The sequence below is a fragment of the Klebsiella sp. JB_Kp031 genome, assembly GCF_040064295.1.
Lineage (GTDB): Bacteria > Pseudomonadota > Gammaproteobacteria > Enterobacterales > Enterobacteriaceae > Klebsiella > Klebsiella quasipneumoniae.
On record NZ_JBEAJW010000025.1, the window covers coordinates 1 to 115,343 of the forward strand.

Below are 115,343 nucleotides of genomic sequence, written 5' to 3' on the forward strand. Positions count from 1 at the left end.
ACTGCCAGGCATCAAATAAAGCAGAAAGCTCAGTCGGAAGGCTGAGCTTTTTTGCTTTTGTGTCATCCGGCGAGAATGCCGGCATGCCTCCCCGGTGGCGCTGCGCTTACCTGGGCTACACGATCCGTAGCCCGGACAAGGTGCGCAGCACCGCCTCCGCGGGAGGCTCCTGTCCAAGGGTTAGCAGTTGCGACGTCAATCTTAGTCTGCTTCAGCCTGCTGCTCATGTATCAAATTCAATAACGGATACGGTTGCCCCAGATCGTCCGTTTCAGAGCGCCCTGTCACCCTAAAACCCATTCTCTGATAAAACCCGACCGCTTGTTCATTCTGCTCATTTACGTTTGTCGTCAGCTTCGGCGTTAACGACAGCGCATGCTCAATCAGCAATCTCCCCACGCCGCAGCCGCGGACATCTGGATCGACGAACAGCGCATCCATATGATCTCCGGTCAGTAGCATAAAGGCGATCGGCTGGTCCTCCGTGTTAACCGCCACCCACAGCGGAGCCTCCGGTAAAAATGCGCGTACCATCTCCTCCAGCTCCTTTCGATACGCTTTTGACAGAAAGTCGTGGGTGGCGTCGACCGACCGACACCAGATCGCAATCAGTTTATCCCCTTCATCAGGCCGGGAACGGCGGATGCTAATAACCATATTTTCTCCTTTTCTTCATTCTTATATTCTAACTCAATGCGCGCCGTGAAATTTTCTCACCGTGAACATGCAGACTCGACATTCACCCGATTCCTGGTTATCTTCAGCTATCTGGATGTCTAAACGTTTATACGTATGCTATGAGGTAATAGAGTTATGCCAATTCGGGTGCAGGACGAGCTACCAGCCGTCAATTTCTTGCGCAATGAAAACGTCTTTGTAATGACGACAACGCGTGCAACAACTCAGGAAATCCGCCCCCTGAAGGTGTTAATCCTCAACCTGATGCCGAAGAAAATCGAGACGGAGAATCAGTTCCTGCGTCTGCTGTCGAACTCTCCGCTGCAGGTGGACATCCAGTTATTACGTATCGATGCACGTGAGTCACGTAATACGCCGGCGGAGCATCTGAATAACTTTTACTGCAATTTCGATGAGATCTGCGATCAGAACTTTGACGGCCTGATCGTCACCGGCGCTCCTTTAGGCCTGGTTGAATTTAATGATGTCGCTTACTGGCCGCAGATCAAACAGGTGCTGGAGTGGGCCAAGGATCACGTCACTTCGACGCTGTTCGTCTGTTGGGCGGTGCAGGCCGCGCTGAATATTCTGTACGGCATTCCCAAGCAAACCCGCGCCGAAAAGATTTCTGGCGTCTATGAACACCATATTCTACACCCACACGCCTTACTGACCCGCGGTTTCGACGACTCTTTCCTCGCCCCACACTCACGCTATGCTGACTTTCCGGCAGGGCTTATCCGTGACTATACCGATCTCGAGATCCTCGCGGAGACAGAAGAGGGCGATGCGTATCTGTTCGCCAGTAAAGATAAGCGTATCGCCTTCGTCACCGGCCACCCCGAGTACGATGCCAATACCCTGGCAAGTGAATATTTCCGCGATGTGGAAGCCGGTTTGAACCCTGAGGTTCCCCACAACTATTTTCCGCAAAACGACCCGCAGAACAAACCGCGCGCTACCTGGCGCAGCCACGGTAATCTGCTGTTCGCTAACTGGCTGAACTATTACGTCTACCAAATTACACCATACGATCTGCGGCATATGAATCCAACGCTGGAGTAATACTCCGCACGAAACGATCCTAAAGCGTTTCAGCACTTTGCCTCTGGCACCTTCGGGTGCCTTTTTTATTTCCGAAATTCACCTCACAGCTGATGATAACTTTAATTTCATTGTTATCAATATGTTAATGTCATTTTGAAATTAAAATGGAAATTGTTTTTGATTTTGAAAATTAATTGAGTAGTCTTAATTGTGCTGAGCGAAAACTGCACAACGATCTTTCGCTCGCTTCCAGCGGATCAACCAAGAGGAGCAGCACAATGACGCAGCAGGCGACAATCACCGATGAACTGGCCTTTAGTCAGCCCTATGGCGAGCAGGAGAAGCAGATCTTAACGCCTGAGGCGGTAGAATTTCTGACGGAACTGGTGAGCCGCTTTACGCCGGCGCGCAATAAACTGCTGGCCGCGCGTCTGCAGCAGCAGCAGGCTATTGACGATGGACAGCTGCCGGATTTTATTTCGGAAACTGCTTCCATTAGAAATAGCGACTGGACCATTCGTGGTATCCCGGCGGATTTACAGGATCGCCGCGTTGAAATTACCGGCCCCGTCGAGCGCAAGATGGTCATTAACGCGTTGAACGCTAACGTAAAAGTCTTTATGGCGGACTTTGAGGATTCGCTGGCGCCTGACTGGCGTAAAGTCATTGATGGTCAAATCAACCTACGCGATGCCGTGAACGGGACCATCAGCTACACCAATGAGGCTGGCAAAATCTATCAACTGCAGCCCAATCCCGCTGTGCTGGTATGCCGTGTGCGCGGTCTGCACCTGCCGGAAAAGCATGTGACCTGGCGTAATGAGGCCATCCCCGGCAGTCTTTTCGATTTTGCGCTCTATTTCTTTCATAACTACCAGGCGCTGCTGGCGAAAGGAAGTGGTCCCTACTTCTATCTGCCAAAAACCCAGGCCTGGCAAGAGGCGGCATGGTGGAACGATGTCTTCAGCTTTACTGAAGATCGCTTTGATTTGCCGCGCGGCACCATCAAGGCCACGCTGCTGATTGAAACACTGCCGGCGGTATTCCAGATGGATGAGATCCTGCATGCGCTTCGCGACCATATTGTCGGCCTGAATTGCGGCCGCTGGGACTATATCTTCAGCTATATCAAGACGCTGAAAAACCATCCGGACCGCGTACTGCCGGACCGCCAGGTGGTGACGATGGATAAACCCTTCCTTAGCGCCTACTCACGGTTGTTGATTAAGACCTGCCACAAACGCGGGGCGTTTGCGATGGGCGGGATGGCGGCCTTTATCCCGAGCAAAGATGTCGAGCGTAACCGTCAGGTGCTGAATAAAGTCACCGCCGACAAAGAGCTGGAGGCGAACAACGGTCACGATGGCACCTGGATCGCCCATCCTGGGCTGGCGGATACCGCCATGGCGGTGTTTAACCGCGTGCTCGGCGACAAGCCGAATCAGCTCTCGGTGACCCGTAGCGAGGACGCGCCCATTACCGCCGAACAGCTGCTGGCCCCCTGCGAGGGCGAGCGCACCGAAGCCGGGATGCGCGCCAACATTCGCGTGGCGGTGCAGTACATCGAAGCCTGGATCTCCGGCAACGGCTGCGTACCGATTTATGGCCTGATGGAAGACGCCGCGACAGCCGAGATCTCGCGCACCTCTATCTGGCAGTGGATCCATCATCAGAAAACCCTGAATGACGGCACGCCGGTCACAAAAGCGCTGTTCCGCCAGTGGCTGGCGGAAGAGCTGATGGTGATTCAGGAAGAGCTGGGAGAGCACCGCTTCAGCCATGGCCGCTTTGACGATGCGGCGCGGCTGATGGAGCAGATTACCACCTCCGACGAACTGATTGATTTTCTGACATTACCGGGCTACCGCCTGCTGGCCTAATCGCCAGATGGTGTGGTTCGCCATTTAGTCCTTCACCAATGAGCCTGGAGAGCCAGGAAATTATATGGAGCATCTGCACATGAAAACCCGTACCCAACAAATCGAAGAATTAAACAAAGAGTGGACGAACCCGCGCTGGGAAGGGATTACCCGCCCGTACAGCGCGGAAGAGGTGGTGAAATTACGCGGCTCGGTGAACCCGGAATGCACGCTGGCGCAGCTTGGCGCGGCGAAAATGTGGCGTCTGCTGCACGGTGAAGCGAAGAAAGGATACATCAACAGCCTTGGCGCGCTGACCGGCGGCCAGGCCTTGCAGCAGGCGAAGGCCGGCATCGAAGCCATTTATCTCTCCGGCTGGCAGGTGGCGGCGGATGCTAACCTGGCGTCCAGCATGTACCCGGATCAATCGCTGTACCCGGCCAACTCGGTACCGGCGGTGGTGGATCGGATCAACAATACCTTCCGCCGCGCCGATCAGATCCAGTGGTCAGCCGGGATTGAGCCGAACGATCCGCGCTTTATCGACTATTTCCTGCCGATCGTGGCGGATGCGGAAGCCGGTTTTGGCGGCGTCCTTAATGCCTTCGAGCTGATGAAATCGATGATTGAAGCCGGTGCAGCGGCTGTTCACTTCGAAGATCAGCTGGCGTCGGTGAAGAAGTGCGGTCATATGGGCGGTAAAGTGCTGGTCCCGACCCAGGAAGCGATACAGAAATTGGTGGCGGCGCGTCTGGCGGCTGACGTGATGGGGGTCCCGACGCTGGTGATCGCCCGTACCGATGCTGACGCTGCCGATTTAATTACCTCAGACTGCGATCCGTACGATCGTGAGTTTATTACCGGGGATCGCACCAGCGAAGGGTTCTTCCGCACCCATGCCGGGATCGAGCAGGCGATCAGCCGCGGGCTGGCCTATGCGCCGTATGCGGACCTGGTGTGGTGTGAAACGTCGAAACCGGATCTTGAGCAGGCGCGTCGCTTTGCTGAAGCCATTCATGCGCGTTTCCCGGGCAAACTGCTGGCCTATAACTGCTCGCCGTCGTTTAACTGGAAGAAAAATCTCGATGATAAAACCATCGCCAGCTTCCAGCAGCAGCTGTCGGACATGGGATACAAGTACCAGTTTATTACCCTCGCCGGGATCCACAGCATGTGGTTCAACATGTTCGACCTCGCCCATGCTTACGCTCAGGGTGAGGGGATGCGCCATTATGTTGAAAAAGTGCAGCAGCCGGAATTCGCCGCCGGGCCGGAAGGCTATACCTTCGTCTCGCATCAGCAGGAGGTGGGTACCGGCTACTTCGACAAGGTCACCACCATTATCCAGGGCGGTGCCTCGTCGGTGACGGCGCTGACCGGCTCGACCGAAGAAGATCAGTTTTGAGCCATGCCCGGTGGCACGACGCTAACCGGGCCTGTGAAGGGATCCAGGCCGGATAAGCGAGCGCGCCATCCGGCCTGACGTGGTGCCGGATGGGGGAGTTCGATGACGCGTGGTCTGGAATTACTGATTGCCCAAACGATATTGCAGGGATTTGACGCTCAGTATGGGCGTTTTCTCGAAGTGACTTCCGGCGCGCAGCAGCGCTTTGAACAGGCCGACTGGCATGCGGTGCAGCAGGCGATGAAACAGCGGATCCACCTCTATGACCACCATGTGGGTCTGGTGGTGGAGCAGCTGCGCTGCATCACGGAAGGAAAGAGCACGGATGCCGACTTTTTGCTGCGGGTGAAAGCCCACTACACCCGTTTGCTGCCGGATTACCCTCGTTTTGAAATTGCCGAGAGCTTTTTCAATTCGGTCTACTGCCGCCTGTTTGACCACCGCTCGCTGACCCCCGAGCGGCTCTTTATTTTCAGCTCGCAGCCCGAGCGTCCTTTTCGCACCCTTCCGCGACCGCTGGCGAAAGATTTTTTTGCCGATCGCGGCTGGCCGCACCTGCTGGGTAAAGTGCTGTCCGATCTGCCGCTGCGGCTGCCGTGGCAAAATAAAGCGCGGGATATCGGCTATATCATTGCCAGTCTGCAGGAGGCGCTGGGGGAGGAACTGCTCGCCACCTGTCATCTGCAGGTCGCCAATGAGCTGTTCTATCGTAATAAAGCCGCCTGGCTGGTGGGCAAACTGGTGATGCCGATGACCACGCTGCCCTTTTTGCTGCCGATCCATCGCAGCGACGAGGGCGAGCTGTTTGTCGATACCTGCCTGACCACTCATGCCGAAGCGAGCATCGTGTTTGGCTTCGCGCGTTCCTATTTTATGGTTTATGCGCCACTGCCCGGCGCCCTGGTGGAATGGCTGCGCGAGATCCTGCCGGGGAAAACCACGGCCGAGCTGTATATGGCGATTGGCTGCCAGAAGCACGCTAAAACCGAAAGCTATCGTGAATATCTGCACTACATTGCTCGCTGCGATGAGCAGTTTATTGAGGCGCCGGGCATTCGCGGGATGGTGATGCTGGTGTTTACCCTGCCGGGGTTTGACCGGGTGTTTAAGGTGATCAAAGACCGCTTCGCGCCGCAGAAAGAGATGACCGCCGCCCACGTGCGCGCCTGCTATCAGCTGGTAAAGGAGCATGACCGCGTCGGGCGGATGGCGGACACGCAGGAGTTTGAAAATTTCGTGCTGGAGAAACGACAAATCGCGCCGGCGCTGCTGGCGCTGCTGCAGGCGGAGGCGGGGAACAAACTGACCGACCTCGGCGACCGGATTGTCATCAGTCATCTGTATATTGAACGGCGAATGGTGCCGCTCAACCTGTGGCTGGAGCAGGTTAACGGCCAGGCGCTACGCGATGCGGTAGAAGAGTATGGGAATGCTATCCGCCAGCTGGCCGCCGCCAACATCTTTCCTGGTGATATGCTGTTTAAAAACTTCGGCGTCACCCGCCACGGCCGGGTGGTGTTCTACGACTATGACGAAATCTGCTATATGACGGAAGTGAATTTTCGCCAGATCCCACCGCCGCGCTATCCCGAGGATGAACTGGCCAGCGAGCCGTGGTACAGCGTCTCGCCGGGGGATGTGTTCCCGGAGGAGTTCCGCCACTGGCTGTGTGCCGACCCGCGCATTGGGCCGCTGTTTGAGGAGATGCATGCCGACCTGCTGCGCGCCGACTACTGGCGCGAACTGCAGACGCGGATTAAAAACGGCCATGTGGAAGATGTCTACGCCTACCGGCGCAAGCAGCGTTTTAGCGTACGCTATGGCGCTGACAGTAGGCCGGATAAGGCGTTTACGCCGCCATCCGGCAAGGTGCGCCGATCTGCCTGATGGCGCTACGCTTATCAGGCCTACTTAAAATGCCCCGGTGGGGCATTTTTTTTTTATTTAACCCCGCCGTATGCCAGCGTGACCTCTTTCGCGGCCTTAATGACCAGCGCGCCCAGCTCGGTCACCCGGTCATCGGTCATGCGTGAGATGGGGCCGGAGATGGAGATTGCCGCGAACGGTTCGCGGTGTTCATCATAAATGCAGGCGGCGACGCAGCGCAGGCCGAGCGCGTGCTCCTCGTCGTCGAACGAGTAGCCCCGCTTGCGGGTCTGCGCTAAATCTTCCTTCAGATGCAGCGGCGAGACCAGCGTGGCATGCGTATAGGCATGTAGCCCTTTACGGTGCAGGAGGCTGGTAACCTGCTCTTCGCTCAGCTGCGAGAGAAACGCCTTCCCGGCGCCGGAGGCGTGCATCGGCAGTTTTCCGCCGATCGGCGCCGACATCCGCATCAGCTGGGTGCACTGCACCTGGTCGATAATGATCGCCTGGTGGTCGCTCTGGTCAAGCACTGCCAGATTCACCGTTTCACCGGAATCTTCCATCAGCTGGCGAAGGATCGGGTGGACAATCGCCAGCAGATTGCGGCTTTGCAGAAAGCTGCTGCCGACCACGAAGGCATGCGCGCCGACGGCCCAGTGGCCCAGCTCGCCGACCTGGCGGACGAAACCCAGCTGCTGCATGGTGGTCAGCAGGCGGTGAGTGGTTGAGTTAGGCAGACCCGCCTGCTGCGCCAGCTCGGTCAGCGCGACGCTGCTGTGGGATTCGGCAATCCATTCGAGCAATTTCAGGCCGCGGGTCAGCGACTGAACCTGACCGCCAGCCTGCTGGGCGGTGGCAGCCGCGGGTTTTCTGCCGCGTTTCGCGGGAACGGGGGTAGTGGCCATCGCGGACTCCTTTTTCTGTATCGTGGAAATAATTTTCGTTTTATTTGGCGATAATGCAATCACTACCGGACTCATCGGAGGAGTGAAGCTGAACATGTCTCATATTGCCCGTTGTTGTCTTTTCCGCTCCGGTGGTTTATGCCAGTATGGTTTGTTGGCTATTTGGCCTGAGTTGAGCGTTGTCGGGAGCAAGTGTGAGCAGCAAAGTTGAGCAACTGCATCAGCAGTTAAAAGAACGTATTCTGGTTCTGGATGGGGGCATGGGCACCATGATCCAGGGCTATCGTCTGAGTGAGCAGGACTTTCGCGGTGAGCGCTTTGCTGACTGGCCGTGCGACCTGAAAGGCAACAACGACCTGCTGGTGCTCAGCAAGCCCGAGGTGATCCGCGAGATCCACGACGCCTACTTCGAGGCCGGCGCGGATATCATTGAGACCAACACCTTTAACTCGACAACCATCGCGATGGCGGATTACCAGATGGAATCCCTGTCGGCAGAGATCAACTTTGCGGCGGCGAAGCTGGCCCGCGCCAGCGCCGACGCCTGGACGGCCCGCACGCCGGAAAAACCGCGCTACGTCGCCGGCGTGCTTGGCCCAACTAACCGCACCGCCTCTATTTCGCCTGATGTGAACGATCCGGCGTTCCGTAATATTACCTTTGACCAGCTGGTGGCCGCCTATCGCGAATCCACCCGGGCGCTGGTGGAAGGTGGCGTGGATCTGATCCTGATTGAAACGGTATTTGATACCCTGAATGCCAAAGCGGCCATCTATGCGGTAAAAGAGGAGCTGGAGGCGCTGGGCGTTGACCTGCCGCTGATGATCTCCGGCACCATTACCGATGCCTCCGGCCGCACGCTTTCCGGGCAGACCACCGAAGCTTTCTATAACTCGTTGCGCCACGCCGAAGCCTTATCGTTTGGTCTGAACTGCGCCCTCGGGCCGGACGAACTGCGCCAGTACGTCCAGGAGCTGTCGCGCATCGCTGAATGCTACGTCACCGCGCACCCGAACGCCGGCCTGCCCAACGCCTTCGGCGAATACGATCTGGATGCCGATACCATGGCGGCGCAGATCCGCGAATGGGCGGAAGCCGGTTTCCTTAATATCGTCGGCGGCTGCTGCGGTACGACCCCGGAGCATATCGCCGCCATGAGCCAGGCGGTAGCGGGCCTGCCGCCGCGCCAGCTGCCGGAAATCGCGGTGGCCTGCCGCCTCGCCGGCCTGGAGCCGCTCAATATCGGCGATGACAGCCTGTTCGTTAACGTCGGCGAACGTACCAACGTTACCGGCTCGGCGAAATTTAAACGCTTAATCAAAGAAGAGAAGTACAGCGAAGCGCTGGACGTCGCGCGTCAGCAGGTGGAAAACGGCGCGCAGATTATCGATATCAACATGGACGAGGGGATGCTCGACGCAGAAGCGGCGATGGTGCGCTTCCTCAACCTGATTGCCGGCGAGCCGGACATTGCCCGCGTGCCGATCATGATCGACTCCTCCAAGTGGGAAGTTATTGAGAAAGGCCTGAAATGCATTCAGGGCAAAGGCATCGTTAACTCGATTTCGATGAAAGAGGGCGTCGAACCCTTTATCCACCATGCGAAACTGGTTCGCCGCTACGGCGCTGCGGTAGTGGTGATGGCCTTTGACGAAGTGGGCCAGGCTGATACCCGCGAACGTAAAATTGAGATTTGCCGTCGCGCCTACAAAATCCTCACCGAAGAGGTCGGCTTCCCGCCAGAAGATATTATCTTTGACCCGAATATCTTTGCGGTGGCGACCGGTATCGAAGAACACAATAACTATGCCCAGGACTTTATCGGCGCCTGCGAAGACATCAAACGCGAGCTGCCGCATGCGCTGATCTCCGGCGGGGTCTCCAACGTCTCCTTCTCTTTCCGCGGCAATGACCCGGTCCGTGAGGCGATCCACGCCGTATTCCTCTACTATGCGATCCGCAACGGCATGGATATGGGGATCGTCAATGCCGGTCAGCTGGCCATCTATGATGACCTGCCGGGCGAGCTGCGCGACGCGGTGGAGGACGTGATCCTCAACCGCCGCGATGACAGCACCGAAAGATTGCTCGAACTGGCGGAAAAATATCGCGGCAGTAAAGTTGACGACGGCGCCAATGCCCAGCAGGCGGAGTGGCGCAGCTGGGAGGTGAAAAAACGCCTCGAATATTCGCTGGTGAAGGGCATTACCGAATTTATCGAACAGGACACCGAAGAAGCGCGTCAGCAGGCTGCCCGCCCGATTGAGGTGATCGAAGGGCCGCTGATGGACGGCATGAACGTGGTCGGCGATCTGTTCGGCGAAGGCAAAATGTTCCTGCCGCAGGTGGTGAAATCCGCTCGCGTCATGAAACAGGCGGTGGCCTATCTTGAGCCGTTTATCGAAGCCAGTAAAGAACAGGGCTCCAGTAACGGCAAAATGGTGATTGCCACGGTAAAAGGCGACGTTCATGACATCGGCAAAAACATCGTCGGCGTGGTGCTGCAGTGTAATAACTACGAAATCATCGATCTTGGCGTGATGGTCCCGGCGGATAAAATTCTCAAAACCGCCAAAGAGGTAAACGCGGATCTCATCGGCCTTTCCGGGCTGATTACCCCATCGCTGGATGAGATGGTTAACGTGGCGAAAGAGATGGAGCGTCAGGGCTTTACCATTCCGCTGCTGATAGGCGGCGCGACCACCTCGAAAGCGCATACGGCGGTGAAAATCGAGCAGAACTACAGCGGCCCGACCGTTTACGTACAGAACGCCTCGCGCACCGTCGGGGTGGTGGCTGCGCTGCTCTCGGATACGCAGCGCGATGAGTTTGTCGCCCGCACGCGCAAAGAGTATGAAACGGTGCGTATCCAGCATGGGCGTAAAAAACCGCGCACCCCGCCGGTGACCCTGGCGGCCGCACGGGAAAACGATCTGGCCTTTGACTGGGAGAGCTATACGCCGCCGGTGGCCCATCGCCTGGGGATTCAGGAGGTGGAAGCCAGTATCGAGACGCTACGCAATTACATCGACTGGACGCCGTTCTTTATGACCTGGTCGCTGGCGGGTAAATATCCGCGCATTCTGGAAGATGAAGTGGTAGGGGAAGAGGCGCAGCGCCTGTTCAAAGACGCTAACGAGCTGCTGGATAAACTGAGCGCAGAGAAAACCCTCAACCCGCGCGGCGTGGTGGGCCTGTTCCCGGCCAACCGGGTGGGCGACGATATTGAAATCTATCGCGATGAAACCCGCACCCACGTGCTGACGGTGAGCCATCACCTGCGCCAGCAGACGGAGAAGGTCGGCTTCGCCAACTACTGCCTCGCCGACTTTGTGGCGCCGAAGCTGAGCGGCAAAGCGGACTACATTGGCGCCTTCGCCGTCACCGGCGGCCTGGAAGAGGACGCGCTGGCGGAGGCCTATGAAGCGCAGCATGACGACTATAACAAGATCATGATCAAGGCCATCGCCGATCGTCTGGCGGAAGCCTTCGCCGAGTATCTGCACGAGAAAGTGCGCAAGGTCTACTGGGGGTATGCGGCCAATGAGAACCTCAGCAATGAGGAACTTATTCGCGAGAATTACCAAGGGATCCGTCCGGCGCCGGGGTATCCGGCCTGTCCGGAGCACACTGAAAAAGGCACCATCTGGCAGTTGCTGGACGTCGAAGCCCATACCGGCATGAAGCTTACCGAATCGTTCGCCATGTGGCCGGGGGCATCGGTTTCCGGCTGGTATTTCAGCCATCCGGACAGCAAGTACTTCGCCGTGGCGCAGATCCAGCGCGACCAGGTCGAAGACTACGCGCGGCGTAAAGGGATGACCCCGGCGGAAGTCGAGCGCTGGTTAGCCCCTAATCTGGGCTATGATGCGGACTAGTCGTCATCTTTCCTTACAACTAACAAGGCGCTCTGTGAGCGCCTTGTCTCTTTATTGAGGTTAACCCCTTATACTGAGATAGGTTCCAGAACGTCGGAACACCTATAACGATAAGGAGAAGCTGATTCCGTGTTAACTCTGCTACACCTGTTGTCCGCGGTCGCTCTGCTGGTGTGGGGCACGCATATCGTGCGTACCGGGGTGATGCGCGTCTATGGCGCTCGCCTACGTACCGTTCTCAGTAGCAGCGTAGAGAAAAAGCCGCTCGCCTTCTGCGCGGGTCTTGGCGTGACTGCGCTGGTACAAAGCAGCAATGCCACCACCATGCTGGTGACCTCGTTTGTCGCCCAGGATTTAGTGGGCCTCACGCCGGCGCTGGTGATGGTGCTGGGCGCCGACGTCGGGACGGCGCTGATGGCGAGGGTACTGACCTTCGACCTGTCGTGGCTGTCGCCGTTGTTGATATTTATCGGGGTGATTTTCTTCCTCGGCCGCAAGCAGACCCGCGCCGGGCAGCTGGGGCGAGTGGGGATCGGCCTTGGGCTGATCCTGTTGGCCCTGGAGCTGATTGTGCAGGCCGTCCACCCCATTACCCAGGCCAACGGCGTGCAGGTGATTTTTGCCTCGCTGACCGGGGATATCATGCTGGATGCGTTGATTGGCGCTGTATTCGCGATCATTAGCTACTCCAGCCTGGCGGCGGTGCTGCTGACCGCGACGCTGACCGCGGCGGGAGCGATCTCTTTCCCGGTGGCGCTGTGCCTGGTGATTGGCGCCAACCTGGGATCGGGGCTGTTGGCGATGCTCAACAACAGCGCGGCGAACGCGGCGGCGCGCCGGGTGGCGCTGGGCAGCCTGCTGTTTAAGCTGGTGGGGAGCCTGATCATCCTGCCGTTCGTCCATCCGCTGGCCGCGGCGATGCACAAGCTGCCGTTGGCCGAGTCCGAGCTGGTTATCTACTTCCACGTTTTTTACAACCTGCTGCGCTGCATCGCGATGGTGCCTTTTGCCGGACCGATGGCGAAGCTGTGCCAGCGCATGATCCGCGATGAACCCGAGCTGGATAACCATCTCAAACCCAAGCATCTTGACCCGTCGGCGCTGGACACCCCGGCGCTGGCGCTAGCCAACGCCGCGCGCGAGACGCTGCGCATTGGCGACGCGATGGAGCAAATGCTGGAGAGCCTGCATAAGGTGATGCATGGCGAACCGCGTCAGGAGAAAGAACTGCGCCGCATGGCGGACGATATCAACGTCCTCTACACCGCCATTAAGCTCTATCTGGCGCGAATGCCAAAGGATGAGCTGGCGGAAGAAGAGTCCCGGCGCTGGGCGGAAATTATTGAGATGTCGTTAAACCTCGAGCAGGCCTCCGATATCGTCGAGCGGATGGGCAGCGAGATCGCCGATAAATCGCTGGCGGCGCGGCGCGCCTTCTCGGTGGAAGGGTTAAAGGAGCTGGACGCCCTGTACGATCTTCTGCTCAGCAATCTGCAGCTGGCGATGTCGGTCTTCTTCTCCAGCGATGTGCCGAGCGCCCGTCGCCTGCGGCGCAGCAAACACCGGTTCCGCATTCTTAACCGCCGCTACTCGCATGCGCACGTTGACCGTCTGCATCAGCAGAACGTGCAGAGTATCGAAACCAGTACGTTGCATCTGGCGCTGCTGGGGGATATGAAGCGCCTGAACAGCCTGTTCTGTTCAGTGGCTTACAGCGTGATGGAGCAACCGGATGAAGACGACGAACGGGATGACTACTGAGCCATTCCCCGGCGGCGCTGCGCTAACCGGGGTTTTGCGTTTGGATGTCCCGTTGAGGCAGCCCGGATAAGGCGCAATGCGCCGCTATCCGGGAAACGTTAGCCCCCCAGGCTCAGAAGCGGTGGCCCGCAGGCAGGGTTATCGCTTCTTCCCCCGCTTTGAACAACAGCGTCGGGTTCGGGCCGCCGAGCGTCGCGTGACCATCGGTGACCTGGATCCAGTTTCCTTCCGGCAAACCAATCACCGTTAATTCCGGCGCCACGACCAGCAGTTCGCGGATACGCTGTTCGCGGGTTTCGCCCTGATGCCCGGTCGGCAACGCGTTGGTGAAGTGCGGGTTAATCTGTAGCGGGAACAGCCCCAGCGCATCAAATCCCTGCGGATCGACAATCGGCATATCGTTGGTGGTGCGAATGGTCGGGCAGGCGAGGTTTGAACCTGCGCTCCAGCCGATATACAGCGCCCCGCGTTTGACGACATCGACAATCGGCGCCAACAGACCGCGACTGCGGCACGCTTTCAACAGCTGGAAGGTGTTCCCGCCGCCAACGATCACCATCTCGGCGCTTTCAATGGCGGCGATAGGGTCGTCGACGCTGTGGATACCGGTTACGCTGACCGCCATGGGCGCCATAACCGCAGCCACTTTGGCCGTGTAATCATCCCAGGATTGCGTCACGCCAGCGAAGGGGATGAATACCGCCTTACGGCGCCCTTTGACCTGACCGGCAATCAGCGGCAGGGCGTGTTCCAGCCAGGCTTTCCCCGGCAGCGTGGAGTTACTGAGTAACAGCAGTTCCATCTTTTCTTCCTGTTTTAAAAATATTATTGAAGCAGAAATTCTAGCATCGCCCCCATACCGGCGCGCTGATATGGCGCATGATGTAGGTAAGCGGAATGCTGTTCACAAGCCCGACGAAGCTTCTGGATAATGAATCATACAATCCAGGTTTTTTCTCGCCCACAAGGTAGGGTATATTTCGCTTTTACAGGAGAATCTATGCTGCCCGACTCATCAACCCGATTAAACAAATACATCAGTGAAAGCGGCATCTGCTCGCGTCGCGAAGCGGACCGCTTTATTGAACAAGGCAACGTCTTTATCAATGGCAAGCGCGCCACGATTGGCGATCAGGTGAAGCCTGGCGACCTGGTCAAAGTTAACGGACGGTTGATTGAGCCGCGCGAAGCGGATGATCTGGTGCTGATTGCGCTGAATAAGCCGGTCGGCATTGTGAGCACCACAGAAGACGGCGAGCGCGACAACATTGTCGATTTCGTCAACCACAGCAAGCGTATCTTCCCTATCGGCCGTCTGGATAAAGACTCCCAGGGGCTGATTTTCCTCACCAATCATGGCGACCTGGTGAATAAGATCCTGCGTGCCGGCAACGACCATGAAAAAGAGTATCTGGTTACGGTCGATAAGCCGGTGACCGATGAGTTCATTCGCGGCATGGGCGCGGGGGTACCGATTCTCGGGACCGTGACCAAAAAATGTAAGGTAAAGAAAGAAGCGCCGTTCGTTTTCCGCATCACCCTTGTGCAGGGGTTAAACCGCCAGATCCGTCGCATGTGCGAGCACTTTGGCTATGAAGTGACGAAGCTTGAGCGTACGCGGATTATGAACGTCAGCCTGACGGGGATCCCGTTGGGTGAGTGGCGCGATCTGACCGATGACGAGCTGATCGACCTGTTCAAGCTGATTAAAAACTCCTCTTCCGAAGCGAAGCCGAAAGCGAAGCCGAAGGCCAAAGCGGCGACCCCCGGGATCAAGCGCCCGGTGGTGAAGGTGGAAAATAGAAACGATAAAGGCCGCCCGGCTGGCAACGGCAAACGTTTCACCCAGCCGGGACGTAAAAAGAAAGGGCGCTAACGCCTGCCGCGGGTCGGCGTATTCGCCGACCAGGAAAAGGTTGCTTCCTTATCCGTCTTATAAGCCTGCTGTTTTTTCACCTGGCGGGCTTTCTTCGCTTCCGCTTCGCGCTGCGCCATCAGCTTATCGATATATTCCTTTTTCACGCTGTTCGTTTCCGCATTGCTCAGCGGGCGGCCGTGCGCAATGCGCGCGCGGTCAAGCAGCGTTTTCAATTCGCGCTGTTCGCGCTCGGTCATCTCTTTTTGTGTAATTCGGGGGAGTGCCATGGTGGTGCCCTCAGTCAGACCAGAGCACCCAGTGTACGGTAATCAGCGCAAAATAGAACGCATCCGGAAAGCGCCTCGCAGAATATTTCCCTCGTTCGTGACCCGTGAGGTGAACTGGCTTAGGGTAACGGCACGGTCAACCTGTTATCGACGATAAATATCGGGCGAGTGGTGTATAAAATTTTATACAAGGATGTGGTATGCTCAATCAGCAACCGAGATTAAGGCGTATCGTCTGGATGGGCTCTTCCTTTGACGATCTGCGCCAGTTTCCTGAGGACGTCCGCAGAGATGCCGGATTCCAGCTTTATCGTTTACAGTCGGGTTTAGAGGCTGCGGACTGGAAAGCAATGCCTCAACTGGGGCGGGGGGTTGAAGAAATCCGCCTGCGCCACTTTTCCGGTGCATATCGGGTAATTTATCTGGCCCGTTTTGCAGAGGCGATATATGTCCTGCACTGTTTTAATAAAAAAACGCGACGGACCGCCGAACACGAAAAACAGATTGTCAGAAGCCGTTTGCGGGTTATACAGCAGGAACACAGGAGTCAAAAATGAATCGCAAGAGTCAGGATGGTATCCGTCATGTGACCTCTGAAGAGAGCAATATATTCAGCGAATTAGGCTTTGATGATGCTGAGGCAGAGCAGCTTCGCGGACAAGCGGAAAAAGAAGTTGAGCAGTTGATGGCGCTTAAACGACAGTTAATGCAGGAAATCGCTGAGTGGATAGATGAACATCAATTGAAGCAGGCCGATGCTGCCGCGAAGTTGAGCATTTCGCGCCCACGCATTTCAGATGTGGTCAATCAGAAAACCAGTAAGTTTACCCTGGATGCGTTAGTCATGATGCTAATGAAGTTAGGTAAACCAGTACGTTTGCAGATTGGATAACGCACACGCCCGGGCCTGCGCCCGGACGTGTCACGCTCAGCGCTTGCTGGCTTTTTTGGCGATGGGCTTCCCTGACCAGTATCCGGCCAGCAGCGAACCGGACAGGTTATGCCAGACGGAGAACAGGGCTCCCGGCAGCGCCGCCAGCGGGCCGAAGTAAATTTTACCCAGCGCGGCCGCCAGGCCGGAGTTCTGCATCCCTACCTCGATCGCCAGCGTACGGCAGGTGGATTCATCAAAACCAAACAGACGTCCGCCCCAGTAGCCGCCGAGCAGGCCAATGGTGTTATGCAGGATCACCGCGATAATCACCACCAGGCCAACGGACGCGATATGGGCCGCGGAACCCGCCACCACCGCGCTGATGATCGCCAGAATGCACACCATCGAGAAAGCGGGGAGGAACGGTTCCACCGCTTTCACCACCTTCGGCAGCAGATGATGGACAATCAGCCCCAGGGCGATGGGAATGACCACAATCTGCAGAATGCTCAGCAACATCCCCATGACGTCGACCTGAATGTGCGCGTCGACGTACAGACGGGTCAGCAGCGGCGTCGCGATGACGCCGACCAGGGTGGAGACCGAGGAGATAGTCACTGACAGCGCCACATCCCCTTTGGCCAGAAAGATCATCACGTTGGAGGCCGTCCCGCTGGCGACGCTGCCCACCAGCACCATCCCGGCGGAGAGCTCCGGCGGCATATGAAACAGCAGCGCCAGCAGCCAGGCGGCGAGCGGCATCACCAGATAGTGCAGAAATATCCCTGCAGCGACCGGCGCCGGACGCGACAGGACGCGTTTGAAATCCGCCAGCTTTAGATGTACCCCCATACCGAACATAATCAGCATCAGCAGGGTGGTAACCCACGGGCCGATCGGGGTGAAAGTGGTGGGGGTGTAATAGGCCAGAACGGAGAGCAGCAGCGCCCATAACGGGAACAGCCGCGTCAGAGTTGCGAGCATGTTGTGTTCCTTGCGATACGCAAACCGGCCGCGCCGAACCGGTAGGGCGGCGAGCTGGTCAGCTGGTTGTGTTGATGTTGTTATAAAAAAGCCGGGTTCGAGCCCGGCTATAGGTATTGTTTATCGTGCTAAGGAATTTTATTCAAACAAATTATGATGCAACGTCTGCACCACCTTCTCCGCATCGGCGCCAGGGACCAGGAAGCAGAGGTTGTGGCTGGATGCGCCATAGCAGATCATGCGGATGTTAAACGGATCAAGGACGCCAAACACCTCTTTGCCGACGCCGCAGGCTTTCGACAGCTCGTTGCCGATCAGGGCAACCAGCGCCAGGTCTTCTTCCACTTCCACGCGACACAGCGAGGAGAGCTCGGTCAGCAGCGCCTGGGTCAGCAGGGTATCGCTCGCAGAGGTTGAGCCAGTGGTGTCCATGGTCAGGGCCACGCTCACTTCGGAGGTGGTGATCAAATCGACGGAGATGTTATGGCGCGCCAGAATACCGAACACTTCGGCGAGGAAGCCGCGGGAGTGCAGCATATTCAGGCTGTGTAGCGTCAGCAGCGTCTGGCGGCGGCGCAGCGCCAGCGCGCGGAACAGCGGCGGGTTCTCGGTGGTTTTACACACCAGCGTACCGCCCGCTTTAGGTTCTTTACTGGAGCCGACAAATACCGGGATATCGCTGCGCACGGCAGGCAGCAGGGTCGCCGGATGCAGCACTTTGGCGCCGAAGGTGGCCATTTCCGCCGCCTCTTCAAAGGCGATGACGTCGATGCGTTTCGCCGCTGGTGCGACGCGCGGGTCGGTCGTATAGATCCCGGGCACATCGGTCCAGATATCGACGCGGGTGGCATTCAGCGCTTCGCCGAGCAGAGCGGCGGTATAATCGCTGCCGCCGCGGCCGAGGGTGGTGGTGCGGCCCTTCGCTTCGCTGCCGATAAAGCCCTGCGTCACCACCAGGCCTTCCGCCAGACGCGGCGTCAGCTGCTGCTGAGTCAGTTCGGCGACGGCGGCGATATCCGGTTCGGCGCGACCAAAGCGATCGTTAGTGCGCAGCACTTTACGGGCGTCAAACCACTGCGCCTGAATTCCGCGCTCGCGCAGAATCTCCACAAACAGCAGGGTGGACATCAGTTCGCCATGGCTGACCAGTTCGTCAGTCAGCGCGCTAGAGGAGGCGAGCGCGGCGGCTTCCGCCAGCGTGGTGATATTTTCCAGCAGGCGCTCAATCTCTTCGCGGATCACGTTGGGATAGCGCAAACGCTCCAGAATATTGAACTGGATCTGGCGTAGAGCGTCCAGCTGGGAAAAACGTTCGGTGGGTTCCAGCCCTTCCGCTAAGGCCACCAGAATGTTGGTCACGCCGGCAGAGGCGGAGAGCACAACAATACGGGTATTGGCATCAAGCAGCGCCACATCAATGCTGCGGTTCATCGCGTCAAAATCAGCAACGCTGGTGCCGCCAAATTTGGCGACGACTAAATCTGTCATAACAACCTCGTGTCAGGGGGCCTGACTTATTAAAACGATTCCTGAACACCGATCCTGGCAGGGGCTGGATGCCGCCGGATCGCAACAAAATGTCTTAATAAGCCAGGCCAAATTATTCAGCCATGGCACAAGGGAAGAGCGATAAACAGGGTGGCGCAGAATGATAAACAACTACGATGTCACCCAGAAGTGCTCCACCTTGTAGACCCGACTCACCGCTCTGGGCGCTGAAGTGTTCGGGTATGAAACGCCCGACTGCGAACGTTTCTGGTGACAACCCAGGGGATTCAGCCCCTGTGGCCGGTGAGGAGCGTAACCAGACGCTCTTTCACCTCGGCGTTGCTCCCCCTCACGTATTTTCGCCGGACTGGTTCCTCCAATACGGTTACCTGGGCAACGCACCTCTTCTGGCAATTACCGACGTCTTTCACCTGGCCGGGGGAATAAGGACATTATATCCCCCGCGAATACCCTTTCGCTGTAGCGTGAAATGCGCGAGCAATAGATACTTACAATACGTAAGCACTGCGGATATATAAAGGCTTAACGCCAGCTATGTCAACGCTGCGGTTATGCGGATTTTTCATGCCCCTGCGGCTAACAGAAAAAAGCCTTATGATAGCTATACTAATGGGGCTTTTTACTCCGTATTGACCCGATTCCTGACCGGCGTCAGGGACAAGTCACAAAAATCATCACAATTTTCCGTCACCGGCGCTACAATCGACCGAAGTCACAATCTCAAATCAGAAGAGTATTGCTAATGAAAAACATCAACCCAACGCAGACCTCTGCCTGGCAGGCATTACAGAAACACTTCGACGAAATGAAAGATGTCACTATCAGCGAGCTGTTCGCCAAAGATAGCGACCGTTTTTCTAAGTTTTCCGCGACGTTTGACGATCTGATGCTGGTGGACTTCTCCAAAAACCGCATCACCGAAGAGACGCTGGCTAAACTACAGGATCTGGCGAAAGAGACCGACCTGGCGGGCGCCATCAAGTCGATGTTCTCCGGTGAAAAGATCAACCGCACCGAAGATCGCGCGGTACTCCACGTCGCGCTGCGCAACCGCAGCAACACGCCGATTGTGGTTGATGGCAAAGATGTGATGCCGGAAGTGAACGCTGTGCTGGAGAAGATGAAAACCTTCTCTGAAGCGATTATCTCCGGTAGCTGGAAAGGCTACACCGGCAAACCGATCACCGACGTGGTCAACATTGGTATCGGCGGCTCCGACCTCGGTCCGTTCATGGTCACCGAAGCGCTGCGTCCGTATAAAAACCACCTCAACATGCACTTTGTCTCCAACGTCGATGGCACCCACATTGCCGAAGTGCTGAAGAGCGTCAATCCGGAAACCACCCTGTTCCTGGTCGCGTCCAAAACCTTCACCACCCAGGAGACCATGACCAACGCCCACAGCGCGCGCGACTGGTTCCTGGCGACCGCGGGCGACGACAAGCACGTGGCTAAACACTTCGCGGCGCTCTCCACCAACGCGAAAGCGGTTGGCGAGTTCGGCATCGACACCGCCAACATGTTCGAATTCTGGGACTGGGTTGGCGGCCGTTACTCCCTGTGGTCGGCGATTGGCCTGTCCATCATTCTCTCCGTGGGCTTCGACAACTTCGTTGAGCTGCTGTCCGGCGCGCATGCGATGGATAAGCACTTCTCCACCACCCCGGCGGAGAAAAACCTGCCGGTACTGCTGGCGCTGATCGGTATCTGGTACAACAACTTCTTCGGGGCAGAAACCGAAGCGATTCTGCCGTACGATCAGTACATGCACCGTTTTGCCGCCTACTTCCAGCAGGGCAACATGGAGTCCAATGGTAAGTATGTTGACCGTAATGGCCACGCCGTGGACTACCAGACGGGTCCGATCATCTGGGGCGAGCCGGGCACCAACGGTCAGCACGCGTTCTACCAGCTGATCCATCAGGGCACCAAAATGGTACCGTGCGATTTCATCGCCCCGGCTATCACCCACAACCCGCTCTCCGATCATCATCCGAAGCTGCTGTCCAACTTCTTCGCACAGACCGAGGCCCTGGCCTTCGGTAAATCCCGTGAGGTGGTGGAGCAGGAATATCGCGATCAGGGTAAAGATCCGGCGACCCTGGAGCACGTGGTGCCGTTCAAAGTGTTCGAAGGCAACCGCCCGACTAACTCCATCCTGCTGCGTGAGATCACCCCGTTCAGCCTCGGGGCGCTGATTGCTCTGTACGAGCACAAAATCTTCACCCAGGGCGCGATCCTCAACATCTTCACTTTCGACCAGTGGGGCGTTGAGCTGGGCAAACAGCTGGCTAACCGCATCCTGCCGGAGCTGAAAGACGGCAGCGAAGTCAGCAGCCACGACAGCTCCACTAACGGTCTGATTAACCGTTATAAAGCCTGGCGCGCATAACGCTTGCGCAGCTAAGACGGAATGCCGACCTTATGGTCGGCATTTTTTTACAGCCGTCGCAGCAGGCGGGCTGGATTCCCCGCCCACACGCCTTTCTCGGTGATGGACTTCGTCACCACGCTGCCCGCGCCAATCACCACGCCGTCGCAGATACTGACGGCCAGAATCGTGGCGCCGCTACCGATCGACACGTCATCGCCAATCTCAATCCGCCCCCAACTGGCGCGGTCGGCGTTTGGTTTGCCGTCGCGAAACAGATCGTTGGCGAACATCACCCCGTGACCGATAAAACAGCGCCGACCAATGGTGACGTACTCGCAGATAAAGGTATGAGACTGGATTTTACTCTCCGCGCCGATGCGGGTATTCCCCTGGATCTCAACGAACGGCCCGACGAAGACGTTATCGCCCAGCGTGCAGTCATACAGGTTGGCGGGCTGGTAAATAACGACATTTTCACCACAAACGACGTTACGTACGCCGGTGTCACGAAGCTCAGGCATAGTTCCTCTCACAGCGGTTTGGCCAGAATATGTAAGGTGCTTTGCTGGCTGGCGGAATGAAAAGTTGCGTCTCTGATGTGCTGCATCCCCTGGCGTTCGTAAAAACGGCGCGCGGCGGGATTCGCGGCGAGTACTTCCAGCCACAGCCAGCTTTCACCGGCCGTTTTTGCTCGCGTCTCGACGGCGTGAAAAATCTGCTCGCCGTAGCGGTGGCCAGTCTCCCCCGGCATCATGTAGAGCTTATGCAGCAGCGTACCCGTCGTGCCGTCGTCAGCCATTCGCTGTTGATAGCTATATTTAGCGAAACCAACGGGGGAAGCGGCTTCGGCGATGAGCCAATGATGGTTGGCATCGGTCAGACTCCGATGTAGCGCATCTTCGGCATATTCTTGCTTAAGAAATAACGCCAATTCATCGGCATTGCGCCAGAGATGGGCGAAGTGGTGCTGGTAACTGGCATAACCCATCGCGCTCAGTTGTGGCGCGTCGTCGGGTAATGCCTTTCGGATAGTCAACATGCTGCGTTCCTCGGGTCATTCAGTGGCTATAGTGCCTGTAATATGAACAACGTGGAACGACAAAAATCGGTGGGGAAGGGGCTGGAGGTTCTTCCTCCAGCCGGGGGGTTAACGGGCGAAAGCGATCGCTTCGATTTCGACGCCAGCGTCTTTCGGTAACCTGGCCACTTCCACGCAGGAGCGCGCCGGAAAGGCCGCCTGATGTTCGGTAAAGAAGGCCTCGTAGGCGGCATTGATGGCGGCAAAATCCGCCAGGTCTTTCACAAACACCGTGGTTTTGACGATCTGACCAACGCTGAGGCCGGCGGCTTCGACGATGGCTTTCACGTTCTCCAGCGACTGGCGCGCCTGTTCGGCAATGTTGTCGGGCATGGTGCCGTCCTGCGGATTAATGGGCAGCTGGCCGGAGGTGATGGTCATCGCGCCGAGATTGACGCCCTGAACGTACGGACCGATCGCGGCGGGTGCGTCAGCGGTAGTAATAATCATGTGGTTACCCTTCAAACAGTTACAGAAAATAATTCAACAGCACCAGTGAGCCGACGCCGCTGACCACCACCCACACCAGACCTAAACGGAAGCTGGCGAGCGTACAGATAATGGCGGCGATCACCTTCGGATTTTTTAAGTCGAACTCCATGCTGGAATTCACGCTCAGGATCTGAATGGTGATGATGGCCGGCAGGACGGTGACCGGCACGAAGCGCAATGTTTTGGTCACCCGCTCAGACATCTGGATCTTGCCGGCCAGGCCGATAAACGAGAAACGAATAAGAAAAGTGACCGCGGCCATGCCCAGCGTCAGGGCGATAAAGTAGCTATTACTCATTTTCCAGCGCCTCCACTAACGGCATATCGGATTCGGTTGTTGCCCTCTGCTTGCGCTCTTCCGCCAGGTCGACGCACAGGCCGGCGAGGACGCCGAGCACGGAGGCGACGACGATACCCAGCGAGTAGGGCAGGACCACTAACAGCACGCCGGAAACGGCGGCCACTACCGCGGCGACGGTGCAGGCCTGGCTTTTAATTTGTGGCACCACGATGGCGATAAAGGCGGCGACCATGGCGAAATCGAGACCGTATTTTTCAATGTGGGGAAACGAGGCGCCGACCAGCGCGCCAAGAAAATCGGCCAGCACCCAAATCGCCCAGAAGGTGATCATCGCCGAGCCATAAAACAGATATTTTTCCTTTTTATTTCCTTCCATCTCTTTAACGGTGGTGGCATACACCTCGTCGGTGAGCGCATAGGACATAAAGCATTTTTTAAAGAATGAGGCTTCGCGCACGGTACCGGAAATAGAGGCGCTATACAGCACGTGGCGAAGATTAATAATTAATGTGGTGAAAATAATCACGCCGAGCGTGGTGCCGGTTTTTAACATATTCAGTGCCAGCATCTGCGCCGAGCCGGCAATCACAATCGCCGACCACGCGGTACTTTGCCAGACGCTCATTCCGGCGCTGACGCTTAACGCGCCAACAATGAACGAGAAAGGAAAGTCCCCGATGCACAGGGGCATAATGGCGCTGGCGCCGCGTAATATGACTTTTTTATTCATCGTAAAATACCTGTTGGTGCAGGCAATAAATCATTATTGCGTAGGGTACAAAAGGGCTGGTCTTATTTGCTGACCATAATGCGAATGATCTCTTTATCAGTTTGCGCCATAGGCTTAATCACGAGGCGGCACAGGTTATTAATCGACTGTTCGACGTCGGCGCAGACAATGCCGTCGTTGGCGCTGGCGCAGCGGTTTTGCATCGCCATCAATACAGATTTAAAGGCGCTGGAGACCACCGAGGACACCTTCATCGCGCAGCTGTTGGAGGCGCCATCACAAATCATGCCGGTAACATCGCTAATCATATTGATGATGGCGGTGTTGATGGTTTCGATATTGCGGGTAAACAGCCATGCCATACCGGCGGCGGCGCCCATGGCGGCGGTGGAGGCCGCGCACAGTGCGGACAGGCGGGTATAGCGCGAATGGATGGAAATGGCCGTCAGATGCGAGAGCGCCAGCGCGCGAGCGAGCGTCTCTTCATCGGCATTCAGATGCTCGGCGACGGTCACCACCGGCATGGTCGCCGCGATCCCTTGGTTGCCAGAGCCGAAGTTCGACATAGCGACCACCGGGGCGCCGCCCATACGCGCATCGGAAGCCGCGACGGTGTTGATAATGACCTCACTCATTAAGTCTTTGCTTAACAAACCATTTTTAACGGCTTCAGAGAATGTTCCGTTAATATTCAACCCATACTTTTTCGATTTTCCTTCTGCAGCCAGTGCGCTATTGAGGCGGGCGGCTTCCAGAATAAACGTAATATTCTCAACCGGGGTGGAGATAATAAAATCATACGCTTCCTGGAGAGAGAAAGTTGGCAGTTCGGCCTGCGCTGTGGCGCTATTTTTCCCGGCGTGTAATGGCTGCTGTTCGCCATTAATATATAACTCGACCACATTGGTATGCGTGCCTTTTACCACGACGCGACAGGTCTGGTCACCGGCGCTGAGGGTGAGATCGAGATGAATAAAGTCAGGCGTGTCCTGGACGTCAATATTAACGTGGCCGGCGTCCACCAGCGCTTGTGCCTGTTCCACATGCTGTGAAGTAATGCCTGCCAGGGTCTGTAATCCCTTATCGGCATCGCCGCCAAAGGCGCCGATGGCGGCGGCCAGCGCGACGCCATTCACTGTCGTGCCGGGAATCGTGACGCCCGTGGCGTTTTTATACAGGTTGGCAGAAATAAAACCGCTAATTTTTTCGCAGGGTATCGCTAAATGTTTCGCGGCGTAAGCGGTGGTAAATGAAATAGCAACGGGTTCAGTGCAACCTAATGCTGGTGCGACTTCTCGCTGTAGCCAGCGAATAAAAAGAGAGGATGTTTGGTCAGACATTATTATGATTCCTGGACGTAAGATGATGAGGAAATATGCTAAGGGAATCGGCAGAAAAAAACTTTCTCAAATAACCCTTTATTTATTAAGGTCTGGAGAAAAGTTTTATTTTTAGCTATATCTAAACATGCAGGCTTGTATTTAAATTAAGTTATTGATTAACAATGGTTTTATAAGCAAATTTTTATGCAAATCATGGGAATCAGTTATGTCGATCACACGCCGTTAAGGAGAGCATTTTTCTCTTTTGCCGAAATCCTGCCCTGAGGGCGCAAAAATTTAAAGCCCACGCGGTGAGGGGTAACTGTAGATCTGGATCACACTTTTGCGCTATACCGGACGCAACAAGGACTGATTATGAGGTGTGAATATGTCGTCGGTTTATCGCCCACTGGTGAATTTTATCGCCACTGCGATGCAAACGGTTTTGAATCTTGGGCTGCTGTGCCTGGGGATTATACTGATCGTCTTCCTCGGTAAAGAGACGCTGCATCTGGCCGATGTCCTCTTTACCCCGGAGCCGACCAGTAAGTACCGGCTGGTGGAAGGTTTGGTGGTCTACTTTCTCTACTTCGAGTTTATCGCGCTGATCGTCAAGTATTTTCAGTCGGGGTTCCATTTCCCGCTGCGCTATTTTGTCTATATCGGCATCACCGCGATTGTGCGTCTGATCATCATCGACCATGAGTCGCCGATGGCGGTACTTATTTATTCCGCCGCGATCCTGATTCTGGTGATTACGCTCTGGCTGTGTAACTCTAATCGCCTGAAACGCGAATAAAAAAAAGCGGCCTCCAGGGCCGCTGACCAACAGTCACAAATAGAATTTATGTAGGGTCCAGTTGAGGATAGCAGTGGCATTGGCCTTACTTTTTCAGCTGAGGGCGACGGCGACAATACCCGGTTGGGGTCGTGTATTGCGGCTAGACCGTCGGCCCTCCTCTGAAATTTGGGGCCGGTGTTACAAAAAAACTTAACCTTTCACCCCGCCCGCCGTCAGGCCGTTCACCAGCCAGCGCTGCGCCAGCAGGAACACGACCGTAATCGGGATGGCGGAGAGTACCGCCGCGGCGGCAAAGTCGCCCCACAGATAGTTCTGCGGGTTGAGATACTGTTGCATACCTACCGCCAGGGTATAGCTGTTCACATCGCGCAGCAGCAGCGAGGCGACCGGCACTTCGGTGATAGCCGCGATGAACGACAGAATAAAGACCACCGCCAGAATCGGCACCGACAGCGGCAGCAGTACGAGGCGGAACGCCTGCCATGGGGTCGCGCCATCCAGCGCAGCCGCTTCTTCCAGCGAGCCATCGATGGTTTCGAAGTAGCCTTTGATGGTCCAGACGTGCAGGGCGATACCGCCCATGTAGGCAAAGATCACGCCGCCGTGGGTGTTGAGGCCGACGAACGGGATGTACTGGCCCAGGCGGTCAAACAACGCGTACAGCGCCACCAGCGACAGCACCGCCGGGAACATCTGGAAAATCAACATCCCTTTCAGCAGGGTCGCTTTCCCCGGGAAGCGCATACGGGCAAAAGCGTAGGCGCAGGTGGTGGAGAGGGCGACGATACCGATCGCGGTGATCCCGGCGACCTTAATCGAGTTCCACAGCCACAGCAGGACCGGGAACGGCGGCGGCGTGACGCGGCCATCCGCGTGTTCGACGCTGAAGCCTAACGCCAGACGCCAGTGCTCCCAGGAGATGGTATCCGGGATCAGGCTGCCGGTGGCGAAGTTACCCTCGCGCAGCGAGATGGCGATAACCATCAGCAGCGGAAACATAATCGCGGCGATAAAAATCAGTAGCAGGAGATGCGTGGTAAATAAACGTAGCTTCTGCGATTTGGGTTGGACCATAGCCATTGTAATTTTACTCCCCTTGACTTCGCACCAGGCTATTTTGCTTGCCATTTTGAACTCGGGCAGTGCTCAGAATCCTCACGTACTACGTGTACGCTCCGGTTCTTCCGCGCTGGCCGAGTCCAAACCGCCCGCGCCAATAACGCCTGGTTATTCCAATTAATCAAACTTCATGCGTGTGGCTTTCAGGTTCACAATCGCTAACGCGCCAACCAGCAGGAAGATAAGCGTTGCGATAGCCGCCGCCAGGCCGAAGTCCTGACCGCCGCCGCCTTCAAAGGCGATACGGTAGGTGTAGCTCACCAGCAGGTCGGTATAACCGGCCGGGGTGGTGGTGCCGAGACGGTCCGGACCACCGTTGGTCAACAGTTGAATCAGGACGAAGTTGTTAAAGTTAAAGGCGAAGCTGGCGATCATCAGCGGCGTCAGCGGCTTAATCAGCAGCGGGAAGGTAATTTTAAAGAAGTTCTGGAACGGGCCGGCGCCATCCATTGCCGACGCTTCGTACAGATCGTCCGGAATCGCCTTCAGCAGCCCCATGCACAGGATCATCATGTACGGGTAGCCCAGCCAGGTGTTGACGATGATGATCATGGTGCGCGCGGTGGTCGGGTCGCTAAACCACGCCGGCTTAATGCCGAACAGCGTGCTGAGCATCATGTTGATTTCACCAAAGCTCTGGTTGAACAGACCTTTGAAAATCAGAATCGAAATAAATGACGGTACGGCATACGGCAGAATCAGCAGGACGCGGTAAATCGCTTTGCCTTTCAGTGCTTCCCACTGCACCAGGCAGGCAAGGATCATCCCCACCGCGACGGTCAGCACCACGGTCAGCACCGAGAACACCACCGTCCAGACGAAGATCGCGAAGAACGGTTTCTGGATGCCTTCATCGTGGAAGACGCGGGTAAAGTTGTCCCAGCCGATAGTCACGGTGTAGCCCGGGCTCAGCTTTTCTGTGCCCCAGCTACCGTCGGCGTTGATGGCCTGGTAGAAACCAACGTCGTTGTTCGGGCGGTATTTGACGTGGGTTTGATTGTTGGTCAGCACGCCGTTTTCGCCAAGCGTATACAGCGGTTGGGTGCCGGAGAACTGGCGCAGCGAGCTCATGATCACTTTGCTGTCGTCAGGCAGCACGGCGGTCAGCTGGTTCAGCGCGGTGCGGTTCTGGGTAATGACGCGCAGGTTGGCGCGCTCGCCTTCCGGCAGGGCGTCGGTTTCTTTTAACGCCAGCTTCTGCTCGCCGCCGAATTTAAAGGCGTCGGAAAGGTAGTTTTTACCGCTCTCACCGTCGGTCAGGGCCAGCTTCCACTCGTCGCCTGCCGGGATCAGCGTGAAGTTATAGGCTTTGCCGGCCTGGAAGGAGCGATCCATCAGCACCTGCTGCGCGCGCTCAAAGGTCAGCTGGTTGGTGCTGCTGTAGTTGGTGAACGCGATAGCGATAGTACAGATCAGCGGAAACAGGACAAACAGGCCCATGCCGGCGAGGCCGGGATAGACATAGCGCCAGGCATAAGCCTTGCGGTTAGCGAAAATATACAGGCCAACTGAGCTTAAAATCAGCGTCATGATGGCGAACAGGTACTCCCCCTGGGCGTACATCAAAACAACAAGGTAACCCACCAGCAGGCACAGTAAGCCAATCACAGACCATGTGAGTTGCGGACTTTGCCACCAGTGTTTCTTTTTAACGGCATCCATGGGGATCATCCTCTACAGCGGTGAAAGCTTATTTGTCAGGTGGCGCTTCGCTTACCTGACCTACGGTCCGAGCCGTAGTGGTAGGGCGGGTAAGCGCAAGCGCCACCCGCCGTTTTCTTACTTGGTGATACGGCTCTGGGCATCCTTCAGCGCAGCATCGACAGTCTGACGACCGCTGGCGGCGTTGATAACCGCGGTACGAACGGCATACCAGAAGGCAGACATCTGTGGGATGTTAGGCATGATTTCGCCTTTCTGGGCGTTCGCCATGGTGGCGGCGATGCGCGGATCTTTTTCCAGTTTTTCCTGGAAGGATTTCAGCGCCACGGCACCCAGCGGTTTGTCGTTGTTAACCGATTCCAGACCCTGATCGGTCATCAGGTAGTTTTCGAGGAACTCTTTCGCCAGCTCTTTATTCGGGCTGGCGGCGTTGATCCCCGCGCTCAGCACGCCAACGAACGGTTTCGATGGTTTGCCTTTAAAGGTCGGCAGCAGGGTCACGCCGTAGTTAACCTTGCTCTTATCGATGTTAGACCACGCCCACGGACCGTTGATGGTCATCGCGGTTTCACCTTTGTTGAAGGCCGCTTCCGCGATGGAGTAATCGGTATCGGCATTCATGTGCTTGTTCTTGATCAGGTCAACCAGGAAGGTCAGGCCCGCTTTCGCGCCTGCGCTGTCCACGCCGACGTCTTTCACATCGTACTTGCCGTTTTCAAACTTGAACGCGTATCCGCCGTCGGCAGCGATCAGCGGCCAGGTGAAGTACGGTTCCTGCAGGTTGAACATCAGCGCGCTCTTACCTTTCGCTTTCAGTTCTTTATCCAGCGCCGGGATCTCTTCCCAGGTCTTCGGCGGGTTCGGCACCAGGTCTTTGTTGTAAATCAGGGACAGCGCTTCCACCGCGATCGGGTAGGCGATCAGTTTGCCGTTATAGCGAACGGCATCCCAGGTGAACGGATAGAGTTTGTCCTGGAACGCTTTGTCCGGGGTGATTTCCGCCAGCAGGCCGGACTGCGCGTAGCCGCCGAAACGGTCATGCGCCCAGAAGATGATGTCCGGGCCGTCGCCGGTCGCCGCAACCTGCGGGAATTTCTCTTCCAGCTTATCCGGGTGTTCTACGGAAACTTTAATGCCGGTGTCTTTTTCAAACTTTTTACCCACTTCAGCGAGGCCGTTGTAGCCTTTGTCGCCGTTAATCCAGATAACCAGCTTACCTTCTTCAATTTTCGCGAGGGCAGAGGCGGAAAACATCATCGTGGTCAGTGCCGACAGCGCGAGGATGCGAGCGCCAGTTTTGATTTTCATATACCCGTCCTTTTTGGTGTTGTACTCGTGGATACACTTCGGTGGCTTAACGATGATGAGTTTCCTTTTTTAACAACCCCTTTCCATCCTCCCCAGGTCTACGCCCCACCCGCTGGTTGTGTGATCTCCATTGCAAAAACGGCCGTATTGCGTCCTGGAGCACAGAAAAAAGCGCCCAATTTTGTCGCCTCCATCACGAAATCACGCGCCGCCCGCCATCCCCCGCGGCGAGAGCCAATCTCTCATCCTCCCATCTCCTCCCCCATAAAAAAGCCGGGGGGTGGAGGATTTGCCCGGCTAATGAATGCCGCATAGTCGACCCATCTTGAATGTGACTGTTAGTGACAGGTTGTAACGAAGGGAGAAGGGCATGGCGAGCGTACAGCTGCGAAATGTAACGAAAGCCTGGGGTGACGTGGTGGTATCGAAAGATATCAATCTCGATATCCACGAAGGGGAATTCGTCGTGTTTGTCGGGCCATCGGGCTGCGGCAAATCTACCCTGCTGCGTATGATTGCCGGGTTAGAAACTATTACCAGCGGGGACCTGTTTATCGGGGACACCCGCATGAACGAGATCCCACCGGCAGAACGCGGCGTTGGGATGGTATTCCAGTCTTATGCGCTCTATCCCCACCTTTCCGTTGCGGAAAATATGTCGTTTGGCCTGAAGCTGGCCGGCGCGAAAAAAGATCTGATTAACCAGCGGGTGACCCAGGTTGCGGAAGTGCTGCAGCTGGCCCATCTGCTGGAGCGTAAACCGAAAGCCCTCTCCGGCGGTCAGCGTCAGCGCGTGGCGATTGGTCGTACCCTGGTGGCTGAGCCGAGCGTCTTCCTGCTGGATGAGCCGCTTTCCAACCTCGATGCCGCCCTGCGCGTCCAGATGCGTATCGAAATCTCCCGTCTGCATAAGCGACTGGGCCGCACCATGATCTATGTCACCCACGATCAGGTGGAAGCGATGACCCTCGCGGACAAGATCGTGGTCCTCGACGCTGGCCGGGTGGCGCAGGTCGGGAAACCGCTGGAACTCTATCACTATCCGGCTGACCGCTTCGTCGCCGGCTTTATCGGTTCACCGAAGATGAACTTCCTGCCGGTTAAAGTCACCGCGACGGCTATCGATCAGGTGCAGGTTGAACTGCCGAACCGTCAGCAAATCTGGCTGCCGGTGGACAGCGCCAACGTTCAGGCGGGCGCCAACATGTCCTTAGGTATCCGCCCGGAGCATTTACTGCCCAGCGATATCGCCGATGTGACCCTCGAAGGTGAGGTTCAGGTCGTCGAGCAGTTAGGTCACGAAACGCAAATTCATATCCAGATCCCCGCCATCCGTCAGAACCTGGTTTACCGCCAGAACGACGTGGTGTTGGTAGAAGAGGGAGCCACATTCGCCATCGGTTTGCCGCCAGAACGTTGCCATTTATTCCGTGAGGATGGCACCGCTTGTCGTCGGCTGCATAAAGAGCCGGGCGTGTAAGGCTTCCCATTAAAAAAAGGCGCGAACCCGGCTGGCGGTACACCGGCGAAGCGTGCAAAGAAAAGCAATGATCTCAGGAGATAGAATGATGATTACTCTGCGCAAACTTCCACTGGCGGTCGCCGTCGCGGCAGGCGTTATGTCTGCTCAGGCGCTGGCTGTCGATTTCCATGGCTACGCGCGTTCCGGCATTGGCTGGACCGGCAGCGGCGGCGAGCAACAGTGCTTCAAAGCGACCGGCGCTCAAAGTAAATATCGTCTTGGTAACGAATGTGAAACCTATGCGGAACTGAAGCTGGGCCAGGAGCTGTGGAAGGAAGGGGATAAGAGTTTTTATTTCGATACTAACGTTGCCTATTCCGTGAATCAGGAAGATGACTGGGAAAGCACCTCTCCGGCGTTCCGTGAAGCCAACATCCAGGGTAAAAACCTGATCGACTGGCTGCCGGGCTCCACGCTGTGGGCGGGTAAACGCTTCTATCAGCGTCATGACGTTCACATGATCGACTTCTACTACTGGGATATCTCCGGCCCGGGTGCAGGTCTGGAAAACGTTGACCTTGGCTTCGGTAAGCTCTCTCTGGCCGCTACTCGTAACTCAGAAAGCGGCGGCTCTTATACTTTCTCCAGCGATGACACCAAAAAATATGCTGCGAAAACTGCCAACGACGTCTTTGACATCCGTCTGGCGGGCCTGGAAACCAACCCGGGCGGCGTGCTGGAGTTAGGCGTCGATTACGGCCGTGCTAACCCGCAGGATGACTACCGTCTGGAAGACGGCGCGTCGAAAGACGGCTGGATGTGGACCGGTGAACATACTCAGTCCATCTGGGGCGGCTTCAACAAGTTTGTCGTTCAGTACGCCACTGACGCAATGACCTCCTGGAACAGCGGCCACTCTCAAGGGACCAGCATCGATAACAACGGCAGCATGATCCGCGTTCTGGATCACGGCGCGATGGACTTCAACGATGACTGGGGCCTGATGTACGTTGCGATGTACCAGGACGTGGATCTGGACAGCAAAAACGGCTCCACCTGGTACACCGTGGGTGTTCGTCCGATGTACAAATGGACGCCGATCATGAGCACCCAGCTGGAAATCGGTTACGACAACGTGAAATCCCAGCGTACCAGCGAAAACAACAACCAGTACAAAATTACTCTGGCTCAGCAATGGCAGGCAGGGAACAGCGTCTGGTCTCGTCCGGCTATCCGTATCTTCGCAACCTACGCGAAGTGGGATGAAAACTGGGGCTACAGCAACACCTCTGGTCTGCAGACGAAAGACAGCAGCGGAAGCGGCGCTTTCACCTCCAGCCGCGGTGACGACAGCGAAGTTACCTTCGGTGCCCAGATGGAAGTGTGGTGGTAATACCGTCCGCAGGACGGGTGTAACCTGGGAGGGGCATCGGCCCCTCCTGACAATTCAGGGTTAGCGCGCTATTGCCTGGCTACCGCTAAACCGATGCTATCCAAGGTGAGAAGAATGAAAATGAAGAAAACTCTCGTCGCTCTGTGTTTATCCGCAGGGATGTTGGCATGCGTGCCGGGGATGAGCCTTGCCGATGTTAACTTTGTACCGCAGAACACCAGCGCCGCGCCGTCTATTCCAGCCAGTGCGCTGCAGCAGCTGATCTGGACGCCTGCCGATCAATCGAAGACGCAGAGCGTAGATTTAACCACCGGCGGTCAACGCCTGGATGTTCCAGGGATCGTCGGACCGGTCGCCGCCTGGAGCGTGCCGGCCAATATCGGTGAGCTGACCCTGACCCTCGACAGCGAGCTGAACAAACATAAGCAGATTTTTGCGCCGAACGTGCTGATTCTCGACCAGAACATGACGCCAGCGGCGTTCTTCCCCAGCAACTACTTCACCTATCAGCAGCCGGGCGTGATGACTGCCGATCGCCTGGGCGGCGTGATGCGCCTGACCCCGGCGCTGGGCCAGCAGAAGCTCTATGTGCTGGTATTTACCACTGAAAAAGATCTCCAGCAGACCACCACCCTGCTGGATCCGGCGAAAGCCTATGCCAAAGGCGCAGGCAATGCGGCGCCGGACATCCCGGATCCCATCGCCAAACATACCACCGATGGCGTGCTGAAGCTGAAAGTGAAAACCAACAGCACCTCCAGCGTGCTGGTGGGGCCGCTGTTCGGCTCCTCCGGCCCGGGCCCGGTCACCGTCGGTAACACCGCGGCGCCGGTAGCCGCGCCAGCCGCCGCAGCTGCTGCTGCGCCGGCCGCTAAAAGCGAACCGATGCTCAGCGATACCGAAACCTACTTCAACAACGGTATTAAGCAGGCGGTGAAACAAGGTGACATCGACAAAGCCCTGAAATTGATGAACGAAGCTGAGCGCCTCGGCTCGAAATCCGCTCGTTCCACCTTTATCAGCAGTGTAAAAGGCAAGGGGTAATCGTCTCCCCACAATGCTGATGTTTAGGCACAGCCTTTAGGTGCATCCTCCGGGATGCACCTTTTTTTGCACGCGCGGCGGTCTGTTGCATGGCTGTTGCGTGAATGATCGTATATTGACGTTTGCCCGCCACCAACCGCCTATTCTGCGATACAATGCTTGCACGTTATGTACCGGAGAATCAGGCATGTCCCATCCTGCGCTTACGCGACTGCGTGCGCTGCGCTATTTTGCCGTTATGCCGCCCCTGGCGCCGCCTCTGAGTGACTGGCTGCTGCTGGAGGACTCAATGACCCAGCGTTTTGAGCAACAAGGAAAGCAGGTCACCGTCACCCTGGTTAACGAAGGGTATATCGGGCGTGAGGCGCTGGCTGACGAAGCGGCGCTGTTGCCCGACGAGCCGCGCTATTGGCTGCGGGAGATTATACTCAATGCCGACGGTGAGCCCTGGCTGGCCGGGCGCACGGTGGTGCCGGAGTCGACGTTGTGTGGGCCGGAGCTGGCGCTACAGCAGCTCGGGCAGACCCCGCTGGGGCGATACCTGTTCACGTCGTCGACGTTAACCCGCGATTTTATTGAAATTGGTCGCGATGCAGCGCTGTGGGGACGTCGTTCCCGCCTGCGGCTGAGCGGCAAACCCCTGCTGCTGACCGAGCTGTTTTTGCCTGCGTCGCCGTTGTACTAAGAGGAAGAAAAAATGGAGTGGAGTCTGTCGCAGAATAAGCTGTTGGCGTTTCATCGCCTGATGCGCACTGACAAACCGATCGGCGCCTTGCTGCTGCTGTGGCCGACGCTGTGGGCGCTATGGGTGGCCTCGCCGGGCGTCCCGCCGCTGTGGATCCTGGCGGTGTTTGTCGCCGGCGTCTGGCTGATGCGCGCCGCCGGCTGCGTGGTGAATGACTATGCCGATCGAAAATTTGATGGTCACGTAAAGCGTACCGCCCGCCGTCCGCTGCCGAGCGGCGACGTCACCGAGAAAGAGGCGCGAACGCTGTTTATCGTTCTGGTGCTGCTCTCCTTCCTGCTGGTGCTTACCCTCAACACCATGACGATTTTGCTGTCGGTGGCGGCGCTGGCGCTGGCGTGGGTCTATCCGTTTATGAAGCGCTACACCCATCTGCCGCAGGTGGTGCTGGGGGCGGCCTTTGGCTGGTCGATCCCGATGGCCTTCTCGGCCGTCAGTGAATCGCTGCCGCTGAGCTGCTGGCTGATGTTCCTCGCCAACATTCTGTGGGCGGTGGCCTACGATACCCAGTATGCGATGGTGGATCGCGATGACGACGTCAAGATCGGCATTAAATCGACGGCGATCCTGTTCGGCGAAAACGATCGTCTGATTATCGGTATCCTGCAGGTGGCCGTGCTGGCGCTGATGGGCGCGGTGGGCTGGCTGAATGGGCTGGGCTGGGAATACTACTGGTCGCTGTTCGTGGCGGCGGGTCTGTTTGGCTGGCAGCAGAAGCTTATCTTCAATCGCGACCGCGACAACTGCTTTAAAGCGTTTATGAACAATAACTACGTCGGGCTGGTGCTGTTCCTCGGCCTGGCGATGAGCTACCTGTAAAACCCCTGTCCCCATCCCCCCGGTTTTCCGGGGGGCGGTGAGGACGGCAAACGCCGCGTTACGCGTCGTCCTGCGTGACGCTTTCGATCGTCAGACGTACATCCGACGTAATCAAATCCGCCAGCATCCGGTAGACCTTCAGGGTCTCTTCCGGCTCGGCATCGCCCGTATCGCTGATATAGCCTTCATCGCGCAGGGTCAACACCAGGGTACTGAACACTGCTTTGTCGAAGAACTCCGGCGCGTTGATGCCATGCAGCACCGACAGGCGCTGCGCCACGGTACGGCTCTCTTTCTCCAGCGAGCTGCGGTTGATCGACGGGTTAGCGCTCAGCAGCCAGAAGGTGATGGCGTAACGCTGCAGCGTCTCGCGAGCGCCTGCGGCCAACAGCTGCAGGGAGCGAGAGTGCGACGGGTTAAGGCTCATCACATCGCCATCGATGACGATCAGCTCCTGACGCAGCATCTCGGCAATCAGCGCATCCATTACTCCGGCCAGCTCCGCTTTCTCCCAGCGCAGGAACAGCTCGGCTTTGAGGAACGGGTAGAGCGTTTCCACATGGCGCAGCACTTCGGCGCGGCTGAGATGACGATGCTGAGTCACCAGGGCGGCTAACAGCGACGGCATCACCAGCATATGGGCGATGTTGTTGCGATAGTAGGTCATCAGCACCGCCTGCTCGCGCGGCAGAATGATGATGTCGCCAATGGTGTCCTTCTCCACTTCGAACTTGTTCATCTGCAGCGCATGGTCGATAAGCTCGCTGGCCGAAGCGGATGGGGCGGTCGCATCCGGAGAATAGGGCACATTGCGCAGCAGCGCGAGGTAGCACTCTAACTGCTGGGTGAGCTGCTCACGGGTCAGCGAACGCTGGCGGGAGGCCAGTAGCGCCGTACAGCACAGGTTCATGGCGTTGGCCGCGCCGGCGTTATTGATGCGCACCATCAGGTCAGCGGCGATGTTATTCACCGTCGGCGTAAGCCAGGAGGGGCGGACCGCTTCGATTGGGTCAATTGCTTCCCGCCACTCTGGCACATGGTGGTTCAGGTAGGTCATCAGCGGCAGCGGTTCGCCGAAGTTAACGTAGCCCTGGCCAAGGTTGCGCAGCTTGCTTAAGCCGCGCAGCATCTGCGGCAGACTCTCTTTCTCTTTGGTGGCGCCGCGCAGCTCTTTGGCATAGGTCCCCACCTCCATCACGTGCTCGTAGCCGATATAGATCGGCACCAGAGTGATCGGCCGGGTGCCGCCGCGCAGCATCGCCTGGATGGTCATCGACAGCGTACCGGTCTTCGGATCGAGCAGACGGCCGGTACGGGAGCGGCCGCCTTCGACGAAATACTCCACGGAATAGCCGCGGCTGAACAGTTCGCCAAGGTACTCGCGGAACACCGTGGAGTAGAGCTTGTTGCCCTTAAAGGTGCGGCGAATAAAGAACGCGCCGAGGCGGCGGAAGATTGGCCCGGCCGGCCAGAAGTTAAGGTTGATACCCGCCGCGATGTGCGGTGGCACCAGCCCCTGGTGATACAGGACGTAAGAGAGCAGCAGATAGTCCATGTGGCTGCGGTGGCAGGGGACATAGACAATCTCATGGCCGTCGTGCGCCAGCTGGCGTACGCGCTCGGCGTTATGCACGTTGATGCCCTGATACAGGCGGTTCCAGGTGAAGCCGAGAATGCGGTCGGTCAGGCGGATCATCTCGTAAGAGAAGTTCGCGGCAATCTCTTCCATCAGTGCAATCGCGTTCTGCTGGGCCTTCTCGTGGGAAATTTTCTTGCTGCGTGCTTCGTCTTCCACCGCACGGGCAATGGCCTTCGACGCCAGCAGCTTGTTAAACAGATCCTGGCGGGCCGGCAGACGCGGGCCGACGGCGGCCAGGCGCTGGCGGGCAAAATGCATCCGCGCGACGCGAGCCAGTTTCTGGGCGATGATCTTATCAGTACCGTGCTCATCGGCCATGCGACGCAGCGATACGGAAGGCGAGAAGCGCACGAAGCTGTCGCGGCCGAGCCAGGAGACGGCGAAAAATTTCTGAATGCCGTTAAGCATCCGCAGCGGCGGATTGACTTCCCCTTTCTCACGACCCGGCGAGCGGCCGAACATCACCGACACCGGCACCATTTGCACATCGAGATCCGGATGGTTGCGGTGCAGATCGAGGTAGTCGTGGAACAGCTTGATGGACTCTTCTTTTGGCGTGTAATAGGTGAATACGCGCGGCCCGCCGTGGATGAATACGTAGCGCGGCAGCAGGGCGCCGTCGATTTCCAGCGGTTCTAGCGGGTCAGGTAAATCATGCGCCAGGCATTGGGCGCGCAGCGTCAGCAGGTCCGCCTTGGAGTTATAGGGCAGGACGTACATGACCGGACGCGAGGTATCGAGTCCTAATTCCTGAGCAGGCTCTGCCGGAATAGACTTGCTTTTTACCAGCACCCGTAATGGTAAATTCAGTAATTTATAGTAAATTCGTTGCCAGCCGGACATAAACGATGTGAAGCCTCTGGTTAATCATGCAAATGCGCGGCAAGAATAACAGAAAGCGGGCAAAATTTCCGTTACCGCGCGGCAAACGCGTACACTCATCGACGTCATTTACATAAAAAAGGTTTTGTGATGGCCAATAATACCACCGGGTTAACCCGAATCATTAAGGCGGCAGGTTACTCCTGGAAAGGATTTCGCGCGGCGTGGATCAACGAGGCCGCGTTTCGTCAGGAAGGCGTCGCCGCCATTGTGGCCGTCGCAATAGCCTGCTGGCTGGACGTCGACGCCATCACCCGCGTATTGCTGATTGGCTCGGTCCTGCTAGTGATGATAGTCGAAATTCTCAACAGCGCGATTGAGGCGGTCGTGGACCGTATTGGCTCGGATTATCATGAGCTTTCAGGGCGCGCCAAAGACATGGGGTCGGCGGCTGTCCTGCTGGCGATTATCATCGCGCTGATCACCTGGGGAACGCTGCTGTGGAGCCATTATCACTAACGTTCTTCGCTAACCCTCGCAAAATATAAACAATCTGCCGATTTTTGTGTGCCATGTGGTTCCAAAATCACCGTTAGCTGTATATACTCACAGCATAACTGTATATACACCCAGGGGGCGGAATGAAAGCGTTAACGACCAGGCAGCAAGAGGTGTTTGATCTCATTCGGGATCATATCAGCCAGACGGGCATGCCGCCGACGCGTGCGGAGATTGCTCAGCGCTTGGGGTTCCGTTCCCCAAACGCGGCGGAAGAACACCTGAAAGCGCTGGCGCGTAAAGGCGCAATCGAGATCGTCTCCGGCGCCTCGCGCGGTATCCGCCTGCTGACGGAAGAAGAGCACGGCCTGCCGCTGATCGGCCGCGTCGCCGCCGGTGAGCCGCTGCTGGCGCAGCAGCATATTGAAGGCCACTATCAGGTCGACCCGTCGATGTTCAAGCCCAACGCCGATTTTCTGCTGCGCGTCAGCGGGATGTCGATGAAAGACATCGGTATTCTGGATGGCGATCTGCTGGCGGTCCACAAAACCCAGGATGTGCGCAATGGCCAGGTGGTGGTAGCGCGCATTGACGATGAAGTGACGGTCAAGCGCCTGAAAAAGCAGGGCAACGTCGTCGAACTGCTGCCGGAAAACAGCGAGTTTACCCCTATCGTTGTCGATCTGCGTCAGCAGAGTTTTACCATTGAGGGTCTGGCCGTTGGCGTGATCCGTAATGGAGAATGGCTGTAACGCCTGCCCCTGCGCAGCGTCATCTGATGCATGACGCTGCGACGTTTGTCCTCTATCAGGTCTCCGAACATGCTGCTCAACGCTGCCGATAAAGCGCTGTGGCGCCTTGCACTCCCCATGATTTTCTCCAATATCACCGTCCCGCTGCTGGGGCTGGTGGATACCGCAGTGATCGGCCACCTTGACAGCCCGGTATACCTCGGCGGCGTCGCGGTCGGAGCAACGGCCACCAGTTTCCTGTTTATGCTGCTGCTGTTTCTGCGCATGAGCACCACCGGGCTGACCGCTCAGGCCTGGGGGGCCAAAGATCCGCTGCGACTGGCGCGGGCGCTGGTGCAGCCGCTGGTCCTGGCGCTGGGCGCCGGGGTGGTGATTATCCTGTTTCGCCTGCCACTGATTAACCTCGCCCTGCATATCGTCGGCGGCAGCGAGGCGGTTCTCGAGCAGGCGAGACGGTTTCTCGAAATCCGCTGGCTCAGCGCGCCCGCCTCGCTGGCCAACCTGGTGCTGCTCGGCTGGCTGCTGGGGGTCCAGTACGCCCGGGCGCCGGTGATTTTGCTGGTGGTCGGTAATCTGTTGAATATTGTGCTCGACCTGTGGCTGGTGATGGGCCTGCGGATGAACGTCCAGGGGGCGGCGCTGGCCACGGTCACCGCGGAGTACGCGACCCTGATTATCGGCCTGATGATGGCGAAGCGGGTGCTGACGCTGCGCGGCGTGTCGCTGGCGATGCTGAAAAACGCCTGGCGCGGAGACATGCGCCGTCTGCTGGCGTTGAATCGCGACATCATGCTGCGCTCCCTCCTGCTGCAGCTGTGCTTTGGCGCGCTGACCGTCTTCGGCGCCCGGCTGGGCAGCGATATCGTGGCGGTCAACGCCGTACTGATGACCATGCTGACTTTTACCGCCTACGCGCTGGATGGCTTTGCCTATGCCGTGGAGGCCCACTCCGGCCAGGCCTACGGCGCGCGCGACGGCAGCCAGCTGCTGGAGGTGTGGCGGGCGGCCTGCCGGCAGTCCGGTATGGTGGCGCTGGCGTTTGCCCTGGTTTACAGCCTGGCGGGGGGGCACATCATCGCGCTGTTAACCTCGCTGCCTTCCCTGCAGCAGCTGGCCGATCGCTATCTGATCTGGCAGACGATCCTGCCGGTGGTCGGGGTCTGGTGCTATCTGCTGGACGGCATGTTTATCGGCGCGACGCGCGGCGCGGAGATGCGGAACAGCATGGCGGTCGCCGCGGCCGGCTTCGCCGTGACGCTGCTTACGGTCCCGGTGCTCGGCAATCACGGCCTGTGGCTGGCGCTGGCCGTGTTTCTCGCCCTGCGCGGCCTGTCGCTGGCGCTGATCTGGCGCCGCCACTGGCGACGCGGCACCTGGTTTAGCTAGTTATTGCCGTTCATAACGGCTATCCATGAATTCCCGCGGTTGCGCACCGCTTACCGGGGCAACTCAGTAGCCCGGCTCAGCGTAGCGCAAGCCGGGGAAATCTCCTCAGCCTTATCCATCGGTATGGTGGTTAAAAATTCCGAATAACGAATCGGCGCCAGCATTCTCATCTATAGTTAATACCATGTCCGGCACAAAACGGGCTGTAAACCCACCGAATGATGAGGACGTTATCATGAATAAAGACGAAATCGGCGGTAACTGGAAACAGTTGAAAGGTAAAGCCAAGGAACAGTGGGGCAAACTTACCGATGATGATATGACCGTAATCGAAGGGAAGCGCGACCAGCTGGTCGGCAAAATTCAGGAGCGTTACGGCTATGCGAAAGATCAGGCTGAGAAAGAAGTCTCAGACTGGGAGCATAAGAACGACTATCGCTGGTAGCGTTCCTTGATCCGAAGAAAGAAGCATTTGTGTTAGTGCCTGTCTGAATGGCGCAGGGACGCGCCGTTAACCCTTTTTCCCGCTGCGGCTGCCGCTCAGCGGGCTTTCTTTTTGAGCTGAATAGTATGATCGTGGTGGCAGTGTCCCGGCGTGCTGCAGGCTTCTACTTCCACGCAGCTCGCGCAGAGGCCGTGGGCTTCAATCACGTTGTGGCGCAGGGCGAAGCCCATTCTGGCCGCCAGCGTATGCATGATATCTTCCACCCCTTCAGCCGCCTCTTCCTTCACCACGCCGCAGCGGTCGCAGATAAACATGGCCGAGCTGTGGGTCGGCTGGTCAAAGAGATGACACAGCACATAGCTGTTGGTCGATTCCACCTTGTGGACAAAACCCTGCTCGAGTAAGAACTCCAGCGCGCGGTAGACCGTCGGCGGCTTCGCCTGCGGCTCTTTCTCGCGCAGCAGATCCAGCAGGTCGTAGGCGCTGATTGCCCCTTGCTGCAGGCTCATCAGGCGCAACACTTCCAGACGCTGTGGGGTCAGGCGTACGCCGCGTTGCGCACACAGCTTTTCAGCATGCGCTAACATCTCTTGCGAAGGGGTCTTATCCATGAGCATCCTCAGGTTGCGTGAAATTGAATCTGTTACTTTATCACGTTCCGCGGAAAACGCCGAGACCCGACGGGTGATGCGGGTCATACTTCAGGTTGTCGGTGCCTGCGCCAGTTCCGGGTGCTGGCCGCTGACGCTCGTGGAGGCTGCGCCTTAGCCGGCCGCTAAAACCGTCATGCCCGATTTAATCGCAACACGCCTGACCCAGGTATGCTATATCTGAAGTGTCTCATTTTCGGGAGAAAACGATGAAACGACCTGATTGCATTCGCCACTGGCGCGAACTGGAAGGGCCCGACGATGCCACTTATCCCGACAGCCCGGAGCGTTTTTCCATTGGCGCGCCGCTGGGGCGCGGTTTACGCCTCAATCGGCTGGGGATCCACCACGAGAGACTGCCGCCCGGGCGGCGCACCTCTTACCCGCACGCGGAGAGCGATGAGGAAGAGTTCATCTATGTGCTGGAGGGCTATCCGGAAGTATGGATAAACGGCTATCTCTGGAAACTGGAGCCGGGGGACAGCGTGGGTTTTCCCGCTGGTACCGGCATCTGCCACACTTTTCTCAATAACACCGAGCAGGAGGTTCGTCTGTTGGTGGTGGGTGAGGCCAACAAAAAGTACAACCGAATTTACTACCCGCTCAATCCTGGCTATGCCGCGACGCGCCAGGATCGCTGGGTTGACCATCCGCCGCAGTTCTTTGGCCCACATGACGGCAAACCGCGGATAAAGTAATCGACACCGGGAAGGGGCGAAGCGCGGCGCACTACGCGCCTGTGGTTTATCTTTATGCTATAGTAGCGCCCCTTTTTACCCGGATGCTTATTTATTCGCCATGATGCCTGAATCAACGTCACCTGTTTTCCCTGCTCATCGCTTCTCCATCGCGCCGATGCTCGACTGGACTGACCGACATTGCCGCTACTTCCTGCGGCTGCTGTCGCGGCATACGCTGCTGTATACCGAAATGGTGACCACCGGGGCGATTATTCATGGCAAAGGCGACTACCTGGCGTATAGCGAAGAAGAGCACCCGGTCGCACTGCAGCTCGGCGGCAGCGACCCGCAGGCCCTGGCGCAGTGCGCGAAGCTGGCCGAGGCGCGCGGCTATGACGAGATCAATCTCAACGTCGGCTGCCCCTCCGATCGCGTGCAGAACGGGATGTTTGGCGCCTGCCTGATGGGTAACGCGCCGCTGGTGGCCGACTGTATCAAAGCGATGCGCGATGTGGTGTCGATCCCGGTCACGGTGAAGACCCGTATCGGCATCGACGACCAGGATAGCTATGAATTCCTCTGTGATTTCATTGAGACGGTCTCCGGCAAGGGCGAATGTGAGATGTTTATTATTCACGCCCGCAAAGCCTGGCTCTCCGGTCTGAGCCCGAAAGAGAACCGCGAGATCCCGCCGCTGGATTACCCCCGCGTCTGGCAGCTGAAGCGTGACTTCCCCCACCTGACGATGGCGATTAACGGCGGTATCAAATCGCTGGATGAAGCCAGAGTGCAGCTTGAGCATATGGATGGGGTGATGGTCGGGCGTGAGGCCTATCAGAATCCGGGTATTCTGGCCTCGGTCGACCGGGAGATTTTCGGCGTCGCCGGCGCGGATGCCGATCCGGTGGCCGTCGTGCGGGCCATGTACCCGTATATTGAGCGCGAGCTCAGCAAGGGCACCTATCTGGGCCATATCACCCGTCATATGCTGGGACTGTTTCAGGGTATCCCAGGCGCCCGCCAGTGGCGTCGCTACCTGAGCGAAAATGCGCATAAAGCCGGCGCCGACATTGCGGTGCTGGAGCAGGCCCTGAAGCTGGTGGCCGATAAGCGTTAGTTTCTCACCAAAACCTGGTGAAATTGACCACGCCTCGCACACTATTGCGGGGCGTTTTCTTTTAAATTCAGTTTGTTATTGTTGGCATGTTTTTTGTAATACCTGCAGAGTGACGTATTAATGACTGTGGGGAGAGAGCCATGCTGGAACTGTTATTTGTCATCGGATTTTTTGTCATGCTGCTGGTCACCGGCGTATCGCTGTTGGGGATTATCGCCGCCATCGTGGTGGCTACGGCGCTGATGTTCGTCGGCGGTTTGTTTGCTTTAATGATCAAATTGCTGCCGTGGCTGCTGTTGGCGGTGGTGGTGGTGTGGGTTATTCGGGCGCTGAAAACCCCGGACGGAAACGCTTTTCGCGACAATAACCGTTGGCGTTACTAAGGTATTGAGGGGTGTGTCACAACCTGAACAATTTTGCACAGAACCGCGTAGGCATCGCTACGCAAATCTGTCACTATTAGCGCGTTAACGAATTCATCGCGCTGTACCCTACATACAGCCGAACTAAAAAAAAGTAAGGGCTTCCCAGGTGGAAGCCCTAAACTTTTGTCCTTTTGTCCTTTTGTCCTTTTGTCCTTTTGTCCTTTTGTCCTTTTGTCCTTTTGACCGCTTACGGCAGCAGCAGACTCGACCCCTGTGTCACCCGGCTCTCCAGAACTTCATGCGCCCGTCGCGCTTCGGTCAGCGGATAGGTCTGACTCTCCGGCACGTCCACTTTGATTACTCCACTGGCGATCAGCGAAAACAGCTCACTGCAGGCTTCAGCCAGCTCTTCCCGGTTGGTGATATAGCCCTGCAGCGATGGGCGGGTGACGTACAGAGAACCTTTCTGATTCAGGATCCCCAGATTAACGCCGGTCACCGGGCCGGAGGAGTTGCCAAAGCTGACCATCAGGCCGCGGCGCTGCAGACAGTCCAGAGAGGCTTCCCAGGTATCTTTCCCTACCGAGTCATAGACTACGGCGACTTTCTTACCGTCGGTGAGCGCTTTGAGCCGCTCCGCGATAGGTTCTTCGCGATAGTTAATCACCTGCCAGGCGCCCGCCGCTTTGGCGCGCTGCGCCTTCTGCGCGCTGCCGACGGTGCCGATAAGTTTCGCCCCCAGCGCTTTCGCCCACTGACAGGCAATCAGCCCCACGCCGCCGGCGGCGGCATGAAACAGGAACATCTCATCAGGCTTAATTTCGTAAGTTTTACGCAACAGATACCAGACCGTTAATCCTTTGAGGAACGACGCGGCGGCCTGTTCGAAAGAGATGGCGTCCGGCAGGACCGCCGCTTTATCGGCCAGCACATTGTGCACCGTGCTGTAGGCGCCGAGCGCCGACTGGGCGTACACCACCCGATCGCCTGCCTTAATGTGCGTCACCCCATGACCGACTTTACTGACGATGCCGGCCGCCTCGGTGCCCAGACCGCTCGGCAGCGACGGCGGCGGATAGAGGCCGCTGCGAACATAGGTGTCGATATAATTGATGCCGATAGCTTTGTTTTCGACCTGAATTTCATGCTCCGCAGGATCGCGAGGGGTAAACTCAACCGCCTGAAGCACCTCCGGCCCCCCGTGTTTTGAAAATTCGATGCGTGTTGCCATGTTCGCTCCTGTGTTGTTCTGAGATTATCCAGTAAGCTTAACAGCCTGCGGCGGCAGCGACGGATTTTCTTACCCGCCTCAGGCCAGCCACGCTTAATGGGTTCTTTAGCGGCAATGGCTTTCTCGCTATACTGTCACGCTCTTTTCCGTATCGGTGAAATGTTAGGCTATGGCAGGAAATAAACCCTTCAACAAACCACAGACAGAAACCCGCGAACGCGATCCGCAGCTCGCCGGGCTGAAAGTCCCGCCGCACTCGATTGAAGCGGAGCAGTCGGTGTTGGGCGGTTTAATGCTGGATAACGAGCGCTGGGACGACGTCGCCGAACGCGTCGTTGCCGACGACTTTTATACCCGTCCGCATCGTCATATCTTTACCGAGATGGCGCGCCTGCAGGAGTCGGGCAGCCCGATTGACCTGATCACCCTTGCGGAGTCGCTGGAGCGTCAGGGACAGCTGGACAGCGTGGGCGGCTTTGCCTATCTGGCGGAACTGTCCAAAAATACCCCCAGCGCGGCGAACATCAGCGCCTATGCCGACATCGTGCGCGAACGCGCGGTCGTGCGCGAGATGATCTCGGTGGCCAATGAGATCGCCGAGGCCGGCTTCGACCCGCAGGGGCGAACCAGCGAAGATCTGCTCGATCTCGCCGAGTCCCGCGTCTTTAAAATCGCTGAAAGCCGGGCCAATAAAGACGAAGGGCCGAAAAACATCGCCGATGTCCTCGACGCCACCGTCGCCCGTATCGAACAGCTGTTCCAGCAGCCGCATGACGGCGTTACCGGGGTCAACACCGGCTACGACGACCTCAACAAAAAGACCGCCGGCCTGCAGCCGTCGGATCTGATTATCGTCGCCGCCCGTCCGTCGATGGGTAAAACGACCTTCGCGATGAACCTCGTGGAAAACGCAGCGATGCTGCAGGACAAACCGGTACTCATCTTCAGTCTCGAGATGCCCTCCGAGCAGATCATGATGCGTTCTCTGGCCTCGCTGTCGCGCGTCGATCAGACCCGCATTCGTACCGGTCAGCTGGACGATGAAGACTGGGCGCGGATCTCCGGCACCATGGGCATTCTGCTGGAAAAACGTAACATCTATATCGATGACTCCTCCGGCCTGACGCCGACGGAAGTGCGTTCCCGCGCGCGGCGTATCGCCCGCGAGCATGGCGGCATCGGGCTGATTATGATCGACTACCTGCAGCTGATGCGCGTGCCGTCGCTCTCTGACAACCGTACCCTGGAGATCGCCGAAATCTCCCGCTCGCTGAAGGCGCTGGCCAAAGAGCTACAGGTGCCGGTGGTGGCGCTGTCGCAGCTGAACCGCTCACTGGAACAACGTGCCGATAAACGTCCGGTCAACTCCGACCTGCGTGAGTCCGGCTCTATCGAACAGGATGCCGACTTAATCATGTTCATTTACCGTGATGAGGTCTATCACGAGAACAGCGATCTTAAGGGCATCGCGGAAATTATCATTGGTAAACAACGTAACGGCCCGATCGGCACCGTGCGACTGACCTTCAACGGTCAGTGGTCGCGTTTCGATAATTATGCCGGTCCTCAGTATGATGATGAGTAACCCTTCCTCCTTCTTTTATTAAGGAATTCAAATGCAAGCGGCAACTGTAGTTATCAACCGCCGCGCTCTGCGACACAACCTGCAACGTCTGCGTGAACTGGCGCCTGCCAGCAAACTGGTTGCGGTGGTGAAAGCGAACGCCTACGGACACGGTCTTCTTGAGACCGCGCGAACGCTGACCGACGCCGACGCTTTTGGCGTCGCCCGCCTGGAAGAGGCGCTGCGCCTGCGAGCGGGGGGGATCGCCCAGCCGATCCTCCTGCTGGAAGGCTTTTTTGCGGCGGAAGACCTGGCGGTGATCGCCGCTCAGCGTCTGCATACCGCGGTGCATAGCCCCGAACAGCTGGCGGCCCTGGAGCAAGCCGATCTCCCCGAGCCGGTGACCGTGTGGATGAAGCTGGATACCGGCATGCATCGCTTAGGGGTGCGTCCGGAGGAAGCCGAGGCGTTTTATCAGCGTCTGAGCCAGTGCAAAAACGTCCGCCAGCCGGTTAACGTGGTGAGCCACTTCGCCCGCGCCGATGAGCCGACCTGCGGCGCCACCGAACGCCAGCTGGATATCTTCACCACCTTTACCGAAGGCAAGCCGGGATTGCGCTCTATTGCCGCCTCGGGCGGTATCCTGCTGTGGCCGCAGTCGCATTATGACTGGGTGCGTCCGGGCATTATCCTGTATGGCGTGTCGCCGCTGGACGATCGCTCCACCGGGAAAGATTTTGGCTGTCAGCCGGTGATGATCCTGACGTCCAGCCTGATTGCCGTGCGCGAACATAAAGCAGGGGAGCCCGTCGGCTACGGCGGCACCTGGGTCAGCGAACGCGACACGCGTCTCGGCGTGGTCGCGATGGGCTATGGCGACGGTTATCCGCGCGCTGCGCCGTCGGGCACCCCGGTGCTGGTTAATGGCCGCGAAGTGCCGATTGTCGGCCGGGTGGCGATGGATATGATCTGCGTTGACCTCGGCCCGCAGGCCCAGGATAAAGCCGGCGACGCGGTGGTGCTGTGGGGAGAGGGACTCCCGGTAGAGCGCATCGCCGAGATAACGAAAGTGAGTGCTTACGAACTTATTACGCGACTGACCTCCCGCGTCGCCATGAAATACCTCGACTAAGCCTTGTTCGTACCGGATAGCTCAGACGCTTATCCGGTACGCTATCGGTATAGCCGCGGACAAAAAAGCGGTTTATACCGCTGCGCGGTCACTTTCCCCTCAACATCCTCTCGACCTGCCGTCATATCCGGTTTATTGTGTAAGAACCTGCCCCATGTAAACCTGGAGATACATCGCGTGTTTCAAAAAGTTGACGCCTACGCCGGCGACCCTATTCTTTCTCTGATGGAACGCTTCAAAGAAGACCCGCGAAGCGACAAAGTCAACCTGAGTATCGGGCTGTATTACAACGATGACGGCATTATCCCGCAGCTGCAGGCGGTGGCGGAAGCGGAAGCGCGCCTGAACGCCGAGCCGCACGGCGCCTCGCTGTATCTGCCGATGGAAGGGCTGAGCGGCTACCGCCAGGCAATTGCGCCGCTGCTGTTTGGCGCGGAGCATAGCGCGCTTAAGCAAAACCGCATCGCCTCCATTCAGACGGTCGGCGGTTCGGGTGCGCTGAAGGTCGGGGCCGACTTCCTCAAACGCTACTTTCCTGAGTCTCATGTCTGGGTCAGCGACCCGACCTGGGAAAACCACATTGCCATATTTGAAGGGGCTGGCTTCGAAGTAAGTACTTACCCCTGGTTTGATAAAGCCACCAACGGCGTGCGCTTTGAAGCGCTGCTGGCGACGCTGCAAACGCTGCCGGCGCGCGACATTGTGCTGCTGCACCCCTGCTGCCACAACCCGACCGGCGCCGACCTGACGCCGGAACAGTGGGATCGTGTGGTGGAGATCCTGAAAGTGCGTCAGCTGATCCCGTTCCTCGACATCGCCTACCAGGGCTTTGGCGCAGGGCTGGAAGAGGATGCCTACGCCATTCGCGCCATCGCCAGCGCCGGGATGCCGATGCTGGTCAGCAACTCGTTCTCCAAAATTTTCTCCCTGTACGGGGAGCGCGTCGGCGGCCTGTCGGTGGTCTGTGAAGACAGTGAAACCGCAGGCCGCGTGCTTGGCCAACTGAAGGCCACCGTGCGCCGCAACTACTCCAGCCCGCCGAGCTTTGGCGCGCAGGTGGTGGCGACGGTGCTGAACGATGCCGGGCTGAAATCCACCTGGCAGGCGGAAGTGGACGCCATGCGCGCGCATATCCTGACTATGCGTCAGGCACTGGTCGACGCGCTGCAGCAGGTTGCCCCGGGCAGCGATGTGGATTACCTGCTCAAGCAGCGCGGGATGTTCAGCTACACCGGCTTCAGCGCGGCGCAGGTGGATCGCCTGCGCGACGAGTTTGGCGTCTACCTGATTGCCAGCGGACGCATGTGCGTGGCGGGGTTAAACTCACGTAATGTTCAGCAGGTCGCGAAAGCCTTTGCCGCGGTAATGTAAGCCGCTCTCCAGCAGGTTGTCTCTGCCGGTCAACGGGCAGGGGCAACCCCCTCTGATTGTGATCATCCTCATTTTCTATGACATCTACGCGAAAAAGGCTTTTCATCCCTGTCGCCTGCGGGTAAGGTCGGGGCGTTACTAAGCATGCACATTATTGAAAACAATAATGATTGATAGATTTAGGGATAAATATGCGCAAACTTACTCTCGCCCTTGCGGCGGCTTCTCTCCTGTTCACGCTGAACAGCGCCGTAGTAGCGCGCGCCTCCACGCCACAGCCGCTGTGGGTCGGCACCAACGTGGCCCAGTTGGCCGAGCAGGCGCCGATCCACTGGGTTTCGGTGGCGCAAATTGAGAACAGCCTGCTGGGGCGTCCGCCGATGGCCGTCGGCTTTGATATCGATGACACCGTTCTCTTCTCCAGTCCTGGTTTCTGGCGCGGGCAAAAAACCTTCTCTCCCGGCAGTGAGGATTACCTGAAAAACCCGCAGTTCTGGGAAAAAATGAACAACGGCTGGGACGAATTCAGCATGCCAAAAGAGGTGGCGCGCCAGCTGATTGCCATGCATGTGAAGCGTGGCGACAGCATCTGGTTCGTCACCGGCCGCAGCCAGACCAAAACAGAAACCGTTTCTAAAACCCTGCAGGATGATTTTCTTATCCCCGCCGCCAATATGAACCCAGTGATTTTCGCTGGCGATAAGCCGGGTCAGAATACCAAGACCCAGTGGCTGCAGACGAAGCAGATAAAGGTTTTCTATGGCGACTCGGATAACGATATTACCGCCGCCCGCGAGGCGGGCGCCCGCGGGATCCGCGTGCTGCGTGCCGCCAACTCCTCCTATAAGCCGCTGCCGATGGCCGGCGCGCTGGGCGAAGAAGTGATCGTCAATTCCGAATACTGACAGGCGCCAGAACGCGATAAACGGCAGCGGTGACGCTGCCGTTTTTTTATGCAAAATCCGGGGTGGAAGGTTTTACCTTTTCACGTATTGCTGCACACTTAGAGGGATTCATTCGCAAAAAGGAGTCGATGATGTGGTATCAGCAAACCCTGACGCTTGGGCCTAAATCCCGTGGTTTTCATCTGGTCACCGACGAAATCCTCGGCCAGATCCGCGGGCTGTCCGGGGTGAAGGTCGGCCTGCTACACCTCCTGCTCCAGCATACTTCCGCTTCCCTGACGCTCAACGAAAACTGCGATCCCACCGTCCGGTATGACATGGAGCAGTATTTTCTTAACGCCGTGCCGGACAATGCGCCGTACGAACATGATTATGAAGGCCCTGACGATATGCCGTCGCACATCAAATCATCGATGCTTGGCGTGTCGCTGATGCTGCCGGTCGAGGACGGACGCGTCAGGCTGGGGACCTGGCAGGGCATCTGGCTGGGGGAGCATCGGATACACGGCGGTTCGCGGCACATCGTTGCGACGCTCATGGGGGAATAAAAGATGACAATTTCGGAGTTATTGCAGTACTGCATGGCGAAGCCGGGAGCAGAGCAGAGCGTCCACAGCGACTGGAAAGCCACGCAGATTAAGGTCTCGGACGTGCTGTTTGCCATGGTGAAGGAGGTCGAAGACCAGCGGCCGGCGGTTGCGCTGAAGGCGAGCCCGGAGCTGGCGGAGCTGCTACGGCAGCAGCATCGCGACGTCCGGCCCAGCCAGCATCTCAATAAAGCGCACTGGAGCACCGTCTTTCTGGATGGCTCGCTGCCGGATTCGCAAATCTACTACCTGGTCGATGCGTCTTATCAGCAGGCGGTGAAAATGCTGCCGGAGCCGGTCCGGCAGCAGCTTTCTCGCTAATTATTTTAGCATCGGCTTCAGGAAGCGCGCGGTGTGCGAGGCTTCGCACTCGGCGACGGTTTCCGGGGTACCGGAAACCAGAATTTCGCCGCCGCCGCTGCCGCCTTCCGGGCCGAGATCGACAATCCAGTCGGCCGTTTTTATCACGTCGAGATTGTGCTCAATCACCACGATGGTATTGCCCTGATCGCGCAGCTGGTGCAGCACTTCCAGCAGCTGCTGGATATCGGCGAAGTGCAGACCGGTGGTCGGCTCATCGAGGATATACAGCGTCTGGCCGGTACCGCGCTTGGACAGCTCGCGCGCCAGCTTGACGCGCTGCGCCTCGCCGCCGGACAGGGTCGTCGCCGACTGGCCGAGACGGATATAGGTCAGACCCACGTCCATCAGGGTTTGCAGTTTACGCGCCAGCGCCGGTACGGCATCAAAGAACTCGCGCGCTTCTTCGATAGTCATATCCAGCACTTCGTGGATGGTTTTGCCTTTGTACTTAATCTCCAGCGTTTCGCGGTTATAGCGCTTACCTTTGCACTGGTCGCACGGTACGTAGATATCCGGCAGGAAGTGCATTTCGACCTTGATCACCCCGTCGCCCTGGCAGGCTTCGCAGCGACCGCCGCGGACGTTAAAACTGAAACGGCCCGGCGTATAGCCGCGGGAACGTGATTCCGGCACCCCGGCGAACAGCTCGCGCACCGGCGTAAACACCCCGGTATAGGTCGCGGGGTTGGAGCGCGGCGTGCGGCCGATCGGGCTCTGGTCGATATCGATGACTTTATCGAAGTGCTCCAGCCCCTGAATATCGCGATACGGCGCCGGTTCGGCGATGGTCGCGCCGTTAAGCTGACGCTGGGCAATGGGGAACAGGGTGTCGTTGATCAGCGTGGATTTACCCGAGCCGGAGACGCCGGTGATGCAGGTAAACAGGCCCACCGGCAGGGTCAGCGTCACGTCTTTCAGGTTGTTGCCGCGCGCGCCGGTTAGCTTGAGGACTTTCTCCGGATCGGCGGGCACGCGCTGCTTCGGCACTTCAATTTTGCGCTTACCGCTCATGAACTGGCCGGTCAGGGATTCCGGTACCGCCATAATGGCCTCCAGCGGCCCTTCCGCCACCACCTGGCCGCCGTGGACCCCGGCCCCGGGGCCGATATCGATCACATGGTCGGCGGCGCGAATGGCGTCTTCGTCATGCTCAACCACGATCACCGTGTTGCCTAAATTACGCAGGTGGATCAGGGTCCCGAGCAGGCGCTCGTTATCGCGCTGGTGCAGGCCGATGGAGGGCTCATCCAGGACGTACATCACGCCAACCAGTCCGGCGCCAATCTGGCTCGCCAGACGGATACGCTGGGCCTCGCCGCCGGAGAGCGTTTCCGCCGAGCGGGAGAGCGTCAGGTAGTTGAGGCCGACGTTGACGAGGAACTTCAGGCGATCGCCAATCTCTTTCAGCACTTTTTCGGCGATTTTTGCCCGCTGGCCGGAGAGCTTCAGATTGTTAAAGAAGTCCATCGCGTGGCCGATGCTCATATCGGAAATGGTCGGCAGCGGGGTGTTTTCCACAAACACGTGGCGCGCCTCACGGCGCAGACGCGTACCGTCGCAGCTGGCGCACGGGCGATTGCTGATGAACTTCGCCAGCTCTTCGCGCACCGCGCTGGATTCCGTCTCTTTGTAGCGGCGCTCCATGTTATGCAGCACGCCTTCGAACGGATGGCGGCGCACCGAGGTGTCGCCGCGGTCGTTCATGTATTTGAATTCAATATTCTCTTTACCGGAACCGTACAGGACCACTTTCTGCACGCTGGCGCTGAGGGTGCCCCACGGCGCTTCAACGTCAAACTTATAGTGCTCCGCCAGCGACTTCAGCATCTGGAAGTAGTAGAAGTTACGCCGATCCCAGCCGCGGATGGCGCCGCCCGCCAGCGACAGCTCCGGATTTTGCACCACGCGATCGGGGTCGAAATATTGCTGCACGCCGAGACCGTCGCAGGTCGGGCAGGCACCCGCCGGGTTGTTGAAGGAGAACAGGCGCGGCTCCAGCTCGCGCATGCTGTAGCCGCAGATCGGGCAGGCGAAGTTGGCGGAAAACAGCAGCTCTTCCGCTTTCTCATCATCCATATTGGCCACGATGGCGGTACCGCCGGAGAGCTCCAGCGCGGTTTCAAACGACTCGGCCAGACGTTGCGCCAGATCGTCGCGGACCTTGAAGCGGTCGATGACCACCTCGATGGTGTGTTTCTTCTGCAGCTCCAGCTTCGGCGGATCCGAGAGATCGCAGACTTCGCCGTCGATCCGTGCGCGGATATAGCCCTGGCTGGCGAGGTTTTCCAGCGTTTTGGTGTGCTCGCCTTTGCGCTCTTTAATGATGGGCGCGAGCAGCATCAGGCGCTGACCTTCCGGCTGAGAGAGCACATTATCGACCATCTGGCTGACGGTCTGCGCCGCCAGCGGCACGTCGTGGTCCGGACAGCGCGGCTCGCCGACGCGGGCGTACAGCAGACGCAGGTAGTCGTGAATTTCGGTAATCGTACCCACCGTCGAGCGGGGGTTGTGAGAGGTTGATTTCTGTTCGATGGAAATCGCCGGCGACAGCCCTTCGATATGGTCGACGTCCGGCTTCTCCATCAGCGACAGGAACTGTCGCGCATAGGCGGAGAGCGATTCGACGTAGCGACGCTGGCCTTCGGCATACAGGGTGTCGAAAGCGAGTGAAGATTTGCCAGACCCGGAAAGCCCGGTGACGACAATGAGTTTGTCGCGCGGGATAACGAGGTTGATGTTTTTGAGATTATGGGTGCGGGCGCCCCGAACTTCGATCTTATCCATTCACCTTTCCCGGTAGGTAGATACACGGATTGCCTGGTTTGCTTGAAGGACAAACGGCAGAAACGGCTAATTATGACACAATTTAACCTGAATGAATATACAGTATCGGAATGCAAATTCAGGTCGAGTGTGCAACAATGTCGTAGCCGGGTACTATCTCTGGAATCAGCCTCGCAGCTATTAAAATGCTACGTGGAAATGGTACACTCGCGCGTTTACACTATTAAGAAACGTATTCAGGAGACACGAACATGGCCAGCAGAGGCGTAAACAAGGTGATTCTCGTCGGTAATCTGGGGCAGGACCCGGAAGTACGCTACATGCCAAGTGGCGGCGCAGTCGCCAACTTCACGCTGGCAACTTCCGAATCCTGGCGTGACAAGCAGACCGGCGAAATGAAAGAGCAGACTGAATGGCACCGCGTTGTGCTGTTCGGCAAACTGGCTGAAGTCGCTGGTGAGTATCTGCGTAAAGGCTCTCAGGTGTACATTGAAGGCCAACTGCGTACCCGCAAGTGGACCGATCAATCCGGTCAGGACAAATACACCACTGAAGTGGTGGTAAACGTTGGCGGCACCATGCAGATGCTGGGCGGCCGTCAGGGCGGCGGCGCACCGGCAGGCGGCGGACAGCAGCAGGGCGGTTGGGGTCAGCCTCAGCAGCCGCAGGGCGGCAACCAGTTCAGCGGCGGCGCGCAGTCCCGTCCGCAGCAGCAGGCTCCGGCAGCGCCTTCCAACGAACCGCCGATGGACTTCGACGACGATATCCCGTTCTAAGGCCTGCCTTAAACGCAATATCCACGTAGTTAACACAGAAAGCCCCGGTTTCGCCGGGGCTTTTTTTATGATTATTTCACCACCGCCTCAGAAGTGGTTTTGACCGCTGGCCGCAAGCGCTTCAGGCCGCGGGCACCTGAGCGGTCGCGGGCATCGCCACGCTGGGCTGCGGTTTGGCTGGCGGCGCCACCGGCTCCTGCCGCGGCGCCGCCGTCGCTTTCTGTTTGCGGGCCATGTCATCGACGATCAGCCGATAGGCGATGTAATACTTATAGATATTGCTGACGTAGGTCACCGTTTCCGCGCCGATTTTTTCTGCCGCCAGATTTTCGACGTTACCGAACCAGACGTTTGGATCAAACCCGCGCTGTTTGGTCATGGTGCGCAGGCGGGCGATACGCGCCGGACCGGCGTTGTAGGAGGCAAAGGCAAATAGCGCTTTATCCAGCCGGGTCATGGGCTCATCAGCATAGTAACGATCTATCATCCAGCGCATATATTTCACGCCAGCATGAATATTGGGATCCAGCTGTTTAATATCGCCCACCTTCAGCTCTTTTCCGGTGCGGGGCATCACCTGCATCACCCCGACGGCGCCAACGTGGCTTCGAACCGACTGGTTCAGCCGCGACTCCTGGTATCCCTGGGCCGCCATCAGCAGCCAGTCGACATCATAGCGATCGCCATATTTACGGAAGACGTCCACCATGGCGAGGAACTTGCGCCGTTCCTTACTCGCTGCGGCATTTTTAACATATTGGGCATTTTTCAGGTAACGCAGCAGCAGGGTATTACCCAGCGTGGTGCCCTGACGATTCTTTTTCACGAAGTTGTTCAGCAGCGCCAGCAGCTGCGGGCTGTCCTGGCGTACCGCCCACGCAATGTTGCCGCCGTCGCGCAGCACCACGTTGTCATGGACCTGGATTTTCGGAAATACCTGTTTCCAGAAAACCGCTTTATGCTGATCGACGACGATCAACGGCACCAGCCCGGCGTTGAGCATTTCCAGCAGATCTTCATCCTCCAGCGCTTCCGGCGCCGCTTCCAGGGTAACCGGCGGTCGTGACTCGCTGGCAAATCGGGCGTTCAGCGCTTGCAGACTTTCGTAATAGCTGGAGGAGCGGCGAACAAAGACCGTTTGACCGGAGAGCTGCTCCAGACTGTCGACCTTCGGCGATGCCGGGCCGGAGATCAGTAATTCTTTCACGTTGCTGTAGAGCGGTTGGGCGAAATCGACCTGGGCTTCCCGCGAGGGCGTGATAGTCAGGTTGGCGGCGGCGATATCCCCTTTACCTTCATTAAGCGCGGTAAAGAGATTATCCCGACTGACCGGCACAAAAACGATATGCAGCTTCAGGTGGCGCTGTTTTAGCTTTTTATCTTTCGCCAGCTGTTTATTCAGATCGTTTTCCAGCGCGATAAAGATGTCGTGCGTTGCCCCGCGCTGGGTGCCTTTATCAATAAAAAAGAAGGTCTTGCTGTAGGTGGTTAATACCCGGATGGTGCGCCGATCGAGCATGCCAGGCAGATCGCCTTTCCACGGCTGCAGCATGTCGTCGATATGGATCGACAGCGTGTTGTCTTCGGTTGCCACCGGCGGCGCGATTTCCGCCTCCGCCGCCGGCAGAAAAGGGGCGAATAACAGCGTCGCGAGGCAGGTAAGCCAGGCGATAAACAGGCGTGATAGCGAATTGGCGTTCATGGAGGAGCACTCCGCAGGGGGATGTGTTTATTTTAGCAGAACGGCCGCCGTTAGCTGGGTATGACATGGGGGAAAAGGTGTAACGATACCGACAAAGAGTCTTTCGCAAATAGTATTACTTACTATTAATGTGCTTTTGTCTTTAATTTAACTATGGAGATAATATGATAAAAATATGTTTTTTTAATGATGAATAGAAAGTGATGATTTTATTTTTACTTTATTCTCTTCCGTTTGTTTTTTGGTAACCAGCTGATTGGTAAATGTTATTTTATTTTTCTCTGATATTGATTATTATCATCTTGATAATGAATCTCATTTTTATTACCGTAACACGGCACATTACTCTAATGACACGCTGTCTGGATTACGCTATCAAAGAATAGCGCGCAGCGCTTTTTCTCTAATGATGAAACAGGGCACTTAATTTTATTATGCCTCACGCTGTCTTCTTATTCCCATTAATGCCGGGAAGGCGCTGGCCTGCGCCAAAATCTGGTGAGGCGCTGAGGCAAGTATTTTATCCCATTGTTTTTTCAATTGGGGAAGGCGTTATGCCCGACAGCAACAGAAAACAGGGCATATTCTATGAAATACACGTCTCTCTTCCCGCTGGGGATCGCCATTCCTCTGTTTGCCTGTAGCGTGCCGCTGCAGGCGACAGAGAGCGTTATTGAACCATCGACGTCTGACGAGAGCACCCCCACTGCTGAACATCACGAGGAAACGATGGTGGTGACTGCCGCCAGGCAGAACCTGCAGGCGCCGGGCGTGTCGACCATTACTGCGGACGAGATTCGCAAACATCCCCCCGCCCGCGATGTGTCGGAGTTAATTCGCACGCAACCCGGAGTCAATCTGACCGGTAACTCCACCAGCGGTCAGCGAGGCAACAACCGGCAAATTGATATCCGTGGGATGGGACCAGAGAACACTCTGGTGCTGGTCGATGGAAAACCGGTCACCAGCCGTAACTCGGTGCGGTATGGCTGGCGCGGCGATCGTGATTCCCGTGGCGATACCAACTGGGTGCCGGCAGAGATGATCGATCATATCGATGTGATCCGCGGCCCGGCGGCGGCGCGCTATGGTAATGGCGCGATGGGCGGGGTCGTCAACATCGTGACCAAACCGACCACGCCTGAATGGCATGGGTCGTGGAATACCTATATGAATGCTCCGCAGCATCGTAAAGAAGGGTCGACGAAACGTACCAACTTTAGCCTCAATGGTCCGCTGTCAGACAGTGTCAGCTTCAATCTCTGGGGTAATTTGAGTAAAACCCAGGCCGATGCTCAGGACATTAACGCCGGGCATGAAGCCGAGCGTACAGGCTCCTACGCGGGCTCTTATCCCGCCGGACGTGAAGGGGTGGTGAACAAAGATATTCACAGTAAGCTGCGCTGGGAGTTCGCCCCGATGCAGGCCCTGGAGTTTGAGGCCGGCTACAGCCGACAGGGCAACCTCTATGCCGGCGACACACAAAACACCAATACCAGTACGCTGGTGAAGAGTATGTACGGGAAAGAGACTAACCGTCTCTACCGGCAAACTTATGGCGTGACATGGACCGGCGGCTGGGATAATGGCGTGACCAGCAACAGCTATGCCCAGTACGAACACACCCGCAACTCGCGAATGAATGAAGGGCTGGCGGGGGGGACGGAAGGGATCTTCTCCAGTAGCGAGTTTTCAGATATCGATCTGGCCGATGTTCTGCTACATAGCGAAGTGAATATTCCGTTTACGCTGGGGGTCGATCAGAATCTGACGCTGGGGACAGAATGGAATCAGCAGCGGATGAAAGATGGCGTATCGACAACCCAGGCGCTCTCTTACGGAACTATCGATGGCGTATCGGCTACCGGTCGTAGCCCGTACTCCAGCGCCGAGATCTTCTCGCTGTTTACCGAAGATAATATGGCGCTAACGGACAGCACCATGCTGACACCCGCTCTGCGCTTCGACCACCACAGCATCGTCGGCAATAACTGGAGCCCCTCGCTGAACCTGTCCCAGGAGCTGACGGACGACTGGACGCTGAAGCTGGGCATTGCCCGCGCTTACAAGGCGCCTAACCTCTACCAGTTGAACCCGAACTATATTCTCTACAGCAACGGTCAAGGCTGTTACGCCAGTAGTTCCGCCTGCTATCTGATGGGGAATAGCGACCTGAAAGCGGAGACCAGCGTTAATAAAGAGATTGGTCTTGAGTATAAGCATGAGGGCTATCAGGCGGGAATCACCTGGTTCCGTAACGACTATCACAACAAGATTGAGTCAGGGTACGCGGCGGTGGGCACTGCCAGCAACGGCACCACCAATATCTATCAGTGGGAAAACGTACCAAAGGCGTTAGTGGAAGGCCTGGAAGGAACGTTGAATCTTCCGATGGGGGAGACGGTTAACTGGAGCAATAACCTGACATGGATGCTGCAGAGCAAGAATAAGACGACAGGCGACCGACTGTCAGTGATCCCGCAGTTTACCCTGAACTCGACTTTGAGCTGGCAGGTCCGTGAAGATCTCTCTCTGCAGAGCACCTTTACCTGGTATGGCCGACAGAAACCAAAACGCTTTAATTATAAGGGCGAGGCGGTCAGCGGCAGCGAATTAAACGAAGTCAGCCCATACAGTATTGTCGGTCTCAGTGCGACCTGGGATGTGAACAAAAACCTGAGCTTCACCAGCGGGATAGATAACCTGTTTGATATCCGCCACTATCGGGCAGGGAATGCGCAAACGACCGGCAACGCGACGACGGGAGCTTATCTGTATGGCGCGGGTGCCGAGACCTATAACGAATCGGGGCGGACCTTCTTTGTGAGCGTAAATACTCACTTCTGATGGTGCTGGTGAGAATGAAACCGGGTGCAGCGCGGCCCGGTTTTTTTATTTCAGATGAGAGCGGTGGAGACAATTATAAATGGTGACAAAATCTTCACGCCCTCTACATTATTAGCTCAAAATATCTTTTTATACTGATTTCCGTCGCGCAAGGTCGTTGATCCCGATCGGGCTCGATAATAGCACCCTGCTATTTCCCTTCTGCAATACCCCCCTGTCCCCCTTCCATTCCCAACCGCAGCGATGCGGAGGAGGGGGACCTTCCTTATTTTTGCCGGGTGACCTGATGACGATATTGAGTGGGTGTGAGCGCATGATATTTTTTGAAGGTACGATTAAACGCACTGAGATCGTCATAACCAACCATAATACAAATATCGACAATACGGTAACCAGGCGTCGTCAGCAATAAACGGCGACAGAGCGACATGCGCTGCTGGCGGATATATTCCATCGGCGATCGATCAAAATAATGACGGAAGAGCCGAAACAAATGCCAGGGGGAATAACCAGAGATATCGCTCAGATCGTCGACGGTCAGTTTCTTATCCAGATTATTATCGATCCACAAGAGCAGGTCGCTTAATACCGATTGCTGGAGCGTTTTGCTATGCATGATTGAGGCCAATCCCAAAAACGAAGGGCTCCTCAATGAGGAGCCCTGGATTTATTGAACGGTGAGCTCGCCGTGGCGAACCTGATAATTTTTTTGGTTATCAGGGCCAATAAAGTCGCTGGCGGGTTTTGCCACCTGCAGATGACCAAACGCGGTTGATTGCTCTGCATGATAATTTTCGCCGTCATTCACGTTGCCGTGCCCGTTATAACGGGCAATGGCCGGGAAGGGATACACCGGACGCGTTGCGATAACGGCTGGAGCGGCGTCAGCGTAAGGCTGACTGACTTTCTGCACGCCGTGAAACTGCGTTTGGGCATCTGGTTTTTCTGTCATCGGCGGCAGCCTGGCGGCGGCTGGCGCCCGTTTGCCGGCCATAATCTCTTGCGGCGCGATGCCTTCCTCGGTCCAGCGCATCAGCGGGGTAAGGAGATCAATTTGATCGTAACCTTCGCCATTACCGCAATGTGCTACCCCAGGCAGCAGGAATAACCGCAGGAAGGAATCCGTTGCGGCATGGCCCATCTCTGCTTCTACGCCGCGGTAATAGGCGATAGAAAAGGCTGGGCTGACGGAGTCATCGGCCAGACCGTGCCAGAGGATAAGCTTGCCGCCGCGCTGCTGATAGGCATGAAGATTGGTATTTGCCGCATTATAGAGCGGTGCCAGTTGAGCGATGGCGTCAAAATTCTGCTGATTAAGTGGGAAATCCCGCATCGATTGGATCTTCTGTTTTCCTCCCGGCAGGAGCACGGATTGCAGAGCCGGTAGTACCATCATTTCCGACATTGAGTGGCCGGTCGGCGTCTCCGGCACCGGCCAGCGTAGCTCGGAGCCCAGCGGAAGACCGCCAGCGACGAACTGGGCGCCGTGGCTGTCGTAAGCGCCGCGGTAGAGCTTTTTCACTACCTCAATCTCTTCCTGTGTCAGGCAGGCGGAACGGTCCTGAGCGTTGGCAGGACAGCGGGGGAGCCAAGTCTCAGAGAACTGACAGGCATAGGGGTTTTGCAGGATGCCGTCCTGCACGCCGGAAAGCGTCGGGCAGTGAGCCAGTATGGCCTGGTGAATCAAAGGTAAGCGATCTTTCAACAAGATAGCGGTACCGTCCGGACGCTGATTGGCGGCCACATTCCAGCCGTGGAAGAAGGAGTTCTGAAACTGGAAAAAGGCCGCTGGCGCGCCAGCGCTGATACCGTCAAAATCCTGCGGAAAGCGCTGCGCTTCCATCAATGCTTCGCGACCGCCGTCTGAGCAGCCCATAAAGTACGCGTACTTTGGCGGCTGGCGGTAAAGCGTCTGCATCACCGCTTTGGCCAGCACTGCGGTCAGGTGGTTGGCGCGCCAGGCAAAATCGATGCGCTTTTGCGGATCTTCTGCCCATGACGCATCCATCATACTGCCATGGTGCCCCATATCGGTTGCTGCCACCACAAACTCGCCGTTCATTGCCGGCAGGCAGCCGCTGGCATTCGACAGACTCAGGTTAATACTCCCGCACAGTCCGCCGCAGCCGACCTGCAAGAAACGTTGACTCCAGCGCTGGGTCGGCAGGGCAATCTGCACGCCAATCTGGGGGGCGATAGTGGCGCTCACCTTGCACCAGCTTCCCTGCGCGGAGGTCTGCATTTCAGTGTGGTTGATAGTGACCTTTGCGCCAACGGCGGCGCTGAAGTCGGTAGCGCTTAGCGCATCGCATGTTAGCGCGGGGAGAACAATCGGCAGACTGGAGGCCGCCTGCGTGGGTGAAGCGAACGATAACCCAACGAGGGTGCAGAGAATGATAGGTAACATCGTTTTAAGTAAGCGTGTCATACGCGATTCCCTGTGATTGATGATGGGAGGCGGCAGGATGGTGAAGCCTATGCCTCACCTTCCCTGGCGAGGCGCCACTGCTTGGCTATTGTAGATAACGATAGATTTTCCTTGATGCCTTGATAAGGCGTCCCTAATGTATTCTGCTATTTTGAGGAAAATATGGAGATGTTCGCCATCGGCGTCTGGCGGTGAATACAAGATAGAATGTTGTGATGTCGATTGCATAATTTATTCAATTTCTCTTCATTATATCTGCTGGCTTTAAGAATATGATTGTGCCTGTTCCTGGTGATTCCAGAGAACAACATTCCTAACGAGATCCTTCCCCCTTTCCATTAGCAAGAAAGGGGGCTTTTTCAATAAAGACCGTTCAGGTAAATCTAAATATAGCTCTGGTGTTGGCCATTAGAACCACGGCGTTCAGGAAAAGTTCCATCATTAAATATATTTTTAAAGATGATTTAACATCCTTTTTTTCTCCATTTTGTCGCCATAATTGCATGTAATTCTGCGCCTCGCTCAGGTTATTTCTGTCGCATATCTTAGATACGCATCCTGAACAAATAAGCTCAACGCCAGCAGATAACTGCTATTGCTCATTATCTCGTAGACGACACATTCATGTTAAAAAAGACTCATATCATCAGCGGATTATTGATTACCCCTTTAACGTTGTACGCCGCAACCTCATATCAAGTTGATGATATCCGTTTTGAAGGGCTGCAGCGCGTGACCGTCGGGGCGGCGCTATTAAGTATGCCGTTGCACGCGGGAGAAGCGGTGACTGCAGAGGGAGTCAGCGAGGCAGTGCGCGCGCTGTATGCGAGCGGCAATTTCGAGAATGTGCAGATCCTGCGCGATGGGAAAACGCTGGTGGTGCAGGTTAAGGAGAGGCCCACTATTGCCAGCATCAGTTTTTCCGGGAATAAGTCGGTGAAGGATGATGCGTTAAAGGAAAATCTCACCGCGACAGGTATTTCAGCAGGTAGCGCACTGGATCGAAATTCGCTTAGCGAAATAGAAAAGGGGTTGCAGGATTTCTATTACAGCGCGGGGAAATACAGCGCGCAGGTTCACGCTGTGGTGACACCGTTACCGCGTAATCGCGTTGACTTAACGTTCGTCTTTCAGGAAGGCGTATCGGCGAAAATCGCACAAATAAACATTATCGGTAATCAGGCGTTTCGGGAAGAGACGCTCCTGGACCAGCTTCAGCTACGCGATAATGTGCCGTGGTGGAATGTGGTAGCGGATAAAAAATATCAGAAACAGAAGCTGGAAGCCGATCTGGAAACGCTGCGCAGTTTTTATCTCGATCGCGGCTATGCGCGCTTTGCGATCCAGTCCACGCAGGTCAGTATGACGCCAGATAAAAAATCCCTGTATATCACCATCACCCTCAATGAAGGCGAACGTTATCGGGTCGACCGAACTCAGGTGACAGGCGACCTGGCGCAGCATGGACCGGAGATCGAGGCCCTTGCCCAGCCGCTGGCGGGGGCATGGTATAGCGGGGCGCAAGTCACCACGGTTGAAAATGAGATCAAAAAGCGTTTTGGTAAGTATGGTTATGCCTGGCCGCAGGTGACGACCACGCCGGAAATCGATGACGCGCATCATCGTGTGACGCTGCATATTCAGGTCAACGCCGGCCGCCGCTACTCGGTACGCCAGATCCGCTTTTCCGGTAACGACACCTCCCGGGACGCGGTGTTACGTCGTGAAATGCGCCAAATGGAAGGGGCGTGGCTCAACAACGAAAAAGTCGAGCAAGGGAAAGTACGTCTTGATCGAACGGGTTTTTTTGAGAACGTTGAACAGCAGATCGTTCCGGTCAATGGAACGGCGGATCAGGTCGATGTGGTCTACAAGGTGAAGGAGCGCAACACCGGCTCATTCAACGTGGGCCTGGGATTTGGTACGGATAGCGGCGTGAGCTATCAGCTTGGCGTGACGCAGGATAACTGGCTGGGTACGGGCAATAGCGTGAGCTTCAATGGGACGCGCAACAGCTATCAGTCTTATCTTGAACTGGGGGCGACGAACCCGTGGTTTACCGTTGATGGCATCAGCCTGGGCGGAAAGATTTTTTATAACAGCTATGATGCTTCCGATGCGGATGCCGGGAGCTATAACCAGCAGAGCTATGGCTTAGGCAGTACGCTAGGGTTTCCCATTAGCGAAAATAACTCCCTGAACCTGGGGCTGGATTATGTCCATAATCGCCTGACCAATATGGATCCGGAGCTGACGACCTGGCGCTACCTCAGCTCTCGGGGAATCGAGCCCAGCGTGGTGACGAAAGATGGCGACAGTGGCGCAAAATATAGCGCCAACGATTATTTTGTGAGTCTTGGATGGGGCTACAACGATCTCGATCGCGGCTTCTTCCCGCGTGCGGGAAACAAGAGCAGCCTGAGCGGTAAAGTGACGCTCCCCGGTTCGGATAATAGCTACTACAAACTCTCTTTTGACACCGCCCAGTATCTGCCGCTGAGCGAAAACAAGCGCTGGGTCTGGATGGAACGCCTGCGCGCAGGCTATGCTGGCGGGTTAGACGGCAAAAGTGTGCCGTTCTACGATAACTTTTACGCTGGCGGTTCGTCGTCGGTGCGCGGCTTCTCTTCTAACACCATTGGGCCTAAAGCGGCCTATTACCGCTGCAATGGTAGCGAAAGCAGCTATAGCGCCTGCCCGCTGGATGCCTCGTCTGATGCGGTCGGCGGGAATGCCATGGCGGTGCTGAACAGCGAATTTATCATTCCAACCCCCTTTGTGAATGACAAATACGCCGATAGTCTGCGAACCTCGCTGTTTGTTGACGCGGGGACGGTCTGGAGCACCTCCTGGCACAACACCGCGCAGACGCTGGCGGCAGGTATCCCTGACTACGGCGATCCGAGTCATATTCGTCTCTCCGCGGGGATTGCCGTGCAGTGGATGTCTCCCCTTGGTCCACTGGTCTTCTCCTGGGCAGAGCCGTTTAAAAAGTACGATGGTGATAAAGCAGAACAGTTTCAGTTTAATATCGGCAAAACCTGGTAGGGCCTCAGCGGGGCTTGTTAGACCGGCGTGGCAATATTCTGTGGACTGTCTTCCGACATAGCGATTGAGCAGAATATGCTCAATCGCTATGTCGATATTATCGCTAAGGAATGCGATCTGGCGGGACACCCGCGACATTTACCCGAGCGCGGTCTGAGGGCCTCGCGGAGCTGGTGACGTACGACGAGGTAACCGCGCAATAAATAGCTGCCTGCTACGGTCCTCTTTTCTTGCCAACCGCGGGTAATGCTCAGTGCTGCATCATCTAATACCAATGACTGAGGCCTCATCCAGAGGGACTAAGACGTATTGTCAATTAAGTTTATATTATCTTATTTTTTATTATATTTTCTTTTTTAAGGTTAATTTGGCTGTTTTTTATCGGGCCTAATCATAAATTTCGAGAGGAAAATGAAACGTTACTAATAATGGGTTGTGTTGTTAGGAATTGTCTTAAGTCACATAATTGTCAGGGACGCTTGCGGTTTATAATAATGAATGCTATCACTATATACGGTAACAATTTGTAGCATCTGTATAAGGAAGGAATATGAAATGGACTATTCTTAATACTCTGATCTGCCCGCAATCCGGCATCGCCTTCTCGGCAATATCCAGTCTGCGTTTCTTAAAATTTATCATGTGGTACGAGGCCGATGTGATCCTGCTGCCCGGCGAGTCGATGAAGCTCTATTCCTCGAGAGTTTTAATTAATGACCAGTATCATTCATTAAAAATCTACAATATTACGGTGTACGATGAGGCGCAATGGGAAAAATTACGTGAGCGGCCATCTTGCCCATACCATGCCGGCGGCGAGCGGTCTGACTCCTGTTTTTACCAGTCCTTTTGCGCAATTAAGCGCTGTCCGAATAATATTCCCCGCAGCGAACCCTGGCGGTAGTCAGTCCACGCCGCCGGCCAGCCGCCGGCGGCGTGGCGTTATTTCGCCAGCAGGGCCGCCAGCCGCGGCTGGACGCTTGCGCAGCCCGCCAGCACGAGGTTGCCTCGCCGCAGACCCTCATTGGCGAGAAACGCATTGCACTTTCCCCCCGCCTCCTCAATCAACAGCATGCCTGCCAGCGCGTCCCAGCTGTTCATATGCGCTTCATAATAGGCATGGAGCTGGCCGGCGGCGACATGCGCCAGCATCAGGGCCCCCGCGCCGAAGCGGCGATATTCCAGGCCGGCGTCGAGCAGGGTCGCGATGGCCTGGGCGTAGTCGCTGGCCGGGGCGCGGCTGGAACGGCCCATACCCACCACCACCGCATCCGGATCCGGTTCGCGTAGCGTCAGACGCTGGCCGTTGAGATACGCGCCTTCGCCGCGGCCGGCGAAGAAAAACTCATCGCGATCGGGAGCGTAGATAATGCCAAGCGTCAGCTCGCCCTGGCATACTCGCGCCAGCGAGATACACCAGTAATCCATACCGAGGATAAAGTTGGTGGTGCCATCGACAGGGTCGAGCACCCAGACGGTCTGTTCATCGCCAGCAAAACCGCTCTCCTCGCCGAGGAAACCCTCCTGGGGAAAATGGGCCTGCAGCCAGCCTTTAATCTGTTGTTCTACCGCGAGATCCGCCTGGGACACAAAGTCCTGGCGCGATTTTTTATCGACCTGTAATCCCGCATCGCGCAGCGCCTGGGCGTGGGCGCCAGCCTGGCGAATCAAGGCGCATAATGACTCTCGTTGTGCTTCCGTCATAGTCCTGCTCTCAGATAACAAAGGGCGACGTGCGCCGGTGAATTAACGTCACCTCCACCCAGGTGGTGCGTGAAGGTTGTAAAGGGTCGGCGGCGCGCTCCTGCAGCCGGGTAAGCGCCTGGCGGGAAATCGCCGCCACATCCTGATGTAGGGTGGTGAGCTGGTAGCTATATTGCGCGGTCGGCGGCGTGTTATCAAAACCAATCAGCTGGTAATCCTCAGGCGCCTGTTTGCCGCGCTGGCGCATTCCATCGAGAAAGCCACAGGCAAGCTGGGCATTGGCGCAAAAGATCCCCTCAGGCACCTCGCCAGCGAGCGCCGCGGCCTGCTCACCGCCGACGTAGCCCTCCTCCGGACAGGCGAGGTGCGCCAGGTCGCGTTCGATGTCCACTCCGCGCGTCTGTAGCGCCCGGCTGAACGCTTCCCCGCGCATGCGTCCGGCCCAGGTGGAAGGGTGAATATTGAGCCAGCCGAAGCGCCGACAGCCGCTGCGCAACAGCTGGTCGGCGGCCAGCTCGGCGCCAGCGGCGTTATCAGAGCAGACATAATCCACCCCGGGGATCGTCGGTTGACGGTTAATGCCCACCACCGGAATATGCTGGTGAACGCACTCGTTCACCAGCGCTTCCGGCGGCTGGCCGGAGGTAACGATAACTCCGGAGACGCGAAACTGAGCGAAACGGCGCAGGGTGTGCGCCAGATCCTGCTCGCTATGGATCTCGCTCACCAGCGCCTGAAAGCCCTGGCGTTGGATCTCGTTGAGCAGGGCATCAAGCAGGGCGCTGCGAAAAGGATCGCTGATGCGCGAGACGATCACGCCGATTAAGTGGCTGCGCTGGCGGTTCAGCCCCTGGGCGAGGAAATTAACCTGATACCCCAGCTCTTCGGCGGCGCGCAACACCCGCGCCCGGGCATCGGGAGAGATGCTGCCGTTGCTGCTCAACGCCCGGGACACCACCGCCCGGGAGACGCCCGCTCGCCGGGCAACGTCCTGGGCGGTGACGCTGGGTTTACGGGGTGCAGGGCTCATAGGATATGCGCCTCGTCGTTAAACGTGGGACGCGGCAACGTTAAGGCGAGCCCATCCCGGGAAACGAATAAACCCGGCCACGGCTGGCAGGCCTGCTTCAGCGCCGGCAGGGAAGCATCCTCGCAGTGATAGAGCCCCAGCGCTGGGAGCTGCAGCGTTCTGAACAGCATCAGGCAAGAGGGGAAATCGCCATGAGAGGCGTCATCGTCCAGAGCCGCCACCGAGGCACACTCCTGAAACGCCAGCCCGGCGCCGGCCATCAGGGCCATCGAGTCGGCGGTCGGCCGGCCATCGCCGCTGTAAAACAGCGTCTGCCCGGCAATGGTGATACGGATGGCGCGATTACTCAGCTCATGCTGGGTGGGGGCAGTGCGGATCTGCCAGTCCTGCCACGTCCAGGCGTCGCGACACGCTTGCCAGTCGAGGGTGAAGCCAAGCTCCGCCTGCGGCCAGTTCGCCAGCGCGGCCAGCTGCTTGAGCACCGGCTGCTGCGCCGGCTGGCAGTAGATAATCAACGGCTTCTGGCGGGAGCCGCTTTTCCAGTAATTCAGCAGCGCCGTCAGACCGGTGCAGTGGTCCGGATGAACGTGGGTGAAGTAGATCGCGTCGATATCGTTGACCCCGCCGCCGCGCTGCCAGAGCGCGCGGGGAACGGTGGGGCCACAGTCGATTAACCACTGTTTGTTGTCCGCGTCGATTACCCGCAACGCGGAAGTATTTTGCGTGCAGGAAAAGGCGCTCCCGCAGCCAAGCACATCTATTTTCATTTACCCTCGCCAAAAATTTTTGTCGCTTAATTAAATTGTCATAAATACCCGACAAAGTAGGCTCACATCATGTCGAGTCAACGTTGCATTTTTTTTACAGCTAAATGAACACGTGTTCATACCAATAAAAAATGCCCGCAACAGCGCTTTCAGGTAGCGAATATGAGTTATTTAAAGATCTCTGGCCTTAAAATTAGTTATGGCGATAAAGTGGTTTTACATAATATCGATCTGGCGGTCGAGCAGGGGGAGATGATCGCCCTGCTCGGCCCTTCGGGATGTGGAAAAACCACCCTGCTGAATGCCCTCTGCGGTTTTATTCCGGTGGAAAGCGGGGAGATCGCCATCGCCAGCCGATCGATCACCCATCAGGCGCCGGAGCAGCGCAATATCACCATGGTGTTTCAAAGCTACGCCCTGTGGCCGCACCTGACGGTGGCGCGCAATATTGGCTATGGCCTGAAGCTGCGCAAATGGCGCGGGGCGGATATCACGCGGCGAGTGGCGGAGCTGCTACGGATCGTCAATCTCGACGGGCTGGCTGACGTGAAGGTGACCGAACTCTCGGGCGGCCAGCGGCAGCGGGTGGCGCTGGCGAGGGCGCTGGCGATAGAGCCTCAGGTGCTGGTGCTGGATGAGCCGTTATCTAATCTGGATGCCAAAGTGCGGCTCAATGTGCGCCATGAAATTAAATCTCTGCAAAAGAAACTCGGCTTTACGTCATTAATTGTCACCCACGATCAGCAGGAGGCATTAGTGATGGCGGACCGAATTGCGGTATTAAACCAGGGGCGAATTGAGCAAACCGGCACGCCGGAACAAATATATCAGCGGCCCGCGACACCCTTCGTCGCTGATTTTATGGGCGCCGATAATAAAATAACCTCTGATGAAATATCCGCTGCCGCAATATCCGGTTTATCCGCTGCTCAGCAGGGTGAAAAAGTCATTTATTTTCGCAGCGCCGATGCCACGCTCGCTGAATTAACGCAGCCCGCGCCGCAGGAAGGGCTCGCCCTGGAGGGGATGGTGGAGCAGAGCGCGTTTCTGGGCAATCTGTATCGCCACAGCGTACGCTGCCATGACCGCCTGCTGCAGGCCGACTCCGCTCAGTGCTGGCCGACGAAAAGCCGCGTCAGGCTCCATGTGCCGATGCCGGCCCTCCATATTTTTCCTTTACCACTATCACAGTGATATCAGCGTGTTCATTCTGGGGACAATCCATGTTTACTAAGACGAAAGCAGCGATCTTAACGACCCTCTGCCTGAGCGTTAGCGCCCAGGCCGACACCTTTCTTAACGTCGCCACCGCGGGCGATCAGAATATGGTGGATTACGTGAAAACCTGGCTGGGGCCAAAATTTGAAGCCGCTCATCCCGGCGTCAAGGTGCGGGTGATCGGTACCGGCCCAGGCGACGCCGGGTCGAATAAAATTAGCGAGAAGCTGAGCGCCCAGCAGGAGAGCGGCGCGCAGCAATGGGATATCGACGTCGCCGTGGTGCATCAGAAGGCGGGCGGGGAGCAGGTGGAAAAGGGATTGCTGCAAAAATATCGCCAGGATATTCAGACCGGCGGCATGGTGAGCTCGCCGAGCGCCACCCAGGCGCTGGGCGTTAACGTCGACGGATACGTCATGCCGATGTTCTTAAGCCAGACCGCTATCGCCTGGAACAGCGATCTCGTCAATACGCCACCGACGTCGTATGACGAGCTGGTGGCTTGGACGCAGAAACATCCTCAGGCTTTTGGCTATAACGGCATCAAGAACGGCATGTCCGGCGTTAGCTTTGTGGTGGGCTGGATCTACGCCTACGGGACCGACGCCGAGCGCCTCTCCTCCGCGCCTTATGATAAAAGCGTCGAAAAGGGCTGGCAGCAAGCCTATGAGAAACTGAAGGCGTTCAATAAAAATGTCACTTTCACTCCGGGCAACGCTGGTACGCTCGACATGCTAAGTCGGGGAGAGATTGCCATGGGCCCGGTATGGGTCGACATGTTCTATAGCTGGAAAGATCAGGGCAAGCTGCCGCCATCGATTAAGCTCGCTTTACTGGCCCCGGGCATGCCGGGTCAGCCGATGTATTACGTCATTCCGGCGAAAGCGGCGAATCCGCAGCTGGCGCGCGACTTTATCGCGCTGGCCACCAGCCCGGAAGTGCAGGCGCAGGGGATCGTTAAGCAGTTCAACTGGTATCCGGGCATCGACGCCGGGCAGGTGAAGCCGAAGCTGGATGCAGCGACCTGGCAAAAACTGTTTGCCGAAATCTCGCCAGAAGCGTTGGCGAAGTATGGCAAAAGCTTCCCGATCGCTCCCTACTTTGACGATATCAAAGAGGGTTACGAAAGCCAGGTGGCCAATTAACCCTTTTTCCAGCCCGGGTCGCCGACCCGGGTGCTTGCTTGTGCCAACGCCAGGTTCTTTATGTCCAGTTCATTAAAATATTTGCTGCTGGTTGCCCCGGCCGCGCTGATGGTCGCGATCTTGTTTTTGTATCCGCTGGGGTTTTCGCTGGTCTCGGCGTTTACCGCGCCGGGACAGCCGTTCACCCTCGATCATTTTCGCAAGGTCTACGCGCTTTACGCCAACGATGTGCTCTTTTCGCTGCTTATCGTGCTGATCTCGGTGGCGTTGTTAGCGCTGATCGCCATTACCCTGTCGGCAGTGATTGCGCTGTCGCCTTGCCGGCCCGTTGTTCGCCTGCTGGGTTTTTTGTATCGCCTGCCGCTGTTTATTCCTTTTATCGTCGTCGCTCAGATGATGCGCACTTTTCTCGCCAAAAATGGCCTGATGAACAATGCGCTGGTGGCGGCCGATCTGGTCAGGCCGCTGGAGACCCTCTCCTGGTTGGGATGGAAGGGAATTGTCATTACCTTTGTCTGGAAGCAGCTGGCCTTTGCTACGCTGTTGATCTGCGGAGCGATGGCGGCGCTGGAGCCGTCGCAGATCCTCGCCGCACGTAACCTTGGCGCCTCCCGGCCGCGGCTGCTGTTCGATATTATGCTGCCGCAGGTCCTGCCGACCATCGGCGTGGCGCTGGTGCTGTCGACGGTAACCATGATGTCGGTGCTGTCGGTACCGCTGATGATCGGCGTGGGGACGCCGACGATGCTGACCGTGGATATGGCGTTTCGCGTCAATTCCTATGGTGATTACGCGGTGGCGAATGCGCTTGGCGTGGTGTCGCTGGCGATCTGCGGCGCGCTGTCGTGGTTTTACCTGCGCCATAGCCTGCAGCAAAAAGGCGGTGAATGATGAAAGCGCTGAACCTTGCTTCCTCTCCGTCATGGTGGGTAAGAGGACGCCGTAAAGTGAACGCCAGCCCGGTGCTGCAGAGCCTGCTGCTGCTGTTTATGCTGCTGGCGATGTTTGGCCCGCTTCTGAACCTGTTGATCTGGACTGTAGCGGAAAGCTGGTATTTTCCCCATTCGCTGCCCAGCCAGTGGGGCCTGAAGTACTGGTATCAGGTTTTCAATCCGTACAGCGATGTCTCCAGCTCGCTGTTAACCAGCATACTGATCGCCCTGCTGTCGGTGGGGGTCTGTTTGCTGATTTCCGTTCCCGCCGGCTATGCGCTTTCCCGGCGGAAAATGCCGCTGCGGGTGCTGTTTATGCTGCTGTTTCTCCTCCCGCAGGCCTTTCCCAACCTGACGGTATACATGAATATTGCTCGTCTGTTTTACCAGTGGGGCTTGAACGGAACTATCGCGGGGGTGGTGCTGGTGCATAGCGTCCATGGTCTGATGTACTCGGTGTGGATCTGTGTGGCCGCGTTTTCAGCCATCGACCCGCTGCTGGCGCGGGCATCGCGTAACCTGGGCGCCGGACCGGTGTATACCTTCTGGCACATCGTGCTGCCGCAGGCGGCGCCAGGGATCGTTGCCGCCTGCATCTTTGTTTTTCTGGAGTCGTTGGATGAGTTTACCGGCACCTTCTTCGTCGGGGCGCCGGATATCACTACGCTGCCGCTGCTGCTCTATAACGCCAGCATGTCGGGTAACTATCAGGTCTCGTCGATTACCGCGCTGATTTTGCTGGTGCCATCGCTGCTCTTTATGGTGGTGATCCATAAATTTATGCGTCCGGAGATGATGGCGAAATTGGGGAAATAAGAGCTGCAGAAAACGAAAAAGCTTCCCGTCGGGAAGCTTTTTAACCTCAGGTCATCATCATTGGCCATTCTGGCGGCGTCTGACTCATGACTTCAATCATCACATCTTTGATATTGCCCCAGATTTTGGCAATATCGAGCAGGGTGATGCCGAGCAAACCGGTGGCGAACCAGCAGGCGGCGGCAAGGCCGAGGCAGCTGCAGATCACCGCCAGACCGGCGTAATCGCTTTTGCGAAGCTGAATATTCAGTGAGCTGGCGAGAAACATGAGTACTGCGCTCACCAGGGGCCAGCGCAACAACACGACACTGGTAGTAATGGAAGCCATTAACCTATCCTCAAAGAAAGTCGGGGAGCCATGGACGACCTGGCGCGACTGACGATGGCATAGCGCTCTGGTCTCAACTGGCGTACTAGAGAGTGATGAAACGCCATTTCTGTTTCATCAACTTGTGTGAACTATATCACACTTGGCGCTTTCTTCACCAGTCAAAAAATGAGCTTTCGCTGCGTTTAATAGCAATGTTATTTGTGTGGATATTAGTGAGCAACCCCCGCTGATCTTATTTTCATTGCCTTGCTAATGATTATTATTCTGCGGGTTTTATTACCTGTTCTTGTTTATTACACGGAGAAACCGAGTCAGATGCGCGTCTATTCTTAATCTTGGCGGAATATCTTCCGAATACCTGATAAATAAGTATTATTCTTCACCATCAGGGGTAAAGCTGACGCCCGTGAGGGCTGGCAGAAAATCTGCTGATATCTATCGCAGTCGCGATTGCTAACGTGTTTGGTCTACCTTAATTAAGGCATATCGCATGGATGTAAGCGTAAATGGGTGACAGTGCGCCGCATAAGGCGCTAAGGCTCATCGGAACGGGGTTGGTTATTTTATTGCCAGTGGTACTGGCATTGTGGTTTGCCCAGCTGCGGGCGAAAGCCGAAACCATTGATCAATTACACTCATTTTCGCAGTTGGCGCTGCAAAAAACGGAAATGGTCATCCGCGAAGCGGATCAGGCCCGGGCGAAAGCCAGCCAGTATCGCGGGGAGCTATGCTCAGCGGACCATCAGCGTTATTTATTGCATATCGTTCGTGGCCTGCTGTATGTGGAAGATCTGATCTACGCTAACGGCCAGCGCTTTATCTGTTCAACGTCCGTTCATCAGCAAACCGGCTGGCGGATGCCGGCGGCCAATTACACCAAAAAGCCGGATGTCGCGATTTACTATTACCGGGACACGCCGTTTTATCCGGGCTTTGCCATGAATTATATGCAGAAGGGGCCCTATGTGGTGGTGGTCAATCCCTTCTCGTACAGCTCGGTAATCGCCAGCGATCGCGATTTAGCCTATGGCGTATTTGATACCAAAACCAACCTCTTTTTCTCGGTCAGTAACAATGTCGAGCCCGCGGAACTTCATGCGTTGATTCGCGAAGGCGATACCTTTTTTAATCAGAATGGCCGGGTGTATACGATAGCCCGCTCCGCTATCCGGCCGATCGCCGTCATTATGTCCACCTCGCGGGCCAGCTATTATCACAACTTTTGTGACCAGGCCAGCCTGACGCTGCCGCTGGGGATCATTTGCAGTATTTTACTGGTGCTGGTGTGGTCGCGCACCCGCCGGCAGTATCACTCGCCGCGCAATATGCTGCAGCGGGCTCTGAGCTGCCGCCAGCTGCGCCTGCACTACCAGCCGATTATCGATATTAAAAATAACCGCTGCGTCGGAGCGGAAGCGCTGCTGCGCTGGCCAGGGTTTGACGGCCCGGTGATGAACCCGGCGGAGTTTATTCCGCTGGCGGAAAATGAAGGCATGATTGCCCAGGTGACGGACTACGTGGTGGATGAGCTGTTTTACGAAATGGGCGAGTTTCTTGCCAGCCATCCGCAGCTGTACGTGGCGATTAATCTCTCTGCGTCGGATTTCCACTCGGCGCGGCTGATTTCACAGATCAGTGAGAAAGCGCGCAGCTATGCGGTCTGTATCGGACAGATCAAAATCGAAGTTACCGAGCGGGGGTTTATCGACGTGCCGAAGACCACGCCGGTGATCCAGGCGTTTCGCGAAGCGGGCTATGAAATTGCCATCGATGATTTCGGCACTGGCTACTCGAATCTGCATAATCTGCACGCCCTGAACGTCGATATCCTTAAAATCGATAAAACCTTCGTTGATACGCTGACCACCAACAACACCAGCCACCTCATTGCCGAGCACATCATCGAGATGGCGCGCGGGTTGCGTTTAAAGACTATCGCGGAAGGCGTGGAGACGCCGGAGCAGGTAAGCTGGCTCTACAAGCGCGGCGTGCAGTATTGCCAGGGCTGGCTGTTTGCGAAAGCGATGCCGGCGCGGGAATTTATGCAGTGGTTAGCCAATGCGCCCGCGCCCGTGAACGTGCCTCAGCCGCCGCGTCACGCGGAGATCTGATGGCGGTAGTCGCTGGGGGTGCGGTCAAACTCCCGGCGGAATACCCGCGAGAAGGTTTGCTGCGAGACATAGCCCAGATCCATAGCGATATCAAAGATCGGCCGCTGGGTGGTTCGCAACGCCTCCGCCGCCAGCAGCAGGCGGCGCTGACGAATATAATCCCCCAGCGTCTGATGCATCACGGTGCGGAACATCCGCTGCAGGTACCACTTCGAGTATCCTGACTTTCTGGCGACTACATCAATGTTAAGTGGTTGATCGATATGTTCATCAATCCATTCAATCAGTGTTTGAATAATATCCTGATGGGACATAAAGCGGCCTCTCTCAATTCTCGATTCGTCGTTTTGTCTGCGGGCGAGTATAATTCCTCAAGTTAACTTGAGGTAAAGCGCTTTATGGAAAAGAAATCACCCCGCATCAAAATGCTGCTGACGCCCGGGGAAGTGGCAAAACGAACCGGCGTAGCGGTCTCGGCCCTCCATTTTTATGAGAGTAAAGGGCTGATCCACAGCCAGCGGAATGCCGGCAATCAGCGGCGCTACCGGCGCGATGTCCTGCGCGCGGTGGCGATTATCAAAATTGCGCAACGTATCGGCATCCCGCTGGCCACCATCGGCGACGCGTTTGGCGTGCTGCCAGAAGGGCACAATCTCAGCGCAAAAGAGTGGAAAATGCTGTCATCACAGTGGCGCGAGGAGCTTGACCGGCGTATCCACACCCTGACGGCGCTGCGCGACCAGCTCGACGGCTGCATTGGCTGCGGCTGTTTATCGCGGCGCGATTGCCCGCTACGCAACCCGGGCGATAAGCTGGGGGAAGAGGGGACCGGCGCTCGGCTGCTGGAAGAGGAGTGATAAAACTAAAGCGCCACAACTGGGCGCTTTAGTTGTTTTCCGGTCTTGGTCTTTCGCATTATCTCGTTGGTTCACGAGAGGGTTTCCCCCGACGTCGACGTCCCTCAGTATTGCGCAATCTGTTGATGGAGGTTCCGGTTTGCGTCGACACTTTAACTATGGCATCTGCCGCCGTTTTTTCCTCACTATTTTGCCGAAATTTTCCCGGCAATCAGCGCCTGTTCCTATAGTTAATTTGAACAAACGACGGGAGAGGCCCATGCTGACGGTACACCATCTTAATCAGTCACGATCGCAACGCGTACTGTGGGCGCTGGAGGAGCTACAGCTGCCTTATCAGATAGTCCGCTATCAGCGGGAAAAGTCGATGCTGGCGCCAGCGGCATTGAAGAAAATCCACCCGCTGGGTAAATCGCCCGTGCTGGAAGACAACGGCTATGTGCTGGCGGAGTCCGGAGCGATCCTTGAGTATTTGCAGGAGAGTTGGGACAGCGATGGGCTGCTGAAGCCGCAGGGCACAGATGACAAACTGCAGTACCGCTTCTGGCTGCACTATGCCGAAGGTTCGCTGATGCCGCTGCTGTTAATGAAGCTGGTGTTCGCCAGCCTCGGCAGACCTCCGGTGCCCTTTGGCGTCCGCTCGCTGGGCTCGCTGCTGGGCAAAGGTATCCAGAAAGCGTGGCTCGATCCCCAACTGGCCACCCATGCGCGGTTCATTGACAACCATCTGGCCACGCGGCCATGGTTTGCCGGCGAGCAGCTGAGCATGGCCGATATCCAGATGAGCTTCCCGGTGATGGCGCTGTTGTCCCGCGGCGGCATGGATGATCTTCGCCATATCGAGGCCTGGCGACAGCGGGTGGAGCAGCGCCCGGCCTGGCAGCGGGCCATCGAGCGCGGCGGCCCCTTCACCTTACCCGGCGCCTGAGGTATCAGCGGATCCGATGACGCGGCTAAATGAAAGCAACTGACTAAAAAATTGTTAGCGGATTGCGCATGGACGATAACGTTTGCGCATCAGCTGGTTATTTTCTGTTCGTCATAAGCGAAATTTAGCGAAATACGATAAACATCGGTTGAAAAGGGTTATCTAAAGGCCGGATAATCGTTTGCCTTTCTGTTTTGCTCCCTCTTTTATCTGCTATCCAGGGGGAGGAGACAAGGTTGACACACCGTAGTGTATGCGTGGAGTTAAACGTTTGCTTTTTTGCAGCCCCCCTGGCGCTGCGATTCGGTACAAGGAGATCGCGTTTAACTGGCAGTGGAGGGTCCACCACGCATACCAACGAACAATAAAAATTTTCAGGGGAAGTTTTCTATGTCTACGCCTTCAGCGCGTACCGGCGGTTCATTAGACGCCTGGTTTAAAATTTCGGCGCGCGGCAGCACCGTGCGTCAGGAGATTGTTGCAGGTCTCACTACCTTTCTGGCGATGGTGTACTCCGTCATCGTAGTGCCGGTAATGCTCGGTAAAGCGGGCTTCCCGCCGGCCGCGGTATTTGTTTCCACCTGTCTGGTGGCGGGCGTTGGCTCGCTGGCGATGGGGCTATGGGCGAATCTGCCAATGGCCATTGGCTGCGCTATCTCGCTGACCGCCTTCACCGCCTTCAGCCTGGTGCTGGGGCAGCACATTAGTATTCCGGTGGCCCTCGGCGCAGTATTCCTGATGGGTGTCCTGTTTACGGTGATTTCGGCAACCGGCATCCGCAGCTGGATCTTGCGCAACCTGCCGCAGGGCGTGGCCCACGGTACCGGGATCGGGATCGGTCTGTTTCTGCTGCTGATCGCTGCCAACGGCGTTGGTCTGGTGATCAAAAACCCGCTGGACGGTCTGCCGGTGGCGTTGGGGAACTTTGACAGCTTCCCGGTGGTGATGTCGCTGATTGGCCTCGCGGTGATCATCGGTCTGGAAAAAATGAAAGTACCAGGCGGTATTCTGCTGACCATTATCGGCGTGTCGATTGTCGGCCTGATTTTCGATCCGAACGTCCATTTCTCCGGTATTTTCGCCATGCCATCCCTGAGCGATGATAAAGGCAACTCGCTGATCGGCAGCCTCGACATCATCGGCGCGCTGAACCCGGTCGTGCTGCCCAGCGTGCTGGCGCTGGTGATGACGGCGGTCTTTGACGCCACCGGTACTATCCGCGCGGTGGCCGGCCAGGCAAACCTGCTGGACAAAGATGGGCAGATCATTAACGGCGGTAAAGCGCTGACCACCGACTCCCTGAGCAGCGTCTTCTCCGGTTTAGTCGGGGCGGCGCCAGCGGCGGTGTATATCGAATCGGCGGCGGGTACCGCGGCCGGCGGTAAAACCGGGCTGACCGCGGTGACGGTCGGTGTCCTGTTCCTGCTGATCCTGTTCCTCTCTCCGCTCTCGTATCTGGTACCACCTTACGCGACGGCACCGGCGCTGATGTACGTCGGCCTGCTGATGCTGAGCAACGTGGCGAAAATCGATTTCAACGACTTCGTCGACGCGATGGCTGGCCTGATCACCGCGGTGTTTATCGTGCTGACCTGTAACATCGTGACCGGCATTATGATCGGTTTCGCGACCCTGGTGATCGGCCGCCTGGTCTCCGGCGAGTGGCGTAAGCTGAACCTCGGCACGGTGATTATCGCGGTGGCGCTGGTGGTCTTCTACGCCGGCGGGTGGGCGATTTAAACCCTTTGTGCTCCTCACGGGTGGCTCAGGCCGCCCGTTTTATTTTTAAGCCACATCCTGTTTCCATTTGCGTTAATCTGGGTAGCGTATGATTCACAGGCAAGACGCCTCACAGGTATAAAAGAAAACGCAGCAAACAGGGAACACATGGAAATATTCTTTACCATCCTCATCATGACCCTTGTGGTCTCACTCTCCGGGGTAGTGACGCGCGTACTGCCCTTTCAGGTTCCACTCCCACTGATGCAAATCGCCATTGGCGCGCTTCTGGCGTGGCCGACCTTTGGTTTGCACGTTGAATTTGATCCAGAGCTGTTTCTGGTCCTGTTTATCCCGCCGCTGCTGTTCGCCGACGGCTGGAAAACGCCGACCCGCGAATTCATTGAGCACGGGCGCGAGATCCTTGGCCTGGCGCTGGCGCTGGTGGTCGTGACGGTGGTCGGCATCGGCTTTCTGATCTACTGGATTGTGCCGGGCATTCCGCTGATCCCGGCGTTCGCGCTGGCGGCCGTGCTGTCGCCGACCGATGCCGTGGCGCTTTCGGGTATCGTCGGGGAAGGGCGGATACCGAAAAAAATCATGGGCATTTTGCAGGGTGAGGCGCTGATGAACGACGCCTCCGGCCTGGTCTCGCTCAAGTTTGCCGTCGCGGTGGCGATGGGCACCATGGTCTTTACCGTCGGCGGCGCCACCGTTGAGTTTCTGAAGGTGGCGATTGGCGGCGTGCTGGCCGGGTTTGTGGTGAGCTGGTCGTATGGCCGCTCGATGCGCTTCCTCAGCCGCTGGGGCGGTGACGAGCCCGCCACGCAGATCGTCCTGCTGTTCCTGCTGCCGTTTGCCTCCTATCTGATTGCCGAACATATCGGCGTCTCCGGCATTCTGGCGGCGGTGGCGGCAGGGATGACCATCACCCGTTCCGGCGTGATGCGTACCGCGCCGCTGGCGATGCGCCTGCGCGCCAACAGCACCTGGGCGATGCTGGAGTTTGTCTTTAACGGCATGGTGTTTCTGCTGTTGGGCCTGCAGCTGCCGGATATCCTCTCCAGCTCGCTGGTGGCGGCGGAAGCCGACCCCAACGTCGAGACCTGGATGCTGTTTACCGACATCATCCTGATCTATGCCGCGCTGATGCTGGTGCGTTTTGGCTGGCTGTGGTCGATGCGTAAGCTTAGCCAGCGCTTCCTGAAGAAGAAACCGATGGAGTTTGGCTCCTGGACCACGCGCGAGCTGCTGATCTCCTCCGTTGCCGGGGTGCGCGGGGCGATTACCCTCGCCGGTGTGCTCTCTATTCCGCTGTTGCTGCCGGACGGGAATGTCTTTCCGGCGCGCTATGAGCTGATTTTCCTCGCCGCCGGGGTGATCCTGTTCTCGTTGTTCGTTGGGGTGATTGCGCTGCCGATCCTGCTGCGTCACATTGAATCGAGCGATAATGTGCAGCAGCGGAAAGAGGAGCGTCTGGCGCGCGCGGCGACGGCGGACGTGGCGATTGTGGCGATCCAGAAGATGGAAGAGCGGCTGGCGGCGGACACCAAAGAGAATATCGATAACCAGCTGCTGACCGAAGTCAGTTCACGGGTGATCGGTAACCTGCGCCGCCGCGCCGATGGGCGTAACGACGTGGAGACCTCCATGCTCGAAGAGAGCCTGGAGCGGCGCTTCCGCCTGGCGGCGCTGCGCTCTGAGCGCGGTGAGCTGTACCATCTGCGCGCCACCCGGCAGATCAGTAACGAGACGCTGCAGAAGCTGCTGCACGACCTCGACCTGCTGGAAGCGCTGTTGATCGAAGATCAGTGATCGTCAGACCCGGTGGCGTAGCGCCGCCGGGTGATCTCTCGTAACGCACGTGTGCCCCCTGGCAGCTGACGCCTTACCGGGCCGACAACCTCCGCGGTATCCACCCGATGCGCACCAGCCTGGCGCCGCCAGGCGTTATTCCAGCCAGAACGCTTTACTGCAGGCCAGCCAGGCCTCAGCACTACGCGACATATACACGCCTTCCCGCCAAATCATCCCCAGCTCCCAGCGCAGCTCGCTTTGCAATGGGATCCAGCAAAAGTTCTGCGGGTCGAGACGCTGGCAAATCGGCTCCGGCAGGATCGCCACGCCAATGCCGGCCTGCACCATGGCGGCGAGAAAATCCCACTGGCCGCTGCGCACGGCGATCCGCGGCTTCACGTCGTGCTCGCTAAACAGGCGCATCAGCTGCTGGCTGAGGGCAAATTCCTCGTTGTAGATAACCAGCGGATGCGCCGCCAGCTCCGCCGGCGAGAGCGACGTTTTGCCTTCCCACGCCGCGGTCCTGGGCGTCAGGACGCACAGTGGGTGGTTGAACAACGGCAGGGTGGTGAGGCTGCTACCCTCTTCGATCGGCAGGGCGGTCATCGCCATATCAAGTTCACCATTGCTGACCGCCTGCTGGACCGTCAGGCCGCCAAACTCGGCGATTTTCAGCTCGACGCCCGGGTAGCGCTGGCGGAAACGGCTGATCGGCTCCGCCATCAGCATCCCGACCATCGGCGGAATGCCAAGACGCAGCACCCCCTTATGCAGGTGATTGATATCGCTCAGCTCTGACTCCAGCTGGCTGAACTCGCCGAGGATCGCCTGGCCGCGTTCAAAAACCACGCGCCCGGTATCGGTAAGCAGCAGTTTGCGGCCGTCGCGGATCAACAGCGTGCAGTTCAGTTCATCTTCGAGATTTTTAAGCATCTTGCTGATGGTGGGCTGCGTGACAAACAGCTTTTCCGCCGCGCGAGTAAAACTCTGCTGACGAACCACTTCAACGAAATAGCGCAGCGTTCGGATATCCATAATTATTCCCTGAGACTATACCTGCGATGATTTTAATTCATTTCTGTCCGCGTCGGCGGCTCTCTATACTGCACCCCTGACTTCTTTTTTCCAGGAATATCGCTCATGGCCTTCGCGCCAGCTCGCGTTGTCCCCGTCGTGGCGCAACGTCTTCAGATCCCGGTGCAGGTACTTCTCTACGTCGGGTTATTTATCTTCGCGCAATATCTGGTGAACACCTGGCAGGTGCCGCTGCCGGCCAACCTGGTCGGCATGGTGATGCTCCTGCTGCTGATCGTCTGCCGGGTGATCCCCCTGAACTGGGTTCGCGCCGGCGCCCGCTGGTTGCTGGCGGAAATGCTGCTGTTTTTTGTCCCGGCGGTGGTGGCGGTGGTCAATTATGCTCAACTGCTGATGGTCGACGGCTGGCGGATTTTTCTGGTGATTGCGTTAAGCACGCTGATGGTGCTGGGCGCCACCGCCTGGGTCGTTGACAAGGTCTATCGTTACGAAGTGAGCAGGATAAATAAATGAGCGATGTCGTGCTGAGTATCCTGTGTCTGCTGGCGACCCTGGGCCTTTATTATGCCAACAAAAAACTGTATCGCCGTTTTCATAAACTGCCGCTGATGCCGCTGGTGTTCACGCCGATCCTGCTGGTGCTGATTCTGGTGGTAGGCCACATCTCCTATCAGAGCTATATGGGGGAGACCCACTGGCTGCTCTGGCTGCTGGGCCCGGCGACCATCGCTTTTGCCGTCCCGGTCTATGAAAATGTCGCGGTGATTAAACGCCACTGGATGTCACTCACCGCCGGGGTGATCACCGCGTCGGTTGTTGCGGTGACCAGTTCGGTCTGGCTGGCGAGATGGTTGACGCTGCCTGATGAGATCCAGCGGAGCCTGGCTGTGCGCTCGGTAACGACGCCCTTTGCCCTTGCCGCAGCGAAGCCGCTGGGCGGCCAGCCTGATTTAGTCGCTCTGTTTGTTGTTGTCACCGGGGTATTCGGTATGACGATAGGTGATGTACTGTTTCTGCGACTTTCTATTCGCGCAGGAATGGCGAAAGGAGCGGGGTTTGGCGCAGCATCACATGGCGCTGGTACCGCACGATCTTATGAGCTTGGCCCACAGGAGGGCGTCGTCGCCAGCCTGGTGATGATGCTTTCCGGAGTCGTGATGGTGCTGGCCGCGCCTTTGGTGCGCTGGGCACTGTTTTAAAAGTCACTCCGCGCTCATTTCAGCTATTTTTTACGGATTAACCTGGTGGCATGGTGATTAATGGAACAACTTGATTGGGGATTTATCACTATCTCTGATTGTTGCCAGGGAAAATAATCCTTAATTAGTCTTAGTTCTAATATTATTTATTGATAACCCTTGTCTGGTTTTTCTTTAATCCGCCATGATTATTCTTAATTATTTATCGATAGTTCGTAACCAAATGTTTCTATTTGAATATTGTTTTATTTACTATATTTATTTGTATGTGTTTGAATATTTTAATAATGAATATTTTGATATTATAACTCAATGATTTTATTTGCATATTTTTAATGCATATATGATGGTTATTAATGACAGACATTTATGACTTTGAATTAGCCTTTCTTCTATTGTTGAGAATACTCCTGGTTTCCGTTATCTTGTTTGCGTGAGCTTTTATTATTGAATGGATTCAAGTGGAATTAAAGCTCTTGCATTTGAACTAATGTTAAATGCAAGCCATACATTTCCCTAAGCAATATACCAGCAGTTAAGAACGTTGGTATCCAATCTCATTCGCTAATAGCTTGCCATAAACAATTGATGGATTGATTGTTATTCTGAATAAATAGGGGAATACAAATGAAAGCAAATTTCAAAACGTTAGCTAAGATTTTAGCTTTATCTTCTGGCTGCTCTTTGGTGGCAATGTCTCATGCGAATAATACTATCGACTTCACGGGGACGGTGGCCGAAACCACATGTTCCGCCAGTATTGATAATAATGCTTCATCTATTGAAATGGGGACTGTCTCGGTAGCAGATTTAACAGCGAACGTCTATAGCGCCGCGAAGAACTTCTCTTTCACACTGGCCGGTTGCCCTACGGGCGAAGGTGCTCTGACCAAAGCCCGAATTACCTTTGGTGGTGAAGCAGATAAATTTAATAGTGATTATTTTCGAAACCAGGCTACAGGAACACCAGCAACCAATGTTGCTGTTGCTATTTTTGATGGCGCTGGCGTATTGCAAAAGAACAATACTGAAGGTTCTGATGTCGATATTTCTTCTGGGGAAGCGACCATTCCGTTTATCGTAAAAATGGCTAAGTCAGGTTCCTCTGCTCCAACTAAAGGCCCAGTGAAGACGACCGTAACCTATAACGTAACCTATTATTAATTAATCACTATATCAAGGGAAAGCAGTTTGCTTTCCCTGTTTGGACAAGGCTATGAACAGATTATTATGTTTAGTGTGTTTTTTTTTCTCTATTTCAGTTTCGCAGGCTAGCGTAGTTGTTGGCGGAACGCGCGTTATCTTTGATGGAACAAAAAAGACAACCACCGTCTCTGTTCAGAATAAAGATAATGTTACAAATATCGTCCAGTCATGGTTAGCCATCGTTGATGAGACATCACCCGCGAAAGACTCCTTTATTACCACCCCGCCTCTTTTTCGCTTGAAGGCAGGAGAAAAAGGATTTGTACGCATTCTTCGTACAGGCAAACCGATGCCGGAAGATCGAGAGTCTATGTTGTGGCTCAATATTAAAGGAATTCCTGCAACGGATGACGTATCAGATAAAAATATAGTGCAATTTGCGATTAACTCAAGGATTAAACTCATTTATCGGCCTGCAGCTTTAAAAAATGCTATTCCGGAAGAATTTGCTCAAAAACTGCAATGGTCAAATGATGTCAGAGCCATTAAGGTAAAAAATGATTCTCCTCTCTATATGAATTTCTCTGAGATTTTTATTAATGGTAAAGCAGTACCCGAGGCGTGGTTTGTTGCACCCTATTCAACGATAAGAATACCGGTAGCTAATGCCTCTCCAGCTGGGAAAAAAGAAATCACATGGAGTGTGATCAATGATTATGGTATGTCGGGACCAAAATATAAGGCCATCATTCAATAGCGCTGGATGGAATGATGCATTCTCATTGAAAAGTAGCTATATCGCCATACTTTGCAGTCTTGGCGCTATCCCCTTAACGTCTTTCGCTGGGGAGTATTTTAACCCACATTTACTTGAAGTTAATGAAACTAGTGCGACAAGCGTAGATTTATCTTATATTTCTCGCGAAGCCGTACCTCCTGGTCAGTATAATCTTGATATTTATATTAACGACAAGTTTATCGCTTCTGACACTATCGTCTTTAAGCCACAAAAGGAAGGTAGTGATTCGTCTGCTGAGCCGTGTATTAGCGTTGCGCAACTAAAAGAGTGGTCAATAAAAACGCAGGATTATCCTGAGCTCACGATAGAGGGCTCCGAGTGTGCAAAACTGCCTGCAATACCAGGATGGGAAACGGCGGTTTTACTTTCACAGCAGCGAGTCGATTTTACCGTGCCGCAGGTCGCGATGCTGCGTCACCCTCAGGGCTATGTCCCCGAGAATCAATGGCAGCAGGGCATTACCGCCGGGCTGCTTAACTATAATCTTTCGGGGCAAAAAAACGATCCGCGGCACGGAGGCGCATCGACATCCAGTCAGTTTCTTAGTCTGCAGCCTGGGTTGAACGTTGGGCCATGGCGTTTACGTAATTACAGCACCTTTAATCATGATAATGATGGCAACCAGTGGGACTCCGTCTATAGCTATATTTCGCGCGATATCCATGCTCTGAAAGGCCAGCTGATACTGGGGCAGACTTACACCTATCCTGGCATCTTTGACAGCTTCAGCTTCACCGGTGTGCAGATGAATGCAGACAGGGAGATGCTACCGGACAGCATGAATGGCTTTGCTCCGGTGATCAAAGGCATTGCCCGGACGACTGCAGACGTAACGGTATATCAGAATGGATACAGCATCTATAAAACCACGGTCTCTCCCGGGGCATTCGAAATAAATGATCTTTATCCAACGGGGAGTGCGGGCGATCTCTATGTTACGGTGAAAGAGTCTGATGGCGGCGAGCAGAGCTTCGTGGTGCCTTTTGCCTCGCTGGCGATTCTCCAGCGGGAAGGGCAGATAGACTATGCTTTCAGCAGCGGTAAAACTCGCTCGGCGAGCTCAGGCGGAAAGGAATACCATTTTCTGCAATCCACCCTTGCCTGGGGTGCATTGAGTAACGTTACGCTGTACGGCGGTTTTCAGCAACTGGAAGATAAATATAGCAATGCGCTGTTGGGAGCTGGGTTTAATCTGGGATCTGTTGGCGCACTCTCATTGGATGCTTCTCAGTCCTGGGCTGATATAAAAGAAAATCCAACCGCGGATAATACCACTGCCAGCGAGGGGCAGTCTTATCGCGTGCGTTTTAGTAAAGATTTTCCATTAACGGGTACCAACTTCTCCGTTGCCGGATATCGGTATTCAACCCATGGCTATTATTCTCTGCAGAATTTCATTGACCGGGCAAATGCTCATAGCGGGTGTTGTTCATTAACGGGGCGGACTAAAGATCGTTTTGACGCTTCGGCCTCCCAGATTTTCTCCGGGTTCGGTTCTCTCGCCCTCTCGCTGGTCAGTGAATCTTATTGGGATAATTCACGTATGGAGTCGCTGGGGGTGAGCTATAGCAATACCCTGGGTCGCATTTCTTACTTCATTAACTACTCCTACAGCCGAAATGTGCAGAGCACAGGCCAGAACAGCGATAGCTCTCCGACCAGCGATAATATGATATCGCTTACGATGAGCATGCCTTTTGGCGCGGATATATCGGCTAACTACAACCTGAACAGCAGCCGGACGGGCGACACGACCCATAGCCTGGGGTTGAGCGGTTCTGCGTTTGCGGACCGTTCTCTGAACTGGAACGTGCAGGAAGGCTACAACGCCAGCGATAAAAGTATCTCTGGAAACGTCAATCTGAACTATCAGGGTTCCCGGGGCGAAGTCGCCGCCGGATACGGGTATGACAGCTATAGCTCGCACTACAATTACTCGCTTCGCGGCGGGATGGTTGCCCATTCTGGCGGGGTAACCCTTTCTCGCTATCTGGGCGAGAGCGTGGCGCTGGTCGAAGCGCCGGGCGTCAGCGATGTGGCAGTTCGGGGGCAGACGAATATTACGACCGATGCTTTTGGATACGCCGTTGTGCCTTTTGTACGCCCCTACCATGAAAACAATCTCTCTCTTGATGAGCAGCAGGTCTCTGGTGCGGAAATTGATAACATTGTCAGAAAGGTAGTCCCGACGCGAAATGCGATTGTTAAAGTCAAATATGATACCTGGATCGGCTATAAGGCCATGGTCACCATCAACTACAAAAATAAAGCGGTGCCTTTTGGCGCCGTGGTGACGCTTGAGGATGAAAATCTGAATGATAAAGAGCGTCGTAGTTCGATTGTCGGCGATGCCGGGCAAGTCTATATTACCGGGTTACCCAAAAAAGGCCGGCTATTTGTGAAGTGGGGTGATACGCAAAATAGCCAGTGTTATCTCAATTATGATTTTTCATCTGATCAGTCAGTGGATGATATCGTTTTTTATGCAGAGAATTGCCGATGATGAATACCAGGGTAAAGGCTTTAATTCATAATCTCAGGATAGCGGCGATGAAGAGGGGGAATGGCCGGCTATCCATAAAACCATGCTTATTGCTTATTATTAGCATTGGGGTTTTATTCATTTTCGCAAGACCTGCCTGGCCCTTTAACGCCAATAGTGTAGTTAATTTTAATGTCAGCGGTAAGATTGAAGAACCCGTATGTGAAGTGTCGGTAAAGCCCTCCAGTACTATCGATCTGGGAACGGTTTCCCTTCAACGTCTGACCGGTAAACCAGGCGCGAGTAGTGATGCCACGGCCGTTGCCATTGCCTTTGAGCATTGCTCAACGGGGATGACCTCGGTGACGATAACATTTAACGGTAATTCATATAGTAGTACCTATCCCAGTATTTATCAGGATGAGCTTATTTATGGTGCCAAGAACGTAGGGTTACAGCTGCTAAGTGCGGTGGATCAGAAAAGCCTGGGGCCAAATGATACTTATACCTATGCCCTCCCTGAGGGCGCTGAACGCGTTTTTAATATGATTGCCAGAATGTACACCCCTGACGGGAAAGTAACAGCGGGAAAGGTGGCTTTTACCGTTACTTTCAACGTGACCTACAAATAATAGTGCGCATAAAAACATATAAATGGAGTTAGTATGAAACGTGTTTTTTTACTGCTGCTGTGGCTGTCTCCAGTTTGTGGCTGGGCCTGCAGCAACTATATAAATGGCGGGGATGTCACCATTGCCAACCTGCCGCCAAGAATATTGCTGAGTGCGAATAACTATACGGCTGGGACCATTCTCTATGACTCCGGGAAAATCACCGGGCCGCAAACTTCGATGAATAATTGTAATGGTGGTATTTACGCACAGTTTAAATGGGCTTCCTCAATGGTGGGTTCTCACACCAGCGATCATATCTATACGACTTCAGTCCCGGGGATCGGTATCAGAATAAAAGTGTGGCTTAATGTCACAGGGCAAATGGAGGGTTACAATACCCAAATCAAACCTGACTATAGCGAACATTATATAGGAGATGCGAATTTTCTATTGGGGCAGGGGAGCTTGTTTTATTTTTATAACCACTCTCACTACAACCCTGTCTATCAATTGCAATTGATAGCCACTGGCGGCGCTATCGCCAGCGGTAGTGCTCTGACCTTGGGTAACCCAACCTCAACGGTGTCCATCAAAGATGGCGATGGCACGATGGCAGCTTCCAGTTTGCGCGTCACTGGTTCCACGCAAATCCAGCTGGTGCCGATGGGGTGCGATGTTGACGTGACAAGTCTGCTATTTCAGATGGGCAACGTCAGCGCCTCTGAATTTAATAAGGCGACAAAAGTCGGTTCTGCACAACAAAATCTGACGCTGACTTGCGAACCAGGAACGAACGTCACACTGAAGGTCTCGGCCTCTTCAGCTCAAGGAGATAATCCAGACAATAGCGTGATATCCCTGGGATGGGCTCCTGATGCGGCAACAGGTGTCGGCGTGCAATTGAATCTTAATGGGAAGGCATTACCCTTGAATACGGATCTCACATTGTTTTCATCCAGCAGAACGACAGTTTTGAATTCGGGTGCAGAGGCCAGTTACCGCGTATTCAGCAATCCGGACAACCCGGGAGGGGCTTCAGGTACAGAGAGACTTTCCTTTACGACTAACTATTATAAAACCGGTTCCGAGGTGAAGGCTGGGCAGGCGAACGCCAACGGAACCCTGAACTTTACCTACAATTAACCTAAATGCCGCGGGTTGCTTCCCCGGCCAGCAGGCCGGGAAAGCGAGCTTAATGCGCCTGACCTTTCTCGATGCCAATCCCTGTCTGCGAACGGATAAACTGGGCGCGGAACTGCTCGCGCTCGCGCATCCCTTCCGGTGAGTTATCGGTCGCGGAGAAGAGCCAGATGCCGATAAAGGCGATCGCGATGGAGAACAGCGCTGGGTATTCATACGGGAACAGCGCTTTCTCATGACCGAGGATCTGCACCCAAATGGTCGGGCCGAGGATCATCAGAATCACCGCCGTCAGCAGACCCAGCCAGCCGCCGATCATCGCCCCGCGGGTGGTCAGCTTCGACCAGTACATCGACAGCAGGATAATCGGGAAGTTACAGCTGGCGGCAATAGAGAACGCCAGGCCGACCATGAAAGCGATATTCTGATTTTCGAACAGGATGCCCAGCAGAATGGCCACCACGCCGAGGATCAGCACCGTAATTTTGGAGACCTTCAGCTCCTGACGCTCGGTCGCCCCTTTACGGAAGACGTTGGCGTACAGGTCGTGCGACACCGCCGAGGCGCCCGCCAGCGTCAAGCCAGCGACCACCGCCAGAATAGTGGCGAAGGCGACCGCGGAGATAAAGCCGAGGAACAGGTTGCCGCCCACCGCATCCGCCAGATGCACCGCCGCCATATTATTGCCGCCGATAAGCTGCCCGGCCGCGTCTTTGAACACTGGGTTCGCGCCGACCAGCATGATGGCGCCGAAGCCGATGATAAAGGTCAGAATATAGAAGTAGCCCATAAAACCGGTGGCGTAGAACACGCTTTTACGCGCTTCTTTGGCGTCGCTCACGGTAAAGAAACGCATCAGGATATGCGGCAGGCCGGCGGTACCAAACATCAGACCGAGGCCAAGGGAGAGCGCGGATATCGGATCTTTCACCAGCCCGCCTGGGCTCATAATCGCCGCGCCTTTCGGGTGGACGGCCATCGCTTCGGTAAACAGATTATTGAAGCTGAAGCCGACGTGCTTCATCACCATAAAGGCCATAAAGCTGGCGCCGAACAGCAGCAGAACCGCTTTGATAATCTGCACCCAGGTGGTCGCCAGCATGCCGCCGAACAGGACATAGAGCACCATCAGGACGCCCACCAGCACCACCGCAACGTGATAGTTAAGGCCGAACAGCAGCTGGATCAGCTTGCCGGCGCCAACCATTTGGGCGATCAGATAGAGGGCCACCACCACCAGCGAGCCGCAGGCGGAGAGGGTGCGGATCGGTCCCTGTTTGAGACGATAGGACGCCACGTCGGCAAAGGTGTAGCGGCCAAGGTTGCGCAGACGTTCGGCAATCAGAAACAGGATAATCGGCCAGCCGACAAGGAAGCCCAGCGAGTAGATCAGACCGTCGTAACCGGAGGTATACACCAGCGCGGAGATACCAAGGAACGACGCTGCCGACATAAAGTCGCCGGCAATCGCCAGCCCGTTCTGGAAACCGGTGATATTGCCGCCGGCGGTGTAGTAATCGCTGCGCGAACGCACCCGTTTTGACGCCCAGTAAGTGATGTACAGGGTCAGGGCGACGAAAATCAGGAACATGACAATCGCCTGCCAGTTGGTCGGCTGGCGCTGTACCGCGCCGGTAATGGCGTCTGCGGCCTGAACGCCGAGGGGCAGCAGCGTGGCGGCGAGCGCCGTCAGGACTCTCTTGATCATGCTTTTACCTCGTTGAGAACGCTCTTGGTCAAACGGTCAAATTCACCGTTGGCCCGCCAGACATAAATACCGGTGAGAACAAACGAAATGACGATCACCCCGATGCCCAGCGGGATCCCGCGGGTGACGCTGGTCCCGGCGTGCAGCGGCGTGCCGAGCCAGCCTGGCGCGAAGGCGATAAGCAGAATAAAGCCCACATAGATCACTAACATAATCACTGACAGAATGGCGGCAAACCGTTGCCGTGATGCTACCAGCTCCCTGAAATGCGCACTATTTTCTATCCGCTGACAAAGTTGTTCATTCATCTTAGCGTCTCCAGAGGTCTCCCTTTCGTCATCCACGCAGCGGACGCTGGCGACAGCAACCCCTCCGGCGTTAAAGGCCGGGATACGGTTCGCTGACGGCGTTCCTGCGAGTGAAATCCTGGGGGAGGGACTTATTTTTATCCTCTCCCCGGTGGGGGAGAGGGTGTAGGGAATCGGTCCTTACTTAAGAAGGCATGGTAATGGCCTGCTTCTCTTCGAGCAGTTTTTCCACTACGCCAGGATCGGCGAGAGTCGAGGTATCGCCGAGGTTGCTGGTGTCGCCCGCGGCGATCTTGCGCAGAATGCGGCGCATGATTTTGCCCGAGCGGGTTTTTGGCAACGAATCGGTCCAGTGCAGAACATCCGGCGTCGCCAGCGGGCCAATCTCTTTACGCACCCAGTTACGTACTTCCGCATACAGCTCCGGCGTCGGTTCTTCACCGTGATTGAGCGTCACGTAGGCGTAGATAGCCTGGCCCTTGATGTTGTGCGGAATACCGACCACTGCCGCTTCGGCGATTTTCGGGTGCGAAACCAGCGCCGATTCGATCTCGGCAGTACCCAGACGGTGGCCGGAGACGTTCAGTACGTCATCCACGCGGCCGGTGATCCAGTAATAGCCATCTTCATCTCGGCGCGCGCCGTCGCCGCTAAAGTACATATTTTTGAAGGTGGAGAAGTAGGTTTGCTCAAAGCGCTCATGATCCCCGAACAGGGTACGCGCCTGGCCGGGCCAGGAGTCGGCGATGGCAAGATTGCCCTCGGTGGCGCCATCCAGCGGCAGCCCTTCGTTATCCACCAGCACCGGCTGAACGCCGAAGAACGGGCGGGTAGCGGAGCCAGCCTTCAGCTCAATCGCCCCCGGCAGCGGGGTGATCATAAAGCCGCCGGTTTCGGTCTGCCACCAGGTGTCCATCACCGGGCACTTCTCGTTACCGATCTTCTTCCAGTACCACTCCCAGGCTTCCGGGTTAATGGGTTCGCCGACCGAGCCGAGAATGCGCAGCGAGGAGCGGTCTGTGCCTTCGATAGCCTTGTCGCCTTCCGCCATCAGGGCACGGATCGCCGTCGGAGCGGTATACAGAATGCTGACCTTATGCTTATCGACGACCTGGCACATACGCGCCGGGGTTGGCCAGTTCGGCACCCCTTCGAACATCAGAGTGGTGGCGCCGCAGGCCAGCGGGCCGTACAGCAGATAGCTGTGGCCGGTGACCCAGCCGACATCGGCGGTGCACCAGTAAATATCGCCCGGGTGGTAATCGAAAACGTATTTAAAGGTGGTGGCCGCGTAGACCAGATAGCCGCCGGTGGTGTGCAACACCCCTTTCGGTTTACCGGTGGAGCCAGAGGTATAGAGGATGAACAGCGGATCTTCGGCGTTCATCTCGACGGGGCGGTGTTCGGCGCTGGCGTTCGCCATCAGATCGCTCCACCACAGATCGCGGCCTTCCTGCCAGTCGATTTTACCGCCGGTACGTTTCAGGACCACGACGTGTTCAATGCTGTTTACGTTCGGGTTTTTCAGCGCGTCATCGACGTTTTTCTTCAGCGGGATGGCGCGACCGGCGCGCAGCCCTTCATCCGCGGTGATCACCAGGCGCGAGCTGGAGTCGATAATGCGTCCGGCCACTGCCTCCGGCGAGAAGCCACCGAAAATCACCGAGTGGATGGCGCCGATGCGGGCGCAGGCCAGCATCGCCACCGCGGCTTCCGGCACCATCGGCATATAGATGGCGACCACGTCGCCTTTTTTAATCCCGAGGCCGAGCAGCACATTGGCGAAGCGGCACACGTCCGCATGCAGTTCACGGTAGGTGATGTGCTTGCTCTGGCTGGCGTCGTCGCCTTCCCAGATGATGGCGGTTTGATCGCCGCGCTCGGCGAGGTGGCGGTCGAGGCAGTTGGCGGCGAGGTTCAGGGTGCCGTCTTCATACCATTTGATGGAAATGTTACCTGGCGCGAAGGAGGTATTCTTCACGCGGGTGTAGGGGCGCATCCAGTCAAGGATTTTCCCCTGCTCGCCCCAGAATGTATCAGGGTCGGTTATGGATTGTTGATACTGCGCCTTGTACTGATCCGGGTTAATCAGGCAACGTTCCGCAATGTTAGCGGGAATAGGGTGTTTGTGTATTTGGCTCATGGCTTTTTTTCTCCTTTGAACTTGTTAAATATATGTCAAACAAACGTTAAGAGTAGGGGTTTTGACAGCTTTGTTTGTTAATTGGGGGGCAGATCACGCAATGATTCAACTGAGTGAAATTTCGTCAAATGAAACTTTGAAGTGAAATAATTACGCAAATGAATTTATAGAAATGGAAGGTGTGAAATATTTTTTATTACAAATACTTATGCAAGGTAACTGGGGGAAATTCGCTGCTTTATGCAGAAAAGCAGAGGAAAGCCCTGTTCTTAAAGGCTTGCGCAGCATGCCGTGCAAATGATACTGATATTGCGCGTTAAATAACCCCACAAAGCAACGCAACACAATTCATACCCCCTGCAGTGGGTACCATGACGAAAAGGAATGGTGCCTTTCATTGAGGAAGTCAGTAGTGAAGAAAACAAAAAAAGTCAGTCTGGCCTGGCAAATTTTGCTAGCCCTGGTGCTGGGTATCCTTCTGGGCAGTTATCTGCATTACCACGCCGAAAGTCGCGATTGGTTGATTAGCAATTTGCTGACACCGGCGGGCGATATCTTTATCCATCTGATTAAAATGATCGTGGTCCCGATTGTTATTTCGACCCTGGTGGTCGGGATTGCCGGCGTGGGCGATGCCAAACAGTTAGGCCGGATCGGCGCCAAAACGATTATCTATTTCGAAGTGATCACCACGGTGGCGATCGTGCTGGGTATCACCCTGGCCAACGTCTTTCAGCCGGGAACGGGCATTGATATGTCGCAGCTGGCGGCGGTTGATATTTCGAAATACCAGAATACCACCGCTGAGGTGCAGAGCCATGCGCATGGCCTGATGGGCACCATCCTGTCGCTGGTGCCAACCAACATCGTGGCGTCGATGGCGAAAGGCGATATGCTGCCGATTATTTTCTTCTCGGTGCTGTTTGGTCTGGGGCTCTCCTCGCTGCCGGCGACGCACCGTGAACCGCTGGTGACGGTCTTCCGCTCCATCTCCGAAACCATGTTCAAAGTCACCCATATGGTGATGCGCTATGCGCCGATCGGGGTGTTCGCCCTGATTTCAGTGACCGTCGCCACCTTCGGGTTCGCCTCGCTGTGGCCGTTGGCCAAGCTGGTGCTGCTGGTTTACTTCGCGATCCTGTTTTTCGCGCTGGTGGTGCTGGGGATTGTCGCCCGCCTGTGCGGCCTGAGCATCTGGATCCTGATCCGCATCCTAAAAGATGAGCTGATTCTGGCTTACTCCACCGCCAGCTCCGAGAGTGTGCTGCCGCGAATTATCGAGAAAATGGAAGCCTATGGCGCGCCGGCGTCGATCACCAGCTTCGTGGTGCCGACCGGCTACTCCTTTAACCTCGATGGCTCAACGCTGTATCAGAGCATTGCGGCGATCTTTATCGCCCAGCTCTACGGCATCGACCTCTCCATCTGGCAGGAGATCACCCTGGTGCTGACCCTGATGGTGACCTCGAAGGGGATCGCTGGCGTGCCGGGCGTCTCCTTTGTCGTGCTGCTGGCCACCCTGGGCAGCGTCGGGATCCCGCTGGAAGGTCTCGCCTTTATCGCCGGCGTTGACCGTATCCTCGACATGGCGCGTACCGCGCTGAACGTGGTGGGCAATGCGCTGGCGGTGCTGGTTATCGCCAAGTGGGAGCATAAGTTCGACCGTAAAAAAGCGCTGGCGTATGAACGCGAAGTGCTGGGCAAGTTTGATAAAACCGCCCAATAAAACACAAAGCCCGGCGCGAGTGCCGGGCTTTTTCTTATCCTTTACTGATCCTGTCAAACTCTTCGCAGCCGGTATCAAATCCCTCAAGACAGCTAACGTTCAGCCAGTGCAGCGCCTTCTGCTTATTCGGTTCGATAAAGCCTTTCTCCCCCTGCTGGAACATCATCCCGGCCCAGTATTCGGCATAGCCGGTCCGCGAGAGCGCTGAGCTGCCTTTGAAGTATTCGCTCGCTTTCACATCATCTTCCGGGCCGTGCACACCGCTGGCGTAGATCAGCCCGAGCAGCATCTGGGCGTCTACCGCCGCATCGCTTTCGCTGTCCTGGGCGGCATCCTGCAGGAGTGTGATGGCGTGCGCCACGTCGGTGGGACCGGCCTGACGGTTCACCAGCACCCGCGCGAGGACGATTTCCCCGGATTTACTGCCGGCCTTAACGGCTTTTTCCGCCAGCTGGCGAGCCTGCGGATAGTCCGCCTGCTGCGGATTGCGAATTTTGAGCTGCGCCAGCAGGGCCAGCGCGTCGCCATCGCCCTGCGCCGCTGCTTTCTGGGCCCAGAATTCGGCTTTCTGATAATCGCCGGAGCTGACCCAGGTATCCGCAAGGTAATATTGGGCGCGACGATCGCCGGCTTCCGCCTGCTGTTGATACTGACTGCCGGGTTCGGTGGCCACCGCTGCGCCGCTGGTGAAAACCAGTAAAAATAAAAAGAGGTATTTCATTTGTATTTATTATCAGCAAGGAACATAGCGCGCAGTATAAAGGGAGGCGAAAAAGAAGAAAATGGCGGGAATTAGCGGGGTGAATACCCGGATAGCGGCGCGTAGCGCCTTATCCGGGCTACGGTTCGGTATTCGGTTGGTAGCCCCGGTAAGCGTAAGCGCCACCGGGGAGGGTTCCCGGATATCGGGTATGGCCGTCGCACCTTAACCCATCGCGCTTTCGCGCAGGCGGGATTTCAGCTTGTTGTACTCGTCGATCACGTACTGTTCCGCCGCGCGCTGATCGGCAATCCGCTCAACGTTGACCGCGCAGTACTTGTACTCCGGCGTTTTGGTTATTGGGCTCAGGTTCTCCGACACCAGCTCGTTACAGGCGCCAATCCACCACTGGTAGGTCATATACACCGCGCCTTTATTCGGCCGGTCGCTGACCTGCGCGCGGGTGATGATCCGACCCTTGCGCGAATTCACCCACACCAGCGCTTCATCCTCAATGCCTAACCGTTCGGCGTCGGCGGTGTTGATTTGCGCATAGCCAGGCTCATCCGCCAGCGCCGCCAGCGCCGCGCAGTTACCGGTCATTGAACGGCACGAGTAGTGGCCGACTTCGCGCACCGTCGACAGCACCATCGGGTACTCGTCGGTGAGCTTATCGATCGGCGCGACCCAGTCGCAGGTGAAGAACTGCGCCAGCCCGTTCGGGGTATCGAACTTCTCTTTAAACAGATACGACGTCCCCTGATCGGCGTCGGACTCATCGCGGCACGGCCACATCACATAGCCGAGCTCACCCATTTTCTCGTAGGTGGCGCCGTAGAAGTCCGGGCACAAATGCCGCAACTCGTCCCAGATCTCCTGGGTGTTGTTGTAGTGCATCGGATAACCCATCCGGGTAGCGATTTCGCTGATGATCTGCCAGTCGGTTTTCAGATCCCACTTCGGCTCCACGGCTTTAAAGAAGCGCTGGAAGCCGCGGTCCGCTGCGGTGTACACGCCTTCGTGCTCGCCCCACGACGTGGACGGCAGGATGACGTCGGCCGCGGAGGCGGTTTTGGTCATGAAAATGTCCTGGACGATCACCAGTTCCAGATCGTCGAACGCTTTGCGCACCGCTGACAGTTCAGCATCGGTCTGCAGCGGATCTTCACCCATAATGTACGCCGCCCGCACTTCACCGTGCGCCGCGCGGTGCGGCAGCTCGCTGATGCGATAGCCGGTATGCGCCGGCAGGCTGTCGACGCCCCAGGCTTTGGCGAACTTCTCGCGGTTTTCCGGGAACTTAACGTACTGGTAGCCTGGATAGGTATCCGGCAGCGCACCCATATCGCAGGCGCCCTGGACGTTGTTCTGGCCACGCACCGGGTTGACGCCGACGCTCGGTTTGCCGAGGTTGCCGGTGAGGATCGCCAGGCTGGTCAGGGAACGCACGGTCTCCACGCCCTGGTAGAACTGGGTAACGCCCATGCCCCACAGAATGGCGGCGGATTTGGCGCTGGCGTACATCCGGGCGCAGGCGCGGATCTCCTGGGCGCTGACCCCGGTGATCTCCTCCACCGACTCCGGCGTGTAGCCTTCAACGATTTTGCGATACTCCTCGAAGCCTTCGGAACGGCTGGCGACGAAGGATTTATCGTACAGATCCTCTTCAATAATCACGTGGCCAATCGCGTTGAGCAGCGCGATATTCGAGCCGTTCTTCAGCGCAATGTGCATATCGGCGATGCGCGCGGTTTCAATTTTGCGCGGGTCGCAGACGATAATTTTCGCCCCGTTGCGTTTAGCGTTAATGACGTGATTCGCCACGATAGGGTGGGAATCCGCCGGGTTGTAGCCGAAGATAAACACCAGATCGGTGTTATCAATCTCTGTGATGGCATTACTCATGGCGCCGTTACCGACCGACTGGTGCAGACCTGCAACCGAAGGGCCGTGTCAGACGCGAGCGCAGCAGTCGACGTTATTGGTACCAATAACGGCGCGCGCGAATTTTTGCATCACATAGTTGGTTTCATTACCGGTGCCGCGGGAGGAGCCGGTGGTTTGGATCGCATCCGGGCCATATTTGGCTTTAATGGCGCTGAGGCGAGTGGCGACGTAATCCAGCGCCTCATCCCAGGAGACAGCTTCCAGCTTGCCGCCGCGTTGACGACGGATCATGGGGGTTTTCAGGCGCGGCGTCAGGATCTGGGTATCGTTAATAAAGTCCCAGCCATAATAGCCTTTCAGGCACAGGGTTCCCTGGTTGGTTTTCCCCTGCGCCGCTTCAGCCCGAACGATTTTGCCGTTATCGACCACCAGATTGATTTTGCAACCTGATGCGCAATACGGGCAAACCGTGACGACTTTTTTCATCGGTCTTGCTCCAGTTATTCAATGGGCGCGTTTGCGCTATCGCGCCGTCACTATGCATCTTCTATGCCATATTTTCATTGTGGGTATTCCTTGATGATACGCGGCTTTTTTGGGCGAAATGCTGACGAAAAACAGCCTGTCGACAGATTTGACGTGTCGATACCCTGGAGATGTGACGGCGCTTGAAAAAATGTCACCGGGAGAGGAATTTGTCGGCGCAGCCTTGCAGAATCGATCAGACTGACACTAACTCCCCGCGGGCAGAGGCAAAGATGAAACCGGTCATTTTAGTGGTCGATGACGACATAGCGATGGGCGAGCTGCTCAGAGATGTGCTCGGCGCGCACGCGTTTGAGGTGCTGGTCTGCCAGACCGGCGGCGACGCGCTGGCGACGGTGGCGCAGCGGGCGGACATCGCGCTGGTTTTGCTGGATATGATCCTGCCGGATACCAATGGCCTGCAGGTGCTTCAGCAGCTGCAGCGCACCCGGCCGGAGCTGCCGGTGGTGATGCTCTCCGGCCTGGGCAGTGAGTCCGATGTGGTGGTGGGCCTGGAGATGGGTGCCGATGATTACATCGCCAAACCGTTCAGTTCGCGGGTGGTGGTCGCCCGGGTGAAGGCGGTGCTGCGGCGCAGCGGGGCGCTGGCCAGCGAGGCGCCGGGCGTCGCCGCCGGCCTGACGTTCAACGGCTGGCGGCTGGATACCACCCGCTGTGAGCTGTATAACCCGCAGCAGCAGGCGATCCCGCTGACCCAGGGAGAATACGGTTTGCTGCTGGCGCTGGCGCAGAACGCCCGCCGGGTACTGAACCGCGAACAGTTGCTGGCGCTGACCCATACCGAAAGCACCGAGGTGTTCGACCGCACCATCGATGTGCTGATCATGCGCCTGCGGCGCAAAATCGAGCTGAACCCGCATCAGCCGACGCTGATTAAAACGCTGCGCGGCCTGGGCTATGTCTTTTCCGCCGACGTGACCCACAGCGAGAAGGCGGCATAGGGCGGGAAGCTGTCTAACCGGCCTGGCCATTGCTGGGGGAGTCAACCCTTCTAATTATTTTGCAACTGAATAAACGTCTGTAGCTCAGTGAGCGTTTTGGCGCCGTCGATCGCATTGGCAGCCTGCAGGCTGGCGCGGGCGCAGGCGTGGGCCAGCTGCAGACTGTCGGTTAACGGCCAGCGTTCGTGGCTGCCGTACAGCAGGCCGGCGCAGAAGGCATCCCCGGCGCCGACGCTGCCGACAATCTCCTCCGGCGGCAGCCGCCATGACGGCACCCAGCGCCCGGCTTCGGTACGTGAGACGCCCCATGCCCCCTCCGGGCAGTGGATCACCACCCGTTGGCGCACGCCGGCGTCAAGCAATGCGCTGGCGGCGCGGGCGATATGGGCGACGTGCGGCTCGCCGTTGGGTAGCCGAATCTCCAGCCCGCTAAACTCGCTGGCTTCCAGTTCATTGATGGTCAGGTAGTCAAGATGCGCCAGCGCCGGCAGGACCAGCGGGCGGTAGCGCGGGTCGCCCTTGCGCGACACCAGATCGAGGGAAACCTCATAGCCTCGCTCGCGCATCTGCGCCAGCAGTCGCGCGCTGCGGGTGCCGTACACTTCGTCGGGGCGATCGAGACTCTCAAGCAGCAGCAGATAGCCGAGATGGAAAATTTTCAGCGGCGCATCCAGCGGCTCAAAGGCCGGAAGGTCAAGCAGGCGGTTGGCGCCGGGAGAGTGAAAGAAGGTGCGCTGACCGTCAGCGTCGGTCATCACCTGAGTCATCGAGGTGGGGGCAGAGCTGGTGCGCTGCACGAGCTGGCGATTGATATGGTACTGATCGAGCATGGCGGTAATGTAGTCGCCATCGTTATCCTCGCCAATCAGGCCGACCGCTTGCAGCGGCAGGCCGGCGTGCATTTTGGCCAGGGTCAGCAGGACGTTCAGCGGCGCGCCGCCGGTGGCGCGTTCGCTATGCATAATCTCCACCAGCCAGCCGCGCTCCGGCCACTGTCTGATCTGGTGGACATGATCGACCAGCATGTTGCCTGCGGCAATAATGCCTTTACGTTCCATGATCGCTACTCCGCGCCGTCATACTTGTTAAGCGTAGCGCACAATCGGCGGAACGATCGTGCGCCCGGTTGCGCTTATTTCACGGTCCAGCCTTTGTAAGAGCTGACGTTGTTTTTGTCGATCATGGTCACCGGGATCAGCACCGGCGCGGTTGGGGCCGGTTTGCCCTGCAGGATGTTGTAGCCAATTTCCACCGCCTTCGCCGCCATCACCTGCGGATCCTGCGCCGGCGTTGCGACAAACAAGGAGTTCTTACGCTTCAGCGCCTCTTCGCCGTCCGGGCTGCCGTCGACGCCGACGATGAAGAACTCGCTGCGCTGCGCCTGTTTCGCTGCCAGATCGGCGCCAATCGCTGTCGGATCGTTGATCGCGAACACGCCGTCAATCTTCGGATTGGCCGCCAGCAGGGAGGTCATCACCTCCAGTCCGCCTTCCCGGCTGCCTTTGGCGTTCTGGTTGGAGGACAGAATTTTTATATCCGGGTGTTTTTTGAACTCCGTTTCGCAGCCTTCGACGCGGTTTTGTACGGCGGAGACCGGCGGCCCGTTGATGATCACCACGTTGCCTTTGTTGTTCAGACGATCGCTAATGTATTTACAGGCCAGCTCGCCCGCCTGGGTGTTATCGGAGGTGATGGTGGCGTCGGCCCCTTCGGCGGCAACGTCAACCGCCACCACCACGATCCCGGCCTCTTTGGCCCGTTTCACCGCCGGGCCAATGCCTTTCGAATCGGCGGCGTTGAGGATAATCATATCGACTTTGGCGGCGATAAAGTTATCGATCTGCGCCACCTGCTGGCCCAGATCGTAGCCGCTGGAGACCAGCGTCACTTTGACGTTATCCCCCGCCAGCTTGCGGGCCTCCAGCTCCGCGCCCTTGGTGATCTGCACAAAGAACGGGTTGGCAAGGTCGCCCACCGTCACGCCAATCGCTTTCAGCTCTTTGGCCGACGCAAAAGGGGAGGCGGCCAGCAGCGCGCCAGCACACAGCGCGGTGACTATCGGTTTTAAACGCATTCGCTTTTCCTCGCAGGTAAGATGGTGTTGTTATGCACTTTGATGATGTCGGGTACGGTATTTGTCGATCAGCACCGCAATGATGATCACCGCCCCTTTGATCACCAGTTGCCAGAAGTAGGAGACCCCCATCAGGGTCATACCGTTATTGAGGGTGGCGATAATCAGCGCCCCCACCAGCGTACCGGTGATGGTGCCGATCCCGCCGACGAAGCTGGTGCCGCCAAGAATGACCGCGGCGATGGCGTCCAGCTCGTAGCCGACCCCGAGGTTACCGTTGGCGCTGTACAGCCGGGAGGCGCTCATCACTCCGCCAAGGCCGGAGAGCAGGCCGCTCATGCCATAGACAAACAACAGCACCAGCCAGACTTTAATGCCGGTCAGCCGCGCCGCCTGCATGTTGCCGCCCACCGCGTAGATATGCACCCCAAGGGTGGTTCGGCGCAGGATAAACCAGCACACCGCGATAACCGCCAGGGCGATGACCACCAGCCACGGCACCGGGCCGAGGTAGTCATTGCCGATCCACTCGAAGCTGATATCGGAGTTGATCACCGTGGTGCCGTCGGCCAGCAGATAGGCGGCGCCGCGCAGCGCCGTATAGGTGCCGAGAGTGACAATAAACGGCGGTAGCCCGGCGAAGGCCACCAGCGCGCCGTTGAACAGGCCGAGCAGCAGGCCGAGCATCAGCGCCGCCGGAATCGACAGCAACGCCAGCTCCGGGATCAGCGAGACCACCATTGCCGCCACCGCGGTGGTGCCGAGAATGGAGCCGACGGAAAGGTCAATGCCGCCGGTGAGGATGATGAAGGTCATTCCCGCCGCCAGCACAATGTTGATCGAGGCCTGGCGGGTGATATTCAGCAGATTGCTTTCCGTGAAGAAGTTGGGGGCGATAAAGCCGAAGACGGCGACGATCAGGATGAGGATCGGCAGAATGCCGACGGTCTGCATCAGGTCGCCCATCAGCATTTTTTTCGCCGAAGCGGATTTCGCGACCGGCGCGGAGGTCTCTTTCGGTATGCTCATAGTTGCCCTGCCTTAAGGTGAGAATCGTTCACGCCGGTGGCCAGCGTCATGATCTGTTCCTGGCTGATATCGCCGGACTGCAGCTCGCCGGCGATAGTCCCTTCGCGCATCACATAGACCCGGTCGCTCATGCCCACCACTTCGGGCAGTTCGCTGGAGATCATCAGAATGGCGACGCCCTGGCGCGCCATGTCGTTCATGATGCGGTAAATCTCGCTTTTCGCGCCGACGTCGACGCCGCGGGTGGGTTCATCAAGGATCAGAATGCGCGGGCCAATCGCCACCCAGCGTGAAATCAATAATTTCTGCTGGTTGCCGCCGGACAGCCCGCCGGCGCGCACCTGGGCGTGCGGTACGCGGATGTTCAGCAGCTGGATGGCATCATCGGAGATGGTTTGCGCCTTCCGGCGGTTGAGCATTCCCCAGGTCGCGTCGCGCTCCAGCGTCGCCATGGTGATGTTTTCCTGGGCCGCCAGTTCGAGAAACAGGCCCTGCTCTTTGCGGTTTTCGGTCAGAAAGCCGATGCCATGGTCGATGGCTTCGCGCGGCGAGTGGATCACCACCGGCTCGCCGTCGATCTCGATCACCCCGCCGGTGGCTTTGCGCACGCCAAAGATCAGCTGCGCCAGTTCGGAGCGTCCGGCGCCGACCAGCCCGGCGAGGCCGACGATTTCGCCGGCATGCACCACCAGGCTGCTGGGCTTAACCTTACCGCCATCGGTCAGATCCTCGACCCGCAGGCGCGGCTGGCCGCGGGGAATATCGCGCTCTTTATTGAACAGATCGCTGAGCGGACGGCCGACCATCATGCGCACCAGCTCCGGTGCGTTGAGCTTGTCGCGCACCAGGCTGCCGACATACTGCCCGTCGCGCAGGACGCTGACCCGGTCGGAGAGCTCATACACTTCCGCCATGCGGTGGCTGATATAGATAATCGCCATCCCCTCATCGCGCAGGCGCAGGATGAGGTCGAACAGGCGCTGGGTTTCCCGCGAGGAGAGGGCGGCGGTGGGTTCATCCATCACCAGAATGCGGCTTTGACGGTGCAGGGCGCGGGCGATCTCCACTTGCTGCTGCTCGGCGATGGTCAGGGTCATCACCCGGTCGCTGGCCCTGAACTGGGCGCCGAGACGGTCGATCACCGCCTGCGCCTGGCTGAGCATGGCTTTGCGCTGCACCAGGCCACCACGTGCCAGCTCGCTGCCGAGGAAAATGTTTTCCGCGACGGTCAGGTTCGGCGCCAGCTGCATCTCCTGGTAGATCAACGTGATCCCGGCGGCCAGCGCGTCCTTGGGGCCGCGGATCGTTTGCGGTTTCCCGTCGATCAGGATCTCGCCGCTGGTGGCGGTATAGGCGCCGGCGAGGATCTTCATCAGCGTGCTTTTTCCGGCGCCGTTTTCCCCCATCAGGGCATGGATCTCGCCGGGCCAGACCGTCAGGTCGACGCCCTTCAGCGCGTAGAATTTGCCAAAAGCTTTGGCGATATGGCGCATTTCCAGTACCGGGGTGGCGGTCATCACGGCGCTCCTGTCTGCGAGAACAATAGCAGCAGTCCACCACCGGAAAATAAATGCAGGATGTCAGAATCCATTCATATTTGTCATAGTGATAAATAGTTAACCGCGATCACAGTTATGCGGCGTCATTTTCTGCACCGTCACGCCTATATGCCGACCGTTCCTTCACCGGAGTTGCTATGACCGCTCGCCGACACCCGTTTTTCACCAGCGCCCGTGGCCGCCTGCTCTCCTTTAATCTGCTGATGGTGGTCGTCACCCTGCTGGTGAGCGGCGTGGCGGTGTTCGGCTTTCACCACGCCAGCCAGCTGCAGGAGCAGGTGCAGCGCCAGACCCTCAACGATATGCGCGGCAGTATGGATCTGGCGCGGGACACGGCGAATGTCGCCACGGCGGCGGTGCGCCTGTCGCAGGTGGTGGGCGCGCTGGAGTACAAAAGCGAAGCGGAACGGCTGCTGGCGACGCAGCAGGCGCTGAAGCACTCGCTGGCCCAGCTGGCGGCGGCCCCGCTGGCGCAGCAGGAGCAGGCGCTGGTGGCCAGTATTATTCGCCGCAGCAACGCGCTGCAGCAGAGCGTGGCGGAGATGCTGGAGCGCGGCCAGCGTCGTCATCTGCAGCGCAATGCGCTGCTGAGTTCGCTTTACCAGAATCAGAGCAACCTGCGCCATCTCGCCGATCTTAACGATCGCGGCGGGGACCGGGCGATCGATCCTCGTCGGCTAGCCGAGATGGACCGGCTGATCGCCGCCGCGATCCATACCGTCACGCCGCGGTCGATCGTTCTGCAGCTCGACCAGCTGCGCGGCGACCTGCCGGCTCAAAGCGCCGATCCCGCGCTGGCGTTTGTTCTCCCCGACGTCACCCGGGAGCTGGCGAAGCTGGCCCCGCTGTCGGCCCAGCTGGAGGAGAGCGACCTGACGATCAGCTGGTACATGTACCACATCAAAGCGCTGGTCGCGCTGCTTAACGACGACATCAATCAGTACGTGACCCGGGTGGCGGAAGCCTCAGAACAGCGGGCGGCGCAGAGCCATCGGGAGCTGCGCTCCATCAGCATGTTTATTCTGCTTTCCGCGCTGCTGGCGCTGGCGATCACCGGCTGCGCCGGGTGGTACATCTACCGTAACCTGGGCTCTAATCTGACCGCTATCTCGCGGGCGATGTCGCGGCTGGCTCAGGGAGAGCCGAACGTCTCGGTGCCGGCCCTGCAGCGGCGCGACGAGCTGGGCGAACTGGCGCGCGCCTTTAACGTTTTCGCCCGCAATACGGCGTCGCTGGAGCACACCACCCGGCTGCTGAAAGAGAAGACCACCCAGATGGAGATCGATCGGATTAAGCGCCAGGAGCTGGAGGAGGCGCTGCTGCACAGCCAGAAGATGAAGGCCGTCGGCCAGCTGACCGGAGGCCTGGCGCATGATTTTAACAACCTGCTGGCGGTGATCATCGGCAGCCTTGAGCTGGTGGAGCCGAATGCGCAGGATGCGCCGCGCCTCACCAGGGCGCTGAAGGCGGCGGAACGCGGGGCGCTTCTGACCCAGCGGCTGCTGGCCTTTTCGCGCAAGCAGGCGCTGCATCCCCAGGCGGTGGCGATGGCGCCGCTGCTGGAGAACCTCAGCGAGCTGATGCGCCACTCCCTGCCGGCGACCTTGAGCCTGGAGATTGAGGCGCAGTCGCCGGCATGGCCGGCATGGATAGACGTCGGCCAGTTGGAAAACGCCCTGATCAACCTGGTGATGAACGCCCGCGACGCCATGGCCGGGCGCGCGGGCGTCATTAAAATTCGCACCTGGAATCAGCGGGTCACTCGCAGCAGCGGCCAGCGGCAGGATATGGTGGCCCTGGAGGTGATCGATCACGGCAGCGGCATGTCGCAGGCGGTGAAAGCCCGGGTGTTTGAACCCTTCTTCACCACCAAAGCCACCGGCAGCGGCAGCGGCCTGGGGCTGTCGATGGTGTATGGCTTTGTGCGCCAGTCGGGCGGCCGGGTGGCGCTGGAGAGCGCGCCGGGGCAGGGGACGACGGTGCGGCTGCAGCTGCCCCGGGCGATGACCGAGGTCGTGAAGGCGGTGGCGCCGGTGGAAGACGAACCCATCCCGGCGGGAGAGCGGCTGGCGCTGGTGCTGGAGGATGAAGAGGATGTTCGCCAGACGCTGTGTGAGCAGCTGCATCAGCTGGGCTGGTTGACGCTGGAAACCGCCAGCGGGGAAGAGGCGCTGCAGCTGCTGGAGGCCTCGCCGGATATCGCCCTGTTGATCAGCGATTTGATGCTGCCCGGCGCGCTGAGCGGCGCCGATGTGATCCATACCGCCCGACGCCGCTTTCCGGCGCTGCCGGTACTGCTGATCAGCGGTCAGGATTTGCGCCCGGCGCAGAACCCGGCCCTGCCGGAGGTGGAGTGGCTGCGTAAGCCCTTTACCCGCGCTCAACTGGCGCAGGCGCTGAGTGCAGCGTACGCGAGGATTTGAGATTCCTCCGCTACCCGGGCGGCATGCCGATGATTAAGGTAGCGGCAGGACTCTGATGAGATTGGCCCCGATGAAACGTTACGCAATCGCACTGCTCTTTTGCACTCTGTCGCTGACCAGCCTGGCCGCCCGCGCCGATATTATCGATGACGCGATCGGCAATATTCAGCAAGCCATTAACGACGCCTATAACCCGGGTAGCAGTCGCTCTGATGACGACGACAGATACGATGACGATGGCCGGTATGATGACGGGCGCTATCAGGGAAGTCGCCAGCAGAGCCGTGACAGCCAGCGTCAGCATGACGATCGGCAACGCCAGCTGGACGATCGCCGCCGTCAGCTGGATGAACGCCAGCGCCAGCTCGATCGCGATCGCCGCCAGTTAGAAAGCGATCAGCGTCGTCTGGACGATGACTATTGATCGCCCCGCAGCAGACCGACGCCTAATCCAGCACGATTTCCATCCCGTCATAACCCGCTTCGAAACCTTCCGGTAGCGGGTTATCCATCATCCAGACGTCAAACTGATGGCTGATATGGGTGAGGATCACCCGCGGACAGCCTATCGCCTGGTTAAGGGCGCGAACGGTATTGAAATCGTTATGGTTACGCGGGGTCTGCGCCCGCGGCTCATGGCTGCAGTCGATGATCATCGCCTGCGGGCGGTTGCTGAGTAAAAACTTCAGCGTCTTGTCCGGCAGCCCGGCGGTATCCGAGAGCCAGGCTACCCGACTGTGGGCCGACTCCAGCAGATAACCGAAGGTGAGCTTCGAATGGTTGAGCGGCAGGGGCGTTACCCGCAGGCCCTGCAGCTCAAACACCACAAACGGCGTGACGGTATGGCTGAAGTCGAGCAGGCCGGGGTGCTTGAGCAGATCGTCGCAGCCGGCGTAGTCCGGCGGGCCGTAGACCGGGATCGGCGCGCCCACGCCCCAGCGCAGCGGAAACAGCCCCTGCACATGATCCAGGTGATAGTGGGTTAGCAGCACCTGCTGAAAGCTGCCGGCGGGATGATGTTCCATCAGATCCGGTCTGCCGGCGTCCAGCAGCGTCACTGCGCTGTTGAACGTCACCACCCCGCTACAGGGGCGTCGGCGATGGCTTTCCTCGCGGCGGGCGCGGCGGCAGGCCGCGCAATCGCAGCCAAAGGCCGGCACCAGCTGAGCGCCGCCGGTGCCGGTTAAGCGGAGGGTCAGGCTCATCGTGTCACCTTTGGTTTATACCAGCGGATCCGCTTCGCGCACCGCGTGGCTGCGCAGCAGGCGGAAAAATTCATCGACCGATTGTCGGAGACTGCCGTCGTTATTCAGCGTCAGGCAATCGTCCGGCTTATAGCGCGCGGCGCGGTCCAGACGCTGGGCGATATCCACCGCATTTTCCCGGCCGCGCTGCTCCAGCCGCTGGCGCAGCACCGGCGGCGAGACGGCGAGACAGATCGGCACCAGCACCTCGCCGTAGCGTTCCCGCGCCAGCGCCAGATGGGCGCGGGAGCCATTGGCCACCACGTCGAAGCCGGCGTGCAGCCACAGGTCGATCTCCACGCCAATGCCATAGTAAGTATGGTTGGCGTGCCAGCTGAGGGCAAAGAGATGCTGCTCGGCGCGGGTAAAAAATTCATGTTCGCTGAGGGCGATATGGTTTTCGTTACCGGCGTTAAAGGGCCGGGTAATGTAACGATGCGCCACCAGCAGCTGCGGGTGCTCGCGCTGGCGCAGCGCCGCCAGCAGGCTGTCTTTCCCGGAGCCGGAGGGGCCCACCAGCCAGATCAGTTTTCCCGGCATTAAAAGACCCTCCTTCCCTGGCGCCAGACATGGTCGATGTGGACATGCTCGCCGCGACGGTGCGCCAGCACCAGGTCGGCGCGTTTCCCCTCGGCGATGACGCCGCGATCGTCAAGGCCCAGCGCCTGCGCCGGATGTTTGCTGACCAGACGGATCGCCTGCGCCAGGGTGAAGGCGTTATCCTCGGCGTCGGCGATGCGGAATGCGGCATCCAGCAGGCTGGCGGGATAGTAGTCGGAAGAGAGAATGTCGAGCAAACCGTGGTTCGCCAGCAGGTGGGCGGCGACGTTGCCGGAGTGGGAACCGCCGCGCACGATATTCGGCGCCCCCATCAGGACGTGCATCCCGTGCTGACGTGAAGCCTGCGCCGCGGCCAGGGTGGTGGGAAACTCGGCGATGACGCTACCCAGCTGGTGGGATTCAGCCACATGCGCCTCGGTGGCGTCGTCGTGGCTGGCGAGGGCGATACGGCGGGCGCGGCACATGGCGGCGATGGTCTGGCGATTGGGCTGCGACCAGGTGGCGGCCAGAGCCATCTGCTCGGCTTCAAAACGGTCCATTTCGTCATGCGTCAGATGATATTTTCCCTGATAGTAATCGCGGTACTTGCTGCGATCGGCGTACTGACGCTGGCCGGGCGAGTGGTCCATCAGAGAGACCATGCTCACCGACTCGCGGTCGATCAGCTTTTCAAACAGCGGCAGCGTGGTGTGATGCGGCAGCTCGCAGCGCAGGTGCAGACGGTGCTCTGCGCGGTTAAGACCGCGCTTTTGCGTCTCTTCCACCGCATTGACCATCTTCTCCAGATTCTCAAGACGATCGCCGCCATCGCGCACGTCGCCAATCGCCACGGCGTCCAGCACGGTGGTGATGCCGCTGGCGACCATCATTGCGTCGTGGCTGCTCATCGCCGAGTGGGCCGGCCAGTCTACCTTCGGCCGCGGGGTAAAGAACTTGTCGAGGTTATCGGTATGCAGCTCGATAAGGCCCGGCAGCAGCCAGCCGCCTTCCCCATCCAGCGCCTGCGGCAGCCGGCTCTGGCTTTCAGCGAAGGCGAGAATGCGACCGTCCTGGACTTCCAGCGAACCGTGGACCACGTCATCGTCGAGAACCAGTTTTACGTTATTGATAATCATGCTGTTATTCCCATGGGGTGCAGCCGGTCGGCGACCTGACGGCGTACCCCTTCGTCATGGAAAATCCCGACGATGGCCGCGCCGCGCGCTTTGGCATCGTGGATCAGGTCGACCACGGCAGCACTGTTTTTGCCATCCAGTGAGGCGGTGGGTTCATCGAGGAGCAGGATCGGATAGTCGACCGCAAAACCGCGGGCGATATTGACCCGTTGCTGTTCGCCGCCGGAAAAGGTCGACGGCGCAAGGTGCCACAGACGTTGCGGAACGTTGAGGCGGGTCAGCAGCTGGGCGGCTTTGGCGGCGCTCGCTTCACGCGGCGTCCCGAGATCGAGCAGCGGCTGCATCACCACCTCCAGCGCCGAAATACGCGGGATCACCCGTAGAAACTGGCTGACCCAGCCGATGGTGGTTTTGCGCACTTCCAGCACCTTGCGCGGCGTGGCGGTGACCAGGTCCACCCATTCGTCGCCGTGGCGGATATGAATATGGCCGCTGTCCGGCAGATAGTTGGCGTACAGCGAACGCAGCAGGGTCGATTTGCCGCTGCCGGAGTGACCGTGGAGCACCACGCACTCCCCGGCGTTAACGGTCAGCGAGGCGTCGGCCAGCACCGGCAGACGCACGCCGTGCTGCTGGTGCAGAACAAAGGTTTTATGGACGTTTTCAACGCGGATCATGTTAGCTCTCACGAGGTTGGGTTGCCGGGTGGCGCTTCGCTTACCCGGCCTACGAATAACGCACCTGTGGGCCGGGTAAGGCGCAGCCGCCACCCGGCAAAACAGCATTAATTCTGCAACACCGACGACACCAGCAGCTGGGTATAAGGATGGTGCGGATCGTCGAGCACCCGGTCGGTTAAGCCACTTTCCACCACCTGGCCCTGCTTCATTACCAGCAGTCGGTTCGCCAGCAGGCGGGCGACGCCGAGATCGTGGGTAACAATCACTACCGCCAGATTCAGCTCCACCGCCAGGCCACGCAGCAGATCAAGCAGCCGCGCCTGCACGGACACATCCAGCCCGCCGGTGGGTTCATCCATAAACACCAGCTTCGGCTGGGTGACCAGATTGCGGGCAATCTGCAGACGCTGCTGCATGCCGCCGGAGAAGGTGGTGGGCAGGTCGTCGATGCGCGAGGGCGGGATCTCCACCTCCTGCAGCCACTTTTCAGCGGTGGCGCGAATGTTGCCGTAGTGGCGGGCGCCGGTGGCCATCAGCCGTTCGCCGATGTTGCCCCCGGCGGAGACCTGGCGACGCAGACCGTCCATTGGGTGCTGATGCACCACCCCCCATTCGGTGCGCAGCAGGCGGCGGCGTTCGGCTTCGCTCATGGCGTACAGCGAGCGCTGCTGGTACAGCACCTCGCCCCGCTGCGGCGTCAGGCGGGCGGAGATTGCCTTCAGCAGGGTGGTTTTACCGGAGCCGGACTCGCCGACGATGCCGAGCACTTCTCCCGGCCACAGCTCGAAGGAGACATCGCGAAAACCTTTATCCGGGGCGTAGAGATGGGTCAGGTTATTCACAGCAAGTAATGGCTGGTTCATTTTTTCTGCCCCTCGCTCTGCTGGCGGCAATAGTCGGTATCGGAGCAGACAAACATCCGCTGGCCGCTGTCATCCAGCACCACTTCGTCGAGGTAGCTGTGGCGCGAGCCGCAGATGGCGCAGGGTTCATCCCACTCCTGGACGGTAAATGGGTGGTCGTCGAAATCGAGACTCTCCACCGGGGTATAGGGCGGCACGGCGTAGATCCGCTTTTCGCGCCCGGCGCCGAACAGCTGCAGCGCCGGCATCATATGCATTTTCGGGTTATCGAATTTCGGGATCGGCGAGGGATCCATCACGTAGCGGCCATTGACCTTCACCGGGTAGGCGTAGGTGGTGGCGATATGGCCGAAGCGGGCGATATCTTCATACAGTTTCACCTGCATCACGCCGTACTCTTCCAGGGCGTGCATGGTGCGGGTTTCGGTTTCACGCGGCTCGATAAAGCGCAGCGGCTCCGGGATCGGCACCTGGTAGATCAGGATCTGATCCTCCACCAGCGGCGTCTCCGGGATGCGATGGCGGGTCTGGATCAGGGTGGCGTCTTCGGTACGCTCGGTGGTGGCGACGCCGGTAACACGCTTAAAGAACTGACGAATCGACACCGCGTTGGTGGTGTCATCGGCGCCCTGGTCAATCACCTTCAGCACGTCGTTCTCGCCGATGACGCTGGCGGTCAACTGGATGCCGCCAGTGCCCCAGCCGTAGGGCATCGGCATTTCGCGACCGCCGAACGGCACCTGGTAGCCGGGAATGGCTACCGCTTTGAGAATAGCCCGGCGGATCATGCGCTTGGTTTGCTCGTCGAGATAAGCAAAGTTATAGCCAGTCAGTGGGTTAGCCACGTTCGTTCTCCCGTTGCAGGCGTTTCAGCAGCGCCAGTTCGGCCTGGAAATCGACATAGTGCGGCAGCTTCAGATGCGAGACGAAGCCGGCGGCTTCAACGTTATCGGCGTGGGCCAGCACAAACTCTTCATCCTGGGCGGGACCGGCAATCTCTTCGTCATAGTCCGCCGCCTGCAGGGCGCGGTCGACGAGGGCCATGGCCATCGCTTTGCGCTCGCTCATGCCGAAGGTCAGACCGTAGCCGCGGGTGAAGTGCGGCGGCTCATCCTGCGGGGCGACGAAGCCGTTGACCATTTCGCATTCGGTGAGCAGCAGCTCGCCAATATTGACGCTAAAGCCCAGCTCTTCCGGGACAATCTCCACCTGCACGTAGCCGCTGCGGATCTCGCCGGCAAACGGATGGTTGCGGCCATAGCCGCGCTGAGTCGAATAGGCCAGCGCCAGCAGGTAGCCTTCATCGCCGCGCATTAGCTGCTGCAGGCGCGAAGAACGTGAGCAGGGGTAGACCGGCGGGGTGCGGGTGATATCGTCGGGCGGTGTGCCGCGATCTTCCTCGGCCTTCGCCAGACCCTGCTGCGTGAGCAGGCTAAAGACGTGCGGCGTCGGCTGCGTGTCGCACTCGGCTTGCTGCACAGAAGGCGCTTCGCCGTTTGCCAGCAGGGTAAAATCGAGCAGGCGGTGGGTGTAGTCGTAAGTGGGGCCCAGCAGCTGGCCGCCGGGGATATCTTTGTACACTGCCGAGATGCGGCGTTCGAGACGCATTTTGGCGGTGTCGATCGGTTCGCTAACCGCCAGCCGCGGCAGGGTGGTGCGGTAGGCGCGCAGCAGGAAGATCGCTTCGACGTTATCGCCGCTGGCCTGTTTGAGCGCCAGCGCCGCCAGTTCGCGGTCGGCGATGCCGCCCTCGGTCATCACCCGGTCCACCGCCAGATTGAGCTGTTCGCCTATCTGGTCAACGCTCAGTTCGGGAAGCCGTCCATCGCCCCGTCGTTTCTGTTCCTGTAAGGCGTGAGCGGCGCGGATCGCCTTCTCGCCGCCCTTGACGGCAACGTACATTTAGCAAACCTCCACGTGAGTGGTGCGCGGGATCGCCAGCAGGCGCTCGCCGCAGGTGAGGATCAGATCAATGCCCAGCGGGAACGGGTGTGGGCGCTCCGTCAGTTCGTCAATGATGCAGTCCGGCAGCTGAGGGGCGATCATTCGCTCTTCGGCAATGCCCGCCCCGGTCAGGCGCAGCATGCGTCCGCCGCTAAGGCTGGCGAGCTGAACGATCAGCGTGACGCCGGTCTCCGGGGCGGTGACGGTGCCAGCGGAGAGGACGTTGAGCTGCTCGGCGCTGATGCCGTCATTGGCGACGGCAAAGACCGCCTGCTGCGGCTGGTCCACCAGCGGCGCGCCGGTATGAAAGCGCAGATTCTGTCCCACCAGATCGTTATGCAGAGCGCTGGCGAGCCAGACCGGCGTTTCGTGATCGGCAAGGGTCAACAGCAGGCTGGTGGAAGCGACGTTCAGCGGCTGCCAGCCGTGCTGTAACTGCTGCAGGGAGACAATCACCCCCGGCTCGCTCATCGCTTTCAGCAGGCGACGAAAACTGTGTTGGGCATCCTGCACAGCCAGGGAAAAAGCGGGTTGTAAGGTCATGCGTTATCTCCGCGAACCAGGGTAAAGAAGTCGACCCGGCTGGCGTTGACTTCGGCGCGTCGGGCTTCAATGCGCGCGCTGCGTAGCGCTTCCAGCGGGGTTATCAGGGTTTCCATTAAATTGTGAAAATGGCGGGGTGACTGCAGCAGGGCGTCGATGGCCGCGCAGCGTTCGGCGTGCGGGCGGTCGCGGCCTAAGATCCAGCTGTAGCCGAGCGTTCCGTCGGCCAGACGTACCGCGGCGCGGGTGAGCGTGGCGTCGCCGGCGAAGAAACGGTCGCCGATACCGCCCATCCGGGCCTGAAGCTGCACCAGGCCAGTCTCGGGAGTGCGGATCAGTTCATACTCCGGCGCCAGCTGCAGGGAGTGCATGCGCGCCAGAAGATCTTGCGGTTCACTGTGGGCCAGCACGGACATCCAGCGCTGGCGGGTGGCGGTATCGAAGTGCATTCAGTGCTCCATGGTGAATTCAATCATGTCGGCGCGGGTGAGGCTGACGGAGTATTCGGTGGCGGCCTGCTCGCCCTGGCGGCTGTTGAGGGTGCGGACGCAGAGCAGCGGCGCCATATTGGGGATCTCCAGCAGTTTGCTCTCTTTCGCCTGTGCGCGACGGGCGCTGATTTTGGTGCGCACCCGGGTCAGTTCGACGTCAAGCCGATCGCGCAGCAGGTCGTGCAGCGAGCCGTGGCTGAAGGTCTGTAACACCGGCCAGAAGCGCAGGTCGGCGAAGTAGTGGTCAATCAGGCACAGGGCGACGCCATTGACCCGGCGCAGGGTGCGCAGATGAATGACGTTCTCGCCCTCGCTAATACCAAAGGCTTCGGCAACGTGCGCGCTGGCGGGGCGCAGTACCGACAGCAGTTTTTCGCTGGTGGGATCGCTGCCTTGTTCCAGCAGGTTTTGGCTGAAACGCGCCTGGGCGTTGAGCGGGTAATCGATCGGCCGCATCAGCACCAGCACGCCCACGCCCTGACGGCGTTGTACCCAGCCGCGCTCAACCAGCTGGTCGATCGCCCGGCGCAGGGTGTGGCGGTTAACGTCGAAGCGCGTCGCCAGCTGCTGCTCGGCGGGCAGATAGTCACCGCAGCGATAGTGGTGGCGCAACTCCTGCTCAAGCCGGGCGGCGATTTCCTGATAGCGCGTGGGATAACTGGTCGGATGTCTGGACAGGTGCATGGTCATCAAGCCTCACACAGCATAGGCGAGGAGCTTCCTCGCGTTGTGAGCCGATCCTGACCGGTTTATGTTGCAGTTCGGTTAAGTGATGATGACTAAAGGATGAAGAGTTAATGCCAGACGGATGACAGGGCGGCCAGGCCGCCCTGGCGGGGTCAGCCTTGTTTGACCACGTTGATCATCCAGGGAACGCCAAAGCGATCCACGACTTTGCCGAAGCCGTGGGCCCAGAAGGTTTCCTGCCAGGCCATCTCAATGCGTCCGCCGACCGCCAGCGCTTCGAACCAGCGCTGACCTTCAGCGACATCCCTGGGATCGAGGACGAGGGTGAAGCCGGCGTAGTGTACATCGGGCCCGAAGGCGCTGTCGCTTAGCATCAGCTCGCCGTTGCCGATGCGCAGGCTGGCGTGGGCGATGGCGTCATTCGCCATCTTCTGGCCAGACGGGCAGCCGTCAGAGGCTTCCTGCGCCGAAGGCGGCATTTCGCCAAAGGTCATTTTAAACATCAGCTCCGCGCCCAGCGTCTGCTGATAGAAAGCGATCGCCTCGGCGCAGTTGCCCGCAAAGGCAAGGTAGGGACTTAAGGACATGGTGAATACCTCAGTGACCGTAACCCGTAAAGCGTAGTCGCCCGCAGCGGGATTGAGCCAGACGGCAGCGCGAAAATGGGGTGGGAATACCGCTGCAGGGGGCTGCATAAATAGCGGCGGCTGGCCGGATAAATAACCGGATACGCAGGGAGGCGAGGGACCGTCAGGATATCGGGAGCGGCGACGGCGATAGGGGAAAATAATCGCGTCGCCTGCCCGGAAATAAATCAGTTCTTTTTGACGAATTCAGATTTCAGCTTCATCGGGCCAAAACCGTCAATTTTGCAGTCAATATTGTGATCGCCTTCGACCAGGCGGATATTCTTCACTTTGGTGCCGATTTTCAGCATTGAAGAGCTGCCTTTAACCTTCAGATCCTTCACTACCGTGACGCTGTCGCCATCGGCCAGTAAATTGCCGTTGGCATCTTTAACGATCAGAACGTCGGTTTCTTCCGTGGCTTCGGCAGGGTTCCACTCATGGGCGCATTCCGGGCAGATGTACATGCCGTTGTCTTCATAAGTGTAAGTCGAATCGCATTTTGGGCAGTGTGGCAGTTGCATGACGTTCCTCGTGATGTCGTCGAAAAACAGGACGTTGGTCCTTTAAACAGCGGCTGAGAGCCGAAAGTGGGTGTGATTATAGCGCAATCACCCACTTTTGTCGGGTGTTTTTTTGCTAAAAAATAGCCGTGGTGTTATTCCGGGAAGAAGCGAATAAACGCTGAAATTAACCGCCCGAGGTGGAGCAAAATCGACGAAATAATTTCCGGGCGATCGGCAGGAAATGAACTTATTTATTTTCCGGCACTCTGTAATTAGGCGGTAAATTTATGTGAAGTTGATCGCAGATATAAACACTGTTAGGGTAAAAAAGGGGAGCAGGTCAATTTCATCAATTATCACGATGAGCCGCTCTATTTATTCACCAGTAGCCAGAGCAGGCGTCAACAGGTTCGGTTGTACATTCTGTCAGCAGACAGTGCAGGCAAACCTGCTACGCTTGAAATGAGGAGCACAGCAATTCACCGCTCCTGACGCACGATGCGAATGGCTTTGCCATTCGGCGAAGAGGCGTGCACTCAAGGCGGAGTAGCAGAGGAAAAATATGCTTAAAAGGAAAAAAATAAAGCCCATCACCCTTAAGGATGTGACCATCAT

Annotated in this window: 103 protein-coding genes, 2 pseudogenes and 1 riboswitch (1 of these 106 running past the window's edge); of the genes and pseudogenes, 55 read left to right on the forward strand and 50 right to left on the reverse strand. The window is 57.3% G+C overall.

Annotated elements, in window-relative coordinates; genetic code table 11:
- Positions 1-201: 201 nt before the first annotated feature.
- Positions 202-657, reverse strand: coding sequence for an acetyltransferase (locus tag ABLV64_RS10185; protein WP_004206832.1), 456 nt, complete (start codon positions 655-657; stop codon positions 202-204).
- A gap of 156 nt (positions 658-813) precedes the next feature.
- Here ABLV64_RS10185 and metA point away from each other — a divergent pair, with 156 nt between their 5' ends.
- The 4 genes from metA to aceK all read left to right on the forward strand — a co-directional run bounded on the left by metA (position 814) and on the right by aceK (position 6,876).
- The gene (gene metA, locus ABLV64_RS10190; RefSeq protein ID WP_004206830.1) at positions 814-1,743 is read left to right on the forward strand and encodes a homoserine O-succinyltransferase; all 930 of its coding nucleotides are present in this window, start codon (positions 814-816) and stop codon (positions 1,741-1,743) included.
- 260 nt (positions 1,744-2,003) lie between these two features.
- Positions 2,004-3,605, forward strand: coding sequence for a malate synthase A (aceB, locus tag ABLV64_RS10195; protein ID WP_032456808.1), 1,602 nt, complete (start codon positions 2,004-2,006; stop codon positions 3,603-3,605).
- A 79-nt stretch (positions 3,606-3,684) separates the two neighbouring features.
- Positions 3,685-4,989 carry an isocitrate lyase gene (gene aceA / locus ABLV64_RS10200; RefSeq protein ID WP_004206828.1) on the forward strand — a complete coding sequence of 435 codons (1,305 nt, stop codon included), beginning with the start codon at positions 3,685-3,687 and terminating at the stop codon, positions 4,987-4,989.
- A gap of 102 nt (positions 4,990-5,091) precedes the next feature.
- Positions 5,092-6,876, forward strand: a complete 1,785-nt coding sequence (aceK, locus tag ABLV64_RS10205; protein WP_004206827.1) for a bifunctional isocitrate dehydrogenase kinase/phosphatase — start codon at positions 5,092-5,094, stop codon at positions 6,874-6,876.
- A 53-nt stretch (positions 6,877-6,929) separates the two neighbouring features.
- Here aceK and iclR read toward each other — a convergent pair whose 3' ends face one another.
- Positions 6,930-7,760 carry a glyoxylate bypass operon transcriptional repressor IclR gene (iclR, locus tag ABLV64_RS10210; RefSeq protein WP_004206826.1) on the reverse strand — a complete coding sequence of 277 codons (831 nt, stop codon included), beginning with the start codon at positions 7,758-7,760 and terminating at the stop codon, positions 6,930-6,932.
- 194 nt (positions 7,761-7,954) lie between these two features.
- Here iclR and metH point away from each other — a divergent pair, with 194 nt between their 5' ends.
- Positions 7,955-11,638 (forward strand): methionine synthase, encoded by a 3,684-nt coding sequence (gene metH / locus ABLV64_RS10215; protein ID WP_085846736.1) that lies wholly within the window; start codon positions 7,955-7,957, stop codon positions 11,636-11,638.
- Positions 11,639-11,767: 129 nt separating this feature from the next.
- Positions 11,768-13,399, forward strand: coding sequence for a Na/Pi cotransporter family protein (locus ABLV64_RS10220; RefSeq protein ID WP_004206824.1), 1,632 nt, complete (start codon positions 11,768-11,770; stop codon positions 13,397-13,399).
- A 112-nt stretch (positions 13,400-13,511) separates the two neighbouring features.
- Here ABLV64_RS10220 and pepE read toward each other — a convergent pair whose 3' ends face one another.
- Positions 13,512-14,201, reverse strand: a complete 690-nt coding sequence (gene pepE / locus ABLV64_RS10225) for a dipeptidase PepE (RefSeq protein WP_085846735.1) — start codon at positions 14,199-14,201, stop codon at positions 13,512-13,514.
- A 198-nt stretch (positions 14,202-14,399) separates the two neighbouring features.
- On the opposite strand from pepE, the gene rluF reads away from it, so the two are divergent.
- Positions 14,400-15,275, forward strand: coding sequence for a 23S rRNA pseudouridine(2604) synthase RluF (gene rluF, locus ABLV64_RS10230; protein WP_348843345.1), 876 nt, complete (start codon positions 14,400-14,402; stop codon positions 15,273-15,275).
- Here the strand turns inward: rluF and ABLV64_RS10235 are convergent.
- Positions 15,272-15,544 (reverse strand): DUF3811 domain-containing protein, encoded by a 273-nt coding sequence (locus tag ABLV64_RS10235; RefSeq protein ID WP_004177859.1) that lies wholly within the window; start codon positions 15,542-15,544, stop codon positions 15,272-15,274. The two genes, rluF and ABLV64_RS10235, sit on opposite strands and share 4 nt — an antisense overlap.
- Positions 15,545-15,744: 200 nt before the next feature.
- Here ABLV64_RS10235 and ABLV64_RS10240 point away from each other — a divergent pair, with 200 nt between their 5' ends.
- Together ABLV64_RS10240 and ABLV64_RS10245 are read left to right on the forward strand one after the other, a co-directional pair.
- Positions 15,745-16,101, forward strand: coding sequence for a type II toxin-antitoxin system RelE/ParE family toxin (locus ABLV64_RS10240; RefSeq protein ID WP_085846733.1), 357 nt, complete (start codon positions 15,745-15,747; stop codon positions 16,099-16,101).
- Positions 16,098-16,436 carry an XRE family transcriptional regulator gene (locus ABLV64_RS10245; protein WP_064183858.1) on the forward strand — a complete coding sequence of 113 codons (339 nt, stop codon included), beginning with the start codon at positions 16,098-16,100 and terminating at the stop codon, positions 16,434-16,436. The genes ABLV64_RS10240 and ABLV64_RS10245 overlap by 4 nt, the downstream gene beginning before the upstream one ends.
- A 36-nt stretch (positions 16,437-16,472) precedes the next feature.
- Here the strand turns inward: ABLV64_RS10245 and panS are convergent, their stop codons facing one another.
- Positions 16,473-17,402 carry a ketopantoate/pantoate/pantothenate transporter PanS gene (gene panS, locus ABLV64_RS10250; protein ID WP_017900130.1) on the reverse strand — a complete coding sequence of 310 codons (930 nt, stop codon included), beginning with the start codon at positions 17,400-17,402 and terminating at the stop codon, positions 16,473-16,475.
- A gap of 138 nt (positions 17,403-17,540) precedes the next feature.
- Positions 17,541-18,890 (reverse strand): lysine-sensitive aspartokinase 3, encoded by a 1,350-nt coding sequence (lysC, locus tag ABLV64_RS10255; protein WP_348843344.1) that lies wholly within the window; start codon positions 18,888-18,890, stop codon positions 17,541-17,543.
- 179 nt (positions 18,891-19,069) lie between these two features.
- Positions 19,070-19,305, reverse strand: a riboswitch (Lysine riboswitch).
- 348 nt (positions 19,306-19,653) lie between these two features.
- Between lysC and pgi the strand changes: the two genes are divergently transcribed.
- Positions 19,654-21,303: a glucose-6-phosphate isomerase gene (gene pgi, locus ABLV64_RS10260; RefSeq protein ID WP_004206271.1), complete on the forward strand. Its 1,650-nt coding sequence runs from the start codon at positions 19,654-19,656 to the stop codon at positions 21,301-21,303.
- Between the two features lie 47 nt (positions 21,304-21,350).
- Here pgi and ABLV64_RS10265 read toward each other — a convergent pair whose 3' ends face one another.
- The 6 genes from ABLV64_RS10265 to ABLV64_RS10290 all read right to left on the reverse strand — a co-directional run bounded on the left by ABLV64_RS10265 (position 21,351) and on the right by ABLV64_RS10290 (position 25,226).
- A complete protein-coding gene (locus tag ABLV64_RS10265) occupies positions 21,351-21,806 on the reverse strand; it encodes an acyltransferase (RefSeq protein WP_032456809.1) in 456 nt (151 codons plus the stop codon).
- Positions 21,807-21,814: 8 nt separating this feature from the next.
- Positions 21,815-22,324 carry a GNAT family N-acetyltransferase gene (locus ABLV64_RS10270; RefSeq protein ID WP_080936246.1) on the reverse strand — a complete coding sequence of 170 codons (510 nt, stop codon included), beginning with the start codon at positions 22,322-22,324 and terminating at the stop codon, positions 21,815-21,817.
- Positions 22,325-22,432: 108 nt separating this feature from the next.
- Positions 22,433-22,813 carry a Rid family detoxifying hydrolase gene (locus tag ABLV64_RS10275; protein WP_065697390.1) on the reverse strand — a complete coding sequence of 127 codons (381 nt, stop codon included), beginning with the start codon at positions 22,811-22,813 and terminating at the stop codon, positions 22,433-22,435.
- 19 nt (positions 22,814-22,832) lie between these two features.
- The gene (locus ABLV64_RS10280) at positions 22,833-23,153 is read right to left on the reverse strand and encodes an AzlD domain-containing protein (protein WP_004206276.1); all 321 of its coding nucleotides are present in this window, start codon (positions 23,151-23,153) and stop codon (positions 22,833-22,835) included.
- The gene (locus ABLV64_RS10285; protein ID WP_080847842.1) at positions 23,146-23,886 is read right to left on the reverse strand and encodes an AzlC family ABC transporter permease; all 741 of its coding nucleotides are present in this window, start codon (positions 23,884-23,886) and stop codon (positions 23,146-23,148) included. The genes ABLV64_RS10280 and ABLV64_RS10285 overlap by 8 nt, the downstream gene beginning before the upstream one ends.
- Positions 23,887-23,948: 62 nt before the next feature.
- Positions 23,949-25,226 carry an L-serine ammonia-lyase, iron-sulfur-dependent, subunit alpha gene (locus ABLV64_RS10290; protein ID WP_048322670.1) on the reverse strand — a complete coding sequence of 426 codons (1,278 nt, stop codon included), beginning with the start codon at positions 25,224-25,226 and terminating at the stop codon, positions 23,949-23,951.
- Between the two features lie 370 nt (positions 25,227-25,596).
- On the opposite strand from ABLV64_RS10290, the gene psiE reads away from it, so the two are divergent.
- Positions 25,597-26,007 carry a phosphate-starvation-inducible protein PsiE gene (gene psiE, locus ABLV64_RS10295; protein WP_004206282.1) on the forward strand — a complete coding sequence of 137 codons (411 nt, stop codon included), beginning with the start codon at positions 25,597-25,599 and terminating at the stop codon, positions 26,005-26,007.
- Between the two features lie 192 nt (positions 26,008-26,199).
- On the opposite strand, the gene malG is transcribed toward psiE, so the two are convergent.
- The 3 genes from malG to malE form a co-directional block, all read right to left on the reverse strand.
- Positions 26,200-27,090 (reverse strand): maltose ABC transporter permease MalG, encoded by an 891-nt coding sequence (gene malG / locus ABLV64_RS10300; RefSeq protein WP_002884725.1) that lies wholly within the window; start codon positions 27,088-27,090, stop codon positions 26,200-26,202.
- Positions 27,091-27,246: 156 nt separating this feature from the next.
- The gene (malF, locus tag ABLV64_RS10305) at positions 27,247-28,791 is read right to left on the reverse strand and encodes a maltose ABC transporter permease MalF (RefSeq protein WP_017900124.1); all 1,545 of its coding nucleotides are present in this window, start codon (positions 28,789-28,791) and stop codon (positions 27,247-27,249) included.
- A gap of 117 nt (positions 28,792-28,908) precedes the next feature.
- Positions 28,909-30,099 (reverse strand): maltose/maltodextrin ABC transporter substrate-binding protein MalE, encoded by a 1,191-nt coding sequence (gene malE, locus ABLV64_RS10310; protein ID WP_004206285.1) that lies wholly within the window; start codon positions 30,097-30,099, stop codon positions 28,909-28,911.
- Between the two features lie 370 nt (positions 30,100-30,469).
- On the opposite strand from malE, the gene malK reads away from it, so the two are divergent.
- The 5 genes from malK (at position 30,470) to ubiA (ending at position 35,562) form a co-directional block, all read left to right on the forward strand.
- Entirely contained in the window at positions 30,470-31,579 is a 1,110-nt protein-coding gene (gene malK, locus ABLV64_RS10315) for a maltose/maltodextrin ABC transporter ATP-binding protein MalK (RefSeq protein ID WP_002884743.1), read from the forward strand.
- Positions 31,580-31,664: 85 nt separating this feature from the next.
- Complete coding sequence (locus tag ABLV64_RS10320; RefSeq protein ID WP_002884747.1) at positions 31,665-32,954, forward strand: maltoporin; 1,290 nt, start codon at positions 31,665-31,667, stop codon at positions 32,952-32,954.
- Positions 32,955-33,068: 114 nt separating this feature from the next.
- Positions 33,069-33,998 carry a maltose operon protein MalM gene (gene malM / locus ABLV64_RS10325; protein ID WP_008807310.1) on the forward strand — a complete coding sequence of 310 codons (930 nt, stop codon included), beginning with the start codon at positions 33,069-33,071 and terminating at the stop codon, positions 33,996-33,998.
- A gap of 187 nt (positions 33,999-34,185) precedes the next feature.
- Positions 34,186-34,683: a chorismate lyase gene (gene ubiC / locus ABLV64_RS10330; RefSeq protein WP_017900123.1), complete on the forward strand. Its 498-nt coding sequence runs from the start codon at positions 34,186-34,188 to the stop codon at positions 34,681-34,683.
- Between the two features lie 12 nt (positions 34,684-34,695).
- Positions 34,696-35,562: a 4-hydroxybenzoate octaprenyltransferase gene (ubiA, locus tag ABLV64_RS10335; RefSeq protein ID WP_002884808.1), complete on the forward strand. Its 867-nt coding sequence runs from the start codon at positions 34,696-34,698 to the stop codon at positions 35,560-35,562.
- 58 nt (positions 35,563-35,620) lie between these two features.
- Here ubiA and plsB read toward each other — a convergent pair whose 3' ends face one another.
- Entirely contained in the window at positions 35,621-38,044 is a 2,424-nt protein-coding gene (gene plsB / locus ABLV64_RS10340; protein ID WP_004206289.1) for a glycerol-3-phosphate 1-O-acyltransferase PlsB, read from the reverse strand.
- 129 nt (positions 38,045-38,173) lie between these two features.
- Here plsB and ABLV64_RS10345 point away from each other — a divergent pair, with 129 nt between their 5' ends.
- From ABLV64_RS10345 to ABLV64_RS10360, 4 genes are all read left to right on the forward strand, one after another.
- Positions 38,174-38,542, forward strand: a complete 369-nt coding sequence (locus ABLV64_RS10345) for a diacylglycerol kinase (protein ID WP_004206290.1) — start codon at positions 38,174-38,176, stop codon at positions 38,540-38,542.
- 122 nt (positions 38,543-38,664) lie between these two features.
- On the forward strand, positions 38,665-39,273 hold the full coding sequence (gene lexA, locus ABLV64_RS10350) for a transcriptional repressor LexA (protein ID WP_004206291.1): 609 nt from the start codon (positions 38,665-38,667) through the stop codon (positions 39,271-39,273).
- Positions 39,274-39,342: 69 nt separating this feature from the next.
- Positions 39,343-40,659: an MATE family efflux transporter DinF gene (dinF, locus tag ABLV64_RS10355; protein ID WP_004206292.1), complete on the forward strand. Its 1,317-nt coding sequence runs from the start codon at positions 39,343-39,345 to the stop codon at positions 40,657-40,659.
- Positions 40,660-40,894: 235 nt separating this feature from the next.
- The gene (locus ABLV64_RS10360) at positions 40,895-41,104 is read left to right on the forward strand and encodes a CsbD family protein (protein ID WP_004206293.1); all 210 of its coding nucleotides are present in this window, start codon (positions 40,895-40,897) and stop codon (positions 41,102-41,104) included.
- Between the two features lie 95 nt (positions 41,105-41,199).
- Here the strand turns inward: ABLV64_RS10360 and zur are convergent, their stop codons facing one another.
- On the reverse strand, positions 41,200-41,715 hold the full coding sequence (gene zur, locus ABLV64_RS10365; RefSeq protein ID WP_004206294.1) for a zinc uptake transcriptional repressor Zur: 516 nt from the start codon (positions 41,713-41,715) through the stop codon (positions 41,200-41,202).
- 248 nt (positions 41,716-41,963) lie between these two features.
- On the opposite strand from zur, the gene ABLV64_RS10370 reads away from it, so the two are divergent.
- From ABLV64_RS10370 to pspG, 3 genes are all read left to right on the forward strand, one after another.
- Complete coding sequence (locus ABLV64_RS10370; protein WP_004206295.1) at positions 41,964-42,452, forward strand: cupin domain-containing protein; 489 nt, start codon at positions 41,964-41,966, stop codon at positions 42,450-42,452.
- 100 nt (positions 42,453-42,552) lie between these two features.
- A complete protein-coding gene (gene dusA / locus ABLV64_RS10375; RefSeq protein WP_032431172.1) occupies positions 42,553-43,551 on the forward strand; it encodes a tRNA dihydrouridine(20/20a) synthase DusA in 999 nt (332 codons plus the stop codon).
- Between the two features lie 140 nt (positions 43,552-43,691).
- Complete coding sequence (gene pspG / locus ABLV64_RS10380; RefSeq protein WP_004206297.1) at positions 43,692-43,934, forward strand: envelope stress response protein PspG; 243 nt, start codon at positions 43,692-43,694, stop codon at positions 43,932-43,934.
- A gap of 229 nt (positions 43,935-44,163) precedes the next feature.
- On the opposite strand, the gene ABLV64_RS10385 is transcribed toward pspG, so the two are convergent.
- On the reverse strand, positions 44,164-45,147 hold the full coding sequence (locus ABLV64_RS10385; protein WP_004177848.1) for a quinone oxidoreductase: 984 nt from the start codon (positions 45,145-45,147) through the stop codon (positions 44,164-44,166).
- Positions 45,148-45,316: 169 nt separating this feature from the next.
- On the opposite strand from ABLV64_RS10385, the gene dnaB reads away from it, so the two are divergent.
- The 6 genes from dnaB to ABLV64_RS10415 all read left to right on the forward strand — a co-directional run bounded on the left by dnaB (position 45,317) and on the right by ABLV64_RS10415 (position 51,027).
- Positions 45,317-46,732 (forward strand): replicative DNA helicase, encoded by a 1,416-nt coding sequence (gene dnaB, locus ABLV64_RS10390; RefSeq protein WP_002884942.1) that lies wholly within the window; start codon positions 45,317-45,319, stop codon positions 46,730-46,732.
- Between the two features lie 31 nt (positions 46,733-46,763).
- Positions 46,764-47,843: an alanine racemase gene (gene alr, locus ABLV64_RS10395; RefSeq protein ID WP_217325165.1), complete on the forward strand. Its 1,080-nt coding sequence runs from the start codon at positions 46,764-46,766 to the stop codon at positions 47,841-47,843.
- A 177-nt stretch (positions 47,844-48,020) separates the two neighbouring features.
- Positions 48,021-49,214: an aromatic amino acid transaminase gene (gene tyrB / locus ABLV64_RS10400; protein ID WP_316937856.1), complete on the forward strand. Its 1,194-nt coding sequence runs from the start codon at positions 48,021-48,023 to the stop codon at positions 49,212-49,214.
- Between the two features lie 191 nt (positions 49,215-49,405).
- Complete coding sequence (gene aphA / locus ABLV64_RS10405; RefSeq protein ID WP_004206302.1) at positions 49,406-50,119, forward strand: acid phosphatase AphA; 714 nt, start codon at positions 49,406-49,408, stop codon at positions 50,117-50,119.
- A gap of 131 nt (positions 50,120-50,250) precedes the next feature.
- Positions 50,251-50,667, forward strand: coding sequence for a secondary thiamine-phosphate synthase enzyme YjbQ (locus ABLV64_RS10410; RefSeq protein ID WP_004206303.1), 417 nt, complete (start codon positions 50,251-50,253; stop codon positions 50,665-50,667).
- A 3-nt stretch (positions 50,668-50,670) separates the two neighbouring features.
- Positions 50,671-51,027 carry an MmcQ/YjbR family DNA-binding protein gene (locus tag ABLV64_RS10415; RefSeq protein ID WP_004206305.1) on the forward strand — a complete coding sequence of 119 codons (357 nt, stop codon included), beginning with the start codon at positions 50,671-50,673 and terminating at the stop codon, positions 51,025-51,027.
- Here ABLV64_RS10415 and uvrA read toward each other — a convergent pair whose 3' ends face one another.
- Positions 51,028-53,853, reverse strand: coding sequence for an excinuclease ABC subunit UvrA (gene uvrA / locus ABLV64_RS10420; protein ID WP_004206306.1), 2,826 nt, complete (start codon positions 53,851-53,853; stop codon positions 51,028-51,030). It abuts the gene before it with no gap.
- A 251-nt stretch (positions 53,854-54,104) separates the two neighbouring features.
- On the opposite strand from uvrA, the gene ssb1 reads away from it, so the two are divergent.
- Positions 54,105-54,629, forward strand: coding sequence for a single-stranded DNA-binding protein SSB1 (ssb1, locus tag ABLV64_RS10425; protein WP_004151744.1), 525 nt, complete (start codon positions 54,105-54,107; stop codon positions 54,627-54,629).
- 121 nt (positions 54,630-54,750) lie between these two features.
- On the opposite strand, the gene ABLV64_RS10430 is transcribed toward ssb1, so the two are convergent.
- A complete protein-coding gene (locus ABLV64_RS10430) occupies positions 54,751-56,331 on the reverse strand; it encodes a lytic transglycosylase F (RefSeq protein ID WP_023319488.1) in 1,581 nt (526 codons plus the stop codon).
- A 588-nt stretch (positions 56,332-56,919) separates the two neighbouring features.
- Here ABLV64_RS10430 and ABLV64_RS10435 point away from each other — a divergent pair.
- A complete protein-coding gene (locus tag ABLV64_RS10435) occupies positions 56,920-59,178 on the forward strand; it encodes a TonB-dependent siderophore receptor (protein ID WP_062913522.1) in 2,259 nt (752 codons plus the stop codon).
- A 265-nt stretch (positions 59,179-59,443) separates the two neighbouring features.
- On the opposite strand, the gene ABLV64_RS10440 is transcribed toward ABLV64_RS10435, so the two are convergent.
- Positions 59,444-59,812, reverse strand: coding sequence for a helix-turn-helix transcriptional regulator (locus tag ABLV64_RS10440; protein WP_017900112.1), 369 nt, complete (start codon positions 59,810-59,812; stop codon positions 59,444-59,446).
- Between the two features lie 33 nt (positions 59,813-59,845).
- Positions 59,846-61,606: a tannase/feruloyl esterase family alpha/beta hydrolase gene (locus ABLV64_RS10445; protein WP_153651052.1), complete on the reverse strand. Its 1,761-nt coding sequence runs from the start codon at positions 61,604-61,606 to the stop codon at positions 59,846-59,848.
- A 624-nt stretch (positions 61,607-62,230) separates the two neighbouring features.
- On the opposite strand from ABLV64_RS10445, the gene bamA reads away from it, so the two are divergent.
- Positions 62,231-64,654 carry an outer membrane protein assembly factor BamA gene (bamA, locus tag ABLV64_RS10450; RefSeq protein ID WP_117125009.1) on the forward strand — a complete coding sequence of 808 codons (2,424 nt, stop codon included), beginning with the start codon at positions 62,231-62,233 and terminating at the stop codon, positions 64,652-64,654.
- Between the two features lie 550 nt (positions 64,655-65,204).
- A complete protein-coding gene (gene iraM, locus ABLV64_RS10455) occupies positions 65,205-65,558 on the forward strand; it encodes an anti-adapter protein IraM (protein WP_004206315.1) in 354 nt (117 codons plus the stop codon).
- 38 nt (positions 65,559-65,596) lie between these two features.
- On the opposite strand, the gene ABLV64_RS10460 is transcribed toward iraM, so the two are convergent.
- The 3 genes from ABLV64_RS10460 to ABLV64_RS10470 are packed head-to-tail and all read right to left on the reverse strand — an operon-like array spanning position 65,597 to position 68,155.
- A complete protein-coding gene (locus tag ABLV64_RS10460; RefSeq protein WP_049093109.1) occupies positions 65,597-66,358 on the reverse strand; it encodes an inositol monophosphatase in 762 nt (253 codons plus the stop codon).
- Between the two features lie 10 nt (positions 66,359-66,368).
- On the reverse strand, positions 66,369-67,388 hold the full coding sequence (locus ABLV64_RS10465) for a LacI family DNA-binding transcriptional regulator (RefSeq protein ID WP_049093110.1): 1,020 nt from the start codon (positions 67,386-67,388) through the stop codon (positions 66,369-66,371).
- Positions 67,385-68,155, reverse strand: a complete 771-nt coding sequence (locus ABLV64_RS10470; protein WP_004206319.1) for a ribonuclease Z — start codon at positions 68,153-68,155, stop codon at positions 67,385-67,387. The genes ABLV64_RS10465 and ABLV64_RS10470 overlap by 4 nt, the downstream gene beginning before the upstream one ends.
- A 162-nt stretch (positions 68,156-68,317) precedes the next feature.
- Between ABLV64_RS10470 and ABLV64_RS10475 the strand changes: the two genes are divergently transcribed.
- The 4 genes from ABLV64_RS10475 to ABLV64_RS10490 are packed head-to-tail and all read left to right on the forward strand — an operon-like array spanning position 68,318 to position 72,266.
- Positions 68,318-69,349 carry an ABC transporter ATP-binding protein gene (locus tag ABLV64_RS10475; RefSeq protein WP_004206321.1) on the forward strand — a complete coding sequence of 344 codons (1,032 nt, stop codon included), beginning with the start codon at positions 68,318-68,320 and terminating at the stop codon, positions 69,347-69,349.
- Positions 69,350-69,378: 29 nt separating this feature from the next.
- On the forward strand, positions 69,379-70,518 hold the full coding sequence (locus tag ABLV64_RS10480) for an extracellular solute-binding protein (RefSeq protein WP_217325162.1): 1,140 nt from the start codon (positions 69,379-69,381) through the stop codon (positions 70,516-70,518).
- A gap of 60 nt (positions 70,519-70,578) precedes the next feature.
- A complete protein-coding gene (locus ABLV64_RS10485) occupies positions 70,579-71,409 on the forward strand; it encodes an ABC transporter permease subunit (RefSeq protein ID WP_004206325.1) in 831 nt (276 codons plus the stop codon).
- Positions 71,409-72,266 (forward strand): ABC transporter permease subunit, encoded by an 858-nt coding sequence (locus tag ABLV64_RS10490; RefSeq protein ID WP_053810870.1) that lies wholly within the window; start codon positions 71,409-71,411, stop codon positions 72,264-72,266. The genes ABLV64_RS10485 and ABLV64_RS10490 overlap by 1 nt, the downstream gene beginning before the upstream one ends.
- A 46-nt stretch (positions 72,267-72,312) precedes the next feature.
- Here the strand turns inward: ABLV64_RS10490 and ABLV64_RS10495 are convergent, their stop codons facing one another.
- Complete coding sequence (locus ABLV64_RS10495) at positions 72,313-72,594, reverse strand: YjcB family protein (protein ID WP_002885064.1); 282 nt, start codon at positions 72,592-72,594, stop codon at positions 72,313-72,315.
- 509 nt (positions 72,595-73,103) lie between these two features.
- On the opposite strand from ABLV64_RS10495, the gene ABLV64_RS10500 reads away from it, so the two are divergent.
- A complete protein-coding gene (locus ABLV64_RS10500; RefSeq protein WP_017900108.1) occupies positions 73,104-74,708 on the forward strand; it encodes an EAL domain-containing protein in 1,605 nt (534 codons plus the stop codon).
- Here ABLV64_RS10500 and soxS read toward each other — a convergent pair.
- Positions 74,693-75,022 (reverse strand): superoxide response transcriptional regulator SoxS, encoded by a 330-nt coding sequence (soxS, locus tag ABLV64_RS10505; RefSeq protein WP_023291646.1) that lies wholly within the window; start codon positions 75,020-75,022, stop codon positions 74,693-74,695. The two genes, ABLV64_RS10500 and soxS, sit on opposite strands and share 16 nt — an antisense overlap.
- Before the next feature lie 84 nt (positions 75,023-75,106).
- Here soxS and soxR point away from each other — a divergent pair, with 84 nt between their 5' ends.
- The 4 genes from soxR (at position 75,107) to ABLV64_RS10525 (ending at position 80,027) form a co-directional block, all read left to right on the forward strand.
- Positions 75,107-75,565: a redox-sensitive transcriptional activator SoxR gene (gene soxR, locus ABLV64_RS10510; protein ID WP_004206331.1), complete on the forward strand. Its 459-nt coding sequence runs from the start codon at positions 75,107-75,109 to the stop codon at positions 75,563-75,565.
- Positions 75,566-75,824: 259 nt separating this feature from the next.
- A complete protein-coding gene (locus tag ABLV64_RS10515; protein ID WP_017900107.1) occupies positions 75,825-76,493 on the forward strand; it encodes a glutathione S-transferase in 669 nt (222 codons plus the stop codon).
- 390 nt (positions 76,494-76,883) lie between these two features.
- Positions 76,884-78,233, forward strand: coding sequence for an NCS2 family permease (locus ABLV64_RS10520; RefSeq protein ID WP_348843343.1), 1,350 nt, complete (start codon positions 76,884-76,886; stop codon positions 78,231-78,233).
- Positions 78,234-78,380: 147 nt separating this feature from the next.
- On the forward strand, positions 78,381-80,027 hold the full coding sequence (locus ABLV64_RS10525) for a Na+/H+ antiporter (protein ID WP_004206334.1): 1,647 nt from the start codon (positions 78,381-78,383) through the stop codon (positions 80,025-80,027).
- A 135-nt stretch (positions 80,028-80,162) separates the two neighbouring features.
- On the opposite strand, the gene ABLV64_RS10530 is transcribed toward ABLV64_RS10525, so the two are convergent.
- Positions 80,163-81,044: a LysR family transcriptional regulator gene (locus ABLV64_RS10530; RefSeq protein ID WP_017900105.1), complete on the reverse strand. Its 882-nt coding sequence runs from the start codon at positions 81,042-81,044 to the stop codon at positions 80,163-80,165.
- Positions 81,045-81,149: 105 nt separating this feature from the next.
- Here ABLV64_RS10530 and ABLV64_RS10535 point away from each other — a divergent pair, with 105 nt between their 5' ends.
- The 7 genes from ABLV64_RS10535 to ABLV64_RS10565 all read left to right on the forward strand — a co-directional run bounded on the left by ABLV64_RS10535 (position 81,150) and on the right by ABLV64_RS10565 (position 88,427).
- Positions 81,150-81,557: a CidA/LrgA family protein gene (locus ABLV64_RS10535; protein WP_032456851.1), complete on the forward strand. Its 408-nt coding sequence runs from the start codon at positions 81,150-81,152 to the stop codon at positions 81,555-81,557.
- Entirely contained in the window at positions 81,554-82,243 is a 690-nt protein-coding gene (locus ABLV64_RS10540) for an LrgB family protein (RefSeq protein ID WP_032456852.1), read from the forward strand. The genes ABLV64_RS10535 and ABLV64_RS10540 overlap by 4 nt, the downstream gene beginning before the upstream one ends.
- Positions 82,244-82,870: 627 nt before the next feature.
- On the forward strand, positions 82,871-83,407 hold the full coding sequence (locus tag ABLV64_RS10545) for a fimbrial protein (protein ID WP_017900102.1): 537 nt from the start codon (positions 82,871-82,873) through the stop codon (positions 83,405-83,407).
- 52 nt (positions 83,408-83,459) lie between these two features.
- Positions 83,460-84,146 (forward strand): fimbrial assembly chaperone, encoded by a 687-nt coding sequence (locus ABLV64_RS10550; protein ID WP_348843342.1) that lies wholly within the window; start codon positions 83,460-83,462, stop codon positions 84,144-84,146.
- Positions 84,100-86,691 (forward strand): fimbria/pilus outer membrane usher protein, encoded by a 2,592-nt coding sequence (locus ABLV64_RS10555; RefSeq protein ID WP_025999227.1) that lies wholly within the window; start codon positions 84,100-84,102, stop codon positions 86,689-86,691. Before ABLV64_RS10550 ends, ABLV64_RS10555 begins: the two co-directional genes overlap by 47 nt.
- Entirely contained in the window at positions 86,688-87,302 is a 615-nt protein-coding gene (locus ABLV64_RS10560; protein WP_017900099.1) for a fimbrial protein, read from the forward strand. The genes ABLV64_RS10555 and ABLV64_RS10560 overlap by 4 nt, the downstream gene beginning before the upstream one ends.
- Positions 87,303-87,335: 33 nt before the next feature.
- Entirely contained in the window at positions 87,336-88,427 is a 1,092-nt protein-coding gene (locus ABLV64_RS10565; protein WP_017900098.1) for a type 1 fimbrial protein, read from the forward strand.
- Positions 88,428-88,476: 49 nt separating this feature from the next.
- On the opposite strand, the gene actP is transcribed toward ABLV64_RS10565, so the two are convergent.
- The 3 genes from actP to acs all read right to left on the reverse strand — a co-directional run bounded on the left by actP (position 88,477) and on the right by acs (position 92,583).
- Complete coding sequence (gene actP, locus ABLV64_RS10570; protein ID WP_025999225.1) at positions 88,477-90,129, reverse strand: cation/acetate symporter ActP; 1,653 nt, start codon at positions 90,127-90,129, stop codon at positions 88,477-88,479.
- A complete protein-coding gene (locus ABLV64_RS10575; protein WP_004206350.1) occupies positions 90,129-90,440 on the reverse strand; it encodes a DUF485 domain-containing protein in 312 nt (103 codons plus the stop codon). The genes actP and ABLV64_RS10575 overlap by 1 nt, the downstream gene beginning before the upstream one ends.
- 184 nt (positions 90,441-90,624) lie before the next feature.
- Positions 90,625-92,583, reverse strand: a complete 1,959-nt coding sequence (acs, locus tag ABLV64_RS10580) for an acetate--CoA ligase (protein WP_004206352.1) — start codon at positions 92,581-92,583, stop codon at positions 90,625-90,627.
- Positions 92,584-92,683: 100 nt separating this feature from the next.
- Between acs and ABLV64_RS10585 the strand changes: the two are divergent.
- A pseudogene (locus tag ABLV64_RS10585) lies at positions 92,684-92,884 on the forward strand (hypothetical protein).
- A 111-nt stretch (positions 92,885-92,995) separates the two neighbouring features.
- Positions 92,996-94,309, forward strand: coding sequence for a glutamate/aspartate:proton symporter GltP (gene gltP / locus ABLV64_RS10590; protein ID WP_004206354.1), 1,314 nt, complete (start codon positions 92,996-92,998; stop codon positions 94,307-94,309).
- 34 nt (positions 94,310-94,343) lie between these two features.
- Here the strand turns inward: gltP and ABLV64_RS10595 are convergent, their stop codons facing one another.
- A complete protein-coding gene (locus ABLV64_RS10595; protein WP_004206356.1) occupies positions 94,344-95,030 on the reverse strand; it encodes a tetratricopeptide repeat protein in 687 nt (228 codons plus the stop codon).
- Positions 95,031-95,234: 204 nt separating this feature from the next.
- Positions 95,235-97,382 carry a formate dehydrogenase subunit alpha gene (gene fdhF, locus ABLV64_RS10600; RefSeq protein WP_077598907.1) on the reverse strand — a complete coding sequence of 716 codons (2,148 nt, stop codon included), beginning with the start codon at positions 97,380-97,382 and terminating at the stop codon, positions 95,235-95,237.
- Positions 97,383-97,654: 272 nt separating this feature from the next.
- Here fdhF and ABLV64_RS10605 point away from each other — a divergent pair, with 272 nt between their 5' ends.
- Positions 97,655-98,383, forward strand: a complete 729-nt coding sequence (locus tag ABLV64_RS10605; RefSeq protein WP_004206359.1) for a response regulator transcription factor — start codon at positions 97,655-97,657, stop codon at positions 98,381-98,383.
- A 50-nt stretch (positions 98,384-98,433) separates the two neighbouring features.
- Here ABLV64_RS10605 and ABLV64_RS10610 read toward each other — a convergent pair whose 3' ends face one another.
- From ABLV64_RS10610 to ABLV64_RS10625, 4 genes are all read right to left on the reverse strand, one after another.
- Positions 98,434-99,441, reverse strand: coding sequence for a carbohydrate kinase family protein (locus ABLV64_RS10610; protein WP_153245321.1), 1,008 nt, complete (start codon positions 99,439-99,441; stop codon positions 98,434-98,436).
- A gap of 74 nt (positions 99,442-99,515) precedes the next feature.
- Positions 99,516-100,457: an ABC transporter substrate-binding protein gene (locus ABLV64_RS10615; protein ID WP_004206362.1), complete on the reverse strand. Its 942-nt coding sequence runs from the start codon at positions 100,455-100,457 to the stop codon at positions 99,516-99,518.
- Positions 100,458-100,487: 30 nt separating this feature from the next.
- Positions 100,488-101,486 carry a ribose ABC transporter permease gene (locus tag ABLV64_RS10620; RefSeq protein WP_004206363.1) on the reverse strand — a complete coding sequence of 333 codons (999 nt, stop codon included), beginning with the start codon at positions 101,484-101,486 and terminating at the stop codon, positions 100,488-100,490.
- Positions 101,483-103,003: a sugar ABC transporter ATP-binding protein gene (locus tag ABLV64_RS10625; RefSeq protein ID WP_032456860.1), complete on the reverse strand. Its 1,521-nt coding sequence runs from the start codon at positions 103,001-103,003 to the stop codon at positions 101,483-101,485. The genes ABLV64_RS10620 and ABLV64_RS10625 overlap by 4 nt, the downstream gene beginning before the upstream one ends.
- A gap of 179 nt (positions 103,004-103,182) precedes the next feature.
- On the opposite strand from ABLV64_RS10625, the gene ABLV64_RS10630 reads away from it, so the two are divergent.
- Together ABLV64_RS10630 and yjdP are read left to right on the forward strand one after the other, a co-directional pair.
- Positions 103,183-105,468 (forward strand): ATP-binding protein, encoded by a 2,286-nt coding sequence (locus ABLV64_RS10630; protein WP_069135480.1) that lies wholly within the window; start codon positions 103,183-103,185, stop codon positions 105,466-105,468.
- A gap of 70 nt (positions 105,469-105,538) precedes the next feature.
- Positions 105,539-105,892: a DDRRRQL repeat protein YjdP gene (gene yjdP / locus ABLV64_RS10635; protein WP_004206366.1), complete on the forward strand. Its 354-nt coding sequence runs from the start codon at positions 105,539-105,541 to the stop codon at positions 105,890-105,892.
- Between the two features lie 22 nt (positions 105,893-105,914).
- On the opposite strand, the gene phnP is transcribed toward yjdP, so the two are convergent.
- From phnP to ABLV64_RS10700, 13 genes and pseudogenes are all read right to left on the reverse strand, one after another.
- Positions 105,915-106,673 carry a phosphonate metabolism protein PhnP gene (gene phnP, locus ABLV64_RS10640; protein WP_069135479.1) on the reverse strand — a complete coding sequence of 253 codons (759 nt, stop codon included), beginning with the start codon at positions 106,671-106,673 and terminating at the stop codon, positions 105,915-105,917.
- 15 nt (positions 106,674-106,688) lie between these two features.
- Positions 106,689-107,252 (reverse strand): ribose 1,5-bisphosphokinase, encoded by a 564-nt coding sequence (gene phnN, locus ABLV64_RS10645; RefSeq protein WP_004206368.1) that lies wholly within the window; start codon positions 107,250-107,252, stop codon positions 106,689-106,691.
- Positions 107,252-108,388 carry an alpha-D-ribose 1-methylphosphonate 5-triphosphate diphosphatase gene (gene phnM / locus ABLV64_RS10650; protein WP_004206370.1) on the reverse strand — a complete coding sequence of 379 codons (1,137 nt, stop codon included), beginning with the start codon at positions 108,386-108,388 and terminating at the stop codon, positions 107,252-107,254. The genes phnN and phnM overlap by 1 nt, the downstream gene beginning before the upstream one ends.
- Positions 108,385-109,065 carry a phosphonate C-P lyase system protein PhnL gene (phnL, locus tag ABLV64_RS10655; protein ID WP_004206372.1) on the reverse strand — a complete coding sequence of 227 codons (681 nt, stop codon included), beginning with the start codon at positions 109,063-109,065 and terminating at the stop codon, positions 108,385-108,387. Before phnL ends, phnM begins: the two co-directional genes overlap by 4 nt.
- A 107-nt stretch (positions 109,066-109,172) precedes the next feature.
- On the reverse strand, positions 109,173-109,931 hold the full coding sequence (phnK, locus tag ABLV64_RS10660) for a phosphonate C-P lyase system protein PhnK (protein WP_004206373.1): 759 nt from the start codon (positions 109,929-109,931) through the stop codon (positions 109,173-109,175).
- A complete protein-coding gene (locus ABLV64_RS10665; RefSeq protein WP_002885202.1) occupies positions 109,928-110,776 on the reverse strand; it encodes an alpha-D-ribose 1-methylphosphonate 5-phosphate C-P-lyase PhnJ in 849 nt (282 codons plus the stop codon). Before ABLV64_RS10665 ends, phnK begins: the two co-directional genes overlap by 4 nt.
- Positions 110,769-111,833, reverse strand: a complete 1,065-nt coding sequence (locus ABLV64_RS10670) for a carbon-phosphorus lyase complex subunit PhnI (RefSeq protein ID WP_017900090.1) — start codon at positions 111,831-111,833, stop codon at positions 110,769-110,771. Before ABLV64_RS10670 ends, ABLV64_RS10665 begins: the two co-directional genes overlap by 8 nt.
- Positions 111,834-112,418, reverse strand: a complete 585-nt coding sequence (gene phnH, locus ABLV64_RS10675; protein ID WP_004206375.1) for a phosphonate C-P lyase system protein PhnH — start codon at positions 112,416-112,418, stop codon at positions 111,834-111,836.
- Entirely contained in the window at positions 112,415-112,867 is a 453-nt protein-coding gene (gene phnG, locus ABLV64_RS10680; RefSeq protein WP_004206376.1) for a phosphonate C-P lyase system protein PhnG, read from the reverse strand. The genes phnH and phnG overlap by 4 nt, the downstream gene beginning before the upstream one ends.
- Complete coding sequence (gene phnF, locus ABLV64_RS10685) at positions 112,868-113,593, reverse strand: phosphonate metabolism transcriptional regulator PhnF (protein ID WP_004206378.1); 726 nt, start codon at positions 113,591-113,593, stop codon at positions 112,868-112,870.
- 155 nt (positions 113,594-113,748) lie between these two features.
- On the reverse strand, positions 113,749-114,183 hold the full coding sequence (yjdN, locus tag ABLV64_RS10690) for a VOC family metalloprotein YjdN (protein ID WP_004206380.1): 435 nt from the start codon (positions 114,181-114,183) through the stop codon (positions 113,749-113,751).
- A 227-nt stretch (positions 114,184-114,410) separates the two neighbouring features.
- The gene (locus ABLV64_RS10695) at positions 114,411-114,746 is read right to left on the reverse strand and encodes a zinc ribbon domain-containing protein YjdM (protein WP_004206382.1); all 336 of its coding nucleotides are present in this window, start codon (positions 114,744-114,746) and stop codon (positions 114,411-114,413) included.
- An 87-nt stretch (positions 114,747-114,833) separates the two neighbouring features.
- Positions 114,834-115,103 (reverse strand): annotated as a pseudogene (locus ABLV64_RS10700) (hypothetical protein).
- 187 nt (positions 115,104-115,290) lie between these two features.
- Here ABLV64_RS10700 and proP point away from each other — a divergent pair.
- Positions 115,291-115,343: the start of a glycine betaine/L-proline transporter ProP gene (gene proP / locus ABLV64_RS10705; protein WP_004206383.1), read on the forward strand. It continues 1,450 nt past the right edge of the window; 53 of the gene's 1,503 nt are visible here — the first part of the coding sequence; its start codon is at positions 115,291-115,293; its stop codon lies beyond the right edge, outside the window.

Coding starts and splice junctions, on each gene's coding strand:
- uvrA (WP_004206306.1), bottom strand. CDS start 53,853: ATGGATAAGATCGAAGTTCGGGGCGCCCGCACCCATAATCTCAAAAAC.
- ABLV64_RS10285 (WP_080847842.1), bottom strand. CDS start 23,886: ATGAATAAAAAAGTCATATTACGCGGCGCCAGCGCCATTATGCCCCTG.
- ubiA (WP_002884808.1), top strand. CDS start 34,696: ATGGAGTGGAGTCTGTCGCAGAATAAGCTGTTGGCGTTTCATCGCCTG.
- aceB (WP_032456808.1), top strand. CDS start 2,004: ATGACGCAGCAGGCGACAATCACCGATGAACTGGCCTTTAGTCAGCCC.
- panS (WP_017900130.1), bottom strand. CDS start 17,402: ATGCTCGCAACTCTGACGCGGCTGTTCCCGTTATGGGCGCTGCTGCTC.
- ABLV64_RS10265 (WP_032456809.1), bottom strand. CDS start 21,806: ATGCCTGAGCTTCGTGACACCGGCGTACGTAACGTCGTTTGTGGTGAA.
- soxR (WP_004206331.1), top strand. CDS start 75,107: ATGGAAAAGAAATCACCCCGCATCAAAATGCTGCTGACGCCCGGGGAA.
- iraM (WP_004206315.1), top strand. CDS start 65,205: ATGAAATGGACTATTCTTAATACTCTGATCTGCCCGCAATCCGGCATC.
- ABLV64_RS10410 (WP_004206303.1), top strand. CDS start 50,251: ATGTGGTATCAGCAAACCCTGACGCTTGGGCCTAAATCCCGTGGTTTT.
- ABLV64_RS10475 (WP_004206321.1), top strand. CDS start 68,318: ATGAGTTATTTAAAGATCTCTGGCCTTAAAATTAGTTATGGCGATAAA.
- ABLV64_RS10470 (WP_004206319.1), bottom strand. CDS start 68,155: ATGAAAATAGATGTGCTTGGCTGCGGGAGCGCCTTTTCCTGCACGCAA.
- ABLV64_RS10360 (WP_004206293.1), top strand. CDS start 40,895: ATGAATAAAGACGAAATCGGCGGTAACTGGAAACAGTTGAAAGGTAAA.
- phnG (WP_004206376.1), bottom strand. CDS start 112,867: ATGCACTTCGATACCGCCACCCGCCAGCGCTGGATGTCCGTGCTGGCC.
- metA (WP_004206830.1), top strand. CDS start 814: ATGCCAATTCGGGTGCAGGACGAGCTACCAGCCGTCAATTTCTTGCGC.
- dnaB (WP_002884942.1), top strand. CDS start 45,317: ATGGCAGGAAATAAACCCTTCAACAAACCACAGACAGAAACCCGCGAA.
- phnP (WP_069135479.1), bottom strand. CDS start 106,673: ATGAGCCTGACCCTCCGCTTAACCGGCACCGGCGGCGCTCAGCTGGTG.
- ABLV64_RS10495 (WP_002885064.1), bottom strand. CDS start 72,594: ATGGCTTCCATTACTACCAGTGTCGTGTTGTTGCGCTGGCCCCTGGTG.
- bamA (WP_117125009.1), top strand. CDS start 62,231: ATGTTAAAAAAGACTCATATCATCAGCGGATTATTGATTACCCCTTTA.
- ABLV64_RS10610 (WP_153245321.1), bottom strand. CDS start 99,441: ATGGAACGTAAAGGCATTATTGCCGCAGGCAACATGCTGGTCGATCAT.
- ABLV64_RS10525 (WP_004206334.1), top strand. CDS start 78,381: ATGGAAATATTCTTTACCATCCTCATCATGACCCTTGTGGTCTCACTC.
- yjdN (WP_004206380.1), bottom strand. CDS start 114,183: ATGTCCTTAAGTCCCTACCTTGCCTTTGCGGGCAACTGCGCCGAGGCG.
- lexA (WP_004206291.1), top strand. CDS start 38,665: ATGAAAGCGTTAACGACCAGGCAGCAAGAGGTGTTTGATCTCATTCGG.
- psiE (WP_004206282.1), top strand. CDS start 25,597: ATGTCGTCGGTTTATCGCCCACTGGTGAATTTTATCGCCACTGCGATG.
- ABLV64_RS10490 (WP_053810870.1), top strand. CDS start 71,409: ATGAAAGCGCTGAACCTTGCTTCCTCTCCGTCATGGTGGGTAAGAGGA.
- yjdP (WP_004206366.1), top strand. CDS start 105,539: ATGAAACGTTACGCAATCGCACTGCTCTTTTGCACTCTGTCGCTGACC.
- pepE (WP_085846735.1), bottom strand. CDS start 14,201: ATGGAACTGCTGTTACTCAGTAACTCCACGCTGCCGGGGAAAGCCTGG.
- ABLV64_RS10605 (WP_004206359.1), top strand. CDS start 97,655: ATGAAACCGGTCATTTTAGTGGTCGATGACGACATAGCGATGGGCGAG.
- ABLV64_RS10435 (WP_062913522.1), top strand. CDS start 56,920: ATGAAATACACGTCTCTCTTCCCGCTGGGGATCGCCATTCCTCTGTTT.
- ABLV64_RS10480 (WP_217325162.1), top strand. CDS start 69,379: ATGTTTACTAAGACGAAAGCAGCGATCTTAACGACCCTCTGCCTGAGC.
- ABLV64_RS10555 (WP_025999227.1), top strand. CDS start 84,100: ATGATTATGGTATGTCGGGACCAAAATATAAGGCCATCATTCAATAGC.
- ABLV64_RS10345 (WP_004206290.1), top strand. CDS start 38,174: ATGGCCAATAATACCACCGGGTTAACCCGAATCATTAAGGCGGCAGGT.
- ABLV64_RS10625 (WP_032456860.1), bottom strand. CDS start 103,003: ATGACCGCCACCCCGGTACTGGAAATGCGCCATATCGCCAAAGCTTTT.
- ABLV64_RS10485 (WP_004206325.1), top strand. CDS start 70,579: ATGTCCAGTTCATTAAAATATTTGCTGCTGGTTGCCCCGGCCGCGCTG.
- ABLV64_RS10595 (WP_004206356.1), bottom strand. CDS start 95,030: ATGAAATACCTCTTTTTATTTTTACTGGTTTTCACCAGCGGCGCAGCG.
- ABLV64_RS10270 (WP_080936246.1), bottom strand. CDS start 22,324: ATGTTGACTATCCGAAAGGCATTACCCGACGACGCGCCACAACTGAGC.
- ABLV64_RS10500 (WP_017900108.1), top strand. CDS start 73,104: ATGGGTGACAGTGCGCCGCATAAGGCGCTAAGGCTCATCGGAACGGGG.
- plsB (WP_004206289.1), bottom strand. CDS start 38,044: ATGTCCGGCTGGCAACGAATTTACTATAAATTACTGAATTTACCATTA.
- ABLV64_RS10520 (WP_348843343.1), top strand. CDS start 76,884: ATGTCTACGCCTTCAGCGCGTACCGGCGGTTCATTAGACGCCTGGTTT.
- malG (WP_002884725.1), bottom strand. CDS start 27,090: ATGGCTATGGTCCAACCCAAATCGCAGAAGCTACGTTTATTTACCACG.
- ABLV64_RS10530 (WP_017900105.1), bottom strand. CDS start 81,044: ATGGATATCCGAACGCTGCGCTATTTCGTTGAAGTGGTTCGTCAGCAG.
- ABLV64_RS10550 (WP_348843342.1), top strand. CDS start 83,460: ATGAACAGATTATTATGTTTAGTGTGTTTTTTTTTCTCTATTTCAGTT.
- aceK (WP_004206827.1), top strand. CDS start 5,092: ATGACGCGTGGTCTGGAATTACTGATTGCCCAAACGATATTGCAGGGA.
- pgi (WP_004206271.1), top strand. CDS start 19,654: ATGAAAAACATCAACCCAACGCAGACCTCTGCCTGGCAGGCATTACAG.
- ABLV64_RS10560 (WP_017900099.1), top strand. CDS start 86,688: ATGATGAATACCAGGGTAAAGGCTTTAATTCATAATCTCAGGATAGCG.
- ABLV64_RS10460 (WP_049093109.1), bottom strand. CDS start 66,358: ATGACGGAAGCACAACGAGAGTCATTATGCGCCTTGATTCGCCAGGCT.
- ABLV64_RS10465 (WP_049093110.1), bottom strand. CDS start 67,388: ATGAGCCCTGCACCCCGTAAACCCAGCGTCACCGCCCAGGACGTTGCC.
- ABLV64_RS10445 (WP_153651052.1), bottom strand. CDS start 61,606: ATGACACGCTTACTTAAAACGATGTTACCTATCATTCTCTGCACCCTC.
- aphA (WP_004206302.1), top strand. CDS start 49,406: ATGCGCAAACTTACTCTCGCCCTTGCGGCGGCTTCTCTCCTGTTCACG.
- ABLV64_RS10575 (WP_004206350.1), bottom strand. CDS start 90,440: ATGAATGAACAACTTTGTCAGCGGATAGAAAATAGTGCGCATTTCAGG.
- ABLV64_RS10630 (WP_069135480.1), top strand. CDS start 103,183: ATGACCGCTCGCCGACACCCGTTTTTCACCAGCGCCCGTGGCCGCCTG.
- ABLV64_RS10290 (WP_048322670.1), bottom strand. CDS start 25,226: ATGTCTGACCAAACATCCTCTCTTTTTATTCGCTGGCTACAGCGAGAA.
- phnL (WP_004206372.1), bottom strand. CDS start 109,065: ATGATCCGCGTTGAAAACGTCCATAAAACCTTTGTTCTGCACCAGCAG.
- ABLV64_RS10235 (WP_004177859.1), bottom strand. CDS start 15,544: ATGGCACTCCCCCGAATTACACAAAAAGAGATGACCGAGCGCGAACAG.
- pspG (WP_004206297.1), top strand. CDS start 43,692: ATGCTGGAACTGTTATTTGTCATCGGATTTTTTGTCATGCTGCTGGTC.
- ABLV64_RS10240 (WP_085846733.1), top strand. CDS start 15,745: ATGCTCAATCAGCAACCGAGATTAAGGCGTATCGTCTGGATGGGCTCT.
- ABLV64_RS10615 (WP_004206362.1), bottom strand. CDS start 100,457: ATGCGTTTAAAACCGATAGTCACCGCGCTGTGTGCTGGCGCGCTGCTG.
- lysC (WP_348843344.1), bottom strand. CDS start 18,890: ATGACAGATTTAGTCGTCGCCAAATTTGGCGGCACCAGCGTTGCTGAT.
- ssb1 (WP_004151744.1), top strand. CDS start 54,105: ATGGCCAGCAGAGGCGTAAACAAGGTGATTCTCGTCGGTAATCTGGGG.
- ABLV64_RS10385 (WP_004177848.1), bottom strand. CDS start 45,147: ATGGCAACACGCATCGAATTTTCAAAACACGGGGGGCCGGAGGTGCTT.
- ABLV64_RS10320 (WP_002884747.1), top strand. CDS start 31,665: ATGATGATTACTCTGCGCAAACTTCCACTGGCGGTCGCCGTCGCGGCA.
- phnK (WP_004206373.1), bottom strand. CDS start 109,931: ATGAACCAGCCATTACTTGCTGTGAATAACCTGACCCATCTCTACGCC.
- dinF (WP_004206292.1), top strand. CDS start 39,343: ATGCTGCTCAACGCTGCCGATAAAGCGCTGTGGCGCCTTGCACTCCCC.
- ABLV64_RS10565 (WP_017900098.1), top strand. CDS start 87,336: ATGAAACGTGTTTTTTTACTGCTGCTGTGGCTGTCTCCAGTTTGTGGC.
- ABLV64_RS10515 (WP_017900107.1), top strand. CDS start 75,825: ATGCTGACGGTACACCATCTTAATCAGTCACGATCGCAACGCGTACTG.
- ABLV64_RS10370 (WP_004206295.1), top strand. CDS start 41,964: ATGAAACGACCTGATTGCATTCGCCACTGGCGCGAACTGGAAGGGCCC.
- ABLV64_RS10245 (WP_064183858.1), top strand. CDS start 16,098: ATGAATCGCAAGAGTCAGGATGGTATCCGTCATGTGACCTCTGAAGAG.
- phnH (WP_004206375.1), bottom strand. CDS start 112,418: ATGACCTTACAACCCGCTTTTTCCCTGGCTGTGCAGGATGCCCAACAC.
- ABLV64_RS10535 (WP_032456851.1), top strand. CDS start 81,150: ATGGCCTTCGCGCCAGCTCGCGTTGTCCCCGTCGTGGCGCAACGTCTT.
- ABLV64_RS10185 (WP_004206832.1), bottom strand. CDS start 657: ATGGTTATTAGCATCCGCCGTTCCCGGCCTGATGAAGGGGATAAACTG.
- soxS (WP_023291646.1), bottom strand. CDS start 75,022: ATGTCCCATCAGGATATTATTCAAACACTGATTGAATGGATTGATGAA.
- ABLV64_RS10545 (WP_017900102.1), top strand. CDS start 82,871: ATGAAAGCAAATTTCAAAACGTTAGCTAAGATTTTAGCTTTATCTTCT.
- dusA (WP_032431172.1), top strand. CDS start 42,553: ATGATGCCTGAATCAACGTCACCTGTTTTCCCTGCTCATCGCTTCTCC.
- zur (WP_004206294.1), bottom strand. CDS start 41,715: ATGGATAAGACCCCTTCGCAAGAGATGTTAGCGCATGCTGAAAAGCTG.
- ABLV64_RS10415 (WP_004206305.1), top strand. CDS start 50,671: ATGACAATTTCGGAGTTATTGCAGTACTGCATGGCGAAGCCGGGAGCA.
- malF (WP_017900124.1), bottom strand. CDS start 28,791: ATGGATGCCGTTAAAAAGAAACACTGGTGGCAAAGTCCGCAACTCACA.
- alr (WP_217325165.1), top strand. CDS start 46,764: ATGCAAGCGGCAACTGTAGTTATCAACCGCCGCGCTCTGCGACACAAC.
- ABLV64_RS10275 (WP_065697390.1), bottom strand. CDS start 22,813: ATGATTATTACTACCGCTGACGCACCCGCCGCGATCGGTCCGTACGTT.
- acs (WP_004206352.1), bottom strand. CDS start 92,583: ATGAGCCAAATACACAAACACCCTATTCCCGCTAACATTGCGGAACGT.
- ABLV64_RS10670 (WP_017900090.1), bottom strand. CDS start 111,833: ATGTACGTTGCCGTCAAGGGCGGCGAGAAGGCGATCCGCGCCGCTCAC.
- malE (WP_004206285.1), bottom strand. CDS start 30,099: ATGAAAATCAAAACTGGCGCTCGCATCCTCGCGCTGTCGGCACTGACC.
- ABLV64_RS10620 (WP_004206363.1), bottom strand. CDS start 101,486: ATGAGCATACCGAAAGAGACCTCCGCGCCGGTCGCGAAATCCGCTTCG.
- aceA (WP_004206828.1), top strand. CDS start 3,685: ATGAAAACCCGTACCCAACAAATCGAAGAATTAAACAAAGAGTGGACG.
- rluF (WP_348843345.1), top strand. CDS start 14,400: ATGCTGCCCGACTCATCAACCCGATTAAACAAATACATCAGTGAAAGC.
- malK (WP_002884743.1), top strand. CDS start 30,470: ATGGCGAGCGTACAGCTGCGAAATGTAACGAAAGCCTGGGGTGACGTG.
- ABLV64_RS10540 (WP_032456852.1), top strand. CDS start 81,554: ATGAGCGATGTCGTGCTGAGTATCCTGTGTCTGCTGGCGACCCTGGGC.
- iclR (WP_004206826.1), bottom strand. CDS start 7,760: ATGGCCACTACCCCCGTTCCCGCGAAACGCGGCAGAAAACCCGCGGCT.
- ABLV64_RS10695 (WP_004206382.1), bottom strand. CDS start 114,746: ATGCAACTGCCACACTGCCCAAAATGCGATTCGACTTACACTTATGAA.
- phnM (WP_004206370.1), bottom strand. CDS start 108,388: ATGATTATCAATAACGTAAAACTGGTTCTCGACGATGACGTGGTCCAC.
- malM (WP_008807310.1), top strand. CDS start 33,069: ATGAAAATGAAGAAAACTCTCGTCGCTCTGTGTTTATCCGCAGGGATG.
- phnF (WP_004206378.1), bottom strand. CDS start 113,593: ATGCACCTGTCCAGACATCCGACCAGTTATCCCACGCGCTATCAGGAA.
- ABLV64_RS10430 (WP_023319488.1), bottom strand. CDS start 56,331: ATGAACGCCAATTCGCTATCACGCCTGTTTATCGCCTGGCTTACCTGC.
- phnN (WP_004206368.1), bottom strand. CDS start 107,252: ATGCCGGGAAAACTGATCTGGCTGGTGGGCCCCTCCGGCTCCGGGAAA.
- ABLV64_RS10280 (WP_004206276.1), bottom strand. CDS start 23,153: ATGAGTAATAGCTACTTTATCGCCCTGACGCTGGGCATGGCCGCGGTC.
- ubiC (WP_017900123.1), top strand. CDS start 34,186: ATGTCCCATCCTGCGCTTACGCGACTGCGTGCGCTGCGCTATTTTGCC.